The following is a 115,343-nucleotide window of genomic DNA, read 5'->3' as shown; positions in this document are numbered from 1 at the left end:
TGGAAGTAGAAGGCGAATCCCAACACTGTATAGGTAGCTAATAACAAAGTGCCTTCCAGCCAATTGGACTTACCATCAGAACTAATACTGTTTGCAATCAACACCGACGCAACCACAGCTACTAATTCAAAGGGTTGGAAATCTAAATCCATTGGTTTACCCATTATCCGCCCTGCGATCACCAACACGGGCGCAACAAACAAGGCAATCTGCATACTTGATCCCACCGCTACCGAAAGGGAAAGATCCATTTTATTTTTCATTGCCACGGTGACTGCTGTAGCGTGTTCAGCCGCGTTACCGACAATGGGAACCAAAATCACCCCTGTAAACAGCGCCGTCAAACCTAGCTGAGATGTGGCCACTTCCAGAGAATCAACTAACATTTCTGACTCAAATGCTACCAGTAAGGTACATACTAGCAAGACACCAATCCACAACATCATATTTGGTTTAGCATGAGGGATTTCCTCTTCTTCTGTCTCTGCTACACCCACATCATAAAGATAGGAGTGGGTTTTCATCGAAAATAGCAGCGTTAGCGCATAAACCAGGATTAACACCACAGCAACAGCAATAGAAAAATTTTGCAGTGTTTGTTCGTTAATTCCTTGAGAGGTATAATTCATTGCCGTTGGCATCAACATGGCAATCACCGCCAAATTCATCGAATCAGCATTCACCCGCGCCACAATTGGCTGAAATGTCTGTTCTTTGTAGCGCAGTCCTCCCAAAAGCATGGAAAAACCCATCACCAGTAGTAAGTTGCTAATAATTGATCCCGTGATACTGGCTTTGACTACATCTATTAACCCAGCGTTCAGCGCCACTAGGGCGATGATTAGTTCTGTAGCATTGCCAAAGGTGGCGTTTAACAAGCCCCCCAATGATGGCCCGACTACGACAGCAATTTCTTCTGTAGCTGTACCCATCCAAGCTGCTAAGGGCAGAATTGCTAATCCAGCTGTAATGAAAACTATCAATTCTCCCCATTCCAGAAAGTGGGCCGCTACAGAAATCGGGATAAACAGTAATAAAGCGAAAAGAATAATGTTTTTGGTTGACATTTGTTGTCTTAAGTTGAGGGTATCATTCACAGCGAGCAATCCTAATGTTGAAATTTTGAGTGTTGAATTAACAATCGCTTTCACTCATCACTCCGATATGATACTCTCAACCGTCTGTAGAGCAATTCAGGAATTGTACTGTTTTCGGCTCACTGCTGTATATGTAAAATTCAATTGCGATATAATGAGTTTTTGTAATCTTTTGTTGCAAAACTATGAAATTGAGCCAAAATATTACACCAAAAATGGGGTTTAATATATTAAAAGACAATTAAAATTTTGATTGGCGCTGCTAACGAGAAACCCCTAACTAAGGCCTTGTTCGATGGCTAATTACTTTGAGCCTTCAGGGAAAGGGCTGTGCGATAACGCAGATTTCCCACTACAATAAAATCGCTTTGTCAAAAATTTCGTTGTATTCCATAGTTGTTGTTTATACCGGATTTTGTGTACAAACCATTGTAGAAAGGTTTATGCACAATGTTTTCGGTGCAACTGCAAGTTTTTTGTTTTGGATAAATATACATGACTTCTGCTGCTGAAATGCCAGCTAGCTCTGGCTCAACGTTAACATTACATTCAGATCCCAAAAACGCTCACGAAACCGATCCCCTGAGAAAGGCTAATGGTGTTTATGTGACGGTGCATGGTCATTTTTACCAGCCACCAAGGGAAAACCCTTATCTGGACGCAATTGAACGCCAACCGAGCGCTGCGCCTTTCCATGACTGGAATGAGCGGATTCATTGGGAATGCTATCGTCCGAATGCCTTTGCCAGAGTCTTAAATGACCAAGGCGAAGTGGTGGGGATCGTCAACAATTATGAGTATTTCAGTTTTAATATTGGGCCAACGCTGATGTCGTGGCTAGAACGCTACGATGTAGAGGTTTATCAGCGGATTTTAGAGGCGGATGCCAAGAGTAGCCAACGGTTGCATGGTCACGGCAATGCGATCGCGCAAGTATACAATCACATCATCATGCCTCTGGCGAATGAACGCGACAAATACACCCAAATTCGCTGGGGTAAAGAAGACTTCCGCTCCCGCTTTGGACGTGATCCCGAAGGAATGTGGCTAGCAGAAACAGGTGTGGATTATGCCACCCTCGAAGCTCTGGTTGCTGAGGGTATTCGCTTCATTATCCTTGCACCATCTCAAGCACTGCGTTGCCGTCCCATCCCTACTCCAGATCATCCTCATCCTGAATGGCTCGAAGTCGGCGGTAGTCAGATTGATTCCACCCGTCCTTATCGTTGTTATTTGAAGCCCACACTAGATACTTCATCTTCACCTCTGAGTGCGATTAATGAGGGGAATGGGGATAGTAACCACTCCCGACTCCCGACTCCCGACTCCCTCCCCTACATTGATATCTTCTTCTACGATGGCCCGATATCGCGGGATATGGGTTTTAGTGATGTTGTTTATAATTCCAGTCGCTTTGCTGGACGTATCGGTTCAGCAGTCCGTGGGGATCATCGTCAAACACAGTTAATCTCTGTGGCGACAGATGGGGAAACCTTTGGACATCACAAAAAGGGAACTGAGAAAACTTTAGCCTACGCCTTTACTAAAGAGTTTCCTCAACAGGGTTGGACTGTAACGAACTTCGCCCATTACCTCAGCTTAAATTCTCCCGGTTGGGAAGTGGAATTAAAGTCAGTCACAGCCTGGAGTTGCGCCCACGGTGTAGACAGATGGCAAGATGACTGTGGTTGCGGTGGAGAAGGTGGTGTTTGGCATCAGAAATGGCGTCGTCCCTTGCGGGATGCCTTAAATTGGCTGCGGGATCAGCTAACAGAGGTGTATGAGGAACATGGTAGGCAGTTATTTCGTGATCCCTGGCAAACACGAGATGAATATATCCAAGTGATGCGCGATCGCTCTGCTACCAATGTCAACCGTTTCCTAGCCCGTCATCAAACCCACAAACTAACCGCCGCCGAACAAGTAGACGCTCTGCGTCTATTGGAAATGCAGCGTCACGCTTTGTTGATGTTCACTAGTTGCGGTTGGTTTTTTGAAGAAATTTCCCGTCCAGAGGGGACACAAATTCTGCGCTATGCCGGCCGTGCTTTGGAATTGGCAGGGGAAGTGGCTGGTGTGCAGTTGGAAAAAGGCTTCGTCAAACGTCTTGGTTTAGCCCCCAGCAATGTGGATGATTTCAAACACGGTGGCGAAATTTATCGGCAACTCGTGTTAACTGCCCAGCTTGGCTTTAAGCAAGTAGCAGCCCATTACGCTATTACTTCTCTGTTTACAAATCAGAAACCAGCACAGACGCACAATTCTTTGCCTAGAAAAGATGCTGCTGATAAACAGTCTCAGCGTTACCACAAAAAAGTTTATTGCTACGCTGCCAATGAGCTAGATTACCAGATGCAACGGATGGGATCGCTAACTCTGGCTGTGGGAAATTTAAAGCTGGTATCAGAGATTACTTGGGAAAGCGAGCATTTGGTATTTGCGGTTCTCCATTTAGGAGGCTGGGATTTCCACTGCTGTATTCAACAATTTACTGGACGGCGTGACTACAGCCAATTAAAAGAAAAGCTGTTCGGCGCACTAAAACAAGCTAGCGCGGCTCATACTATCTTGGCGATGACACAGCTATTTGGCGAAGAAGCTTTTAACTTGCAAAATCTATTTGCTGAAGAACGCCACCGGATTATGCGGCTGCTGAGTGAGGAAACACTGACGCGTTTAGGACAGTTGTATACCCAAGCATACCGTGATAATTATGGTGTGCTGATGGCGTTTCATCGAGATGAAATAGCAGTCCCGCAAGAATTGCAGGTAGCAGCAGATATTGCTTTAGGGCATCGTTGTTTGATGACATTGCGATCGCTAGAGCAAGATATCGCTGATCCCCAAAAGAGTTGGAGTCACATCTTAGAATTGGAGGCGATCGCAACTGAAGCAAAACATCTGCGTTGTCGGCTGAGTATTCCCGACGGTAAACAGATGTTAGAACAGTTAATTGCGCGATCGCTCTGGCAATTGTTGCACGATGCTAATGGTAGCTTTAATGCAGATATCCAACTATTGGAGCGATTGATTGATGTCGGGGATCAACTAAATATTGACATTTCCCTACAGCGATCGCAGGAACTATACTTTAGTTGTCTGCACAGTCAGATCGCGCCGGTGTGTATTACTAGCGTTGGGAATGAAGGAGATAATCAGTGTCTTCAGTTGCTCAAGTTGGGTAAAAAGTTAGCCGTTGATGTCAGCATGATCTCAAATCAGTTGGGATAGATGCGGCACATCACAGCGGTGCATTGATGTCAACTTAAGTCAAAAACCTCGTTCCTAATCGAAAACTGGGAACGAGGGCAATCTTTGGTTAAGTCAGTTGGGGTAAAAATTTCACATAGAGAGAAGGGGAAAATTTTACCCTTCTCTTTTTAATTGCCTTTACTTAACTTGGGAGCGATCGCAATGGTAAGGATAAAGCCACTCACACCTAAAGAGTCCAAATGTATGTTTCTCAAAAAAGGTTCCTGCGTGGCGGCTACGTGATATATCGATCCCAGCTTTAGTTTTAATCTCATATAGCCAGGGAAAGGCTACTACTAAAACAGCTATGACAGTGAAGAGGTAGAAAAACGTCGTTCTAATATTGAGGAATTTTTGCGAATTGCTATTGTGATTTTGAGGCATAGATAATGAGAAACTAATAGCTCATACCATCGTAACCTAAAGCTCAAAATATCGCCGGAAACGAGGATCAATTTTGTCTGTTTTCTGCTGATTGCAGGTAAAACAAAGAGTTTGGAGATTGCTGATATCGTTTTGACCACCACGGGCAAGGGGAATGATATGGTCAATGCTAAGGTTAGTTTCTACAGTGGTTTTACCGCAGCTTTGGCATTGATATTTGTCACGTTGAAAAACATAAGTTTTTACTTCCGGTGGGATACGAATGCGGGGAGTTTTGCTCATTTCTTTAGTTGCGAAGAAATCCTTCCAAGCTAGGTACGTCTACCCAACTTGCTTTGGTATGAGATTCATGGGATAAATCCATCAACAACTGAGAATAAATTCCTTCTCGTAGGGATGGTGTAATTTCCTGATTGCGGTCAATTCCTTGCACCCATTGGTCTACTACGCGGATAAATGCCGAAATGCGTCCATCAGCATAATTTTTGGGGAAAATTAACCGATTTGGTATTTCTATTTCTGTTAGAGGTTTACCTGGCTGGGAACCCCAAACACGAAAACCATGTATATAATCTTTTTGATTTTCACTACCCACTATTAATGTACCGCGATCGCCATATACTTCTACCCAATGGGTTCTTGGTGCATGAACAACTGCACTGATAGAAAGTTGGCAAGGTGTACCATTAGCTAATTCCAGCGTTAATATACAGTTGTCATCTGTATTCACTGGCTTGGATTCCCCACTAACAGGGTCAACTCGCGTAGGAATAGCAGTAGTTAAATGGGCGTTTAATCTACGGACTGGCCCGAATAACCAGTGAATATAATCGAAGGCGTGGGAACCTAAAGATCCTAATGCACCACCTCCTTTATCCTTTTCAGAATACCAATTCCAAGGGCGTGAAGTATCAGCACGAGAAGAACCTAACCAATCAATTTTAATTAGGCGTAACTCTCCCACATAATCTTGTGACAATAATTCAGCAAATAACTGCCATGCTGGGACAAAGCGAAATTCAAAATCTACAGTTGCAATGGTGCTTTTTGCTTTTGCTAACTGATAAAGTTCTTTAGCTTCAATTGCATTTAAACTTGTCGGTTTTTCTAATAATAAATGTTTTCCAGCTTGCAGTACAGTTTTTGCCATTTCATAGTGCAAAAAGGGTGGCGTGGAGATGCTGACTGCTTGCACTTCTGGTAATGCCACAATATCTACAAGAGAGTCAGAGGCGTGGCGGATATTATGGGATTCTGCTATGGCTTTAGCTTTATTTATATCTCGATGATAAACAGCAACTACCTCAGTCCGAGGATGTGCTTGAAATCCAGGAATGTGGACTTTTTGACCAAATCCAGTGCCTGCGATCGCAACTCCAATCATATTATTATATACTCCCAGATTTATACAAGTTATTATTTATTTAATAATATCATTTTGTCTATTATATAGTTTAGGATTATATTATGCTAAAACTCTATACCATAAAGTGAACAAATGAAAATATAACATTTTAATGTTTATTTGAGAATAATCGATATTAAATCATTTCTTATCGTAAAATTCTAACTGTTAAAGGGTAACGATAATGCTCTCCATTGTAAGCTTTGACAGCCGCAAAAGTTACTAAGAATGATTGGAGTAATAGCTTTAATGAAATCAAAGATATAAGAAAAAACAATAAGCTGTCTAAAGTAGTTTTTATTTCATTAAATGAACCATTGGTAGCCAGTGCCAGACTAAAGCTAATTAACACTAAAAACAAAGAGATTACTATAAAAATCAAAGTATATAATGTTAAAGAAATTTGAAAATTTAGTGATTCCTTTCCTTGCAAATCAATCCAGGGATATTGTGATTTTTTAAATTTCCAGATGAGGAGTGGGGCTAAAAGATTGAGGGGTAAATATAAAGGGATGCCAATAAATACCAAAAAGCATAATAATATCCATCCCAATAAAGCTGATAAATGACACAACATCGCCCATATACGCATTTGTTGTTTAGGTTTTGCTCTCATGGCTTTTTATATGTAAGTGGATTTACCAGACAGTTCTCCACTGTAATTATCTATAAAAAAGCCAAATAAGAGTTTAAAATCTGAGTATTTCTCGGTCATAATTTTCGGGAAGAGGTTCTATTTCCCAGACTATGCCTTCTCCTGGTAGCAGCGCAACTTCTACGTAAAGTTGTTCTACAGCAGATATAGCAATATCTTCGTTGTTGGGAAAAGGCTGTAAATCTTCAGTGAGTAGTCGGAGTTTAAAACCACCAGGAATAGCTGCACCCACTGTCCGGTTGCGTAACTCAAAGCGCCAAACAGTCGCGTCTGGTTCGCCTTGTGGTGTAATCAGCAATTCATAAATTTGACCTGCGTAGGCGTAGCCCACCGCAGGTATCGCCAGTTCACGAGATAAAATAGATTCTGGTTGCCTTTGGTCAACACTCCGCGCCCCAGCCGCACTCAGTTGTAAATCAAAGCTTCCCCAACCGGCAGCTTCAGCAACTTGGGAAACACCGCTTTGCAACCATTGGAGAACCGACCACTGTTCTGGTAGTCCCAAGCGTCGTTGATATAAGCTTTTTCGCCACCCGCCATGTGCAATTAACCCTCCCCATAATTGAAAAGGGATAGCTAGTCTCGGTGTAAGTATTTCTGGATTTCCCAGACGAGTAATTAAGTTTTGTGCTTGTGGTTGCGGTATGGGAAGAATCTCTTCAATAGCGCTACGTGTTGATTCTTCTAAACAAAGTTGCCGCGCCACAGCTAAAACACTGATATCATTGATGATGTCAGCAGCATCAAGAGAATAAGTGCGATCGCCTGGATCATAACTACCCTGAGATTTGAGTTGTGTATGGGTGCAATAACCCCAAACTCTAACATAGCCTTCATCTGGTTCTACCTGCACAGCTAAGTAGTAATCACCTACCCAACTGGGAATATCCACCCATTCTTGCGGTACTCGCAATTCGCTTAAATCAATTGTCTCACTGGGAATCAAGATAAATCGAGTTGCATCTAAGGTGATTGCAGTTCCATTTACTATTTCCCAGAAACTCGATAAAACATTTGTATTTGGCCAGACCTTTGCTTGAGGCGTGAAATCTTCTTGTAACCATAGCAAAATAGCACTTAGGCAAAGTTCATTAATATAACCTTGATAGCCAGAAGTGGGGTTAGAAAAAGATTGACTGTAAACATCCGCTTGATTTTGGGTGGCGGTAGGGATTTCTAAAATCAGGTCAGTTGGGTTAGCAAAAGTAAATATAGTAGTCATGGGGATTAGGGATTAGGGATTAGGGATTGAGGATTGAGGGATTGGGGGAGAGGTTACAGGTGAAAGGTGATAGGGATTGAAGAAGAATTCAGAGGTCAGAATTCAGGAGTCAGAATCAAGACGCTCGCGGACTCGCTAACGCTGCGCTATCAGTGGGGGATTCAGACCCGCCACTGTCTTGTTGACCACTAAATCTTCGATTTAGTGGGGGTGCAAAAACGCCCTTGATTCATCCGCCAGTCGCACAAAATACCCAACTGAATTCTGGCTCCTGACTCCTGAATTCTGTTTTGATAATCTGTACCCTGTAACCTGTACCCTATTCCCTTCTTCACTCCCTAGTAATAATTTCTCAGCCATTCTTCCATGACTGTATTTATATTTTTGAGTAGGTCTGAAGTAATAGAAATATGCAAATTATCTTGACTCCAGTTAGCCAAAGACCGCAACAAAGCTTCCTGTGCTTTTTTTAGTCGCCGCGAGACAGTATATTGCTGCATTTGTAATTGTTTGGCAATTTTGTCTTGAGTTAGCTCTTGCCCATAGTAAAGTTGTACAATCTCTTGTAATTGCGGTTCAAGTTGAGCGATCGCTACAACTAAAACTTTGTTAATCTCAGTTTGCTGAGAAATTCTAGTTTGTTCTTCTTCTTGGGCGACAATTTCATTGATTAGAGATTCTTGTTGACCTCCCGTAAGATTGTCCAGCCACTCCCAGGAATCATCGCCACCTTTGGGAGTATTCAGAGACTCCGGGGTGGGATAACAATACTTGCGTACAGATTTAGCAGCATTTAGCAGCCATTTTTCCAAAGTTTGGGGATTGACTTGCTGACTACTTTGTGAATTATAAGCTTTAGCGATCGCTTCCCAAACTTTATCGTCGGGTCGAGAAAGTTGGCGAGAAGTACCAGTTTTTGTAGGAATATATAGGGTTATGAAACAATTCCAAGCAAGGATATAAGCATTAATATTTTCTGGGGATAAACCAGCATTTTGCAAAGACTCCACCAAAAGCTTTTTAGTGATTTTTCGCAATAGTCCCCAATCTGTACAAATGTCAACTTCCCTCTTTTGGCGTAAAGTTTCGCGGATAGCACCGCTAAAGATGGCATTGGCGTAGTTTTTTAAGGTAAAACCTTGATTGGGATTAAAACCTTTGAGAACTTTATCAACTTGTGCGATCGCAATCTGAAAACAGTCTGACAGTTTATACTGAGTACTGGCAAAACTAGTAACCGTCTTTTGGGATACCCAATAGCAAGGTTCTTGCAAATAAGCTATGAGATGTTGCCTAGCTATTGACTCAGTTTCGGGAAGCTGCCAAAACTTATACCAATAAAGTGCCCAAAAGTATTCAGAAGTTTCTTGTGGTGTGCGGTTTAGACAACTTTGAATGCTGCGACGCAAATTTGATTCCGTCCCCCAACGACTAAAGCGTTCGCCAGCAAATTGGACAAAAGTTGAAAAGATTTCAATGATGCCTTGTCGAGGTTGCATAAAAATTGGAAAATCCCAAATAAAATCTAGTACACTGTGGCAGAAGTTAGCTTATTTTATAACAAAGGGTTTAATACCAATTCTCTGTAAAGCTGCGTATTATTTTGACCCCTCCCAACCTCCCCTTTATAAGGCTACGGTGTACACACAAGTCTAATTACCCCCCTTAATCCCCCCGATGCATTGGCTACGGTGTATACACAAGTCCTAAAAACCTAGCTTGATAAGACTTTCCTCGTTCCCAGTCTCCGACTGGGAATGCATTCATTGAGTCTCTGACTCAATGCCAGATTGGAGGCAGAGCCTCAACGAGGAGCATTCCCATGCAGAGCATGGGAACAAGATAAACGAGAGAACAATGAAAAATCAAACTTTTTTGACTTGTGTATACACCGTAGGATGCATTGGGGGGAAATAGAAAATCCAGTTCCCTCCCCTTTGCAAGGGGAGGGTTAGGGTGGGGTAAAACGCTGGTTAATCTAAAACGTTTTTTTACCGACAAGAAGACTTTTCAAACATCCTCTTAGACTTAACTGAGAAGCGTCTTACTCGCGGTCTAAATACGTAAAATCTACTGCGACATTGCAACATTCCTTATCAACATTGCAACATTCCTCATCAACATTGCAACATTCCTCATCAACATTGCAATGTTCTTCATCAAGATTGCAATATTCCTTATCAACATTGCAACATTCCTCGTCAACATTGCAATGTTCCTCATCAACATTGCAACATTCCTCATCAACATTGCAATATTCCTCATCAACATTAAAGCAATTGTGAAGAAAAACAGATACAGGCTAAAAATTAAGAAAAATTACTCAGACTTGATTGTATTTATTAAAAAAATACAATTATTCCCTAATTTTACTGAACCAGAAAACAGCCTTAGTAAGGCAAAGTAGCTTTATAAGCATCTTTAAGGAATATATTTATGTCTCGTAAAAAACGTACATCTAGTGTTCTCAAGAAAGCTGAATTGAGATCCGCTGGACTGAAAGCAATTGATTCCAATATGGATTTTGGTGATAATTGCGATTTGCAAAACTTGACTAAATCAATTGAGCAGTTACGGACTATGCTTGATGCTTATAACACTGCTTTAACTGTCATTGACTCTTCCAAAACTAAAATTGATGAGATGGAAAAAATTTTAAGCAATCTTACAGATAAGATGGTAAGGGGAGTTGCTTTTAAATATGGCAAAGACAGCAGCGAATATGAGATGGCGGGTGGCATTCGTGATAGTGAACGTATTCGCAAAAGCAGATTGAGCCGCTTGAAAGCTGTTCCAGAAGAAATATCAGATGAAAATGCTAAAACTGCTTAATAAAGTACGACAGTAAGCAGTAGGAAAAGAGTAAAAAAGATTCTCGCAAGGGATGTGGAGAATGAACAAACGCTACATTGTTTATTAAAACCTGTTTTTTTACTCCTGTAATTGCCTATAGTGAAGCGTAACCTATCGGAATTTCTTCTATCTACTGATACTCTTTGATAAGTAAGAATTATATACAGCTACTATCAGGCATTTTCACACATATTAGATTATGCGGTTTGTAGTATAGTCTCATCTTTTATAATGCTGAAAACACTGCAAAATGGGAGTTTAAATAATTTTACTTGTCTAAATACTGATTAGAGTTTATAGTGGTACGGTGTTTTCCGTTCCACTTGACTCGGCAAGTTTATACCATGATTTATTCTCGCAAATTACAAAAGTATTTTGCAGGTTTTTCTGCATCTGTAATCTTAGTAGCTGATTTAGTACTCACCCAAAAAACTCCTCCAGCTTTAGCCCAAACGGTAAATTTATCCATTGGGAATCCTGTAACATTTAGTTGCAATGATAGTGAAGCGACAATTAAAGGTAAAAATGGGCCCAGAGTACTTAATGGGAAAACCAATATTTACATTGGTTATCAGCAACTTTCAAATAACAAAAACCCTATAACTATTCGCTTCAATAATGGGATAAAAGCATGGTGTCGTACTGATTACGAAACAACCAGGGACGATGGTACAGGTTACGGATTGTATTGGAATGGAAGTAATGTTTTATATGGCGTTTACTCTTCTACTGGTAGTCAATCTGGTAATGATTTTCGCCGTTTTGCCATTGGACGTTGGTTGCCTAGCTATGGTAGCGGAGGCGGGCCAAAAGTCGCAGTTATAGCCCGGATTAATCCAGCTAATGGCGATGTTTCCGATGCCACATTTTTATCTGCTAGAAAGGCGGATAATGGACAAACTAACTCTTTAGTTGTCAACAACCTATCATGGAATAGCATAAATTCGACTTTGACTGTGCAAGCAAAGTCATGGTGGACTCCCCGTCGCGCTAATACAAATTCTATGAGTTGTTCTGGTTCATCACCTTATCAATATACAGCCATATTTACTGGTGACTTAAGAAAGATGAACTCGGCTTCAGCAAATACTTGTAGTTAAAAAGTTAGGATTCAACTCTCAAATTGAAGAAGCGTATTTTTTAAGTTGTTTGAGAATTGAAAAAAGCCCTAGCAAATAGAATTCACGGCTACACAAATACAGCAGTTATTTTTTGCATAAAGTACAAAGATACGAGCTTTGAGGCAGGAAGTACAAACTCTTTCTCTCTGATGCGTGAGTCCTGCATTTTGTACCTCAGTTACTTGTAAACTGCTGTAAGAGCTACACCAACTTGAGTTAATAGAACATAAAGCTTTTTTAACCCGCCTGTGCGGGTTTTGTCTGTGTCAATGTAGTTTCTAACCGCCAATTGAACTTCTGATTTCTACCTCCTGAATTCTGCTGTATCTATCCCTAATTTTTCCCATTTGGACGCTGAATAATCGTCTCCACCACGCGCCGCTTCGCCTTTGGATCAATCCCTACCAAACGCACATATTCACCGCTATATTCTGTGAGAGTTGATTCCAAATTTGAGATTGCATCAGACTCAGCATCAATGTGGCTATTAACACAACTTTGCCAAGAACCTGTGCGAAAACGGCGCTCATCTACGTGTTCAATACTAATTTTGTAACCTTGAGATAATAATTGCCGAATCTGTTCTTGTGTCTCTAGAGTCAAATGTGGACTTGACGCTTGCTGTTTCTGGAATCCATTAGTTTTTACTTCTTGAGTTGCACGATTTGACGGTTGACTAATTGGTGTTACAGCAGCAGGTGGTGCAGATTGATTATAATTACCACCTCGATTTAGTCGGTTGTAATCATCAACCAAGTGGGAATTTTCCACCCGTTTTTGTTCACCAACCAGGAAGTTACCAGACTCGATTAAATGAGACAGCCTGAAATCTGGCTTTTTAAATTCTGGTGGCCCTTGAGTGCTGTTAACCACATTCAAGGATACCTGCTCAAAACCTACCTTATGAATGTAGTGGCGGATTTGTTCGTCATAAATGCGCGATCGCAAAGCGCTAAAAAAGTCAATGGACTGATTGATAAAAGTATCAACTAGCTGTTCAACTTCTTTTTGTGACAGTCCATCCGGTTCAAAAATCCCCTTGACAATTCCCACCTTGTCGTCTCTATCTGGTTCCCAGTAGAATTTCTCCATCCGTCCATCCCGAATTAACGGTGCATAGAGGGTAGAAAAATCATTACCTGTGACAATAATCGGCACACGATGCAAAGGTGTGGAATCATAACTTCCCGGCAACTGCACATCTGTGGGATTATCAGCAATATTCATCAGTGTGGCATTTACCAACTGCGTATTGACGGTATATTGAGTACCTTCATCAAAACGTCCAGCACCAGCATCTAAATCGTTAATCATCAGTACACACATTTTGCCGCGTACTTTGATCAGTTCCGCTGTTTCCCGATAGCGCAGCCGAATCAACCGCGCTGGATCTCCTGCATCTGGACTTTCCAATTCGCCGCCAGACACATGAGTTACTTCAATACCCATTTTCTCGAAGACTAATTGACATTGAAATGTTTTGCCTTCACCTTTGCGTCCATGAATACCCAAAATCACGGGAACTCGCACGCCAGGAAGTTTCAGGAAATTTTTAGTGATGTGGACAGCAAGTTTGTCCAAAAAGCGGGGAGCGATGTAGTAACCCATGAGCTTGTATGATGAAAAATTAACACTTCTAAGGTTAATGTTAAGTTTTTTTTGAGGATAGCGATCGCTTTTCTTTCATATAGGACACAGTTTAGCTACGCCTAAGCGCAGCTAAACCTAGGCATTGCCGCAATCAGTTTAAATTTTATAGAGGAATGTTACACAGTTATTTAACTTTGGGAATTCTACTATTTTGCAATTTCTCTAAGGAATAGCTTGTAGTTAGGCGATAATAATTACATTTGCCAATAAAAGCACAGTTATGATCTGCTGCCTTAATTCAGATTGCCACAATCCGCCCAATAGCGATCGCACAATGTTTTGCTTCAACTGCGGTACAGGATTGGTAGTGCTGAGAAACCGCTATCGCCCGATTAAATCATTAGGTGCTGGGGGATTTGGTAAAACTTATTTGGCAGAAGATATAGACAAATTGAATCAAAAATGTGTCATTAAACAATTTGCACCACAAGTGCAAGGAACTGGCGCACTGCAAAAAGCCACAGAATTATTTGAACAAGAAGCAAGGCGACTCGAACAATTAGGCGAACATCCGCAAATTCCCACACTATTGGCGTATTTTGAGCAAGAGAAGCGTCTGTATTTAGTGCAGCAATTTATCGATGGGCAGAATTTATTGGCTGAATTACAACAGCAGGGAATGTTCAACGAGCAAAAAGTCAGAGAATTATTGCTCGATTTGTTAGATATTCTCAAAACAGTTCATCACCACAAAGTTATTCACCGCGATATCAAGCCAGAGAATATTATTCGTCGTGGTGATGGCAAGTTGGTACTAATTGACTTGGGTGCATCCAAGCAACTGACAGCAACAGTGATAACGCAAATAGGAACAACCATTGGTTCCTTTGGTTATGCGCCACTGGAACAAATGCAAGGAGGTGAAGCTTACCCAGCCAGTGATTTATATAGTGTTGGTGCAACTTGCTTTCACCTGTTGAGTGGAATTCACCCTTGGGAACTTTGGCAACGACAAGGTTATGGTTGGGTTACTAATTGGCGACAATATTTGCAGCAACCAGTAAGTCAAGAATTAGGGCAAATCCTGGATAAGTTGTTGAAAGAAGAATACCAGCAGCGTTATCAGTCGGCGGCGGAAGTTTTACAAGCGTTAAATTCACAGCCAATACCAGTAACTCAGCCTCTTACACCTCCAATTACTCCATCACCCCGCCAAAAAAATTCTATTCCGATATATCTTTTTGTTATTCCATTAATTGTATTGATAGGTGGTGGTACTGTTTATTTGCTAGGGCTGACAAATCCAATAAGAATAGAACAGAAAAGTGCTGTTGCTTACTATAAAGAAGGATTAGAAAAATACAACAACAAAGATTTTCGCGGTGCAATTGAAGACTACACTCAAGCCATCAAAATTAATCCCAACTATGTAGATGCTTACATAAACCGGGGTTTAGCTCACGATGATTTAGGAGATAAGCAAGCAGCAATTGAAGATTACAACCAAGCCATCAAAATTAATCCTAACTATGCACTAGCTTATTACAATCTGGGTGTAGCTCGGTCTGCTTTAGGGGATAAACAAGCAGCAATTGAAGATTACAACCAAGCCATCAAAATTAATCCCAACTATGCAAATGCTTACTACAATAGAGGTATAGCTCACGATGATTTAGGAGATAAACAAGCAGCAATTGAAGATTACAACCAAGCCATCAAAATTAATCCTAACTATGCATTAGCTTACATTAACCGGGGTGTAACTCGCTCTGCTTTAGGAGATAAGCAAGCAGCAATTGAAGATTATAACCAAGCCATCAGAAATAATCCCAACTATGCACTAGCTTACTACAATCGGGGTGTAGCTCACGATGATTTAGGAGATAAGCAAGCAGCAATTGAAGATTACAACCAAGCCATAAAAATTAATCCCAACTATGCACTAGCTTATTACAATCTGGGTGTAGTTCGCTATGAATTAGGAGATAAGCAAGCAGCGATTGAAGATTACAACCAAGCCATCAAAAATGATCCTAACTATGCAAATGCTTACTACAACCTGGGTTTAGCTCACTCTACTTTAGGAGAAAAGCAAGCAGCAATTGAATATTTTCGTAAATCTGCCGATTTGTATAAACAACAAGGAAAAGAAAGTGACTATGAATCTGCTCTAAAACGCATTACACAGCTTGAGAAATAATCAGATTACCAACTTGTTAAAAAGTCAGCAATATTATTTGCAAAAGAGAAAAATTATAGTAATTAGACTTAATCAAGATGACCACTGTAGAAATTGACCAGTTACGGGAACAAGACGCTATCAAGAATTGTTAGCTAAACTCAAATAAAAGAGAATTGACACAGATAATTTGTAATTGCTGCCGTTGATGGTGCATTATGCTGTCGCTACTGGCTATGTCTAAGAGGATATTTGAAAAGTCCTCTTGTTGGTAGCAAAACGTTCTAGATCCCCCTAAATCCCCCTTAAAAAGGGGGACTTTAATTCCGGTTCCCCCTTTTTTAAGGGGGACTTAGGGGGGATCAACAAGTGACTAAAATCACAGCTAACTACTTTTCAACTCTCTACTTGTTTATGTGTCCTAGCGCCGATGCTGATAGATACTTATGATGATATGGAAATTAAAAATTTAACTATGGAAACACAACCGATACAAGTAATTGGAGGTGGACTAGCTGGGACAGAAGCAGCTTGGCAAATAGCCCAAGCTGGAGTGCCAGTAATTTTGCATGAAATGCGTCCAAAGCGATTTAGTCCGGCTCATCATACAGAACATTTGGCAGAATTAGTCTGTAGTAATTCCTTTGGGGCAATGGCAAGCGATCGCGCGGCGGGATTATTGCACGAAGAGTTACGCCAACTCGGTTCGATTGTCATCTCAAAAGCTGATGAACACGCCGTTCCTGCCGGTGGGGCGCTAGCTGTAGACAGAGGACAATTTGGCCAAGATTTAACTGAAACTTTAGCAAGTCATCCTTTAGTTGAATTTCGTCGGGGTGAAGTGTCTGCAATTCCTGAAGGGATTGTGGTTTTAGCAACTGGGCCTTTAACTAGTCCTGATTTAGCAGAAGATTTGCAACGCTTTACAGGGATGGAATACCTAAGCTTTTTCGATGCAGCTAGTCCGATTATCGTGGGAGAATCGATTAATCGTGACATTGCTTTTATGGCATCACGTTATGACAAAGGTGAAGCTGCTTATCTCAACTGCCCAATGAATAAAGAGCAGTACTTGCACTTTCGGGAAGAACTCTGTAAAGCTGAACAAACAGAACTCAAGGGTTTTGAACGGGAAACAGCGAAATTTTTTGAAGCTTGTTTACCCATAGAAGAACTAGCACAGCGGGGGGAAGATACCATGCGCTACGGCCCCCTCAAGCCAGTGGGATTATCAGATACTCGCACAGGGGAACGTCCTTATGCTGTGGTGCAGTTGCGACAAGAAGATAAAGCTGGTCAACTGTGGAACATGGTAGGATTCCAAACTAACCTGCGCTGGGGTGAACAAAAGCGAATATTTCAGTTAATTCCCAGTTTAGAAAAAGCAGAGTTTGTGCGGCTGGGAGTAATGCACCGCAACACTTTTATTAATGCTCCCCAATTAATGCATCCTACCCTGCAATTTAAAGAGCGTCCCACATTGTTAGCCGCTGGACAGTTGATTGGTACTGAAGGCTATACAGCTGCGGCTGCGGGTGGCTGCTTGGCGGGAATTAATGCAGCAAGATTAGCTTTGGGTAAAGAAGCTTTGGTTTTACCACCAACAACAATGATGGGTGCGTTATTGGAATTTATTAGTTCCGCTTCGCCGAAGCATTTCCAACCAATGCCACCCAACTTTGGGATTTTCCCCGATTTAGGAATGAAAATCAAAAGTAAACCAGAGCGTTATGGACGTTACCGCGATCGCTCTTTAGCTGATTTGGCAACCTGGAAAGCTAATCATAATTAATGGGCATGGGGCATGGGGCATTGGGGATTGGGAATTGGGGATTGATTATTCCCCTTGTTTCCCGACTCCCTATTTTTTAACTAGTTCCGTGGGTTTAAGTCCCTCGGTTCAAAAATCACGCAAGTTTTGTGTTGGGGTTAAATCCCCATTACGAATTACGAATTACGAATTATTTTAATAGTGACTAATCCATGTACACCTAGCGCTGTAATTACACCTCCCAGTAATCCCCAGGTACCATCGGCAAATACGTTGATGCGATGAATGTAAGTGCGATGATAGGCATACTCTAACTGTCTATCATTGACTTTCCCGACCTGTACCAGGTTTTCCACATTATTTTCAGCTTTGATCAGTGCTGCATAATCGAGATTAAACCAATACAACGATACTCCCACCACCGCCAAACCTGGAAAAACTAAAGTAATTAAGAGAATTGCTATACGTGCGTTCATATACCTCACCCGCTGACCAGTTTTAATTAAAAATTAAAGATTAAAAATTAAAAATTGAAAGAAATAATAATTTTTAATTAATTAATTCTGGGTACAAGCCCCTACTGATAGCGCAGCGTTAGCGAGTCCGCGTACTCTTACAGAGAAGCAAGCTACGCGCAGCGTCTCGTAGAGAGCGTCTTGCAATTTTTAATTTTACATTTTTAATTTTTAATTGGTTTGACATACCTGCTCAATGCTGACACAGTTGGAATCCTTGTGTTACAACTTGGCAGACCAATTTAATAATGTGTTGGAGTGGGTGAATCAGATTTTGGGAATAATCCTCATAGTGTTTGAAAGCATCGTTTTAGTTGGGCTTCGCACTATGAGAGGGCGATTTCTAGGAAAAAAGCAGATTTATTGCTGTTTCTCTATTGCATTTTGCTGCATTCTGTGGATTTGTTTGGCACTAATTCCAGCCAACGCAACATCTACAGGGTCTATTGATACTCTGCGACAACAGCAGCAACAAATGAACCAGCAGCAGCAGAGTGTGGTTAACGAGCGCGATCGCTTAACTAATCTCCAACAAGAGGCCCAAAAACACCTCACTGGTTTAAAGCAAAATCTGCAAACTACAGATAGCTATCTTCAAGAGAGTGAATCACGATTACAACTCGCCACCCAACGCCTCCAGCAATTGGAAACCGATTTAGCTGTGGCGGAACGTTCCTATCAAGAGCGGCAAATAGCAACAGTAGCACGATTGCGTTATCTCCAGCGATCGCCTGCATCCGCTGGATGGGCGGTTTTGTTGCAAAGTCAAAATATCAGCGACTTTATCAGCCGTCGTCATCAGTTGAAGTTAGTGTTTCAGGCAGATCAGAAAATTTTGGTAAAACTCAACACCCAAGCAAACCTGATTAATCAACAAAAAACGGACGTAGAACAGCAAAAAAACGAAATTGCTTTAATTCGTGAGCAACTTTTAGCACAAAAATCCGATTATCAAACTCAGGCGCAATCGCAATCAGAATTGATTCAACGCCTCAATAGCGATCGCCTAGCCTTGGAAGCCGCACAAAATCAGCTAGAGAGGGAATCCAAAAATCTGGAAGTCTTGATTCAACAAAAAGTAGCAGAAGCCCAAGCAAAAACCAACAGCCGGACAAGCGTGATCATTCGCGGAACTGGTGTCATGGCATATCCTAGTAATGCTTCTACTAGCAGTCCCTTTGGCTGGCGGATGCACCCTGTTCTCGGCTATCGTCGTTTTCACGCCGGCTTAGATTTTGCCGCTAGCTATGGCAGTACAATTCGGGCAGCCGATTCGGGAACAGTAATTTTTGCTGGGTGGTATGGTGGTTATGGCAGAGCAGTAATTATCGATCACGGCAATGGCATTACAACACTGTACGGACATAGCAGTGAATTATATGTTGCTGACGGACAAGCAGTTGAACGCGGACAAGCGATCGCAGCTGTTGGTTCCACAGGTTTATCGACTGGCCCCCACCTCCACTTTGAAGTTCGTCGCAATGGTACACCCGTAGACCCGACTAATTATCTTTAAGGCTGAAAATATGATCACAGACATGCTATAATAGTGAAGATTAAGGGCGCGTAGCTCAGTGGATAGAGCAACAGATTCCGGTTCTGTGGGTCGGGGGTTCAAATCCCTCCGCGCTCGTTACCTTTACAAGACTAAGCACAAAATCGAGAGGTCATTTTCTCTCATAGGATAAACCCAATTTACCCTATGAAACAGAATGGTAACCGATAGTCTGGAATACAAAAATATAGTGTGCGTATGTGGTGAGTGATATAACACTACACATCTTCTTTTCTGATTCAGTCTCTCACCCGTATACCTACCCCAAACTTTTCTTGAAAAATAAAACAACGGCGCATTTGTTGGGGAGAATTCCTAAAGTAGAGGTAGAAGCTAAACCTTCCCTATTAGCAGCGCATAGATTTGATGCAACTAGGATTTTTGTGGAGCGCAATTAATTATGACTGCTTTAACCTTACAATTACCTCCTAATCTGCAATTTACTGATGAGGAATTTGCACAGATTGTAGCTGTGAATAAAGAATTACGACTAGAGTTAACTGCTGAAGGGGAATTAATTATCATGTCACCCACTGGGGGAGAAACGGGAAACCGTAATTTTGATTTATTAGGTCAGATATGGTTTTGGAGCAATCAGAATAAACTCGGAAAAGCTTTTGATTCTTCTACTGGGTTTAAACTGCCAAATGGGGCAACTCGTTCACCTGATGCTTCTTGGGTAAAGATAGAAAGATGGGATGCTCTTACCCTAGAACAAAGAAAGAAATTTCTCCCTTTGTGTCCTGATTTTGCAGTGGAATTAGTTTCTGAAACTGATGATGTGGAAGATACTAAAGCCAAAATGAAGGAATACTTAGCAAATGGCTTACAACTGGGTTGGTTAATTAATCCTAAAGATAAACAAGTCATAATTTATCGCCCAAATCTTGCACCGGAAGTTTTACAATCTCCTACACGTTTATCGGGTGAAGGTGTTCTCCCTGGTTTTGTTTTAAATTTACAGCAGATTTTTGCATAGATGACTATGGTTTTTCAGTACACTAACGCATTGATCGCCATAGCATCGGTTAATTGCGATAACTTAGTAAGTTTCTATACTAAATTGCTGGAGCAAAAGCCAGTTACTTTGATTCCGAATGTCTATGCTGAATTTAATTTGGTTAGTATGCGATTAGGTATTTTTAAACCAAAGAACACAAACGAATCTGAATTTGAAACGATGTCTAATGCCAAAAGTAAGATAAGTTTGTGTTTAGAGGTAAGTAACTTAGAAGATGCGATCGCTCATCTAACTGCTTTGGGCTATCCTCCACCAGGAGACATTTCCATTGCTTCCCACGGCAGAGAAATTTATGCCTATGACCCTGATGGCAATCGTCTGATTTTACATCAAGCTGCTAGAGGGAGTCATTAGTCATTTGTCATTGGTCATTTGCAAAGGACAAAGGACAAAGGACAAAGGACAAATAACAAATAACAAATAACAAATAACAAAGGACAAAGGACAAATGGCTATAACTCAAAACTATAGATTAAACCTGATTCAATGGTATCCAGGTCACATTGCTAAAGCTGAAAAGAAACTCAAAGAACAGCTGAAGCGCGTAGATGTGGTGTTTGAGGTACGAGACGCCCGGATTCCCTTAGCGACTCACCATCCCCAAATGGCTGAGTGGGTGGAGGGTAAGACACGGGTGTTGATACTAAACCGAGTAGATATGATTACGCCGCAAATGCGATCGCTGTGGATAGATTGGTTTAAACGTCAGGGGGAAGTCCCTTATTTTACAAACGCTCAACATGGTAAAGGTATAGCAGAAGTAGCGCGGGCAGCGCAAGCCGCTGGGGTAGAGCTAAATCAAAGAAGAAGCGATCGCGGAATGTTACCCCGTCCAGTGCGGGCTGTAGTGATTGGTTTTCCCAATGTTGGTAAATCAGCTTTGATTAACCGTCTGTTGGGAAAGCGAGTTGTGGAAAGTGCAGCTCGTCCTGGGGTAACTCGCCAACTCCGCTGGGTGCGAATTTCCGAACATTTGGAATTGCTAGATGCTCCTGGTGTCATCCCTGTAAGATTAGAAAATCAAGATGCAGCATTAAAATTAGCTATTTGTGATGATATCGGTGAAGCATCCTACGATAATCAGCTAGTAGCAGCAGCCCTAGTGGATTTACTAAACTATTTGGAAGCTGTAGCCGCAGATTTATTACCAAAAAAACCATTAGAGTCCCGTTACCAACTCGATTCGACGATATCAGACACCGGAGATATCTATCTGCATGCCTTAGCAGAGCATCGTTACAAAGGTGATATAGAGCGAGCTGCAAGGCAACTTTTAACAGATTTTCGCAAGGGGTTGTTGGGTGAAATTAGTTTAGAATTGCCACCCAATTAGGTTAGGTTACAAGCATTTTAAGCCCGTTTTTGAAGTGTTTTACTAAACCCCTCACGCATAGGGTGAACGTGAGCGAACCTAGCGTTTTTACAACACCCTGAGCAAAAAATAAAAACAGCGAATCCGGCAAATTTACGGGTGTGGTTGCGTTACAAAAAGTGAGGAATACTTTGGCGCACTCGCCCACGCCGCCAAAGTCAGTACGAAAATTAAAATAGTCTTTACTAAAAGAACCCTCATCTGCTGTTGGCTCAAGAGAAGTTAGCAATTATCGGGGTAATATGATGTTTACAACAGGCTGCACCTACACACTCCAATAACAGCCCAGTCACAATCAAACAGACAATTCTATTTTGTACGTATTTGCGTAAAATTGTTTTGTTTGTACCCAAGACACCTAGAGCTAATATTCCTAATGTAAAAGAAGGTCAAGGAATAGAGTCAACTCGACGAGACTCAATCAATCGGCGTAGTAAAAAGCAAATTACTATTGGCCCTATTTTGAGACAGTAATACTAGAAATTACCTTAATACCTATTGTAGTAATTACATAGAAGCTTGTAGATTATCTTTCAAAGAAATAGTATATTAGCGGGTTACAACTAACCCTTAGCACCAGTAGCATATAACAAAACCTATATCACTTGCTACATTAAATGGTGTTTTAAGTTACATGATGATTAAAAACCCTTTAGTAATAATCCAACAACCAGAAGTTGGCAAGCTAATTTTTAAACTTCGCACAATCGTTGGTTTGACACAAGAAGAGTTTGCAACATCATTAGGTGTTACTTATTCCACAGTTAATCGTTGGGAAAATGGACATTCCAAGCCATCGCGCCTAGCTATGCACAGAATTGAAGAGATGTTAGCAAATATAGGTGTACAGCGAGAAGAGTTATTAGCAACATATTTACCAAAGAAGTTTTAAAGCAAAAAAATATCCTAGATTTATATGGGTATTATAAAAACTTGTTATTCTCAAAGACTTGTATTTAAAAGAACATGGCAATTTTATTTACATATTTAATTTAAATATTTTTTTAGTTTAAATATGTAGCATGCCAGCAAAATTAAGAGCTTCGTAAAAAGTAGTTGGAGACAAAAAATGATTGCTAATTCAGAATATAAAATTATAGAAAAAATTTCGGATGGTATAGATACTGTTGTTTATCGGGCACAGGAACTTACTAATGAAAGAATGGTTATCCTTAAAATACTTAAAAGTGACTACGCTAATCTTGAATGTGTAACAGATTTTAAACATGAGTATGAAATTGCTAAATCATTAGATTTACCAGGGGTTATTAAAGCTTATAGGCTAGAAAATTATCAAGATAGTATTGCTTTAGTTCTGGAAGATATTGGAGGACAAAACCTCAAACAATTTGTCAACAATAATAAAATTAATATAATAGATTGCTTAAAACTAGCTATTAAACTTACGGATATTATTATAGATTTGCATGAACAACATATTATTCATAAAGATATTAAACCACAGAATATAATTATTAACCCTAAGTCAATGCAGGTGAAAATTAGTGATTTTAGTATTGCCTCACGCTTGTCAAAAGAAAATACAATGACCGGCAATCCTAATTTGCTTAAAGGAACACTTGCTTATATGTCTCCAGAGCAAACAGGTCGCATGAATAGGTCGATTGATTACCGCACAGACTTTTACTCTTTAGGCGTAACTTTTTATGAGATACTGACTGGCAATTTGCCATTTAATTGCACTGATCCCTTAGAAATAATTCACTCTCATATTGCCAAACAGCCGATACCTCCTCATGAGATAAATCGAAAAATTCCGGAGGCTGTATCTAATATCGTAATGAAACTATTATTTAAAACTGCTGAAGAAAGATATCAAAGTGGCTTAGGGTTAAAAGCAGATTTAGAGATTTGTTTCACGCAGTTGTTAAATAATGGTAAAGTTGAAAACTTTATTCCTGGCAAGTTAGATAAATTTAGCCAATTTACAATTCCTCAAAAGCTCTATGGACGTGAGCCAGAAGTAGCATCTCTTATGTCAGCTTTTGAGCGAGTAAGTGTTGGCAGAAGTGAGATGATCTTAGTTTCAGGTTATGCAGGAGTTGGTAAATCCTGCTTAGTTAATGAAATTCATAAACCTATTCTCCAACAACAGGGATATTTTATTTCCGGTAAATTTGATCAACTTAAGCGAAATATTCCTTATACGGCTCTAATTGAATCATTTCAAGAATTGACCCAACAGTTATTAACAGAAAGCTCTGAAAAAATAATTGTTTTGAAGCAGCAACTTCTAGAAGCATTCGGTGAAATTGGTCAAGTTATTATTGATGTTATTCCTGAGATTGAAAAAATTGTAGGTCAACAGCCACCTGTGCCACAATTAGGAGCAATTGAATCCCAAAACCGTTTTAATCGAGCGTTTCAAAAGTTTATTCAAGTATTTACTCAAAAAGAACGCCCACTTGTTCTATTTTTCGATGATTTACAATGGGCAGATTTAGCATCTCTAAAATTGATTCAGATGTTGATGCTTGATGATAGCCAATATTTTTTGATGATTGGGGCTTATCGAGATAACGAAGTCATATCAACTCATCATTTGAATCAAACCTTGAATGAAATCCAAAAATCAGGAGCGATTGTAAATAATATTACACTCAAGCCTTTAAATATTAGTGATGTACATGAATTAATAGTCGATACACTTCATACTGCAACAGAAAAAACAAAAATACTAGCTGAACTTCTTTTTAATCAAACTCAAGGAAATCCTTTTTTCTTAACTCAGTTGTTCCAAACTATGCACCAAGAAAAGCTATTAAACTTTGACTTTAATAGTGGAACATGGCAGTGGGAAATAAATCAAATTCAGACCATTGGTATTACAGATTATGACGCCTTAGAATTAATTGTAAGAAATATTAAAAAATTGCCCCAAGAGACACAACAGGTATTAAAACTAGCTGCTTGTGTTGGCAATCGGTTTAACATAGATATTCTAGCAGTTGTAAATCAAAAATCTCAGTCAGAAACCGCCTCTGAATTATGGGAAGCACTTCAAGCCAGCCTAATTCTGCCCTTAAGCGATAACTATAAAGCTCCACTGTTTTTTGACAAAGACATATCTATATCTTTAGAATCTCAAGAATTAAAAGTTTCATATAAGTTTTTCCACGACCGCATCCAGCAAGCAGCTTATTCCCTGATTCCGGAATCGCAAAGAAAACAAACTCACCTTAAAATTGGGCAATTAATACTAGAATCTTGCCAAATAGAGGAAATTGAAGAAAATATTTTTAATATTGTTAACCACTTAAATTTTGGTAGTGAATTTATTTGCGATCAGTCTCAAAAAGACCAGCTAGCTAAATTAAATCTGATAGCTAGCCAAAAAGCAAAAGCATCATCAGCTTATGAAGCTGCTCTTAGCTATTCAACAGGTGGACTAGAATTACTGACACCATCGAGTTGGGAAAACAACTATGACTTGATGCTAACACTTCATCTAGAAAGCGTAGAATTAGAGTACTTAAATACTAATTTTACACGAGCAGCTATCCTAACTGAAATTATTCTAGAAAAAGCTAATAATCTGCTCGATCAAGTCAAGGCTTATCAATTACAAATCCAGTTTTATATGGCTCAAAATCAGATGCTTAAAGCCATTGATACTGGACTAGAAGCGATCGCAAAGTTGGGTATTTCTCTCTCAGTAACGCCAAATAAGCAAAGTACTATAGCTAACTTACCTCAGCTTCAAGATTTAGAAAATTTTCCAGTTGTCAAAGATCCTTACATACTTGCGGCTTTAAAAATCCTTGTTACTGTTGGTGGTGCTGCTTTTATTACTGACCCAACAGGGAAAACTTTTCCTCAGATTATCTTGACTGTCGTTAATCTCTGTATTGAACACGGTCATTCGCCTTTGGCTGCCGCTGGATATTCTTGTTATGGCATGGTGTTATGTAGCCATATAGAAAATATTGATGTTGGATATCGCTCTGGTCAAATAGCTTGGCAGATATTAGAACAGTTTCAAGCCAAGGAACTTAAAAGTAAAGTATACGCACCATTTTATGGTTTTACTTTTCATTGGAAAGAGCATGTTAGCAAAAGTATTGCTCCTTTACAGGAAGGAATTCAGAACGCCTTAGAAATTGGAGATTTAGAATACGCTGGTTATTGCTCTATCCACTATTGCGGCCATATATTTTTTAGAGGAGAACAACTCGAATCAGTAGTTCAGCAGCAAGCATTATATATTGGTTTGCTACAAAAGTTTAAACTAGATTTCCCAATAAACTACATTAAAGTTTGGCATCAATTGACATTAAACTTACAGGGGATGTCACAAGATAAATGTCATTTGGTTGGCGATAGTTTTAATGAAGTAGCAATGTTGCCATATCTACAAGCTACTAATAATGTTACTTCTTTGTTTGCTGCTTATGTTGCCAAAATGATTCTTCTTTACTTGTTTAAAGATTATACTAAGGCACTTGATAATGCCAAATTAGCTTCAGAATATATAAGTAGTGTGATGGGGATGATCACAATTAGCATCCATAACTTTTATTATTCTTTAGCCATGATTAAGTTATATCCCAATGTTGAAGCTAACACTCAACAAGAATATATGGCTGCTATCAATGCCAATCAGGAAAAAATGCAGATATGGGCTGATCACGCTCCTGCTAACTATCAGCATAAATATAATTTAGTAGAGGCAGAAAAAGCGCGAGTTTTAGGACAACCCTTTGTAGCTATGGAGTATTATGAGCTAGCTATTCAAGGGGCCAAAGAACAGGGATATCTTCAAGAAGAAGCACTAGCCAGCGAGTTAGCAGCAGAATTTTACTTTTCCCGTGGTAGAGAGCAACAGGCGATCTTCTATCTGAGAGAATCTTATCATGCTTATATCCGTTGGGGAGCGATCGCAAAAGTCAATGATTTAGAGTTAAAATACCCCGATTATTGCCCATTGAGGATAAATCAAGAATCATCTAGTTTGAAGGCTAGTTTGCGAACCACTTCAAGCAAGATCAATAATTTGGCATCTTTTGATTTGTCTACAGTTTTTAAAGCTTCGCAAGCTATTTCTAGTGAAATCATGCTAGATGAATTGCTAGCTAAGTTAATGAAAATTGTTATGGAAAATGCTGGTGCACAAACTAGTTGTTTCCTTTTAGAAAAAAATGGTCAAATGGTAATTGAGGCATTTGTAGGAGTTAACAACAATGAGATGTTTTTGGAAACTTCTATGTCTTTAGACAATAGTCTATATGTACCAATATCCGTACTCAACTATGTGATGAGAACTAAAGAAAGTGTCGTTATTGGTGATGCTATCTCTGAAGGAAAATTTACGAGTGATCCTTATATTATTCAGAATCAATGTAAGTCAGTTTTATGTACGCCGATAATTCATCAAAGTAAACTTATCGGAATTTTGTATCTGCAAAATAACTTAACAACGAATGCATTTACTACTGAACGTTTAGAAGTTTTGAAAATTCTGGCTTCTCAAGCAGCTATTTCTATTGAGAATGCCAAGCTATATACTAATCTATCTAAACTAAATAATAATCTGCAACAAGCTAACCAAGAATTAGAGAATCATAGCAAAAACCTGGAACTAAAAGTTGAAGAACGAACACAGGAATTAAATGAAAAAAACGTGTGCTTGGAAGAACAAGCACAACAATTAGAACTTACATTAAAGCAGCTACAAGCAACGCAATTACAGATGATTCAAAAAGAAAAAATGTCTGGATTAGGTCAATTAGTTGCTGGTATAGCTCATGAGATTAATAACCCAATTAATTTTATTTATGGTAACATTTCTCATGCTAGTGAATACATTAAGGATATATTACATCTAATTAACACTTATCAAAAAATATCACCCAATCTGACTCCTGAAATGCTGGCAGAACAAGAGGATATAGATTTGCCATTTTTGCTTGAAGACTTACCAAAATTGCTGTCTTCAATGAAGGTTGGAGCCGATCGGATTCGCCAGATAGTTCTGAGCTTACGTAACTTCTCCCGTTTGGATGAAGCAGAAATGAAGCCAGTAAATATTCATGAAGGTATTGATAGTACCTTACTAATCTTGCAACATCGACTCAAAAATGAGTCAGTCAATTGTAATATTCAAATTATCAAAAATTATGGTTCTTTACCATTAGTAGATTGTTATCCAAGTCAGCTTAACCAAGTATTTATAAATTTATTAGCTAATGCTATTGATGCCTTGGAAGAGTATAACTCTCACCGTTCATTGGAGAATGATGAACTTAATCCAGGTTATATCAAAATAACTACTGAGTTATTAGAGCCAAATCTGATAGCTGTTCGCATTGCTGATAATGCTTCCGGTATGAGTTCAGATATACTTTCTCAGATTTTTAATCCTTTCTTTACTACTAAACCTATTGGCAAAGGTACTGGTTTAGGATTATCTATTAGCTACACAATTATTGTAGAAAAGCATGGTGGCAAAATCAGTTGTCACTCATTCACTGGAAAAGGAACTGAGTTCATAATTGAACTTTCAGTCAATCGGAAAAGTTCTAATTTAGTCAAGTAAAAAAAACCTAAAACAATTATGATGATTAACAATTATCAAGCTCCAAGTGTTGTGAATATTTCATCAATTGAAATATTCATGGCTTTGGTAAAAGGAACTATATTAGATGAGCCTTTTGAATCTAACAGGATTGGAAAAATATCACGATTGACAACGACACAAAGGGATTTATATCTGGATAATATGCTCCATCCAGATAGCACTATTTTCACTTTAGGAATTTCCGTAAATTTACCACATAATCTAGACAGATTTATTTGGGAACAAGCAATAAAAATAGTATGCCAAAAAGATGATGCCACTAGAACTAGGTTTGTTTTTTATAAAGGAGAACCTTTTCAGTTTGTAGATCATAATACTGATGTTAATTTTGAATTTATCGATTTAGCAGTTAGTCATGTTTCTTTCACTAGTTTGCAAGAAGTTATCGAAGACAAGATTAAAATAAAGTTAAAATTGCAAAAAGGTGATCTATTTAAAAATGTTTTATTCAAAGATAAGCAGGGCAACTATACAGCTATTTTAGGTGCGCCTCATATCCTTTTTGATGGCTATTCTGGGAAAGTTTTCTTTGAAAGGGTTGCAAAAGTCTACCAAGATTTAAAAATAGACAATAACCCTCAAAAATTTGAGGGTTATTCTTTTCATGATTTTATTGATAATGATGTGGCTCGATTTGATACTCCAGAGATTCAGCAGTATTGGCTAGAAACGTTACGTAAGGTTATTCCTGTTACACCTTATATCAAAACTGAAACAGAAAATAAGGCTAAATCAAGGAAAATCCAAATTACTGGAAATGAACTAGTACAAATTAGAAAATATTGCCATTTAAATAAATGTAGTGTTCCTACATTTTTTAGGGCTGTTTATGGCATTTATTTAAGTAAATATTTACAAGCACCAGCAGATTTTGTATTTTACGATATTTTTGGTAAAAGAGATGAAAAATTGCTTAATGTTTTAGGTTGCGTTTACCAAGTAGTGCCTATTGTTATACCTCAAGTAAATATTTACAATAAATCAAGTCTAATCGATTATCTGTTATACGTAAAAAACTATCGTAAAAACCTAGACAACTTACAAAATATTTCAGTTTTATTACAAAGAACCTATTTAAAAGATGAGCAATTAAAATTCTTCTATAATTTTTATAATTTCAGTATTCTGAATATTCCTTTTACTGAAGCCTCTTCAGAATTAACTGTCCACAATTCTTTTGCCGATAATGAAGTTCATCTTGTCATTAATGACTTCAGTAATAGTTTAGATATAGAAATATTTTATAATCAGAAATATTTTACAGATATAAATTCTTTGGAGAGATTGCTTTTTATAGCAAATCAAGTTAGTCAAGGATGTGAATATTTTCATCAACTGAATATATTGCTAGAGACTGAGCAGAAAGAATTAGTAGAAACTTGGAATGATACTAGTAAAGATTATGCATTAGATAAAGGCGTTCATCAACTGTTTGAAGCGCAGGTGGAGCGATCGCCAGATGCTATAGCAGTAGTATTAAAAGAGACACAGAAGCATGAACAGTCTTCACTCACTTACCGAGAGTTAAATCAGCACGCGAACCAGTTAGCACACTACCTACGTTCGCTAGGCGTCAAACCAGATATGCCCATAGGAATCTGTGTAGAGAGAACCCTGGAAATGGCGATCGCTGTTTTGGCAGTTCTCAAAACTGGTGGGGCTTATGTACCAATGGATTCAGCGTATCCCAAGGAACGCCTAGCCTTTATCCTTGAGGATACTCAAGTATCAATACTACTCACTCAACAACAACTATTAACAGAGCTTCCTGAAACCAAAGCGCAGATTATCTGTTTAGATACCGACTGGGACAAGATAGACCAATACAGTCAGGAAAATCCCTCTAGTGAAGTAACACCAGAGAATTTAGCCTATATCATCTACACTTCTGGTTCCACAGGCACACCGAAAGGCATCTGTTTAGCTCACCGTCCTTTAGTGAATTTACTGCAATGGCATCTAAACTCACTATTAACAGGTGTTCGTACCCTGCAATTTGCCTCTTTGAGCTTTGATGCCAGCTTTCATGAGATGTTTGCTACTTGGTCTTCAGGAGGAACTTTGTTTCTCATCTCAGAAAACTTGCGTCGGGACACCACAGCTTTAGCTCGCTTTATTCAGAGTCAAGAGATTGAAAAAGTTATCCTGCCTGTTGTCGTATTACAGCAAATGGCAGAAATGGCTGTATCTCACTTGGAATTATTTACTAGTTTAAAAGAAGTTACTACCACAGGTGAGCAACTGCAAATCACCCCAGCCATTGTCAAATTATTCAAATCGCTGCCACACTGCTCATTTCATAATCACTACGGGCCATCAGAAACCCATGTAGTAACAGCTTTGACATTAGATCAAAATCCTGATTCCTGGCCAACTTATCCGTCTATCGGTCGTCCCATAGCTAACACCCAAATCTACATCCTCAATGCAGAGTTAAAGCCAGTTCCTATCGGTGTTCCGGGAGAGCTTTATATTGGTGGCGATAGTTTAGCTAGGGGTTATCTCAATCGACCTGATCTGACTAGTGAACGCTTCATTCTCAATCCTGATGCGAAATCGCACCGTTTATATAAAACAGGTGACTTAGCTTGCTACTTACCAGATGGGAATATTGAATACCTGGGTCGGATAGACCAGCAAGTGAAGATTCGCGGCTTCCGCATTGAGTTGGGGGAAATTGAAGCAATGCTGTTGCAGCATCCTGATGTGCGTGAAGCCGTAGTCATAGCGCGTGAGGATGTGCCTGGAAATAAATATTTAGTCGGTTATGTTGTCTGTAGCTTCATTCCAGAGCAAGTACGCACAATAAGTAGTAATCTGCGTAAATTTCTCAAACAGAAGTTACCAGATTATATGATGCCTTCCAGTTTCGTAATTTTAGATGCATTACCACTAACACCTAACGGGAAAGTAGATCGTCGTTCCTTACCAGCACCCGATCGCACTGGACGGAATTTAGAGCAAGATTTTGTCTCACCTCGTACCATCGTTGAGGAAGTACTAGCAAAAATTTGGGTGGAAGTTTTGCGATTGGAGCAGATTAGTGTCTACGATAACTTTTTTGAGATTGGGGGACACTCACTGCTAGCAACTCAGGTAATTTCTCGTGTTCGAGATACCTATCAATTAGATTTACCATTGCGGGGTTTATTTGATGCACCTACTATTGCCAGCTTGGCGGAAAGTATTGAGACACAACTTAAGCAAAATCTGGAATGGCACACTCAAGCAATTGTACCTGTAACGCGCAACCAAAACTTGCCTCTTTCCTTTGCCCAGCAGCGATTATGGTTTCTTGAGCAGTTCTTACCCGGCAATCCTTTATACAACTTACCGCAGACTTTTCACCTTGTTGGTCAAGTAAATTTAAGTGCCTTAGAACAGAGCATCAACGAAATTATTCGCCGCCATGAAGTTTTACGCACCACTTTTACTTTCTTAGATGGGCAGCCAGTACAAATTATTGCTCCTACCCTAACTGTATCTCTGCATTTAATAGATTTGAGATTGTTGTCTGACTCGCAAAAAGACACAGAAATCCAGCGATTAACAATTGAGGAGTGCCAACGACCTTTTAACCTCAATGACGGGCCGCTAGTACGAACCACCCTTTTACAGTTAGGTGCAGAAGAATATATACTGCTTTTGAATATTCACCATATTGTTTTTGATGGTTGGTCTGTCGGTACATTTTTCCGAGAACTAAGACTGCTATATCAAGCCTTTGTTAATGGTCAACCTTCTCCCCTTGTTGAACTTCCGATTCAGTATGCAGACTTTGCTCTTTGGCAACGGCAATGGTTGCAAGGAAAAGTATTATCAGAGCAACTAGACTATTGGAAGCAGCAGTTAGCAGATTTACCTATTTTACAGTTGCCAAGCGATCGCCCCCGACCAGCAATCCAAACCTATCGCGGGACGCGTCAACCTTTAGCACTTTCCAAATCTCTCAGTGAGACACTAACTCGCTTCAGTCAGCAGGAGGGAGTTACTTTATTTATGACGCTCTTAGCAGCGTTCCAAACATTGTTATTCCGTTATACGAGTAGCGCAGATATCCCAGTCGGTTCGGTAATTGCCAACCGTCACTATCAGGAAATTGAGAATTTAATTGGATTTTTTGTTAACACCTTAATACTACGCAGTAATTTTTCTGACTCTCCAACTTTTCGCCAGTTGCTCAAGCAAGTGCGAGAAGTGACCTTAGAAGCCTATGCTCATCAAGACCTACCCTTTGAAAAACTGGTAGAGGAACTAGAACCACAACGAGATTTGAGCCGTCATCCCCTGTTCCAAATCGGCTTTGCTCTGCAAAATGTACCCATACCAGCGATAGAACTTTCTGGTATGACCATTAACCATCGCTTAGAACACAATGGCACAGCCAAGTTCGATCTGTTCTTAGAATTATTTGAAACACCAGATGGGATTAGTGGTTGGTTTGAGTACAGTACCGATTTATTTGATGCTGCTACCATCTCTCGCATCGGGGAAAATTTTCAGACTTTAGTTGCAGGTATCGTTGCTAATCCCGACCAGAAAGTTGCAGATTTACCCCTATTAACAACTACTGAGCGCCAACAATTATTAGTGGAATGGAATCAAACTCAAGCAGATTACCCTGAGCAAAGTTGCATTCACCAACTATTTGAAGCGCAAGTAGAGTGCGAGCCTGATTTTGTAGCAGCAATTTTTGCAGAACAGCAAATAACTTATCACAAATTGAATGGCAGAGCCAATCAATTAGCCCGTCATTTACAAACTTTAGGTGTCGGGCCGGATGTATTAGTAGGGATTTGTGTAGAGCGATCGCTAGAGATGATCGTAGCTCTATTAGCGATTCTCAAAGTCGGTGGAGCTTATGTACCTCTAGATACCGCCTATCCACAGCAGCGTTTATCCTTAATGCTGACAGACTCTCAAGTAACAGTGCTATTAACCCAACAAAGTTTATTGGAGCAGCTTCCCGAACATCAAGCTAGTATTGTCTGTCTGGATAGAGACTGGGAGAATATTGCTACTCAAGCCCAAGATAACCTGGATATTAATATCCATCCTGACAATTTAGCTTATGTTATCTACACTTCCGGTTCTACTGGCAAACCAAAAGGTGTAGCGATGCCGCACCGTCCCTTAGTCAACTTAATTGCTTGGCAATCGCAAACTTCCACAGTTGGCTTTGGTAGCAAAACACTGCAATATACACCGATTAGCTTTGATGTTTCCTTCCAAGAAATCTTTGCCACCTTAACTACAGGCGGGACATTGGTATTGATTTCGGAATCATTACGGCGTGAACCCACACAACTGCTGCAATTTCTGAACCGAGAAGGGATTGAGCGCTTGTTCCTACCGTATGTCGCTTTGCAACAATTAGCCGAAATGTCAAGGATAGAAGGCATAGTACCCTGTAGTTTGCGCGAAGTGATTACGGCTGGAGAACAGTTACGCATTACAGATGCGATCGCATATTTATTTCGCCAATTACCTAACTGTACTCTCCACAACCACTATGGCCCATCGGAAACTCATGTTGTGACTGCCTTTACCCTCACAAATTCACCTACAGATTGGTCGATTTTGCCCCCCATTGGACGACCGATTGCTAACAGTCAAATGTATCTATTGGATTCTCAATTACAACCTGTTCCTATAGGTGTGCCTGGAGAACTCTATATTGGTGGTATTGGTATAGCACGTGGCTATCTCAACCGCTTGGATCTTACAGATGCTCGGTTCATTCCCAACCCCTTTGAGAATTCAAAATTATATAAAACAGGGGATTTAGCACGTTATCTACCAGATGGCAATATCGAATATCTCAGTCGTATCGATCATCAAGTGAAAATTCGCGGCTTCCGAATCGAACTAGGAGAGATTGAAGCTTTACTAGCACAACATCCCTCTGTCAAAACAAGTGTTGTTATAGATCGGGAAGATGTACCTGGACAAAAGCGTTTGGTCGCTTACGTAGTGCCAAATCAACAATATGAGAATGACAGCCAATTTACATTAGAACTCCGCCACTTTCTCAAACAAAAGCTACCAGAATATATGTTACCTACAGCTTTTGTATGTTTGGAGAAGTTACCACTAACACCCAGTGGGAAGTTAGATCGTCGAACATTACCTACTCCCGATCAATCCAGACCCATTCTAGAAGTAGCATTAATTACACCTCGTACTCCTACTGAGGAAAAAATGGTCGGTATCTGGACTAAGATACTTGGCATTGATAATCTGGGTATTCAAGATAATTTCTTTGAACTTGGCGGTAATTCCCTATTAGCAGCGCAGTTAATGATATATGTGCGAGAAACTTTTCAAGTACAGATGCCTGTAAGATGTATTTTTGAGCAGCAGACTATAGAAGGACTGTGCCAGATAGTTGAGAAATTAGATCACGAAGGAAATGCTGCTCTCAATAATGTTATTAGTTTCAAAGCTGAAGCTGTACTTGATTCAAACATCTATTCCCAAGGAGTACTTGCTAAAGATATCAGTCAGCCAAAGCATATTTTCTTAACAGGTGCTACCGGCTTTCTCGGTGCTTTCTTACTACATGAATTGTTGCAGCAAACAGAGGCGAAAATATATTGCCTTGTGCGTGCTGATAATGAAAGTGAAGGTCTGAGAAGGTTGCAGAAAAACCTAGAAAAATATTTAATATGGGACGCAAACCAAAGCTCAAGAATTATTGCAATACCAGGAAATTTAGATCAACCTTGTTTAGGACTTTCTTCAGAGCAATTTGAGAGGCTAGCAGAGCAGATTGATGTTATTTATCACAGTGGTGCTGAAGTCGGCTTTGCTAAACCATATTCTCTAATGAAGGCGGCAAATGTTCTTGGCACTCAAGAAGTTCTGAGATTGGCATGTCATGGTCAACTTAAGCCACTACACTACATCTCAACAATTGCTATTTTTAGCACAATTGCTTGTTTTAATAGATTGAACGTCCTTTATGAGGACGATGATATTGATCGTAGTGAAACTTATCTTTATCAAGATATTGGTTATATACAAAGTAAATGGGTAGCTGAAAAACTTGTTTGGATTGCGAAATCTAGAGGTATCCCCATAACAGTTATTAGATCGGGATTTTTAATGGGTCATCCGCATACTGGTGTAACTAATACAGATGACTACATATCTAGATTGATCAAAGGTTGTATTCAATTAGGGAGTTTTCCCGATTTAGTCAATCAAAAACAAGATTTAATTACTGTTGATTATGCCAGTAAAGCTATTGTCCAAATATCTACAAGGAAAGAATCTTTAGGAAAGGCATTTCATCTAGTTCCTTTGGCATCGCAAAATATTGATTTAGCTAGATTATTTGAACTGATATCAACTTGTGGATACCATCTGAAAAAAGTGTCTTATGAAGAATGGACAAACGATTTAATTAATCAAGCTCGATACTCTCAAGAAAATTCGTTATTTCCTCTCATCCCCATGTTAACTGAAAAAGTTCATGAAGGGGTGACTGCATGGCAACTATATCAAAACACTCCTGATTTAGACTGTTGCAATACCCTTGAGGCAATTGCTGATACTTCCATCTCCAATCCATCAATGGATACTGAATTAATCAGTAAATATTTAGCTTATTTTCAAAGTAGCGGATTTTTAAATACAGAATTTGTATTGTAGACAATTGTTGTGAAGAGTTTGGCTATCTAGGAATAATATTTGATTGAAATACATGTAGAGTGTGTTAGCGAAGCATAATGCACCCTACTGGCATGGTAAATAGAGAAATTAGATCAATATTGGGTTACCTTGGGCGATCTTGCTACATTCTTCACCGAACCTACATTTTTTTGCAATTGCAATATTTTAGCCTTGCCATGCTGATACGTATATTTTAAAAATCAGATGTAAACTTTATAATTATTATTAAGTAATGCTTAAAATATTTATGAAAACTTTAAGACTTTTGAGTAATTTAACCCATAAACAATGATTAAAACTATTTAAGTGTTCCTGGCAATGTCCCTAAAGCTTAAAAGAGTTAAATTTTAATTGTTCACAGATCAAAGGGTTTAATATGTATCTAACAGAAGAACAATTATCAATCTACAAAAATAAAGGATTTCTTTTGTTATCAGAATACTTTTCTCGGACTGAAGTCGAAATTATGAAAGCAGAATTATCTGCTTTATCTACAGAGAACTCACCAAAGAAGATTCTTGAGAAAGATGGTAAGACTATACGTTCACTTCACGGTTCACATAGTAACAATGATGTTTTCAATTGCCTAACACGACATCCATTCATTGTTGAGCCTGCTATGCAAATAGTTGGCAATCAAGTATATATATATCAATTCAAAGTAAATCTTAAGGCAGCATTTACTGGTGATATTTGGAAATGGCATCAAGACTATATCTATTGGCGTAAGGAGGATGGAATGCAAAGACCACAAGTAGTCAATGCTATGTGTCTATTAGATGATATGAACGAGTTTAATGGGCCGCTATTTCTTATCCCTGGTTCCCACAAAGAAGAGATGATTGATATTACGGCTGATAATCCTAGAGTGAAAAATACAAATACTAATAGTTCTGGTGATAACCCTGCATGGGTATCAAGTTTTAGTGCTAATTTGAAGTATTCTTTGAGCCAGGAATTAGTTGTTGATTTAGTATCAAAGTATGGAATTACTTTTATAAAAGCTGTAGCTGGCTCCGTATTATTTTTTGATAGCAATATTGTACATGCCTCATCAAATAATATCTCTCCGTTTGGGCGTTCTACTGTGATTATTACTTATAATAGTATTGAAAATATTCCCTTACCAGTTCAAAATCCCCGACCAGATTTTCTTGTGAGTAAAGATTATCGACCAGTCACTCCTCTCGCGCGTAATGCGTTATCGCAGTTTTCTCGCATCAAGCTTTAAAATAGATAGGGCAAAACTATGCAGCCTTTCTGCTCAAATCACAATCAATCTTAGATGATAGCTGGGTTTTGGCTTAAGTTGATACCAATGATAGATGTGCTCCCTTTCTGAGGGTTTTATCAAGAAAGGCAGGAGAACTCACCGCGCTGGTCTGGCTGGCAAAATTGAAAATTTGGTGGCTCCTCTTCACCAAAGGATTCAAACACTCTGAACTGAACCTCCAGCAAAATTGCCTCATTCAATGTAATATCTGTCACATACAGTTGTCGGAATGCAGTTAACAGTGTCATAAAGAAAAGGTGAAGGTTAACCTGTAGGGTATAACTTACCTCACAGCTTTGCACCTCTAGCCTCAATGGATCTATCACACTCATGACTGAACTCACGTTACGCCTACAAGAGGGAGATACCGAGACAACGATCGCAGTTGACCAAGATATATTTACAATTGGTCGTTTGCCGGAATGTAACTTGTACTTACCTTTTGCTGGAGTATCCCGCAACCATGCTCGCCTGGTGAAAACGGCTGACGGTGTGTGGACTATTGAGGATCTGGGCAGCAAAAACGGGACGCAAGTCAATAAATATCTTGTTAACTTTCCCCAAGAGTTACATCACGGCGATATCATTTGGCTGGGCAATGTTAGCCTGGTAGTGCTGCTGACAAGCCCTGTTTTTCAACCGACGCCTGAATATCTCGGAACATCGGATAATAATGAGCAAAGAACAATTCTTCACAATGTTGAACAATTACAACAGCAATGGATCGCCGCTGATAGCAAAGATGGCAACATCAACAATAAAGACAAAACTATTGCCCGTCTCAAAGACTTAGTGGACATAGCGAAAAATCTCTGTGCGGCGGCGTCTATAGAAGAAATTTTTTCTCAGGTGCAGCAAGTAGTTTTTCGTTATCTTGATAGTATCGATCGCTTGGCATTATTAATTGATGTCAATGGTTGCGGCCAGTTGGAATTAGTAAATGCTGCCACTAGAAACGCTTCCCAACAAAAAAATCTCGCCTCTGATGGTAGTTGGATTAGTCGGAGTATTTGTCAAAAGGTATTTGAAGAAAAAGTCGTCATTCAAACCGCCGATACTCATCAAGATGAACGGTTTGCTAGTGAACAGAGTATTTTGGTCAAAGGCATTCGCAGCGCGATGGCAGTGCCTTTATGGGATGAAAATAAAGTTGTGGGCGTACTGTATGCCGACGCCAATCTTTCTTCTTACCATTGGGCAAATGAAGGTGAAGAAGAACTCAGCTTTTTTTCAGCTTTAGCAAACCTTGTGGCTTCGAGCGTGCAGCGTTGGCTACTGGTAGAGAAACTCAAAACTGAAGAGATGATTCGTCACCGACTAGAACGCTATCATTCTCCCGCAGTTGTACAACAGTTAATCTCTGTAGGCGGATTACCGGGTGGTCGTTTAGCTCCCGCCGAGAGTGAAATCAGTATTTTGTTTGCAGATTTGGTTGGCTTTACGGCAATTTCTGAACGGTTAACACCAACTGCGATCGCTAAATTATTAAATAATTTATTTGAAGAAATGCTCAAAGAAGTTTTTACTTGCGGCGGCACTTTAGATAAGTATATTGGCGATTGTATCATGGCATTTTTTGGCGCTCCCGAACCACAACTAGATCACGCCGATCGCGCTGTTACTGCTGCAAAGGGAATGCTCACTCGTCTCGAACATCTTAATGCCAATGGTTTTTGGCACGAACCCCTGCAATTACGTATTGCGATTAATAGCGGTAAGGCTGTTGTGGGAGATGTCGGTAGTTCCCAAAGGGTAGACTATACGGCATTAGGCGCGACAATTAATCTTGCGGCTCGTATGGAAGCAGTTTGTCCCCCTAGTGAATGCGTGATTAGTGAAGCCACCCATAAAATGCTTTCACAACCCTCAGACTTCCAGGAAATGGGAGATTATCGTTTCAAGGGCATTGATCGATTAGTAAAGGTTTACCAGACAAATTTGCAGCCAGTACCAACAATGATTGGTCATTAGTTATTTGTCATTGGTCATTAGTTATTTGTCATTGGTCATTTGTCATTGGTCATTTGTCATTGGGCGCTTTTACTGAGTTTTGCCGCTGGCGCCCTAACAAAGGACTAATAACTAATGACAAATTTATCAACATAAATACATAGTCAAGTTGTATATTTTATTTCCAAAATAATTGCGAGATTGTAATATTCAGCAACTAATTTTTGGTTAAAAGTCTAAAATTTGGGTGTAGCTTCCAGAATTGATCTGTGTAACACTAGGAAGCCAACAGTCAAGCTATTTTTTAACGGGAGGTCAGGTAATGGCGATCGCCACTATTAATCCCGCCACTGGGGAGACGCTGAAAACCTTTGAGGCGCTCAATGATGCAGAAATTGCCGCTAAACTCGATTTGGCTAATCAGGCTTTTGAACAGTATCGTCAGACTAGTTTCTCTCAACGATCGCACTGGCTGCAAAAAGCTGCTGATATTTTAGAGCAAGACAAAGCAGAATTTGCTAAGTTGATGACTCTGGAAATGGGTAAGCCATTTAAAGCTGCGATCGCGGAAGTCGAAAAATGCGCCGTCGTCTGTCGCTACTATGCCGAACACGCCCCTAGTTTTCTAGCTGATGTCAGTGTAAAAACTGATGCCAGCCAGAGTTTTGTACGTTATCAACCAATGGGTGCAATCCTCGCGGTGATGCCGTGGAATTTCCCCTTTTGGCAAGTTTTTCGTTTTGCCGCACCGGCACTAATGGCGGGGAATGTCGGCTTACTCAAACACGCTTCCAATGTGCCGCAGTGCGCCTTGGCAATTGAAGATATTATCCGACGTGCAGGTTTTCCTGAAGGTGCGTTTCAAACTCTGTTAATCGGCGCTGCTAAAGTTGCCGATTTAATGGCTGATGAACGGGTAAAAGCTGCCACCTTGACAGGAAGCGAACCAGCAGGCATATCCCTCGCCGTCGCCGCCGGCAAACAAATCAAAAAAACAGTTTTGGAATTGGGAGGAAGTGACCCGTTTATTGTGTTAGAAAGTGCTGACTTAGAGACAGCAGTTGTCACAGCTACTACAGCGCGGATGTTGAATAACGGGCAATCATGTATTGCAGCAAAACGTTTTATTGTCGCAGAAGCGATCGCAGACAAATTTGAAAAATTGCTTTTAGAAAAATTTGAGACGCTGAAAGTAGGCGATCCCATGCAACCAGATACCGATTTAGGCCCACTGGCTACACCTGGTATTCTCCAGGATTTAAACCAACAAGTGCAAAGTGCCATCAGCAGGGGTGGTAAAGTCCTCACCGGTGGACATCCTTTATCAGATCGTCCAGGGAACTTTTATCCGCCAACGATTATCATAGATATCCCGTCTGACACACCAATTGCAAAAGAAGAATTTTTTGGCCCAGTAGCTTTGCTATTCCGGGTTCCAGATATCGATGCTGCCATTAAACTTGCTAATGACTCACCCTTTGGCTTAGGTGCGAGTGCTTGGACAACCAATAGCCAAGAGAGCGATCGCTTGGTTGAGGAAATCGAAGCAGGTGCCGTGTTTATCAACAGTATGGTCAAATCCGATCCCCGATTGCCCTTTGGTGGTATTAAGCGTTCTGGATATGGCAGAGAATTGAGTATCCAAGGTATACATGAGTTTGTCAATGTCAAAACCGTGTGGGTTAAATGATTAGTCATTGGTCATTAGTCATTGGTCAAAGGACAAAGGACAAATGACAAATGACTAATGACAAAGAACAAAAGTCTTATTCGTTAATAGAGTTGTCGGAAAATAAAATGAATACAGCAGAATTATTGGTGCAGTGCCTAGAAAATGAAGGAGTACAATATATTTTTGGACTCCCTGGCGAAGAAAACCTGCACGTTTTGGAAGCGCTAAAACATTCTTCCATTAAATTTATTACGACTCGTCATGAACAGGGTGCAGCATTCATGGCCGATGTCTACGGACGCTTAACCGGAAAAGCCGGAGTGTGTCTTTCTACTCTTGGGCCTGGAGCAACCAACTTGATGACTGGGGTAGCAGATGCTAACCTCGATGGTGCGCCTTTAGTGGCGATTACCGGTCAAGTTGGAACAGATAGAATGCATATTGAATCCCATCAATATTTAGATTTGGTGGCAATGTTTGCACCTGTTACCAAGTGGAATAAGCAGATTGTGCGACCGAGTATTACACCAGAAGTAGTGCGGAAAGCATTTAAGCGATCGCAATCGGAAAAACCTGGTGCAGTTCACATCGATTTACCAGAAAATATTGCCGCCATGCCTGTAGAAGGCAAACCTTTGCGTAAGGATAATAGCGAAAAAACTTATGCATCTTTTGCTAGCATTCGGGCAGCCGCCGCTGCAATTTCCCAAGCAGTTAACCCGTTAATCTTAGTAGGAAATGGGGCAATTCGCGCTCATGCAAGTGATGCAGTTACGCAATTTGCCACTTTGCTGAATATACCTGTTGTCAATACCTTCATGGGTAAAGGGATTATTCCCTACACACATCAATTAGCTTTGTGGTCAGTAGGATTGCAGCAAAGAGATTATATTACTTGTGGGTTTGATAACACAGATTTAGTAATTGCGATCGGCTATGATTTGATTGAGTTTTCCCCGAAGAAATGGAATCGAAATGGTGAAATTCCCATTGTGCATATTGGGGTAAGTCCGGCGGAAATTGATAGTAGTTATATTCCCAACGCCGAAGTAGTGGGGGATATTTCAGATTCCCTTTATGAAATTTTAAAATTAGCAGACCGACAAGGTAAACCCGATCCTTTTGCCATTAGCTTAAGGTCAGAAATTCGGGCTGATTACGAACAATACGCCCATGATGATGGATTTCCAATTAAGCCGCAAAAGTTAATTTATGACTTACGGCAAGTGATGGGCCCAGATGATATTGTCATCTCTGATGTTGGCGCACATAAAATGTGGATGGCTCGTCATTATCATTGCCATAGCCCCAATACTTGCATAATTTCCAACGGCTTCGCAGCTATGGGTATTGCCATTCCTGGCGCTTTAGCAGCAAAACTGGTTCATCCCAACCGGAAAGTAGTTGCTGTTACAGGCGATGGCGGGTTTATGATGAATTCTCAGGAATTAGAAACAGCTTTGCGTGTCGGTACGCCCTTTGTCACTATCATTTTCAATGATGGTGGCTATGGGTTAATTGAGTGGAAGCAAGAAAATCAATTTGGCAAAGGAAACTCATCTTTTGTGCATTTTAGCAATCCTGATTTTGTCAAATTCGCCGAAAGTATGGGTTTAAAAGGCTACCGAGTTGAATCAGCTTTAGATTTGATTCCCACTCTGAAAGAAGCCCTCGCTCAAGATGTACCTGCGGTGATAGATTGTCCCGTAGACTATCGTGAAAATCACCGCTTTAGCCAAAAAGCCGGCGAGTTGAGTTGTAAACTGTGAAAAGTTAGGAGTTAGTGTTTTGCTTATCGCTAAATAGCAAATCTCCACCGCTTCTTTGAATCGAGCAGGTTCCAGAAATTACTCAATTTTTGCCTCGTTCCCAGCCTGGAGGCTGGGAACGAATTCCGAGAGGGTGCTTGCATTGGTGTCAACTTAGCGTGAAAGCCATCTTAGAACAAGCTTTTAGATATGTCTCGTTCCCAGTCTCCGACTGGGAATGCCCGTCGTTGAGGCTCCGCCTCTAGACTTGCGGCAGAGCCGCAATTGAAGTGCATTTCCAGGCAGAGCCTGGAAACGAGATTTGAAAAGGGTTTTAGCTTAAGTTGACACCAATGGTCTGCTTGCTGCCTCTGGTCAAACCACTAGAGGCGGAGCCTCTCAGAATCGGTTCCCAGCCCACAGGCTAGGAACCAGCTAGTACCGCAAGTCAAAAGTTAAAATTAAAACCAATTACCAACTAATACATAGGCAGCCCAGTAACCAGGGCGACTATAATTAGGATACTTGGTTAATAATTTTACTTGAGCGCGACGCAATGCTTCTGCTTTAGTCACTTTACTATTGACTAATTCGTTGTAAAATTCACCAATTAAAATGGCAGTAGATTGATCATTGATATGCCACAGTGAAGCGACTGTACTACGTGCGCCTGCTTTGATCGCTGCGCCTGCCAAACCTAATGTAGCACGGTTGTCACCTGTGGCAGTCTGACAAGCACTCAAAACTAATAATTCTAAAATTTGGCTACTAGTGTCACTCTGACTGCGGAGTAAGTTATCGAACTGTAAAACATTGATAGAACCATCATTGGCTAAAATGAAAGTATCTTCCGGGCGAGAACTAAATTGTCCGTGAGTTGCCAAATGTAAGACATTAAAAGGAATAGTATTTACATTTTTTTCTAGAGTGCTAGTGGTAAAATCTTTATCTAGTAATTTTGTGGTAGATGCTCCGGTTTGAGAAATGAGGTCGAATTCTAACTTGACTCCTGGTAAGGGTGAGAATTTTGGGAACTCCGCCGGGGGTTGCACTAAACCAGCAGCAAGTACTGTCAATGGTGTTTGAGCGAGAGGTCTGGGTGCTAATAGCTGAAGCCCTAAACTGAGAGCAACAGCGTATTTTTCTACTAAATATTTCTCTCCGTCGTAAAGAGCAGCTAAGGGTATATTTTTTAAGGCTCCATCTAGCACGAATACCAAAGTATTAACTTTACTTGTAGCTAAATCAGATTCAATAGGTTTAATTAACCAGTTATAGACTTCTTGGGAAAGGGTTCGTACTTCTTCCGTTCTATCAGGTTCTAAAATATATTCCCGCATTTCTGCCAAGGTACGCTCAACTTCAACCTGGGATTTGTTAACTGTATAATGGCGCAGTGGTTGCTGAGGAATTTTAACAATTACTTGCAGTTGTTCTGGCAGAATAATTGGATAGAGTATGGCAGTGTTGGGATTTTCTTTGTCTACTACTTGATCTAAAACTACCTTTTGTCCTTCTAAACAAGCTTCTCGGAAAAAGTTATCCAATTCTGCTAACTGTAACGCCTCTATACGTGTTCTAGCTTTATCTAATGTTTTAATGTCGGGTTTTTCTCCAGAATTTTGCAGCAGCAAAACCACCGACTCACGATAAACTGGCTCTACATTATCTCGGAAATTAAACTGTATATCCTGATTAACTGCTACTAAGTCAGTACGCAGTGACTCTAATGTTTCTACAGTTGCATCATAAGCTGCGATCGCTCCGGTAAAATTACCTTGGGCTTTTAATAATCTACCCATTTGCCATTGCCACAAATAAGTAATTTCTGGTGCGTTGCTGGTTTGCGCCAATATCAAAGCCTGTTGTGTGAGGTTAATAGCCTCAGCAAATTGTTGGGTTTTTTCATACAAATTACCCAAATTCCCTAAAGCATAGGCTTCGGCCCGGATATCATCCAAACTCCGGGCTTGTTGTATAGCTGTAGCCAGGAGTTGAGCAATTTGGGATTTGGGAGTATTTAAAATAGACAAACTGTGAGCAAAGTTAATTCGGGCGTAAATCGATGGGCGTGAGGGTGGAAGTTGTGCAAGTAGAGATTGAATTTCTGGAATTAAGGTTTGTGTTGCTGTGAATTGTTTTTCCTCAATTAGTAAATTGAGATGATTGAGTTTTGCTTGAATTTTTGTGAGGGGTGAAGGTGATGTATCAAATGTTTGTTGATAAAATGCGATCGCTTGGGGAATTTTTTGTTGATTCCGAGCATTATTACCTAAACTAAGCAGACTTGAAGCAATATTTTCTGGTAACTTTAAATTTTGATAAATTGCTAAACTTTGTTCTAAAGTCAGCCGAGATTTTTCTGATTCCCCTACATTTTCTAATGTATCACCAAGGGAAAGTAAAACTGCTGCCTTTGCTAAAGAATCACCTTGAGATGCTAAGGTTTGATTTACCTGTTCTAGTCTTTTAATAGCTTGCTGATTAAACCCTCGATTTCTCAATGCTTGAGCTTGATAAATTAGTGCCAAAGCAATACCGTTTTTATCTCCCAGCTTGGTGTAAATATCTTCAGTCTGTTCCCAAGTAGTAAGAGCTACTTCTGGCTTACCTGTCAAGAGTTGTAAGCGTCCTTGAATATCTAAAGTTTGAGCTAAAACTGCTAAATTTTTATTAGTTGTACCTTGTGGTTGAAAGCCTTGTAAATCTAAACTATTGGTAATAGCAATTTGAGCTTGTTGCCAATCACCAAGTTGTTGATAAGCCAGAGATAGATTACTCAAAGCTACAGATTGTTTTAAAGTATCTCCTTGCTGTTGATATGCTTGGACTGCTTGCCGTAAAACTTGCACCGCCTCAGTAAATCTACCACTTTCATATAATGTTTGGCTTTCGACAATTTGTGATTGTGAATCTTGATTAATTATCTTCGTTTGCGAAATGTTTGCGATCGCTGGACTCAGCACAACACATAAGAGTACAGTTAACACAAATAGTAAACAAAAATTAATAATCTTCTTCACTTTTTTTGTGTCTCCATACCTCCGTCGTTAATTAAACCACGGAGTCACACAGAACAAGCCCCTTGCAACTAAAAACGTAAAATTTCGCGCTCATATTCTGCTGGTAAAGGTGTGACTTCCCAAACTAACCCTTCACCGGGTTCTAACATCACCTCCACATACAATTCTTCTACAGGCGTTGCTGCTATATCTTCATTATTAGGAAATGGCTGTAAGTCTTCCGTCAGCAGTCTGAGTTGAAACCCTACAGGAATCATATTTTCTGGGTTTGTATTGCGTAATTCAAAGCGCCAAATTTGTTCTTCTGGGTTGCTTTTGGGGAAAACTCGTAATTCATAAGTATTACCAGCTACTAATATTTGTCGAGATAAACCGAGAATAGACCCTTGGCTTTCTAGACTCCTCATCCCTGAAGGTAAGGCTGTAAATTGTCGTCGTTCCCAGCCGAGTTGTTGAGCAAAATTTGATACACCTGCTTGCAGCCATTCCCCGATTGATGCTGGTTGGACAATTCCTTGACGTAATTCATACAAGCGTTGTCGCCAACCGCCATGAGCGATTAATGCTCCCCAAAGGGAAAAAGGGATTTCTAAGCGGGGGAATTTGATATCTGCGTTACTTAATCTTTGGAGTAAATTGGCTGCTTGGGTTTGGGGTAAAAGTGGTAGGGAAGGAACCGATGCACGTCTGATTTCTTCCGGATACAATTGGCGAGTTACCCAAAGTACATTCAAGTCTGCGATTAAATGATCAGATTCTAAACTGTAAGTGCGATCGCTCTCATCATAAACCCCTAAAGTTTTTAATTGTTGATGAGTTGTATAGCCCAAAATTCTAATCCACTCCTCATCAGGATTTACTTGCACCGCTAAGTAATAATCCGCCACCCATTCTGGAATATCTACCCATTCTTGAGGTACACGCAACTCATCCCCATCCATCGCTAAGGTAGGAAGTAAAACCAAACGAGAGTTATCAAAACTTATAGCTGTACCATTAACTACTTCCCAAAAACTCGGTAAGGCTGCTGTGTTGGGATGCACTTTAATATTGGGTGTAATTTCCTCTTGCAACCAAGCTAAAAATGTACTCAAACAGATTTGATTGAGCCAAGCACGCTGATAACCACCAGAGGTAGAGTAGTTATATTCTATATTTGGCAATGTCTGAATCATTTCTAGCACCAAATCATTATCAACAGCGAAAGCAAGGGAAGCATCAAACATAATCTCAAGAGGTTCTACTTTTAAGGTGGGGGTGGGTATAGTAATTGTTAAGCCATTCTTCTAGACTTTTACTAATGGCATCCAGTACGACGGGTGTAGGGGAGATATGCAAACTATCGATACTCCACTGCGATAGAGTAGTGATTAATGAGCGTTTGATGCTGGTAAGGCGGCGAGAGACTGTATATTGCTTCATTTCTAGCTGTTCAGCTATTTGTTGTTGAGTCAACTTTTGCTCATAATAAGCTTGGATTAATTTTTGAGCCTGAATATCCAATGCTGCTAAAGCATCCATCAAAACTTGATTTAATTGGTCTTGCTGTGTTTGTCTAGTTGTGGATTCTTCTTCGGCGATGATTTCGGTAAGTAAGGATGCTGGTAAATCTGCGGGTAATATATCTAATAAATTACCTGATTCTTGCCCATTAATGGGAGCATCTACAGACACAAACTTGGGGTAAAGAAAGTCTCGTACCGCTTTAGCGCAGGTACTCAGCCATTTTTCCAAAGTTTCTGGAGTCAATTGGCTCAAGGTTTGTCTATTGTAAAGCTGAGTAATAGCTTGCCATGTGATGGTATTAGGTTTTCCCAACTGACGAATAGTTTGGCTGTCACTGGTGTAGAGTTCCTTAAAACATTCCCAAGCTAAAACGTAATTATTGATAATTTGACTATTAAGACCCGCATTTTCTAAGGAATTTACCAACCGCTTCCGGCTAATTTTATGCAGTAACGCCCAATCTGTGCATATATCTGCTTCCTTTCTTAGACGTAATGAATCTTTGAGGAAACGTTCAAAAGCATATTCTGCATAGGTTTTTAAATTTGTACTGTATTCAGGATTAAAATTTTTGAGAATTTTATAAATGCAGGGAATGGCAATCTGAAAACAATCAGCAATAGAAAATTGACTGATAAAGTTTACGGCTATTTTTCTAGCAGCCCAGTAGCATACCTCTTGCAAATAAGCCGAAATATGCCCCACTGCTAGAGGGCTAGATTCTATTTGCCAGATTTTGTACCAGTAAAGCACCCAAAAACTCTCAGATGTCTGTTGCGGGTATTGTTCTAAGCATTTTTTGATACTTCGCTGTAGTTTGCTATCTGTTGCCCAAACATTGAACCTATCTGCATCAAACTGCACAAAGGTCGAGAAGATTTCAATAATGCCCTGTCGGGGTTGCATAAAAACTTTGTGGGTATAGAAAATTTAAAGTTGACAAATTGCTAACTAATTGTAATACACAACATTCCAGGCATTTTCCAGATTTTGTAAAAAATTTTCCCACTAGGTTGCATAAACATTCAAAGCCATCGTAGAGAGGTACAGAGCGACCAAAGCACAGTTAAATTTCTGAAAGCCAAGGTTTGTTTCTGAAAAACATCACTTAAATCAAGGAAAAAGACAAGATGGATAATCTTAACGAAAACAAATTATTGCAAGAATTAACCCCTGAAGAATTAGAAAATGTTAAAGGTGGATTTCAGGCACTTCCAAATGATGTTGTTAGAAAATTCACTATTCTATTCCCTCCCACCATCGGTATTGTCTGGCCTCCGACTATCGGCATTGTCGCTCCGGACTTCAAGAAATTTAGTAAATAAATAGTCTGATTCAAACTAATACGGTTCGGATAAAGTTGATAATTGACATTATTCTCAAAACTAGAATGTAATTATCAAAGCTTGATAATTCTAAAAGTTGAGATTTTTGGTTAACCGAACCGTATTGTAATTCAAGCTATTGAACATATTTATGATGCTGAACTTTCGGAGTTAAACCAGGTTTTGTTTCTTTTTAAGTTATTGGAGTAGCGTGAGATGACACTAAATACAAATCCTATTTTACAAATTCATCCAACTAGGCGGTGTAATTTACGCTGTCTCCACTGTTATTCGGCTTCTAGTCCTAACGAAAAAGATCAACTCGATGTTGCACTTCTGCGACAGGCAATCACCGATGCCAGTATGGAAGGATATAAAACCGTCAGTTTTTCTGGTGGTGAGCCTATTCTCTATCAACCTTTGTTAGAGCTACTCAACCATGCTCATCAGTGCAAAATGAACACAGCCATTGCTTCCAATGGAATGCTCATAAACGAGCAAACAATTGAAAAGTTTAAGGGTGTGCTTGATATTCTAGCTATTAGTTTAGATGGGATGCCTGACTTTCATAATCAAATGAGAGGAAATAAACAGGCTTTCGAGATGATGAATGGAAGACTAGAAGGGATTCGTCAATCTGGCATTCCTTTTGGGTTTATTTTCACCATCAGCCATGAAAACTTTCGTCATTTAGACTGGGTAGCTAATTTTGCCTTAGAACAAGGAGCTTCATTATTACAGATTCATCCTTTAGAAGCGGTAGGACGTGCCAAACAAAATTTAGCTGGAATGACACCAAGTGCAAGCATCTCAGCCTATGTTTATTTAGAAGTTATGAAGCTTCGTAAAAAGTTAGGCGATCAACTTTATGTTCAAATTGATTTAGTTCACCAAGAAGCCTTGCGTTTAAATCCCAGCAGCTTTTTTGTGGATAGTATATCCAAGGATCAAGATGATTTTTCTCTAGCAGAAATTGTTTCGCCACTGATTATTGAAGCAGATGGTATGCTCATTCCTGTTCAACATGGATTTGCCAGAAAATACGCTTTAGGAAATTTGAAGGAAGCATCATTAACTGAACTTGCTCATCAATGGTATCGAGAAAAATCATCTGATTTTATAAAACTGTGCCAGCAAGTTTACGAAAAAGAGACAATTCCTACTGAATTTCCGGTGATTAACTGGCATGAAGCAATGGTGCGCCATGCAGAAAAATTTGACATCCCTGTTCTTGCTTCATAGAAACGAACACAAAGTCAAAAATACATCTTTCAACCAACACTAAATTAGGAGAAAATTATGTCTAAGTATAATGTCATCAACGCTGAAAATTTTACAATCGAAGAACTAACTTTAACAGAACAGGAAATGATTCAAGGCGGCGGAGCAATTAAGTTTGCTGTCAAGGCTATTGGAGCAATCACTGCTGCTGGAATAGGTGCTGCTATAGCAGGGTATAAGGCCGTTCAAGCAGCATTAGATAAATAGCTCATAGCTAATTCTAATTGATTAGTAGTTTTAATTAACTAACTATCGAATTAGCTCTAGAATTACCAAAAAAATAAATCTAGCTCACCTCATAAAAACAAGGGAAATAATCATGTCTAATTACAACGTAATGACCTCATCTGATTTTGCAATCGAAGAACTAACTTTAGCAGAGCAGGAAATGATTCAAGGCGGAGGAATTGTTGGGGGAATTATCAAAGGTGCTAAATGGGCTTGGAAAAACAAAACGACAATTGCTTTAGCAGCTTACGAAGTATATGATGCAGTTGTTGGTGACTAGAATATTTCCTAGCGAAAAACTGTAAATCAAATTTTGAGTTACTCCATTAAGCCCAGGCTTTTAACTGGGCTTTATTTCCTCCTCTCTGATAGATAAAATGAGTTATCAAATTGTTAAACAACATAGTGAGGAAGACTGTGGTGCTGCCAGTCTAGCAACGATTAGCAAATATTACGGCAAAACCTTCACCATTAATCGTATTAGAGAAACTGTAGGAACCGGACAACAAGGAACCACTTTACTAGGTTTGAAACGAGGAGCTGAAGCCCTTGGTTTCAATACACGGGCAGTAAAAGTACCTCTAGAAGCCATTAATAAAAAAGCCATTCCTCTCCCAGCAATCATCCATTGGAAAGGTTATCATTGGGTAGTTTTATATGGAAAACAGGGCAATAAATACGTCGTTGCCGACCCTGGTTCAGGCATCCGTTATCTGGAAAAAAAGTGGTTTTTAGAAGCATGGACAAACGGGGTAATGCTCCTCCTAGAACCAGATCCAGTCCGCTTTTTTACTCAAGAAGATGAACAAGAAAAAATTGGTGGTTTTGGAGGCTTTTTGCGGCGTGTTTGGCCTTATCGTGCCATTCTTGCTCAAACTTTATTACTCAACTCGGTTTTAGGTTTACTTTCCCTCGCCTCTCCCTTCTTATTACAAATTCTTACCGATGACGTGCTAGTTCGTGGAGACACCCAACTTCTGACTAGCGTTGCCATTGCTGTTATTGTCATGCACCTAGTTAGCAGTAGCCTGCGACTAGCACAATCAAATCTCGTCGCTCACTTTGCACAACGTCTACAACTAGGACTAATTTTTGAATTCGGACGACAAATTCTCCGCTTACCTTTAAGTTACTATGAATCCCGTCGCAGTGGCGAAATTGTCAGTCGCCTAGAAGATATTCAACAAATTAACCAATTAATTTCTCAAGCTGTTGTGAATCTGCCTAGCCAGTTATTTATCGCCTTAGTTTCCTTAAGCTTGATGCTGTTTTATAGTATAAAACTCACAGTATTAGCTGGTGCGATCGCTCTTTTAATGACTCTCTCTACAGTAATTTTCTTACCCACCCTCCAGCAAAAAATTCGCGGTGTTTTGGTCTTATCAGCCGAAAATCAAGGTGTTTTGGTGGAAACTTTCAAAGGTGCTATCACCCTAAAAACTACTGCCGCCGCTCCGCAATTCTGGGAAGAATTTCAGAGTCGATTTAGTCGCCTTGCTAACCTTACCTTCCGTACTATTCAAATTGGTATTGTCAACGGCATCTTCTCAAACTTAGTATCCAGCATCGGTAGCATCGCTTTGCTCTGGTTTGGCAGCACTCTAGTGATTAGTCAGGAATTATCTATTGGGATGCTTCTGGCATTTAATAGTATGAATGGCAACTTTACTAGCTTTATTGAAACCACTATCAACTTTGTTGATGAATTCACTCGTGCCAAAACTGCTACCCAACGTCTCACCGAAGTTATTGACGCTACCCCAGAAACTCTAGATAATAGCCAAAAGCCTTGGGTAAAAATTCAGAGCAACGCAGACATCACTTGTACTAACCTCAACTTTCATCATGCAGGTAGAGTTGAATTGTTGCAAGATTTCTCTCTAACTATTCCTGGTGGCAAGGTGATTGCCCTAATTGGCAAATCTGGCTGCGGTAAAAGCACTTTGGCTAAATTAATTGCAGATTTATATCAGCTCCAGTCTGGCAATATTCGCTTTGGTATTTATAACCTAGAAGACCTTTCTCTAGACTGTCTTCGCCAACAAGTGGTTCTAGTTCCTCAAGACGCGCACTTTTGGAGTCGGTCGATTATGGAAAACTTCCATTTAGGTTCGCCTCACATTACCTTTGAGCAGATTGTGCAAGCTTGCCAGATTGCTGGGGCTGACGAGTTTATCAGCAACCTCCCTGACAAATATCAAACGGTATTAGGAGAATTTGGTGCTAATCTTTCTGGTGGACAACGGCAGAGATTAGCCATTGCGAGAGCGATTGTTAATAACCCGCCAGTGCTGATTTTAGATGAATCTACCGGCGCTCTCGACCCGGTTAGTGAAGCCCAAGTTTTAACCCAGTTGCTAACTCACCGCCAAGGTCAAACCACTATTTTGATTAGCCACCGCCCCAAGGTCATTCAGCAAGCTGATTGGATTGTCATGTTGGAAAAAGGACAACTGAAAATTCAAGGTTCTCCAGAAGTTCTGTGTCATCAACCTGGCGAGCATTTAGACTTTCTCGACGGTGTTGATTTATCGAAGGTCAATGGTTTCGCCAAAAATCTTTCCAACTTTCATCTGAATGGAAGTTCCTCAACTAGCATTCGCTAATTTTTACCAAAAAAACTGTCATGCTTAACCAGATTAACGCAGACTCTCTGCCCCCAGTTGAAAGCAATGAATTTCTCCCGCCGATTGGTAATTGGGCGAGATTAGGCAGTTTGGTACTCGTCGCTGGTGTTGGCGGAGCGATCGCACTATCTTCTATGATCGAATATAAAGTAACTGTTAAAGGACAGGCGAGTGTCCGCCCTACGGGAGAATTACGGCTCGTACAAGCAGCCACGGAAGGCCAGGTAACAAACGTCTTTTTTAAAGAAAATCAAGCAGTGAAAAAAGGAGATGTGCTTGCAACTATCGATGATTCCCGTCTACAAACTCAAAAAAGCCAACTGCAAAGCAACATCCAGCAGACGCAACTGCAACTACTGCAAATCGATGCCCAAGTTCAAGCTCTGAATCGTCAAATTAAAGCGGAAACCGAGCGGAAAAACCGTGTGGTGACTTCGGCTCAAGCTTCACTCAATCGCGCCCAACGCAATTATCGAGATCAGCAAATTACTGTCAAAGCGGAAGTAGAAGAAGCCGAGGCGAACTTAAAAAGAGCGCAAAATGAATGGTATCAAGCACAAGTGGATCTGCGTTCATCTCATGCTAACCTCCAGTCAACAGAGGCGGCGATGAGCGCCGCTCAAGCCAAACGCGATCGCTATCAAAAGGTGGTTCAAGCGGGAGCTTTATCTTTGAATCAATTAGAGGAAGTGCAGTTAGATGTCGTCCAACAAAAACAAGCGGTTGAGGTGCGACGGGCTAATGTTGAAGCGCAACAGCAAATTATTGCCCAGCAAGAACAAGCTGTAGCAGCAGTGCGAGCAAAATTGCAACGCGCTCAAGCTGCTCTCAATCCCAGTAATGCTGAAGTTGCGATCGCTAAAGAGACTATTGCCCAAGAAAGTGCTAGCGGTCAAGCCTCTCTCGCCATCCTCAATCGAGAATGGGAAGCTTTATTCCAGCAGAGGATTCAAATGAAAAATCAGATTCAGCGCGACACCAGGGAACTACAACAAGTAGAAAGCGATCTTAGCCAAACTAAGATTCTCGTCACCGAAGACGGGATTCTCTCTCAACTAAATCTCCGAAACTCTGGTCAATCGGTGCGTTTGGGTGAGGAAATTGCTCAAATTGTCCCTAGCAATGCTCCCTTAGTAATTAAAGCCGCCGTCTCCCCTGATGATATTAGCAAGTTGGCAAAAGGTCAAAAAGTACAAATGCGGGTTTCTGCCTGTCCCTATCCCGACTACGGCACTCTTAAAGGTATTGTCAGTCAAATTTCTGAAGATACGATTAAATCGCAAGGCAATCAGCTGGTGTCCACAGTCGCCAATGCTTCTATTTCTATACAGGGTGGCGCGAGTTCTTTCTACGAAGTGACTATACTCCCAGAAAGCTTGTTCTTAGGTAAGAGCAACCATCAGTGTACTATTCAACCGGGAATGCAGGGAAGGGCTGATATTATTTCCCGCGAAGAGACAGTCCTGAAATTCTTGCTAAGGAAAGCGAGGTTAATTGCAGACTGGTAACACAATTAATTTACGTATATTTGTGGAAACTGGGAAAAATATGCATCTAATAAACTCTACAAATCTTCATAATTAGTTTAAAGTTTTCATAAAGAAATCATGTAGATACAGGATAAATACGGTGTTTTATGGTTTAATTAATCCTGAATTAATAAACCAATGAAAATATTTAATTGCATTCATGTAAAATCATGAGATGCAACACGCTCAAAGCATCTTCGATTGCAATATAGGTTAACTACTAATATTGATATCCATAAACCTGTTAACAACTTGCCTTACATATTAGTAGATAATCATTTACTAGATAATTCGACTAAATTAGGCTATAAAAATTTTCTTTTAGCTGAAATTGCAGGAGAAAGTTCTTATTACATAAGAGAACAAAAAAATGTCGAATTGAAAGCTGTTTAATAGCCAAATTTAACAGCTAATTTTATGCCAGATATAGCAAAGTTGAATGTATTATCACGATTGAAATGCAATAAAAAGATAAAATCTATTATGTATATAAAAGCAATCGCTTTTATACAAATACAGCTAACAACGTAATTTAGGAGATTTTGCCATGATTTTCAGCAAATTGAAGAAAATTATAGAAACAACAATTGTTATAGGTTCTATATTGGTTGTAACAGTGAACTCCGCGCAAGCACAAATTAGAGGAAGTAGCTACTCTAGAGGCGGTAATGTTCCAGACGTAGGATTTGATTTAGTTTTTAAGAAAATTAATGGAGAAATTATTGACGATGAATCAATTGCCGATAATTTAGGTTCCTTTGTTGGGTCTATTGAATATTTTGGATATCTTGGCAGTGCCATTCCTAACCCTAGTGATGCGGGCTCTCCATTAAGTTTCAATTTTTCTGATGGTGATCTGAGTGCCAGCTTAACAGAAAATATTGTGACATACACAATAATAGCGACACAACAATTTGAATTATCTGATTTTGACCAAGCAACCATTGGGAGTCCATCTACTATAATTAATCCCAATCCTGTTTATACTTTTGACGTAGACATTAGCGGTTTTAGTCCCCAAGACCAAGTAAAAGCAGTAAATGATTTACAATTTATCACCGAAAATAATTTGTATGCTCTTAGTAGTTTGAGCGATCAAAGCTTTGTTAGTAGTACATTTAATGATCTCACATTAGGTATCCCTTCTGTAGGATTAGACATATCAGAAATTCCTGATCAAACTATTCCCGAATCCAGTTCAAATATTGCTTTGATTACCTTGGGTTTAGTTGGTAGTAGTGCAATTCTAAAACGTAAGTTATTCCCAAATTGATATTTTAATTATCTGACAGCGAATCACTTAGAAGGTTATGTATCTATCACCTCTCAAATTCTGGTTGATTAGTGGAATTTTATCAACTTTATTAACTCCTCACCTTGTAGTTGCACAAATCGTACCAGATGATAAATTACCTAACAATTCTGTTGTCTTGCCTAACTGTACAACCTGTGAAATTAATGGTGGTACTACAGTAGGCAACAATCTTTTTCATAGTTTTGAATCATTCTCTATACCTACAGATGGTGTTGCTCATTTTAATAATACCTCAAATACTATCAATATTATTAGCAGGATCACAGGTAATTCAATATCAAAAATTGATGGTTTAATTAGTGCTAATAACCAAGCTAATTTATTCCTTATTAATCCTAATGGAATTATTTTTGGTGCAAATGCTTCCTTAGATATTGGTGGTTCTTTTATAGCAAGTACGGCTAGCAGTATTAATTTTGATGATGGCATTAATTTCAGTGCCCTAGACACCACAACAAAACCTCTTTTAACTATAAATACTCCTATTGGTTTACAGTTTACCAACTCTGATAGTAGTATTATTAATCAATCACAAGCTAGTCTAAATGGGGCGGTAAATTTTGTTGGTTTACCTGTAGGTTTACAAGTACAACCTGGTAATACACTGGCTTTGATAGGCGGAAACTTATTAATAGACGGCGGAAATCTCACAGCAGAAGCAGGAAGAATTGAATTAGGAAGCGTTGCAACTAATAATTTAGTCAACTTAACTACAACTAATCAAGGTTGGACTTTTAATTACGAAAACATCCAAGAATATCAAGACATTCAGATAACCAACGGAAGTAGTATTGATACTAGTGGAGAGCAAAGTGGTGATATTCAAATTCAAGGGAGGCGCATAGTATTAGATAATGGTAGTCAGTTAATTTCCCTTGTTTTCCAAGACGGTGAAGCTGGGAATTTAAAAGTTACTGCATCTGAATCAGTTGAATTGTTGGGAGTAGGGGCTTTTCCTGATGAAGGGTTTTATCCTACAGGCATTTTTGCCCAAGTATATGAACAAGCGACGGGAGAAAGAGCAAGTCTTACAGTTACAACTAAAAGATTAGTCCTTCGAGATGGAGGAACGATATCGACAAACACTTTCGGTTTAGGTCGTGGATTAGATTTGAATATTAAAGCTACAGAATCAATAGAAATTTTGGGAACTGCACCAGATGGGTCATTTCCTAGCACTTTGTCTGCTCAAGTTGGTAGCCCTCTTGATCAAGATGTGACAGGCGAAGGGGGTAAGATTACGATTGATACTGGTAGATTAATTGTTCAAAATGGCGCACAAATATCAGCATCAACTTTTGCTAGAGGTCGTGCTGGAGATATCAATGTATCGGCCACAGAAATTGAGATAGCAGGAACAGCACCGAATCAAACTATTCCTACTCCCAGTGGTTTGTTTGCACAGGTTGAGGAAGGAGCAATAGGTGATGCTGGAAATTTAGTCATTTCAACTAGATATTTAAAACTCTTAGATGGCGCACAGATTTCCACCCTTGCCAGAACAGGGGGAAAAGGGGGAAACCTAATTATAAATGCCTCAGACTTGATCAATTTAGATGGATTTGCACCAGATGCCACTGTCAATTTAGGAAGAAGTGGAATTTTTGTCTCTGCGGAACCAGGGGCAACCCGTGATGCAGGAGAATTGCAAATTGCTACTCAAAAGTTAATAGTTGAGAATGGCGCTGAAATATCAGCGAATAATTTTGGTTCTGCTACAGGAGGAACTGCCATTCTAAATGTTCAGCAACTAATTGTTAGTAATGGCGGCGAAGTTAGAGCAAGGTCTTTTGCTGGAGGTTCGGGAGGAGAATTAATTATCAATGCAAATGAGTTTGTAGAAATTACAGGTTCAGGAAGTATTGATTCACAGACTTTGCCCAGTGCTTTGTCTACTTCCAGTGAAGCAACTGGTAAAGCCGGAAATTTATTTATCAACACCCCAACTTTAAATATTCGTAATGGGGGAGAAGTGACTGTAAGCGCGATAGGTACTGGCGAAGCAGGTAACTTAACAGCTAGGGCAAACACCATTCGGCTCAACCAAGGTAAACTCACAGCAGAAACCAATGCAGGTGCAGGTGCAAATATCAGACTGGAAGATTTAAAACTGTTGGTGTTACAAAATCAAAGTCTCATTTCTGCTCAAGCTTTTAATAATGCCAACGGTGGTAACATCGACATTGATGCACCGGATGGTTTTATTGTAGCCACCGCCAATCAAAATAATGATATTGTAGCTAATGCTTTTCAAGGGCAAGGTGGCAATATTAACATTGATGCCCGTAGTATTTTTAATTTGGAACAACGCTTATCAACTCCGCCTAATAATACCAACGACATTGATGCTAGTTCCCAGTTTGGCTTAACAGGTACAGTCACAGTTAATACACCTGATGTAGACCCTAGTCGCGGTTTAGTACAATTACCTGACAATTTAACGGATGCGTCACAACAAATTGTCTCTAGTTGTAACCCCGGTAGTTCCGCTAGACGTAGTTCCTTCACCGTAACAGGACGGGGAGGAATTGCCCGTAGTCCAATAGAACCATTCCAAGGTGAAGTATCTACAGCACGATGGATAACATTAGATGCAATAAATACTGATCAAAATAGTAATGTGATTAATGAAAGTCTGCCATCTCCCCCACCTAAAATAGTCGAAGCCCAAGGCTGGATTATCGATAAAAACGGTAATGTATCTCTAGTAGCTGAAGTCCCAAATATTAACCCTCGTGGTTTGTCTGTCTCTAGTGGTAGTTGTTTCTAAGTAAAATGGGAATTTTTCATGCGGCGAGACTCGATTTTTTACAAACTATTTCAACAATATCCCACTCTTTTATTTGAATTATTGACAAATCCGCCAACAAATGCAAATGCCTATCGATTTGATTCAGTAGCAGTCAAAGAACCCAAATTTGAAATTGACGGTGTATTTCTTCCACCGGAAAATGCAGGTGCAGGAGTTGTGTATTTCTGCGAAGTCCAATTTCAAAAAGATGAAAGGCTATATGAACGGGTATTGGCTGAGTCCTCACTGTATTTTTACCGCAACCGTGACAGATTTAGCGATTGGCAAGCAGTGATAATTTACCCATCTCGCAGTCTTGAGCAAAGCGATATTAATCCCCATCGCTCATTCCTGAATGGCGGACAATTACATCGAGTTTATTTGGATGAATTGGGCGATATTCGTACCTTACCTGTTTGGGTAGCACTGATGGTATTAACTACAGTACAGGAAGAAGAAGCACCAGAAGCAGCAAGGTATTTGTTAACTAGAACTGGTCAGGAAGTATCATCCCCCACTAGTCGCGCCATAATAGAGATAATCACCACAATCATGGTGTACAAGTTTGAAGAATTAAGTAGAACAGAGGTGGAAACAATGCTGGGGATAACTCTCAAGGAAACGCGAGTTTACCGAGAAATTAAGGAAGAAGGGCGCGAAGAAGGACGTGAAGAAGCAACAGTCAATTTAATTGTGCGACTGCTAACGAAGCGATTTGGAGAAATTTCCCCAGAAATGCGCTCCCTAATTTCTGGTTTACCTTTGCCTATTCTTGAAGATTTGAGTGAAGCACTGTTAGATTTTACCAGTGTGGCTGATTTGCAGTCGTGGTTAGAAGCTTGTTGACGGCTCATTCACTGCATAGACCCTGATAACAGTCGTATATAGTACCGTAACATCTTGTACTAAAGTAAGTTACGTCGCCATATCTGGAGTACTGACATTGGGGAAGTTAGTAGTTTTAAAGTTAGGCACAGGCAGTTTTGAGGCAGGATTTCCTGTAACGCTGCAAATTGGTGATGAAAATGTTCGACCAATTGTAGAAATTAGTGGCGAACTACCACCAGACCCAGAAATTGTCCTTTGCTACCATCAATGGCAGTCTATTTACTGTAAACTCAAATTTACTGGTCGCCCTATTGGTATTCCTAAGCAATCAACACAAACTCCTTCTTTGGAAGATTGCGAAAAAGCGGCGGATACTTTGAGATTTCACTTAAATAGCTGGCTATCATCCACTACTTTTCGGACTATCCGCGAAAAATGGCTGGAAAAACTGCTACCGGAAGACCATATCCGCGTACTCCTCCAAACTAATGACCTGAGATTGCAAAAACTTCCTTGGCATTTGTGGGATTTATTAGAACGTTATCCTAAAGCCGAAATCGCTTTGAGTGCGCCTAGTTATGAACAAGTTAGCCGCAACTCACCCCCTCAATCGCAGGTGAAAGTTTTAGCAATTTTGGGTAATAGTCAAGGAATTGATATCCAAACAGACAGTCAGCTTTTGAAAGAATTACCTCATGCCAATACTACCTTCCTAGTCGAGCCATCAGGTAAAGACCTCACTGACCAACTATGGGAACAAGACTGGCAGATTTTGTTTTTTGCCGGACATAGTGCTACTGATGGAAGCGGTAATGAAGGGAAAATTTATATTAATCAAACAGAAAGCTTGACAATTAGTCAATTAAAGTATGGCTTGCGAAAAGCAGTAGAACGAGGTTTACATTTGGCCATTTTTAACTCCTGTGATGGTTTGGGTTTGGCGCGGGAGTTTGCAGATTTGCATATACCCCAAATCATCGTCATGCGAGAACCTGTTCCTGATAGGGTGGCGCAAGAATTCCTGAAGTATTTTTTAGAAGCTTTTGCTTGTGGTAAATCTTTATATATAGCAGTCAGAGAAGCGCGGGAACGGTTGCAAGGACTAGAAACTCAATTTCCCTGTGCTACTTGGTTGCCTGTAATTTATCAAAATCCCGCAACGATACCTCTGCTGTGGCGAGAATTGCACGTCAACCAGAATAGTCAGCAGATAACATCCATACCCAAAACCCCAATTAGGGGAGGTATCAACCTACGACAAGCTTTGTCTGCGGTTATGCTTGCTTGCATAGTTATCACACCATTGTTAATGGGAGTACGGTATTTTGGTTTACTGCAATCATGGGAGTTAATGGCGTTTGACCATCTGCTACGTCTGCGTCCCCAGGAAAAACCAGATTCTCGCATACTGGTAATTACGGTTACTGAAGAAGATGTACAATCCCAATCTCCCAATCGACGAGGGTCTTTATCAGATGAGGCTCTAGATAAATTATTGGCAAAATTAGAGGCATATCAACCACGGGTGATTGGTTTGGATATATACCGAGATTATGCTGTACAGCCAGCTTATCCAAAGTTGGCAGAACGAATGAGAAAAAGCGATCGCTTTGTGGCAGTATGTCAAGTTAGTAACCCCCAAACTACCAAACCAGGCATCAAACCACCACCAGAAATTTCTCCCGACGCTCTCGGCTTTAGTGATATCGTCATCGATGCTGATAATGTGGTGCGGCGGCATCTGTTGGCGTTAACTCCCCCTCCCTCATCTCCCTGTACTGCACCTTATGCCTTAAATGTGCAGTTGACATTACGTTATTTATATGCTAAGGGAATTAAGCTACAATTTAGCCCTGATGGTGCTTGGCAATTAGGTAAGCTGACTTTAAAACCAATTGAGGCTCATACCGGAGGCTACCAAGGTATTGACGCATTGGGACACCAAATTTTACTCAATTATCGCTCTTTTGTAAACTTAGAAGCGATCGCACCTCGTATTACCCTACAAGAAGCATTGGCTGGTAAACTCAAAGCCGATGCAGTCAAAGACCGGATAGTTTTAATTGGTACAACAGCCGAAAGTTTTCGTGATTATTCATTCACTCCCTACGCTTCCTCTCAAGGCAAACCACAGGAAATAGCAGGAGTTTTTTTACAAGCACAGATGGTAAGTCAGTTATTGAGTGCGGTTTTAGATGGGCGGCCTCTTTTATCGACTTGGGATGTATGGGGTGAAGTGATTTGGCTTTGGGGTTGGGCGATTACGGGAGGTTTGCTTGCAGCTTATCTGCGACAACTCGCTTATTTAGCCTTGGCAATGGGGGTGGCATTCCTGAGTTTATACAGTTCTTGCCTGATATTATTAATACTATACAGTTATTGGCTTCCCTTTGTACCTGCGGCGATCGCTTTAGGAGGTAGTGCTGTTATCTTCTTAGCTGTTATAAAACAGGAGTCAGAATACAGAATACAGAATTCAGAATACTCTACCCATAAAGAGATAGAGTTTTAAGGTGAGAATATTTTAATTTTTTTTCGCCCACTAAACACTCGCTTTTAACCAATATTCGTCACCTACTCGTACAGAATTCATACCTGTTTTCTGATTCCTGAGTTCTGAATTCTTCTTATAAAACCTATCAAACAATCATAAAAATATCTTTTTGCTTAACAACGAATTATGAAAAACCTTCAATTAACCATAGCCTTGGTGATAGCATTCACTAGTAATATATCCTACGCTCTACAACTCCAGGCGTTACCAGTTAATAATCATTTGTCCTCAGTCAAATTTATCCCACCACCGCCACCACCAGACCGAAGTGCAGCCGGTTCTAGAGGTGGGGCTGCAAGCCGTGGATGCGATGCAGCGAATCAAACGGTAACAGCCTTAGTACCGACCTATCAACAAACTCTTAAACAAGGTAAGGAAGCAGATGTTTCCATCACTCAAGTTTGGGGTTTAACAAGCGCTGAACATCCTTCTTTCTTATTTTTTGTTCCCTATAATGCATCATCTATAGCCAATATAGAGTTTGTTTTGCAAGAGGAAACTAATAACAAAAGCCAAACTTTATACAGAACTTATTTGACACCACCAAAATCACCAGGTATTATTAGCGTTCATTATCCCCCGAATCAAGGCTCATTGCAGGTGGGAAAAATGTATCACTGGTTTTTTAAAGTACGGGTTCAATGTGACCAAAAACAATCTACGAAACTGGATTATGCAGATGGTTGGGTGCAAAGGGTTAACCAAAATTCAAAATTAACAGAACAACTCAAACAAGCAACACCCCAACAAAAGGCGACGCTTTATACTGCAAATGGTGTTTGGTATGATGCTATTGTGAGTTTGGCAGAATTACGCTATAAAAATCCCCACAATGAGACTTTACTGGCAAACTGGACAACTTTGCTTAATTCAGTTGGCTTGGAAGCAATAGCTAATCAACCACTGATTAATTGTTGCGAACCCATTTTGAATAATAAGAATTTCAGTAAATCGCAAAGTTTTCTTCCCACTGTGCCATCATCAAAGTAAGCAATAATTTCATCAATCTGTTGCCAAGAAATACAGTCTGAAAGAAATTCTAAGTTTCAATCCCTAATAGGGATTTTGTTGAATTGCAATGTAATCGTTGAGGTCGGGAATAAAAATCGAAGCTGGTTTCAATCCCTAATAGGGATTTTGTTGAATTGCAATCTGAAATTGCACGTATCCCGCGTGTAGATGAAGTTTCAATCCCTAATAGGGATTTTGTTGAATTGCAATCTCACGAAAACATAGCAGAGCGCGATTAAAAATAGTTTCAATCCCTAATAGGGATTTTGTTGAATTGCAATATCAGTTTTTTTACCTTCAATCTTCTCTTTCTCTTTCGTTTCAATCCCTAATAGGGATTTTGTTGAATTGCAATCTTTACAGCCTTTCAATGGTAGAGATGCCTTAACCGTTTCAATCCCTAATAGGGATTTTGTTGAATTGCAATCTGAGATATTGTTTTTTAAGTACATCGTTCCACTTTGGTTTCAATCCCTAATAGGGATTTTGTTGAATTGCAATTTTTGCAATAAAAATTTCTATACAGCCGAGTAGAAGCAGTTTCAATCCCTAATAGGGATTTTGTTGAATTGCAATACCATTACTTTCGTCCATTTTGATGGCATACTCGTTTCAATCCCTAATAGGGATTTTGTTGAATTGCAATAAATTTTAGATGCCTTTTAAATTGAGAGTCACTTTTGTTTCAATCCCTAATAGGGATTTTGTTGAATTGCAATTTGACTAGCTCGGTTAGCTGCTGGTTGTTTCATATTTCCGATGTTTCAATCCCTAATAGGGATTTTGTTGAATTGCAATCTGAAAATGTTGAATTTAGATGAAATCCAGAAAGTCTGGGTTTCAATCCCTAATAGGGATTTTGTTGAATTGCAATTTGACAATCTCTCCTTTTCGCAATCTTTCGGCAACGTCAGGTTTCAATCCCTAATAGGGATTTTGTTGAATTGCAATGGCAGAAGCCGGAAAGCCAAGCTGTATTTAGTTTTCAAGGTACGGTTGCGCGAATCTAGAGCAATCATAGCATTAGAGAATTTCTTTGGGAAGAGTGTCGGTAAAAGTTGAAAGCTGAAACCCACTTTTTGTAAGCATTTCAGACGTTGCGCGGATGACAATTGGGAGATTAGCGGGGTAAAATGCTTGCTGGTGTTGAGATAGAAGCACTTTTTTGAGCCTGTGGAATTTGTACACCTACCCTTCCGCGCATTGACATACAGGAACTCGTGAGAAGCTACACAATAACCTAATGGTGATGGGGGGCGCGATCGCTGCCTTCAGAGCCAGAAATCACAGTCTTTATAGCCTCCCACATCACACGCGGCACTTCTAATGTTAGTCTTGAGACTCCTCAGAGGTAGATTCTGATTCTGATTCGGTTTCAAGTTCTTCTGTTTTAACTTTAGCGGCTGGAGGTTTAACGGGTTTTGGGCCACGCGCTAGTGCAAGATTCACCGGCTGCCTGACTTCATCTTTATATGATGATTTTTTCCCTCCACCGGATGAGCGATCGCGGCTCGGTTTTGAGCTTTTGGGGTTGGATTCAATAGGGGTTACAGAATCCGAGTTTTCGGAATTGTTGTCAGTACTTCCTTGAGCCTGACGTTCCGATTTCTTAATTGGACGTTCTACCATTGTTTATTTTTGTAAATTTATCTGTATGGTACATCGGTTTGGTAGCTATCAAACGCGAGCATCTCAAATATACCAGGCGATTAGAAATCGCGGCTACACAAACGAACGCGAACAGTGTCTTGCAAAGAAGTCTGCCTACGCAAACTCAAAGAATTTGAAACCCACGGAGGTGAGTTTTGTCTGTATCGCCGCGAATTCGATTCGCTAGGGCAGGCGTGTTTTTACTATTCAACAAAATTAGGTCGTGCCTGTTGCCTTGATTTAAACTTTTCCTCTAAAACTTCCCAATTTTCTTGCTCAATTAAGTTAGTCAACTCATCAAGATTGTGACGATATTGTTGCAGCGATCGCAGCAATGCTTGACGATTATACCGCGCCATCATCACGCCCAACTCTGGGTTCCCACCACCCACACGACTGGTATCGCGAAAACCTGAACTAGCTAACTTTTGGGCTAATTCCAAAACATCGGGGTCAGTTTCGCTCAAACAAGCAGCAATCAACGAAGAACTGACCATTACAGGTAAATGGGAAATCCAGCTAACAGCGCGGTCATGTTGCTCTGGTTGACAATAATAGATATTAGCTCCTAGCGATCGCACAAGTTCTTCTACAACTGTAATTGCACTACTTGGTGTTGTAGTTATTGGTGTTAATACATAAGGTTTATCAACAAATAAATGCCGCTGTGCAGCTTCTATCCCACTGTCTGTTCTTCCCGCCATTGGATGACCACCGATAAAATTATCCCAAAGGGGAGAAATACCCTTAACTATCTGTGCTTTCGCCGAACCGACATCAGTGACGATGGTAGCGGTAGACAAATGAGCGATCATCTGCTCAAATTGGGGCACAATAAGCGCTAGAGGAGTACAAATAAATACAACCTCTGCGGCTGCTAACAAGCTCAGATCAACTGATGCTTCATCAACACAGCCGAGAGCAACTGCCTTTTCACAGGTAGATTCACGGCGACTGACTCCTAAGATATGATGTCCTTGCGATCGCAAATCAAAGCCCAAAGATCCGCCAATCAGTCCCAATCCTAAAATCCCAATATTCATTTTTGATTTTGACATTCTGTTTTTATGACTTTACCAACTATTAAAGTTGGCATCCAAGGGGTAGCATCGATGACTGTAGAGGAATTACTGGAAAAATACGCAGCAGGAGTCTTAAACTTTAGTGGTGTTGACCTCCCAGAAGCTAATCTGAGTGGGGTAAAACTCAGTGGCGTGAATCTGAGCGATGCTAATTTGAGTATAGTCAACTTGAGTGGCGCGAATCTGAGTGAAGCTAACTTGAGCAATGCCAAGTTGAATGTCGCCAGACTAAGTGGGGCGAATCTATGTAGCGCCATCTTGAACAACGCTAGCCTCAATGTTGCTAATTTGATTCGAGCCGATCTGGGTCGCGCTCAACTTAGAGGAGCCTCGTTAATCCGCGCCGAGTTAATTCGCGCTGATCTCAGTCGCGCTGACTTGTCGGAAGCTGACCTCACCGGTGCTGATTTGCGAGAAGCGACACTCCGCCAAACCAATCTCCGCCACGCTAACTTGAGCGAGACTGTCTTGAGAGGTGCTTCTTTGACTGGGGCTAACTTGGAGATGGCTAACTTAAACGCCAGTGACCTCAGTCGTTCTGACCTGAGCGGTGCAAATTTGCGAGAAACTGAACTCAGACAAGCTAATCTCAGCCATGCTAACTTGAGCGGGGCAGATTTGAGCGGCGCGAATCTCCGGTGGGCAGATTTGAGCGGTGCGAATCTCCGGTGGGCAGATTTGAGCGGTGCAAAATTGAGCGGGGCTGATTTAATTGGCGCAGATTTAAGCAATGCCAATTTAACGAATACGAGTTTAGTACACGCCAATTTAACTCAAGCAAAATTAATTAGGGCGGAATGGATTGGTGCTGATTTAACAGGAGCAACGTTAACAGGGGCAAAGCTTTATGCCACCTCCAGGTTTGGTTTAAAAACCGAAGGGATGATTTGTGAATGGGTTGATCTTAGCCCAAATGGCGATCGCTCCATTGTTCAAAACTTTCATTCCGCAGAGTCACGAGATTTTTTTAACGAAACACCGCCAACAATAAGGATTATCGTTGATGCAGCCCTAGAACACGAAGCCAATTTTGCGATCGCAGGCGCTTACTACCAAATTGCTCAGGAATACCGGGGACTAAAACAACCCCCAAGCATCGAAAGTGGTCGTCGTCGCACTGTTTTCACCTTTCATGTAGATAGCGACGAAGCATTATTATCTACTGCTTATCTTGTGATTCTTCCCTTTCTAGATGCGGCATCTATCCAAAAGAATATTTCCACTATGGTGGAAATGATTAACAGTGAAGTTGTTGCGAAACAAGATTTAAAATCGCCCCAGATTATAGAGCAATTAAATATTCTTTTAGAACAAGCCAGAGGTCAGGCTACAACAATTAAACAGATGAAAAAAAATATTGAAGTAGCCGCAAAGTTAAATTTTTGTAAAGCCCCAACCCAAATAATTTTAACTAATTCCAGCGCCCACACTTTGATTGTCTATGACCATCCCAACTTTGGGAAAAGATTTATTAATCGCTCTGCTCTCAATGCTTCAACTTATGATGATATATCTAATGAATCAATAAAATATGATATATTGCCTTCGTTAAATATGGTAATAGATTTTGTCAAAGGATTTCATTATATTAGTCATGGGACATAGAGCATTAAACTAATGACTAATGACCAATGACCAATGACCAATGACCAATGACCAATGACAAATGACAAATGACAAAAAAATTGGAGGACTAAAATGGCTAATTTATTTAATAAAATGATCGGTCGAACTCGCTATGTAGTCTTTCGACTATTTCTGCACTTAGGGGGAGGTGAAGTAGCGCCAATTTTGGGAATATTAAATAGTGCTGGACGAGATGCGATCGATGCCGATGGCGACTTAGAAGTTTTGGGAGAAGGATTAGTAGAAATTAGCCAAACCCTGCTGCAATACGATGAATATTGGCTTTCTGCTGCTAACGAAGGAGATGTATTCTGGAGTGAAGGCGAAGCAGGAGATTACGTGAATGAATTATTTACTGACTCTGCCGAAAGATATCTCAGCGAACCAGATTATACTTCTGACTCTGGATTGAATGAACCTTTATCTATACCTGTAACCCGCAACGTTATTGTGATGATTACAGTGGCTTATGAAGGAGAAGTGCCAGAGTTAGAAACTGATCTTTCTAACGTTCAGGCACTCAAGGAAGGCTTGAAAGCATTGATAAATTTGCATTATAAACAGAGATTGAAGGCAATCCAAGTACATTTTTCCCCAGCACAGTTAGGCGATGAACTCACTAGCGATCAACTGTTGCAATATTACCCAGAATTGATTCCATTATAATGTGTTGGGTAGTCCGTACTTACTACTCACATCGAGAAATTGTTAAGCTCAGAGATAGGACAATAATCCAATGATCATGACCATAGTACGTAAATTTACAGCCGTTTTTTTAGCTCTGAGTTTGTGTGTCACAACTGTTGCTTGCGGTAGTGGCGAAAGCCAAACTAATCCTCCGGCTAAGAACGTTAGTCAAACCTCGACTACCACCAAGCTGAGTGACGGAGAGTATCAAATACAACAAGCTACTTATGACGATGGAACTGGTGAGTACAACCTGTTTTTACTTAATAATAAGCCCCCAACCTTTGCAACCGAAAATTTGCAAATGGCACGGTTAACTGATGATGAAATCAAGCAGGGTAAGAAAACCTATCTGAAGGTAGAAAAAGGACAACCAATTTTATATCTGACGGAAGACTTTAAACTTGAGTACGTTCACAACGTTACCGAGAATAAAACCAATCCCCAAACCGGACAACAAGAGACGGTTGTAGTCCGTCGAGAAAATAGCTTCTGGGCACCGTTTGCGGGGTCTGTGGCTGGTAGTTTGGCGGGGCAGGCAATTGGTAGTATGTTGTTTAGACCCCAGTATTATGTACCCCCTGTCTATCAATCAGGACAAGGATTAAGTGGCTTCGGTGGATATGGCGGCAGCTATGGCCAAGCAGTTCAAAACTACCAAAGTCGCTACAATGCCCCACCAGCAGCCGTTACAAATCGCACTGCGTTCCGCAATACAGGAACAATTAGAAGGTCATATCCTGGAAATTCAAATGTACGCAATACACCGCGTAGTACTACAGGTAATAACCGTCCTTCTGGTTCTGGTTTTGGTGGTAGCACATTGCGACCCTCTGGTAACTCCAGCACTACCAGACGCAATTCTGGCAGTGGTTTTGGTAGTGGGCGTAGTACAGCACCCCGCCGTTCAAGTGGTTTTGGCAGCAGACGCCGTTAGGAAATTTCCAATTCAATAAATAAACTGCCTAATAAATGAAGGTAGTATGTTGCACAAAGAAGCCGGAGGGTCACAAGTTAAACCTCCGGCTTCTCTTTATCTCCATACAATTTGTGAGGATGAATAATGAATTATTCGGTTAAATAATATGAAATACTAAATACGAATATTGCTAAAATAACAGGAATCATTTTACTAAAATCTATTCGCTTTTGTTGAACCATTTCTAAACAAGAAATGGGAATCATTATAGGCCAGAAGATAGTTGTCACCAGAAACATCACAACTGATAAAAATTTATCTTCGGGAGTGGAAGCAGGATGACGTAGGGAAAATATTAACCAATTAGTTAAAAAATAGAATGTCATTAATAAGTAACCAATAGTTAAAGTTAGTTGTATCTGATTCACTATGAGTACTCCTCAAGTTATGTGAGCTTCACCAAACATCATCCGTACAAAGTTATAACATATACAATCGGAATCTCACCGCGTGTTTCCTGACGCAAACACGCGGTGAGGTTGAAAAATGTACTTCATATAAATGAGAACCGCTATTGTTAAGCCAAGACGCGATAAATCGCCGTCTCTACAAAAAACTGATTATTGTAGAGACGGCGATTCATCGCGTCTTTGTGATGATTTATCGCATCTTTGTGAGCTAGAATTTTCATCAAGTGCCTAAAGTTACAGCGAAACACTTTTCAAACAACCTCTTAAAGCAATAATTAAGCGGTCTTAAAAAATCGAATAATTTCGCGGACATGATCGAGAAATTGTCCGTCTGTGGAAAGTTGCGCGATCGCATTTCTGGCTTCTCTCGCCAAACGCTCATGTTCTGTTTGATTTGTCGCCCGTAATTCTTCCACGTTAGCCGCAATTCGGGCTAAATCTCTACGAGTCTCTTCAGCAAAGCGTTGTTGAGTCGCGGCTAAGGAATAGGGTTGTTCGGGGTTGAGTTGATCTTCCAATGACTGAATTTTTTGTTCCAATATAGAGAAGCGATCGCGCAATTCAAAAATATCTTCGCGGGGATACTTCCATTCTTGGCGAATCATCGCTAATCGCGCGTATAAATACTCATAAGCTCGAATCGCTGGACGCAGAATTGTTAATAACAAAGCTGCACCAGAACTTATATATCCCACCGTACTAATACCAGTGACAGCAAGGGTATAAAGACCAACGGCTGAGAATAAGTGTAAAGCAATGGCAACCCAGAGCGATCGCTTTGCCAAAAGTGTGACATACTTCACTTGCTTCTCATCGACTGGAATTCCTTTCTCAGTCGATTGTGCGGCTTCTGCTAAGACTTCTTTGGCTTGAAAATGTACATTCCACGGTACGGTAACAATTACCAACAGCCACCAAAAACTAGCACCACCAATCACCCAATCAAGGAAGTTACCAGCGGGGATGTGCAACCATTGCAATAAGCCAAAAGCCGCCAGCACCACAACCACAATTCCAGCAATGGAACTGACGAAAAAGTTAATATACATCTTCCCTTGTCTCCGGTGAAACTATACCTTGATGATGACTATAACGCAGCAGTTCTACGTAAAATATTGTGATGGTTTTTCTGTTTGCACACACCAACTTTTCGATGAGATAGCTACGCCAATTAGGTTGAGTATCTTTGCTACCTTTTTGTGTAAAGTAGCAACAGACATGATTGTGATGGTTTTTCTAGTTGCACATATATAAATAAAATAAACCACTGCTTAGAAACAGAGAAGTGAGAAATAATGAAATACTGCTTTGTAGAGTTTCAAGTAGATGATTCCAAAATATTCAATGCTCTTTGTAAAGTTTTCAACGAAATTAAAAAAGATAAAGACAATAATTCTTGGCGTAATGAAGAAGATTGGCTAATTTTTTTTGACCGCAAAGCATTATCACATTTTTGGTGGCCTAGTGAAGAGGAAGAGACTGAACATTTCCGTCGCTGGTTTGCAACACCTGTGGAACAGAGGTGGACAGATCCTAGCCTCGAAACTCCTTGGGACTTTTATTCTATGTTTGATGCTTTTCAAAATGGTGAATATCAATTAATTGCTTGTCGCATGGTTTCTACCAACAGAGCTAGACTTGAATTTGAACCCTTTAGCTATCCCTATGGCGGAACTGGTGCAATACAGGCGTTAGTTGAATCTTTCGATTTTGTAATTATTGCAGAAGATGACGGTATAGAATACACAAAATTTAACCTGTAGCTTAGGAAAAGAGTGAGGCAATTCAAACCTTTCCCCGTCACTATTGGATGAGATAGCTACGCCAAATTGGTTGAGTATCTTTGCTACCTTTTTCTGGAAGTAGCAATCGCCAAGTTTTACCCTCTTGCTGAATTTGCAAGTAAACGTCAAAGGGTTTTTTTGGTTGCGTCAAGCTTCGTTTTGGTAGCTTAACAATCAAGTCGTAGGTTCCCCGAACGTGGAAAGCTGGTAAATTTTCAATCGTCAGGGGTTGTTCTTGGGTAATTGATAGCCGCTTGATTTCAAATCCTTGAAAATCTAAATCCAACTGTTGACTGAGTTTTTGTTGAGTTTGCTCTAGCCCAAGTGCGATCGCTTTTTGCACTAACTCGCTAGTTGGTAGCAGTCCAATACTGCCACAAGCTGTCACTAGCACCAGCAATATTGCTGTCAAAACTAATCGCACCATGTTATTCCTGAGATTCCCCTTATCAGCGATAGTATAACTGTAGATTCTCTCAATTCTCTGATCTACCATGCCAAAACAGTCTATAGGTCTTGATAACCAACTCTACAATTATCTTTTATCAGTTTCGCTGCGGGAACCAGAGATTCTTGGGAAATTACGCCAAGAAACCGCCAGCCATCCCCGGAGTGGAATGCAGATTTCACCAGAACAAGGACAGTTTATGAGACTTTTGGTGCAGTTAATTGGAGCGAAGAAAACCCTGGAAGTTGGAGTGTTTACGGGTTATAGCTCACTTTCTGTAGCTTTGGCACTACCAGATGATGGGAAAATTATTGCTTGTGATGTGAGTGAAGAATTTACTGCGATCGCTCGGCGGTATTGGCAAGAAGCTGGAGTTACCGATAAAATCGATCTCCGATTGGCACCAGCTTTAGAAACTTTAGATCAATTATTGGCAACTGGTCAAGCAGAAACCTTTGACTTTGCCTTTATTGATGCTGATAAAGAAAATTATGATGGATATTATGAGCGATCGCTACAATTAGTGCGTCCAGGTGGATTAATTGCTATTGATAATGTTTTATGGTCTGGACAAGTTGCTGATGAGCAAAATCAAGATGAAAGCACCCAATCTATCCGCGCTCTCAACAAAAAGTTACATCATGACGAACGGATAACATTGTCCCTTGTCCCCATCGCCGATGGACTTACCTTAGCCATCAAGCGATCTTAATACAGCAGGGGCGCATAACTAAATGTGCGCCCCTACCACCTGTTCTATTTCTATTTATCAAACATAATTCAAGAGTCAAGAGTCAGAATGAATTCTGACCAAAAAAGCGGTAGCGAGTATTTTCGAGTCGCGTCTTGATTCTAACCGGAGCTTTCTGAGTCTCCGGCTCTACTCCTGAATTCTGACTCCTGAATTCTGACTTCTGAATTCTTCTTCATTTAAAAGTTGTAGCCAACTCCTAATAGTAGCCCGACATCAGTTTGATCCATAAAAGCAGCATTTACGGCACCTGTCACCGTAAATCGAGAACCTAAAGGAAGGTCTACACCACCAGTTAGAAGCAATCCAATGTCAGTATCAAGATTAGCTTCAATTGCTACACCAGCACCTAAGTAAGGAGATATGGCAAAGGTTCTTTCACCCACCGAACCTGCTGCGCGGGGAGAAAAATCAAAAGTTACGGGAACTAGAAATATTGTATCGTCCCCAAAGATCACCGATGGTCGCACTGACAGATAGTTTGTCAGACCAAGTTTGCTGATTACTGTAAAGTTACCCTCGCTCAAAGCTGTATCGTTGCCGCTCAAACCAATATTACCAGCGACTCCAAGATAGCTTCTGCCACCACGAGTAGCTCTACCTACATTCACATCAGGCGTTGTGCCGTTCGTGCCTGTTGGTGGCTGATTTAACTGACTGATGTTAACATCAGGCGGGATTAGGACTTGGTTAATTGCATGGATAACACCATTGCTAGCTTTGACATCTGCCTGGATAACTCTGGCATTATTCACCGCAACTTGATTGTTAGCCGAATCGATTTGAATATTTACAGGTCTTTCTTCAAAGGTTTTCAGTTCCCCAGCCGAAAGCTGACTAGCAGTTAACGCACCAGGAACCACATGATATCTCAAAATCTTAATTAATGCTTCTCTATTTTCTGGTTGCTCTAACTGTTGTAAGGTAGCAGCAGGCAAAGCAGCAAATGCATCATTGGTAGGAGCGAAGACTGTATAAGGGCCAGGCTGTTGCAGAATATCTACTAAACCAGCTGTCTTTAATAAAGAAGTTAGAGTTGAAAAAGAATTACTGGATGAAGCAAGAGAAACAATATCAGTAGCAGTTGGAGTTCCAGCGACTATATACTGACTAGCTGGAAGATTGCTAGCAATGGGTTGTAGCCGTCCTTGTCTAGCCAAAGCTTGATATAAAAGTGCTGCGGCTTCAGCACGAGTTAGCGACTGTTGCGGATTGAGTTGTTTCACATCCGGGTAGTTGACAACAAGATTACCTGCTGTTGCTGCTGCCACACTACCAATAGCGTAGTCTGGGATAGCTGAGGCGTCGTTGTAGTAAGTACTGAGAGTACTTGTATCACCACCAGACAAACCCAAGCCACTACTTAAAGCAACAATCCCCTGCACTCTAGGGATTTCTTGATTTGGTCTAAACACGTTTCCAGGATAGCCTGCCAAAAATCCAGTTTCATAAGCTAGCTGAATTGCAGAAGCCGCCCAATAGCCAGCAGGAACATCACTAAATCCACCGGGGCTTAATTGCCGAACTCGGTTTTGATTACTGAAAGCTCTTTGAATTAGGGCAGCAAATTCAGCACGAGTTACAGGTTGATTCGGTCTAAAGCTGCCATCAGGAAAGCCAGCAATCACATTATTGTCAGCTAGGACTTGAATGAAAGGACGCGCCCAATAATCTGAGGAAACATCAGACAAGTTAACTGTTGAAGTTGGTGCTGGTGTAGGAGATGGAGTAGCAGATGGAACAGTACTTTGAGATGAAGCTGGTGTAGAAATTACGATGGGAGTTATTATCGCAGCTGTCATGCCCAGAACTAACAAAGCAACCTTTGTTGATGACCAACGAAACAAACTAGACATGGAAATCTCCTCTTTTTAATTTCTTGGGTTGAGTATTGGAAAATACTGGATGCAATGTTAAGTGAATACAAATATCCAGATGATTATTAGGTTTGCCTTGATATAGAAACCAGTTCAGTTCACTCTGAAAAATTCAAATGTGGGACATTATTATGAGTAGCTGCTCTGAATATCTCATAACATTTATCTCAGTGGTTACCACACATAGTATAGTATAGGATTTGTATTTGTTTTTAAAGACCCGCAGATCAAACTAACCATAAGTAGAGAGATTGTGATTATCTGGTAAGTTGCAATAATAAAGATAATTAGTGCAACTAGGCGATTTTATGAGTTATAAAATTGCAGTCAAGCAGCAAAAAAATTGGCTTTTAATAACCGTTTCTTTATGATTGCCGATGAGGGTTAATGCCGTCAAGCTCAATGCATCACGTTCTTTAGCAAGGTTAAAGAAGTAAAATGTGTCTTGGCGATATGCTGTATTATTAGTGTTTAATCAAAATTATACAACTAACTAATGGCTGGATTTAGACGAAAAACTTTCACTCTTTAGATAGTTGCCCGATGATGGGAGATTTGGCAATACTAGACCGAAAATTAGCGATCGCAATCAAAAATTCTGACCATGATTGCGCCAATACTTTACTTTTTGCTAGGAATTATTTTTGGCAAAAGACTATTTCATGAAAAGGAACCCACAGATAAACTAGGATTTTTGAAAGAGGTCTAATCTCTATCAGTTCTGCTTATAACTCCTCTGGAGCTATGGCAACAAATCCAGTTTTAACTCCACGCTTAAACCCAGCATTTTCATAGAAGTGCAACGTCTCCTCACGTTTTGAGCCACTCAGAAGCATCACTTTATAGCACTGTTGCTGCCATGCTAAAGCTAATGCATAATGAAGCACCTGTGTACCAAATCCCTGTCGTCGGTAATCGGGGTGAGTGACGACATTTTCAATAATGCCGTATGGACGTGCGCCACGCGTCAAGTTGGGAACAATAGTTAAGTTACACGTTGCGACTAACTGGTTAGCAATATCAGCCACAATGTAATACAAACGGGGATCATCTAAAATCTCATCCCAGATGGATTGTAAAACATCATCAGCAGGTAGAGGCGCATCTACAGGATTTAAGTGGTGATACAACGCCAGAAGTTGGGGAAGTTCGTCGCGTGCAATCAGGCGAGCGGTAATTATGGGTTTAGACAAAGCTGTATTAGGGTAATTATGCCAGGAAGTATGTTTTAAATTTGGGGAAGACCCAAATTTAAAATCACGTGAGTCTACATAGTGCTTAACTGCGAGTTTCCCAATCGAGCTTAACGCTCCTTTGGACTCCAAACTTCTACTGTTTAGGCAAATAAACTGTAGGGTGGGCGTCTCGCCACTGGTGTCAACTTAAGCCAAAAATAGCGTACTGATTGGGTGTTGTTCACCCGCCAGCCAGGGATTGTAAATCCCTGACTAATTGCTCAAGTCTACTGAAGTAGACTAAAAATTTTTGCGCTATGAAGTCCTCTAAAGAGGACTTTAGCTATGAGACAGGGATTTACAATCCCTGGCGGACGTGCGTTTCGCGTTAAGTTGACACCAGTGCCCAGAGGCTGGAAACGAGATTTGAAAAGGCTTTTAGCTTAAGTTGACACCAATGGGCAAGATGCCCACCCTACAAAATTAAATAATTTATTTCTTGGAGTTCCCTAAAAGAATTAATTCGGCTTACCCGTAATTGTGAATGCTGCCCAGTAATAAGGATGATTATAAAGATTTTTATCTGATGCCATTTTACTATTTCTATATAGCTGTGTAGCTAAATAAGTTTTAATTCTTACTTCTTCAGGATGCAAATTATTCAAAACATCTTCATACCATTTTGTCAGTTCACCAGCAGTTAATTCTTTCAGCCATCGCGTTGCTTCAGCTAAAGCAGTAACGGCTGATTTATTCGGCTGTAATCGTCGGTAAAACTCAATCATTACCAAAGCACTAGCCGAAGATTCTACACTCCAGAGAGTACTCACTACATGAGGAACGCCCTGACTCACAAAACCAGTAACTAAACTCACATATTCGGTGCTGATAGTGTGGTTAGTAGTAATTAAATTTTCACAGGCAGAGAGAGTAATAAGATTGTAACTTGCGAGATTTTGTTGGCAGATTTCATCTAAAGTAAGTCTGTCTTCACCTGTTAATGATAATTCTGACTTTTTAGGTTCAGCTAAATTATTAATTACACGACCTGTAAAATGAAAGATGTTGTAATTATCAAACAAGGCATTCTCGACAATATTTTTTGTAGCTTCTGACCCCTGAATTCGTTGGATATTATTGAACATCTGGCTAACAATTTCGGACTCAAGTTTGGCAAATTTAAGTGTGGGATAACCTGTACTCTCAGGATGTTCAATACTGAGTAATAACTTATTTTGCCACTGCCAAATATCTTCAGTTCTGATTGATAAACCTACTTGGGCACTAGGTAGATAAGTGACGGTGAAATTTGATTCCACATTCGGCAACTCTTCCAGTGATGGGGAAGAGAGATGGAAAAGAGTATGAATGGGCAATCGGTACAAGTCACGGTGAGGAATTAAAACCAGTTGGGTAATGCCTTCGAGTTCCTGTGCAATTGTGGAAATATTCAGGATTTCATACAGTTGCAACAGCTTCTCTTCCATATCAACTCGCCAAGAATGCTGGCTTTTACTTTCTTTGTCTTGGGCCGTGCTGCGATATTCTTGGTATTGTTGATGCCAATCTTCTAGCCAAGTTTCAAATTGAATTAGGCGTTGCACTGCTTCAGGTAGGGGCAATTCATTGAGCCGAATAGCGTCTTCTCCTAAAGGTATTACCCCAGTATCTTGCATGGGTGTAAAGAGCAGGATTGGTGATGGCGCTTGGTCTTTGAGAATAAATGTATGTAGAGCGACTGGACTAATATGCCAGTAAATAATTGCTGTTGTGGGATTGAATAGTTGTTGAATTGCCCCATAATAAGGCGAGTAAATATTATCATCCCAGCCGTAAAGTAGCCAGTTTAAACAAGCGTTTTTACCTTGTTCGGCAATTTCCCAGGCTTCAACTAAATCACCAGACTCTACAGCTAAATCAACTGCCAATTGATCAAAGCCTGCAAATTTTAAAGCTAGCTGTTTTTTACTTTCGTCTGAGCGAGTTTCTTCACTCAGTAATTGTTGCAATAAGTCTGTACCGCGTTGCAGTAATTCTTGAACTTGTGTTGTTTGTCCCAAACCCATCAGCACTTTGCTTAGAGATTGCAAAACCTCTAGGTGCAACTGGGGAAAATATTCTAATGTCAGGGTTAACAGCGCTTGATGGTACTCAGATGCGGCTTTGCGCCAATAATCGCGGGTATTGCTATGTTTTTTGCCTTGCTCATAATAAGTATTAGCGATCGCAAAATGCAATCTCCCCCAACCTTCTGGATGGGTATCTGTTCGCAGATGCTTTAACCCTTCCTCGTAGCTGGCTAATTTTCCTTCGTAGCCACTCTGTTGTAAGGCGGGATTTGTCGCGGTGATACTACTCGAAAAATTCAGCAAGACGTCAGAGTTCACTAAATTACCGATCGCAGTTCCCCGACCAATCCAAGCTTCCCAATAATCTTGTTTAATTTGCAAAGCGCTGTCATAACAAACGATCGCTTCGGCAAATTGTTCTAAATAAAACAGTGCTAACGCCTGATTATACCAAGCTAAGTGGAAGTCGGGTTTAATGGCGATCGCTTGTCGATAGGAGGCGATCGCTTCTTGTCTACGCCCTAAGTTGTCTAATGCTATACCTCGGTTGTACCAAGCTAAGTAGAAGTCGGCTTGAATGGAAAGGGCTTTATCCCAGGAAGCGATCGCTTCTGACCATCTTCCTAAATTAAACAGCACTACACCCCGGTCTATCCAAACTTCGTGGTACTCTGGGTAAATTTCTAGCGCTCTGTCGTAAGATATAATCGCCTCGGCAAATTGTTCGCCGACAGCCAGGGCTATACCTCGGTGATACCAGTTTTCCTGGTCTTCTGGTTCCAAATGCAGCGCTTGGTCATAACTCGCAATAGCTTCTGGTAGCCAACCTAACTTCAGTAGCGCTAAACCCTTGCTAGACCATGCTTCTTGATAGTCTGGTTTAATTTCTATAGCTTTATCAAATGAAGCGATCGCTTCTTCAAAGTATCCTAATTCTCCGAGAGTTCCACCCCGGTTATACCAAGCTTTGTAGAAGTCGGGTTTCAGTTGTGTGGCTGTTTCGTAAGATGCGATCGCTTCATCAAAACGTTCTAAATGGAACAGCGTCAAGCCTCGATTAAACCAATATTCTGAGAATTCGGGTTGAAGTTCGATGGCTTGATCATAAGATGCGATCGCGCCTAATAAATCGCCTGTTTTCGCTTGGCTTAGACCTTGGTAAAACCACCCTTGAGCGTGGGTAATCGGGTTATCGCTATGTCGCTCAATAATACCAGGGGAATTACTGCTTTGAACTGCCAGATCAGAAGCAAGTTGCTGGACTAAATTGGTACTTTGATCCAATCTCACCCACAACTCATCTAGGGTATAAGCCACATTTGGCTCTAAATTCGTCAAAGTGTTATCCCAGGTTTCCTCTGAGGAAGATGTTGTTAATTCAGTTCTTTGTCTAGTAAAAAGGAGATTTGCTGGTGTTTGAGTTGGATTAACTTTCTCTTCATTGCCAAATCTTAGTTCGGCTAATGAAGTGATTGAATCTTCCGCTGCGGGGAGAGGGAGATTTTCAGGTATTGCCGTTTGAGCATCTTCACCTTCATACTCCAATACCAGTTCCTCTAAGTTTTCGGTCAATATTTCTTCAAAAGAGGCATTTTGGGGTGCTGACGTTATCGGTTCAACATCTGGCACCTCATATTCCCACAATTGCTCACCTAAGCTACGGATTAGCTCTTGCCCAGGAGAAATTGGCAGAATTTCTTCATCGGTTGTAGTTTCTACGATATCTGGCTCATCATACTCCCACAACTGCTCGCCCAAATCGCGCAGCAGTTCTTGCCCAGGAGTGACTTCTACGACATCTGGCTCATCATGCTCCCATAACTGTTCGCCCAAATCGCGCAACAGTTCTTGCCCAGGAGTGACTTCTACCTCATCTTGCGGCTGATTGTCCTGATACTCTATCTCTGTAGGTAAGTTTTGCATTAGCCGGATGCCAATGTTATATGCAACATCTCCAATTCTGCCAACATCAAGTTCACCCAATTCCACCATCTGCGTTGCTAACAGAGGATTGGGTGCGGGTGAGGCTAGCAAGCTTTCGCCAAACATCACCAACCAATCGATCCAGCGTTCAGCCGGAATCCGATTTTCGAGTCGTTGCAGATACCTCAATGCCCACTGTCGTCCTCGTGCTTGATGCACGCCTTCTAACAATTGGATAAACAATTGTTCCAGATCCGCATTGGTTAGTTCTGGTAGTACCTCCACCAGATTGTGTCCTCTCACACCCTTGAGAGAACTAGTCTGCTTACTTGCAATGAGGCGCTTGAATAACCTTTTAAGCGACTGCGATATCCGCCTGAGCATCTGCCACACTCTTGGATTTTGTTTTTCTAGATTGTAGCCATCGTTGTGTTAAAAAAATCATGAATTACGTAAAAATCCATTAGATTCTGACAGCGCTTCCGTAGAAGGTTAGCAAAAAATATACAAAACCTCAAGAGTATAGCATTACAACGTTACAATTCCCAGATTTAACTCTTGAGTTTTGACTTTGGGAAGTCGTTAATTTTCTGTTTGCTCTGTAGTCGATTCACCAGCAGGATATAGTTGACTAATCAATGCCTGGACAAGCACTTGTGGGTCATCTGTTTCAACGGCAAGCTGTTGAGCAATCTGCTGGCGTAAGTTTTCATCTTCCTGCAACATCACAAACAACTCTTCTAGGGTGACAGTTTGGTATTCTCCCTCCGGGGGGTTATCTGCTGGTGTATCTATTAACTCTGATACTGGGGCAGTTGTCTCAGAGGGTAAAGGCGTACTGAGAGCATCTGGCCCTTCATATTCCCAGATTGGTTCGCCTTGATTGCGTGTCAACAACTGCATCCCGATACTATAGGCAACATCTCCGATTTCTCCGATGCTCAACTCACCCAGTTGCACTAACCGCGCAGCCATTTCATTATTGGGTGTAGGTGATGCAAGCAATTTGTCGCCAAAGCGCCCTAACCATTCAACCCAGCGTTCAGTTGGGATACGATGTTCAATATTGTGCAGCCATTTCTGTGCCCATGCTTCCCCTCGTGCTTGATGGACTCCTTGCAACAGTTCGTTGAAGAGAAATTCCAGATCCGTATCGTTTAAGGGTGGTGCTGGTTCTTTTGCCACATTCCCCTTAGATTTTGAGGTAGTCTGTTTTCCACCAAACAAGCTCTGAAAAAGCTTTTTGAGCCATTGAAATAGCCGCTTGAGCATCTGCTAGCACCATCGAATATTGCTTATCCTAAAATTGTAGCGATCGCACTGGACTATGGCGTTAGTTCTTTGTCATTTGTCATTTGTCATTTGTCATTTGTCATTGGTCATTAGTTCTTTTTTCCCTACTTCCCACTCTTTTACTAGAACAAATGTACTAAATGATATGCTATAATTCCCATACATTGATCTTGAAGTCATAGTAGAGGATAAGCTCTAGTTGCTTGCTTTCCTGAGTGCCAAAATTTACGGCATGAGTTGAGTGCAAGGGCTATGGCAACATCGATAAATAAAGCAGGTACGAGAGTTTAAAATAATTGAATCCTAAACTCGACTCGGTGCTACTAATTCACATTGAAAGGCATTGAAGTCTATTTTTCCATGTCTTACGAACCCCTGCACCACAAATATCGCCCCAAAAGTTTTGCTGAACTGGTGGGACAAGAGGCGATCGCTACCACCCTCACGAACGCGATCGGCACATCTAAAATTGCCCCCGCCTATTTATTCACTGGGCCTAGAGGTACGGGGAAAACTTCTAGTGCCCGAATTCTGGCTAAATCCCTCAATTGTCTCAAAAGTGACAAGCCCACCGCAGAACCCTGCGGTGTATGTGATGTTTGTCAGGGGATCACTAAGGGCTACGCCTTAGATGTAATTGAAATCGATGCCGCTAGCAACACTGGTGTCGATAATATCCGCGAATTGATTGAAAAAGCCCAGTTTGCCCCTGTGCAGTGTCGCTACAAGGTTTATGTTATTGATGAATGTCTAACTGGAGATTCTCTGGTATTGACTGATGACGGACTTAACAGAATCGATGATCCCAAAATCAAAGGCAAGAGGGTTCTGAGTTACAACGACTCATCAGGTAAATGGGAATTCAAGAAAGTTGTCAGGTGGTTAGATCAAGGAGAACGTCAAACTTTCGTTATCAAGACAACTAACCGAGAAATTAGATGTACGGGTAATCATTTAATTAGGACAAACCAGGGATGGCTACCAGCAAAGGACGTAAGAGAAGGAGTGAAGATACTATCCCCTGTGAATGTGGATCTGGAAAACCTCTCTCCAAACCTCTCCCCTACAAGGGGAGAGGCTTTGAATTCTCCCCATTCCCTAGTAGGGAAGGGGGCTGGGGGGTTAGGTTCACGCGACGTGGAAAGTCAGGTGAATGTGGATGTGGCATCCTCATGGATTACAAGTTTGGAGACAGTCGTATCTGTTCACCTCGCTGGGACTGAGCGAGTCTATGATATTGAAGTGGCAGATAATCATAACTTTGTGGCAAATATGCTCTTAGTACACAATTGCCATATGCTAAGTACCCAGGCATTCAACGCGCTACTTAAGACTCTAGAAGAACCACCAAGACACGTGGTTTTTGTGTTGGCGACAACAGACCCGCAACGGGTGTTACCAACGATTATTTCGCGCTGTCAAAGGTTTGATTTTAGACGCATTCAGTTAGAAGCGATGGTGAAGCATTTAAGTGCGATCGCTTTTAAAGAAAACATTCATATTTCACCCGATGCTGTCACCCTGGTAGGCCAACTTGCTCAAGGAGGGTTGCGAGATGCCGAAAGTTTGCTTGACCAATTGGGTTTATTAGCGGGTGAAGTAACACCGGATAGAGTTTGGGATTTAGTTGGGACGGTGAGCGAACAGGACTTGCTAAAGCTGTTAAATGCGATCGCTCAAGATAAACCCGAAGCAGTTCTAGACTGTACTCACTACATCCTAGATCGTGGTCGAGAACCCCTAACTATTCTGCAAAATCTCGCCGCCTTCTACCGCGATTTACTCATAGCTAAAACCGCACCCAATCGCCACGATTTGGTTGCTTGTACTCAGCAAACCTGGAAAGCGCTGGTTGAGTTTGCTCAATACTTCGATATGAGCGTGATTTTAGCAGGACAAAAACACTTGCGAGAAGCTGAAGTGCAAATTAAAAATAGCACCCAGCCGCGTTTGTGGTTGGAAGTAACATTATTAGGATTGTTACCCAGTGCGACAAATGTTCAACTACAAGCCCCAAGTGTCGCACCGCGAGTTCACACACCTGTTGTATCTCCAAGCTATCCTCCAGCAGCTGTCCAAAATCAACCAGTCTCTTCTGTACCTGTAGTTGAACCGCAAACAAATCATAATTCTGCAAACCATCATCTAGCGGTTGTCCAAAATCAGCCCGTCACTTCATCTCCCGTAGTTGAACGGCAAACAAATCACAATTCTGTTGTTAACTCAATTTCACCACCAACCCCAGAACCTATATCTGTTCCTGTGCCACCTGTGAACGTTGAACCAGTAACTTCAGAAGTTGTTGAGGAAGCAGAATATGACTTAACTCAGGTTTGGCAACAGGTGCTTGCCAACCTCCAGCCAAAATCAAGGCAAGAAATGCTACGTCAAATGAGTCAACTCATTGAGTTCGATGGTGTTGTGGCTCGAATTGCTATTAAACAGGCATGGTATGACAAGGGAAAATCTTATCTACCGATGATTGCGGCAGCTTTCCAGCAGACTTTCCAGCGTGAAATCCAGATAAATATAGAAAAAGGAATTTCTTCAAACTCTACTTCAGCCAAAAAAAATCCTCCGCCAAAAGACTCTAGTCGCGTTCAGCAACCAGCTACTTCTAGTTACAACCAGCAAATTTCGCCTCCAGCGCCAGTACCACAGCCAGCGACGCCAGCACCAGCACCACTAAGAACCGAGCAAGTAGCAAGAAATGGCAATGGGGCAAATGGAAATGGAGTAAATGGAAATGGAGTAAATGGAAATGGGACAAATGGAAATAGGGCAAATGGAAATGGGGCGCAAATTTTGCCTCCACCGCCAAAGCAAACACCTACAACTGATTGGGAAGTTGACGAAGTAGCGATCGCAGCTCAACGTCTAGCAGAATTTTTCAACGGACAAATTATCCGCTTTGCAGATGATTTCCCAGAATTCTCCGATTCCATAACTACACCTGAATGGGTGGAGGAAGCAGAAGTTGATGATGAATAATGCTCTTATATTTAATTAAAAACTGGGAAATGAATAAAACTTATTTGATGAGGAAAAATAATCAAAGCTGATGTTACTAATTATATCTTACTCATGATTTTAGTTTCAATAAAATACTACAAAGCTATATCCAACTTAGATTTTTAGTCTTACTACTAATTAAGTTTATTTTGTTTAACTCGTTAGTTGTTTGTTTGTAGCATAAAATATGCGATATAACCGATTTTTGTTGAGTAATTTATTCTTTGGAACTTCCATATAGTTGCTTCTAAAGTGAGGGATAATCGCTATGCTTCAGGTCGAGATTGACTGGTTTCCCCCAGCCAACGTAAGCTAAGTTGTCCATTATTGTTGTCGTGTTCTTCTTGATAATAATAAACCATACAATAAATATACGTGCCTTCTTGAGGCCACTGAGCATAATCTAGAGGTAGTGGTTTACATTCCTCTTTGTAGTAAAAAATAGGCCCAATATGAATTAAACCTATATACCTATAGGAATCCTTTGGGAAATCATCGACTTCTATAAATATACCAAAAGGCTTAATTTTTCCTACTTTTGCCCAAAACTTACGACCAATGGGAAATTGCTGCTTAAGCAGTAACCAGTGTTCTTTCCTAAGTAGCCGCCATTGTTCTTCATTCATTTTCATCAGGAGTCTCAGGCACGAAAGTCAGCATTTGAAAGAGAGATTACAGTTGTAAGATTTTTGGCTTTGCACTAACTATAATTTACGATTTAGCACTCTCAAACCTATTTATTTACTAAGTATAAACTACACAGTAGTATCAACTTAATTGTCCTGAACGTAGGATACTTTCATCGCTACAATGTTACTATCAGTGGCGAAGTTTTTCAGTGAAAAAGGCAGGAGGCAGAGGGCATTATTCCTCCTGTCTCCTGCCTCTGTTATTTTTAATTCCCCAAATGGGCTATTCCCCATTCCCCGTATGCAAGGTTTTCACCCATTTCAGGCGCTTTGGTCTTACTGACATCCGGGCAGTAGTACTGCTCATGACGACTAACCAGTGCAACATATATAAACTGCCACGCAGGGTTTGCACCAGCATCGTAAGATATGTAGAAAGTGGGAATTTTTGATCTTGACGTACCCGCTTCAGACCTGTAAACATCCCTACCATCGACATAGAAATAGACAAGCCTGTGATGGGACTTAACATGGGTGGACGATGACGAGCGATCGCCATTAATAAATCTGGGACTGCTGCTGTGGGCAAAATATACATAATCAGCATAAAAATCAGCAAATCCCAGCTTTTGCGAGTTCCCATGCGGTTTTTGAGAATTAAATCCCAATAATCCAAATAGCGCTGATATCCGCCTTCTGCCCAACGGTTGCGCTGATGCCAAAGTGCGATCGCACTTGTCACTCCTTCTTCTTGCACCGCTGGATGAAAAACACACTCAATATCCCATTTATCCAAATGTAAACGGATTGTCAAATCCAAATCATCGGTAATGGTTTCCTCATTCCAGCCACCGCAGCTTTCCAAGGCTGAACGCCGGACAAATTGACCATTGCCCCGCAGTTCGCCAATACCACCAAGGGCAGTCCGCTGTTGCTGAAACCAGGTATCAAGTGCCATTTCAGCCATTTGACCCTTAGTCCAAAAGTTTGCTTTAGCGTTGGCGATCGCTTTTCGCACCTGCACCGCCCCCACCTTTTCTCTTTGAAATAAAGGTACTACCTGTTGCAGCAAGTCTGGTGTTACTTGGGCATCAGCATCAAATACTGCGATGATATCGCCCTTTGTCAGGGGCAATACCTGATTCAACGCCCCCGATTTGCCACCAGTAGCTTCTGCTGAACGCCTTAATATTTTCAGTTGATCGTGTTTCTGTTCGAGTTCTGCTAATAAATCCGGCGTGCTATCACTGCTGTGATCGTCAATAATCCATACTTCGTATTGCCCACCCGGATATTCCAGATTACAAAGATTTTTGACTAATTTAGCAATTACCGCTTCCTCATTTTTGGCAGCCACCAGCACAGAAACAGAAGGTAAATCTCCCTGTATTTCTTTTGGATAGCGACGGGATTTAGTAAACACTACCACCAAGGCATGAAATCCTAGAATGGTGGTCAGTCCTAGAATAAATATGGAAGCCCAAGAAACTAAATGTAGAGCGATCGTGCCACTCCAGACGATAGTCAAGACTAGAGCTGCTTTGCGTCTACGACCTTGAAACCGGGATGTTAAAGACATAGAATCTGTCTCTAACACTGACTCCTCATCTACTGATAGGTCAGACAACAAGGAGTTGAGCGGCTCAAGCTCTTGATAAGAATCTTCTTCGGGCCAGGAATTCGCTGGCATAGGTTAGGTTGCTTGATTCAAAAACCACTATTTGTCTACAGTTAGTAATTTTACGGACAAATATCCCTAAGCTACTTTTCCCGATATTAATCGGAATGGGTAAACTGCAATACCCGCTATCCCTAAGCCAAAAGCCGCTAAGACTACCTTTGTTGTCACTGCCACTCTGGGTAATTACCTCAAATTAACCACGTTTGCTACTCTTAGACAGAGGCTTGATTCCTTTGATAGCCACTTGGGCAGGAAGCTTGTAGAGTCGGACTTTCTCTCATGAGAACTCCGATTTGGGCAAAGTAATAGTAAGGTAGCAGCAGCTCGTTGCTGGGAGAAACAGCAATAATAACATCCACAACTTTACAGTGGGGATTTTTTATGTTATTGCGCTCCGCTTCGATAAAAGTTAATGCAGCCCTATTCTAACTGAAATTTTAATATTTCTTAGCAGTAACTTCATTTATTGGGCATTGGGCATGGGGCATTGGGCATTGGGCATAGGGCATAGGGCATTGGGCATTGGGCATTGGGCATGGGGCATAAGGGATGAGTCTTTGATACTTGCTGATGAGTCTTTGAACTCCACTACTCTGCTCCCTATTCCCTATTCCCCATTCCCCATTCCCCATTCCCTATGCCCTATGCCCCATTCCTATTCCCTTCTTCACTCACCACTGTGTGCTTTAGATACATCTTTTGGGAATACTACTAACATCCACTAATATCCCCAGTTGCAAACTAACTTGAGGAATATTTAACAATGTCTATTGAGCAACTCCAGCCTGCCACTCAACAACAAGCCAGTGTTTACTTACCTTACGTTCAGGGTACTAAGCGCAATTTTTTACCTTATGCCATCAGTCTTTATCAAAAAGGGGTTTTGGAGGGACACAGGAAGATAGAAGCTAGTGAACATGTCCCTTTTGTCGCCTCTTGGAATGTTGCTACCCTACCCTCAGACTTAACCCGTTGCCGAATTCAGTTTGATGGCAATGCTGACTTGAGTTATGAACTGATGATGGCCAGTTTCGAGTTTATTAATTTTTTAATTGAACTTATGGATAACTATAAACGTCATAGACTGACCGATTTTTCACAACCGTTTTATCGCAAGCTACTGCGTATAGACGATTGATTAAACTCAGCCGGACTTTTGCGAGTTCGGCTGTTTGTAGGTAATAGGTCTTTGAAGACGCGATAAATCGCGTCTCTACATGAGGGTTTTGTTGCTTATTCTGAACTGTATTGATCTATATTCTGACTCCTGAATTCTGAATTCTGAATTCCGACTTTAAACTTTTTTCCCATCGGCTGCTAAAAGTTCCAGAATGACTCCATTTGTCCAGCCGAAACCAACTTCGTTAGAACTATATCCAAAAGAGATTTCGTCGGAAACGTTGGCAGAACAGCGTTCAACATCATATTTCTCAACTAGGGTATTGTGACGCTCAAATTCTTTAATTACCATAGCTAAGAATTTGTTGGTAATGCGATCGCCTTCTGTATGATATCCATAGCGGTGAAGTCCCTGAACGGCAATTAATGTCAACGGTGCCCAGCCAAAGGGGGCATCCCATTGGTTTCCGGTGACATGAGTACTGGTCAAAATTCCGCCTGGGGCTTCAAACAATGAGAGATTTTCAACAACGCGCTGGGCTTGAGCTTGAGAAGCAATTCCCAGCCATAGGGGATAGAAGGTGGTAGCAAATTCGTAACCGCGGCGTTTTCCACTCTGGAAGTGATAATCCAGATAAAGTCCTTGTTCTTCATCCCAGAGACACTTATCGATGCGATCGCGGCGGATATTTGCACGATCGCGCCATTGTTTTTCCAGTTCTGTGTTCCCTAAAATGTCATTAATTTGCCCCAAGTCTTGTTCCACCTGATACAGCAAACTGTTGAGGCACACAGGAGCATAGTGGAGGATATCAGCACTGAAGGGGCCAAATCGGTTGGTGATATCAAAACCGGACTCTCGCATGGTGCGATCGCCCCGATAAAATAGATTGGTCAGTTCGTCATTTTCTCGGTTGTAGTAAAGACTAACGTCATAATCCTCAATCTCAAAAGTTTTATAGTACTCCTTGACGCGATCGTAGTGGCTTTTTCCCTCTTCATCGCGCTCAGAGAACAAAACTTCTGGCGCGGGGCCTTCCCCAAAAGCATAGAATCGGGATAAGCCTATTGGAGCATTTAGATGGGGCGGTACTACCCAGTAATAATAAAACTGTTCTAGGATCGGTACGGTTGATTTTAACCACTCTTCATCTTGGGTGTGCTGAAATAGCGCCAAAACCATCATGCTGAGGACGGGGGGTTGCGATCGCGACAGCATATAAGTCCGATTGGAATTGAGGATAGTGCCGTAATGCTGCACCTGGTAAAGCATTTGCTCTACTTGGCTTTGGGCTAGCTCCAATTCTTGATCGCGTAAAAGTCCCAGTAATATAAAGTAGCTATCCCAGCCATACATTTCGTTAAAGCGCCCACCTGGTACAACATAAGGTCCTGGTAGGTATAGTAATCCGTGTTCTTTAATCGCTTCGACTTCTGGTGGTAAAGTGCGAATTTCCAGCTGTTGCATATCCTTGGAAGATAGCGATCGCTCTAACACAGTTTGAATGTTGGGACAATCTTCTGATGGTGAAATGTAGACTATCCAGGGAGTGTTGCTTTTGTGATCTAGTTTAGTATCCTTGGCAGATTGTAATAAGTGTTCGTGCGATCGCGTTAAGGTTTTCCACGTTTTTTTGATATGGACGCGCACGGCGTCTATTTGCGCGGTGGTAAGTGCTGGGGGAATGGTCATAATTAAGAATTATTTTTTCAACGCAAAGGGACGCAAAGGGAACCGCAGAGGTACGCAGAGGTTTTACCAAGTCAGTGCTGAGTGCTGAGTGCTGAGTAATATTTAAGAAGTATTCAGTACTTCCGCACTACGGCAAAAGCCCCGCAAGAGTGTGGGTGGTCTTTTCACTCAGCACTCGGAACTCAGCACTCAGCACTTTTCATTGGGTTCTCTCGGCATGGAATTGATTTTTGTTTTTACTCGGCGGTGCTAATTAAGAGGGCAACTGGGAAATGGGTGAGGGCTGTTGCAATGGATAGGGTTTCTGTGGTGTGTAAGGGTTGCTGAGTTATAATGTTTTTCCAGGTGTGGGAAGTTCCAGGGGGTAATTGTAGGTGCGTATCTTGCCAAACTGACTCGCCCAAGGGGTTGTCTCCAGGCTGGATGAGGCTGGTTAAAAAGCGAGGTGCGATCGCGATCGCTGTTTGATTTCCTTCCCGTCGCGCAAAGGCTATAATGTGATTGGCGGAGGCTCCCTGAACTTCTAAGGGTAGATAGTCACCGTCCTGGAATAATGAAACGTAGTTTGTTCTGGCTTGGAGTAATTGAGCCGTTAAAAACAGTTTGATTTTACCGTCTGTTTTCTGGTTCAGTAACTCCTGAATTAGTGAGAGAATATCTGTTTTTGCTTGTTCGCGGATAGCGCTTAAGTAAGTACGTCGCTGTTCAAAATCTACGGGACGGCGATTGTCTGGATCTACTAGGCTTAGTTCCCAAAGTTCTGTTCCTTGGTAAAAGTCGGGTATACCGGGTGCGGTAATCTTTAGTAGAGTTTGAGAAAGGGAATTGAATATCCCATAGTCTGCAATTCGCTGTTGAAAGGGACGAAAAACTTCTAGAAATTCCCCGGAGATGGAAGAGTCGAGTACTTTCTCAATAAAGGAAGTACAAGCTTCTTCGTACTCGCTATCAGGTCGCAACCATGCTGTATGCACTTTTGCTTCTCGAATTGCTTTAATTATATAGTCCTTTACCCGTTCCACAAAGGATGCCTGTTCATGTTCGGCAAAGGGAAACGCCCCCACTAGGGTTTGATAGAGAAAATACTCATCGTTGCGATCGGGCATAGCAAACCCGTGGCGATGGCTACGATTTCCTCGATTAATGGCGCTCCAAGTATTTACCTGCTGTTCCCACTCATCGGGAATTTCTGAGAGGACATTCAACCTGGCCCGCACATCTTCGCCGCGTTTGGTGTCGTGGGTGGCTGTGGTGTTCATTGTGTGGGGCCAGATTGCTTGGTGCTGTTGGTTAAAAGCATGAAATTTGGTTACTGAAATCCCAAAATGACTGGGATTACCCCCAACTTCATTTAGCGACAGCAAGCGATTGTAAACATATAATGTGGTGTCTTCAACGCCTTTGGCCATGAGCGGGCCGCTGTATTGCTGCATTCGTAAGACAAAATATATCCACTGTTCGCGTTCTGTTTGAGTCAGAGAATTATCAAACTCTAGCAGCATTAACTTTTCGATAAAGGTCAATTCGTGCTGCAACAAGGGCGCTTGTTCTTTGGCTTGGCTAATTACTTCTTGAATGGTGGCGCGATCGCTATCTCCAATGCCATCGGGGGTAATATAAGTACGATAAATCGGGAAGAGTGTCAAAACTTCTGCGATCGCTCTTTTTAATCCATTCAGTGTAAAATCATTGCCATAGCGATATTTACTGGAAATATTCTTGAGTAAAAGAGCCAGATTGTCAATATCACCTGCTAAATTCTTTTCCAGGATCAGGTGCTTTTTATCCTTCACTACCGATGCATAATCTACTCTTGAGCCAATAAAGTTATTGTAGATTTTATCGAATTGTGATTGATTTTCATATTGACAAAATACGCCATTTACATAGTTCAAAAAGTCATATCCAGATGTACCTTCAATTTCCCAATTCTCTGGTAATTCTTCGCTAAATTCTAAAATCTTCTCAACGGTGATATAAATATCTCCCGTCTTTTCTCTCAACCTTTCTAGATACTGGATTGGGTTATAAAGTCCATCAATATGGTCAATGCGTAAACCTGTAAATTTGCCTTCCTCAACCAGCTTTTGAATTAGGCTGTGGGTATTATTAAAAACTCGCAGTTCTTCAACTTTCACGGAAATTAGTTCATTGACTGTAAAGAAACGGCGGTAGTTCATTTCCTCCGCCCCAACTTTCCAGAAGGCGAGACGGTAAAATTGCTCATTCAGTAATTCATCTAGGAGGTTAAAGCTTTCTGAATTACCTGGTTCTCCGTTGAAAGTTTGGATATTTTCGTCAATAAACTCACGGATCGCATCATTTGTGGTGTAGAGTTCCCAAACCAATCCTTTAATAAATGCGATTTGGTCTTGTCGCTGTTTACCCGCCACCTCTGAGGGGACATTTTTGAGAATGTAGAGAATCCCCAATAGCTTAATAAAATCGGGGTGATTGCGTCCTAGTGTACGGGTGAGTTTACCTAAGTTATGAGTGATAAATTTTGTGTACGACTCTAACCGGAGTGGCAGTTTTAAGCTGTAATAGTTGACAGTTAAACCATTTTCTTCGTATTGCAGTTGAATGTGTCCGTTTTCTAGGGATGCACCATAGAAATCTCCCAATAGCGGCGCGAGAATTCGCTCTTGGCGATCGCCAAAGGGAGCATTCCAAGAAAGGTCAAAGTAGTCGGTATAACTGGAATCTGGCCCGTGTTCCAATACGTCCATCAAGTAAAGATTTTCGCTGGTATAGGCCATGTGATTGGGCACAATATCTTGTAACCAGCCCATACCAAGGGATTGAACTTCATTAACTAATGCATCAAAGGATTCATTAGTTCCCAGTTCAGGGTTAAGTACAGTGGCATCTACTATATCGTAACCGTGCGTACTCCCAGAGCGTGCCTTGAAAATGGGGGAGGCGTATAAATCGGAAATACCTAAATCTGCTAGATAAGCTGCGATCGCTTTAGCGTTGTCAAAGCCAAACTGCGGTGTAAACTGAATTCGATAAGTTGCGGTAGGAATTCGCATATTTTTTTAGTGGCGAGTGGGGAATTTGAGCCTTTTTGCCTGAACGTTAAGTCTTTTTGCCTGAATGTTAAGCCTTTCTGCCTGAATGTTAAGCTTTTCTGCCTGAATGTTGAGCCTTTTTGCCTGAACGTTGAGGCTTTTTGCATGAACGTTAAAGCTTTTTGCATGAATGTTAAGCCTTTTTGCCTGAACGTTAAGCCTTTTTGCTCGAAACTTTAAGTTTTAACAAATTTTACTCCCCTTTCCTTGTAGGGCTACGGTGTATACACAAGTCTGTAATAGCTGATGAATCTGGATTTTACCCCACCCTAACCCTCCCCTTGCAAAGGGGAGGGAACTAGATTGATTTCTTTTTCCCCCCTTTGCAAGGGGGGATTAAGGGGGGTAATTCGATTTGTGTGTACACCGTAGCCTCGCAGGGAAGGGGCTGGGGATTAGGTCTGTATTGCACTCAACTCAGAAACGTTATATTTTAATACGGTTTAGTTAAGGGCTAATTGTACAAAATTGTGGGTTTTTTAGACGCGATAAATCGCCGTCTCTACAAGTGTTTTGGTCTGAATCTGAACTGTATTGCGCTATATCTCCTTTATTTTTGTTTTGAATTTTGAATTGTTAACTCCTTCATCCATTTTCATACAGGACTATACTAGTAGCTTTTACTGTCACTTCTTGTCCCGCAGACAGATGTTCAGCGGCTTCAGAACCAGGCCCAGACCATGAGGTATCTGCTGAGTCTAATAGCTTATGAGCATCGTGTTGACTTGGCAAAGTCACTTTGACTGGCGACGAATTGAAATTCATCACAAATATTAGTTCACTTGATTCGCACCAACGACGCACGGTGACTACCTGCTTGTCTTCATTACTAGTCGCTTCGATGAAATTGCGGTCTTGATTCAACAGTGCTGGATGCGTCTTGCGTAAATTAATTAACTGACGATACCAATCCCATAGAATCTTGTGATTACCTTCATGGCGTAATTGCCAATTAAGTTTAGAACGCAGGAAAGTATCTGCTGATTCGGGATCTGGGGGATCATCTGCATAGTGAAATGCTTCAAATTCTTGTTTGCGTCCGGCTCGAACTGCTTGAATTAAATCTGGATCGGAGTGACTGACAAAGTAAATGAAGGGTGCAGTTTCACCGTATTCTTCTCCCATGAATAACAGGGGTAAGTAGGGAGACAGCAGCACAGCACCAGCGGCTAACTTTAATCCTTCAAAAGAGATCCGCTGGGTGAGGCGTTCTCCTTTCATTTGATTGCCGATTTGATCGTGATTCTGAATGCAGACTGTAAACTGTGATAAAGAGCGATCGCGGCAAGATATACCATGAAATCGTTTGCGATCGGGCGAGTACTTCCAATCGTAGACAAAAGTATCGTTGTAAGCTTTTGCCAAATCAGCAAACTGCCCAAAATCTTGATAATACCCTTGGCGATCGCCTGTCAAGAGTGCGTGCAATGCATGGTGAAAATCATCACTCCATTGAGCATCAATGCCATATCCACCCAATTCTGATGGACGAATGATTTGCGGATTATTCAAGTCACTTTCAGCAATTAAGTGGCGTTTCCATGTTTGCCCTTCTTCTGAGAAATTATGAACTGCTTCGGACAGTTCCCACAAAAAATGCTTGGCTCCCAAGTCGTAAATCGCTTGAATTGCATCGAGGCGCAATCCATCAATGTGGAATTCTCGCAACCAGTAAAGCGCATTTTCGATAAAATAATTTCGCAAACCCTGACTATGGGCATCATCAAAATTCAGCGCTTCGCCCCACGGCGTTTTATAGGTTTTAGTAAAATAGGGTGCGAACTGACTCATGTAGTTGCCTTCTGGCCCAAAGTGGTTATACACCACATCCAGCACAACAGCAATATTATGTTGGTGGCAAGCATTTACCAGTTGCTTCAGTTCAGATGGGCTACCGTAAGAATTTTGGACAGCAAAAGGGTAAACGCCATCATAGCCCCAGTTGCGATATGCAAGAGTTGCTTCAATATGAGTATCTCCTGGAAACTGGGAGATGGGCATAATTTCAATAGCGTTAATTCCCAATTCTCTCAGTTCTGGTAAACGGGAAATAATGGCGGTGAAAGTTCCTTCAGGTGTAAATGTCCCAACGTGGAGTTCATAGAAAATCATCGACTCCAAAGGAATACCCGCCCATGCTTCATCAGTCCACTCAAACTGATGATCGACAATTTGAGAAGGCCCATGCACTCCTTCTGGTTGATACTGCGACGCCGGATCGGCAAAAGCGTCTTGGCCATTCAAGACATACCGATAAAGCGTACCCGGATACACATCGTTGACTTTCGCGTGCCAGTATCCCTCAGACTGAGGCTTGAGGGGAATAACCTGTTGCTGTGGCGTCAAGGTTTTTACCGTGACGCTATCTAATAGCGGAGACCAAACTGTAAATTCACATTCTCCGTTACCTAAGTAGTTAGCACCAATTCTCACGCAGTATCCTCCCGTCAGTCCAGTGTGTTGTGCCGAATTGTGGCGCGATGGCGTACCCGCCTTTTCCGGTGGCGATCGCAATTGTCATTAATTGCACAATATTTACAAACACGCCAGATAGCATAATGGTTGGTCTAGCAGACTTTTTGCTAGCACCTGGAGGCGGATTTTTGAATAAAATAACCTCTGTCTAATGACAAATAAGCAAGCCTGATTTTTCACGTTACGTGGAAAAGTCCACGAAAACCTAACCCCCTTCCCGCATTGGGGAAGGGGGGTAATTAGACTTGTGTGTACAACTAGCCTAAAAGAAGAGAGGCTTTGATTTTTGCTCCCCAACGCTAGTAGGGAAGGGGTTGGGGGTTAGGTTTGAGATAAAGTCGCACATGGCGTAACTTTCATCTTTGGAAGCTTAACTTTGAGCCTAAGAGGTTGTTTGAAAAGTCCTCTTGTCGGTATCAAAAGTTTTAGATCCCCCTAAATCCCCCTTAAAAAGGGGGACTTTGACTCCAGTTCCCCCCTTTTTTAGGGGGGTTAGGGGGGATCTAAAGTGCCTAAAGTTACAGAGAGAAACTTTTCAAACATCCTCTAAACCTTCTAGTTCTAACTTCTTATACCCAATGACAAATGACCAATGACAAATGACAATTGACAAATGTGTATAAAAGGTCGTGAGTAGGTGAAAGTGGCACTGATCGTAATTTCGGCGGTGGTTGTGGGATTATTTGTGGTGGTGGAGATCGGACTGCGATCGCTGTTTGGTTTTGGTAATCCCCTGATTTATATTGGCGATGAACAGATTGGTTATTTATTAGCTCCTAACCAGCGTACCCGTCGTTTTGGGAATCGCATTGAAATTAATGAATATTCTATGCGAGGTAGTCCAATCAAAAAGATACCTGCACCTTCTGAACTGCGAGTTTTACTGTTGGGTGATTCTATTGCTAATGGTGGCTGGTGGACAGATCAGACTAATACAATATCTAGTTTGATGATGCGTTCTTTGACATCATCCACTAATAGTAATTACCAGGAAGTAGAAGTGCTAAATGCTTCAGCTAACTCTTGGGGGCCAAGGAACGAATTAGCTTATTTAGAAAAGTTTGGCAATTTAAACGCGCAAGCAGTGGTGTTATTAATTAATACCGATGATTTGTTTGCTACTCCTCCCACATCTTTACCAGTAGGACGCGATCGCAATTATCCAGATAGTAAACCTCCCCTGGCATTAGTGGAAGTGTGGCAGCGTTATATCGTTAAGCAAAAGCCAATTCCTGAACTGCAAGCAGTGCAAAATGAACCAGGCGATCGCGTGGGGATTAATCTGGAGGCGATCGCTAAAATTCAAGCTCTGACTCGTCAAACCAACAGCCAATTTCTGCTTGTTATGACTCCCTTACTGCGAGAAATTGGTGAACCGGGCCCCCGTGATTACGAAATTAAAGCACGTCAGCGCTTGAGCGAATTTACCAAAGCACAGCAAATTAACTATATAGATTTTTTGCCGAGCTTCAATTCAACCACCAACCCGCAAGGTTTGTTTCACGACCATATTCACCTCAACTTGCAAGGTAATAAATTTGTCAGTGAAGTTATGGAGCGATCGCTTTTGGAAATACTGGGGGAAGTGTCACTTCATCGCTAATATTCATGCACAGTATAAAGAGGAACAATATTAGACTTCTTGCAAAAGTCGGGGTAAAGGGGAAGGGGAAAAGGGTAAAGAAACTCAAAATCCTTTCCCTTTAACCTTTACCCTTTTCCCTCTCTTGCAAAAATATGTTTTTGCAAGAGGTCTATTCTTGTTCCCCTACGAATGCTCTATGTTCCGTGCAATTGAAAGCGGCTATAGCGATCGCAAAATTTTAGATCACTGCAAATCAGTTTTCATCTCGCCCGTGAACTTGAGCGGGTGGACTGGTTGCTTCAACAGCAGTGAATGGTTCTAGAATTTTATAGGTGTGGCTGGCTCCTTTTGGTACTACCCAAGAACTTCCAGGCTCTAGCAAAATTGTTTGCCCTTCAATATGTAATTCTGCACGACCATTGATTACGTAACCAACAGTCTCATATTCCCGTGCTGTTGAATCTTTAGGTTCATTTGGTTGCTCATTCTCCCACAGGCGCATGGAAATGCTTTTGCCAGATGCAAGATATTTCTGACCAAGTTGACCTTTAGGAGAATGACTAGAGTCTACTTTGATAACGGTTGTATCAGACATATTTTTTGCCTCTTTATAGTTTTAAATTTGGGCATTGGGATTAGGGGAGAGGTGAAAGGTGACAGGTGATAGGGCATAATCTGTACCCTGTAACCTGTACCCTGTAACCTGTACCCTGTAACCTGTAACCTACTCCCTATTCCCTTCACGGTTTGAGTACAACTTTGATGCAGTTATCTTTCTTGTCCTTAAAAATTTCGTAGCCGTGGGGCGCTTGTTCTAGAGGTAATCTGTGAGTGATGATAAAGGTTGGATCGATATCACCGTTTTGAACGTGTTCTAGCAAAGGTTTTAGATACTTGTGGACATGTGTTTGTCCCATTTTCAAGGTTAGTCCCTTGTTCATAGCAGCACCCATCGGCACTTTGTCTACAAAGCCACCGTACACACCTGGAATTGATACGTGACCACCTTTCCTACAAGACACAATTACTTGGCGTAATGCCGTCGGACGGTCTGTTTCTAAACGTACTGCTTGCTTTACTTGGTCGTACAACGCCATAAAATCTGTGCCGTGTGCCTCCATTCCTACTGCATCAATGCAAGCATCGGGGCCACGACCGCCAGTCATTTCTTTGAGTGCTTCGCCTACATCCACTTCTTCGTAGTTAAGGATTTCAGCTTTGCCGTATTCTTTAGCCATTTGTAGGCGTTCAGGAACGCGGTCAATGGCAATAACCCGTTCTGCACCAAGAAGATATGCGCTTTGAATAGCAAATTGTCCCACTGGCCCACAACCCCAAACGGCGACAATATCACCAGGTTTGATGTTGCAGTTTTCAGCTGCCATATATCCAGTGGGGAAAATATCAGTTAAAAATAGTACTTGCTCATCCGTCAAACTATCGGGAATTTTGAACAGACCAACATCGGCAAATGGCACTCGTGCATACTCGGCTTGACCACCAGCGTAACCACCAAATAAGTGAGAGTAGCCAAACAGACCTGATGGTGAATGACCCATTTGCTTTTCTACTAACCAAGCATTGGGGTTAGAGTTGTCGCACAGTGACCATAAATCCCGATTGCAGAAAAAGCAGTTACCGCAGGAGATGGTGAAAGGAACAACCACGCGATCGCCTACGTTCACATTTTTAACTGCACTTCCCAGTTCTACGACTTCCCCCATGAATTCATGACCAAGGATATCGCCCTTTTCCATTGTGGGGATGTAGCCGTTGTAAAGATGCAAATCAGAACCACAAATTGCTGTGGAAGTAATTTTAATAATGGCATCACGTGGATTGATAATTTTGGGGTCGGGAACTGTTTCCACCCGCACATCGTTTGCTCCATACCAGCAAACTGCTTTCATAACTATTAGTCCTTAATTAGAATTTATGGCTAAATAATATCAAGATAAATATCTTGATTTGGTCTAATTTAGAGACGCGATAATTATCGCATCTCTGTAACTAGTCAAGGCTTACGCGACAATATATTAGTCAAGCAATGAGACTTAAAAATTGTTATAAGCTTAGACCCTATTTCTTCATTATCTAGTAGCAGGAGTTCGGTAATAACCTTCTTCCGTTTTAGTTAATGGTTGACCATTTTCTCTAACTTTGTTTGTTGCAGGATCAAAAAACTCTTTTGTAGCTCTAGGAGTTTCTTCATCTAGATTTAGCTTTTCACGGATATTGTCAGCAGCTTCTTTTAACGGATTTTGGGTATTTCCAACTTGGGTATCGTTTCTGATTTCACCTTGCTGATCTGGTACACCTTTATAATAAGTACCCTCTGGAGTTTTAACATCAGCTTGTGCTATGTTAGCGGAGCTAAAAGCTTGACCCAGTAAAAACATAAATCCTACCAAGAAAACTACAAGTACTTGGGAGATCCGAATATTCCGCAACCATGAAATTACTCGATTCATAAAAACCTCAATTACATTCTGTTGGGTGTACAATTCAAATGACTGAATGACTATTCACCATTCAGAGTTTAAGAATAACTTTGATGGAGCTATCCTTTTCTTGTTGAAAAATGTGATGGACGTGGGATGCCTTATCTAAATACATTCGTCACCACGACCACTATGCATCTCTTTCAACGCTTCGCCAGCATTAACGAAGTAAGTGGGCAAGAACAAATCAAACTACATTAAGTAATGTTAAATTCAATTTAATTAGCTCGTAGTAAGGGCTTTAGCCCTTAAGAGAAGACTAAAGTCTCCACTACAAACCTTTAATTATTTACGCCCACTTACTTCCTAGTTAATCACTTCTGCTTTGGCAAACTTTTCGCCATTTTCAGGCGTTGGGTAAAACTAATTATGTCCAGAAGATTGACCTGCGGTTGTGGCAATTTCACCTGCTTCCATGAGCATTTTAAAGCGGCGCAATTCATCACCAATTTGCTGTTCTGGTTCTTCACCAAAAAGTTTAGCTACGGTAGCTCCCAATGCTCCACCTGGTGGGTTATACTCCAAGACAATCTTTACTTCCGTACCACGATCGAGTGGTGCTTTTTTGAAGCGGACAAAACCAGAATTATCAACGTCTGCACCTTCCACAGAAGCCCAAGAAATAAATTCATTTTCCCGGTCTTCGAGAATTTCTGCATCCCATTCTACGCTGTTACCTAAAGGTGCATTGGCTATCCAATGAGAACGTTTTTCGTTGTACACCTTGACAGATTTAAGATGCTTCATAAATGTGGGCAGATTCTCAAAGTTGTGCCAAAAGCGATACAATTCTTCTGCCGATTTATTAATTGTTACCGTCTTTTCAACTTTGATGGGTTGGTTTATCCCTATTGCTTCCTGTGCTTGCTGAATTGTGCTTTGCTTGGTTGCACCTTGATAAATCAAACCGCCGCCAGCTAAAGCCGTTAGTGCTCCCCGCAATGAACCTTGCTTTAGACCCATCAGCACCATCGCACCGCCACCGATGAGAGATGCCCAACGCTCTACTTCACTAGCTTCACTCTGACTGTTAGTGAGTTTATCGCCTGATGTTGAAGTCACTTTTTTATCTCTCCATCACAGTAAATTAACCACAGAGGTGCAAAAACTAAACTTTCTTGTTTCTAGTGGTCTGTCCCATTAATTTTGCAATGTTTGTAGTAAGCACTTAAGTGCTTAAAAATCCAGGACTAAAGTCCTTACTACAAACTTTTATAACCCTTCAAAACTTTTGGGACAGACTGCGCCTCTGCGGTTCGTTCAGTTACATTGATACAGCTGCCCCTGTAGTCGGCTTAGGAGGCTTAATCTGAGCGCCTATTCGCGCCCGATACAACTCTGCTAATCGCTGTTCGTATTTCAATAAATCGTGGTAAATTTCTTTGAAAATAGCAGTTGCCACTGGGTCAGTGTACGTTGCACACAAATTACCAATATCGCCGATACCAGTTTGTACATCTCCTAAAGCAGAACGCAACTGATATATGTCATCACTTCCTGTCAAGGCAGTTTTCACTTTGGCATACTGATTGGCAATATTTGCTCCTAAAGAGGGTTTCTCGCCCAATATCTGAAGATAGGTTTCTAGCTTTTCAATGTGGCGTTGTTTATTACCAATTATCTCTTGAAAGAGTGATTTGACTTCCCCATCTGATTCCTTTTCAAAGTACTTATCCAATGCTTCCAGTGAATAACGTTCACCAGTAAGGGCAGTATTTAAACCTCTGCTAATATCACCTTTAGTTGAGCCACCCCAAGCATCAGCCAGTTTCCACCATTCAGCAGTTGTGTCTTTTTCATTTGGCAATGCAGCATCTTTGCCACCATAACCCAAACGGCTCAAAATAGCTGTGGTGAAAATTGCCAAGTCTCCGGGTTCACGAGATGTAATCAAATTTCCGTCAACTACCACCGGCTCATCTACATAATTTGCGCCAGCGTTAATCATGTCCTTAGCAATAGCGCTAAACCCAGTGACTTGTTTACCCTTGAGCAAGTCGCCTTCAATCAAAACTTGTGGCCCGTGACAAACCGCAGCGACTAATTTCCCTTGTTGTATAGCCTCTTGTACAAAGCGTACTGTGTTGGGGTTGCGTCGCATTTTATCGGGCGCCATACCACCCGGAATCACCACTGCATCGAATTCGGCTGCGATCGCTTCTGTTGTAGTACCATCAGCTTGGATGCTAAGTTTACCGCGTTTGCCCTTATATTTTTCATTCATTCGGGAACCAAGGACTACTACCTCCATTCCTGCTTGTTTTAGTCCATTATAAGGAACTGTAAATTCTGCATCCTCTACTGCTTGTTCAATGAGGATAGCAACTTTTTTCTTACCGGAATGATTGTTATGGTCAGTCATAAAATGGTATTACCTGTTTATTTCTAGTATTTAACTAGCTACAATATTTATCGATGAGGACAGTTTAACAACCAAGATTTTTAAGAAGAAAAATCTTGAATTTCCTACTATGCGGGTACTTCACCTGTTGGTGAAATAGTAAATAGTTCTTCATAATCGTGAGAAAAATAGGCGTGAAAAGCTGCAAATGTTTCTGGGTTAATGGCATTTTGCAACACTGCAAATACAGCCCGAACATGAATTGCCGCTGTGGTTGGTTCTATATTTTCTTTTTGACTTGCACGTGTAATAAACTCTTGCAAGTTGAAAGTCTTACCACTATCTCCTTCTCTTCCTCGCAAATAATCGCCTAATGGTTGGGGCAAATTTGCAGCTAGTTCTTGTGCTTCATCACCAGCTATCCGTTCTTTAAGGGTTTCTAATGTGGCACGGGTAGCACGTTCTGCCTCTTCACGAGAATCTGATTGGGCAAGGCTTTGTACGTGTGTAATGAACTCGTCGTATTCCACTGTGTACCTCCGCTGCTCAAAATTATTGAATATCTTTTTGTTTAGCATTCAGGTGTTTTAAAACATCAATAAAAGTTAAAATGCTAAACTTAAAATTTTATTTTTTCTGAATAAAATAGTTACGAGTCAGAAATTAGCTACTGAATAGTTTCGGTTTAATAACTCCTAACTCATAACTAAAAACTTCAACTACAAGTTGCTTGACCATGAATTCATATTTACAATCTTATGGCGCGATCGCTAGTTTAGCTTCGTTCCCAGGGGATAGATTATTTTATTAGCTATACATCTCTAGTTAGACAAGTTTGTGACAGTAAAACGTTATTGTGAGAATGCAGAAATGGGCTAGTATCATGGCAGAAAAAAATCATCATGACGAAAACAAAAGCAATGATTTGCCAGAAGAAATTACCGAATCCTACGGTACTGGTGTGAAAGACTTGCCGGGATACAATATTGGTGGGCGCTCAATGGCAGCACAAAGACAGGAGTACACAGAAACTAGTCCTGAACTCACTGGTGGAGATGTTGATGCTTATTGGCAAGATGCAGATGCAGTTGGAGATGAGGCTGTTGGTGGTACTGCTTCTACTCCCGATAAAAATGTAACTGAGGATATAGGAGCCGCAGTGGGGCTAAAAATGGATGATTCTGAGTTTCTGCATACCAATGATATTTTAGAAGACCGTGATGGCGATCGCTGGGAGTTAGATCCAAAGTCTTCTGAAGATTATCAAAATCGGCCAGAATAAGCTCAATAACAATTTAAAACTCTACATTCATAAATTGGATGTCTCTAAACTAGGCAGTGCTTTTCTAAGTACTGCCACAATAAAATTAACATCTATCCACCGAAATAGCTTTTGAAAATCTCTAAATAAATTAGTATTCCAACTGCTAATTTCTTTAACTTGCCCTTGCCAAGCATTATTTTAGCTGTTGATTTTGGGGATTATCTAACTGTAATGCTTTTAATACAGGACTAATAATTGTTCTTCTTTATGATTCCAAGACATCTGTCTTCAGTAGGTTAAAAGTACAAATATACATTTGTTAATGTTGCTAATAGTACTGGTAAATGTAATTGGAGTTAATCATGACATACACACAAACTAACGATCCAACTATTCGTGAACATGTTCAGGCTTGGCAAAACTTAAATGTGGATCAACAACTCGCTTTATTTTGGTTTATCTATAAAGAAATAGGCGGTTCAATTACGCCAGCCGCTCCTGGTGCTAGCACTGCTTCTTCAGAAATCGCTGAAGGTTTGTTTAATCAAGTTAAGGAATTATCTCACGAAGAACAATTACAAGTTCAGCGTGATTTGATTAATAAAGTGGATACCCAAATTTCTCGTGAATATGGTTCTTTGGGTGATACCACCAAGCTACTGTTTTGGTATCGATTATCTCAAGGTATGGAAAATGCCACTATTATTCCCATGCCTGATGATTATCAACTTTCTCCAGAAGCTAAAGCGTTGTTTGGCAGAATTCAAGGATTAGCCTTTGAGCAACAGATTACTCTTTTCCGTGATTATGTTTCGCCAATGGGTGCCGAATCAAAAGCAGGTGCCGAAATTTAGCATTCCTTAGCCTCATTGAGGCTACCTATTTAGTTTTTGGATGACGATGGTTGTTATACCAAGTTAATTTGGTTGTAATAGAATGACTTAAAAAATATAACGTCTTGACTCTTCAGTAGGTTTTCCAAACTGTGTGATTAGCGTTAGCAAATTTTGCCGACAACACACCGTATAAACCTCAGAAGTTAAGGGTATTACAACCATTTATTTCCATTCTCTTAGAGGTTGTTTGAAAAGTGGTCGGCTGTGATATTTAAGTACTTCTAGATCCCCGCTAGCCCGCCTTTTTAAGGCTACGGTGTATACACAAATAAAATTACCCCCCTTAATCCCCCCTTGCCAAGGGGGGAAACCGGAACATTTAGTTCCCTCCCCAATGCATCGGGGAGGGTTAGGGTGGGGTAATTCGAGGACTGCTTTTTAAGGGGGGAACTGGAATCAAAGTCCCCCAACTTATCGCGGGATTTAGGGGGATCTAGAACGTTTTACTACCGAGAAGAGGACTTTTAAACATCATCTTAAAGCTTCTATGCTAGCCAGTCGCTTGATATAAAGCTGAATTTTGACGACTGGCTTGTTTATTTTTTTGAATAAATAAACACAGAGTAAAAACTAAAACTCTTACTCTGCGATCATCTATGTCTTTAGGTAAGTTGCACCCTACAGTCGTAACGCCCTTTGTTTTGTAATCAATATATTAAAAGTAATTATAGTTGATTTAATCTGTCTTTTGGTTGGTTTAAATATACTTTATTTGTATTAATGTTCTAGATTTTTATCTAAGTTTGAATGTTTAAAATTATATAGATAAGTAAGAGGAATAGTTCATTTTTTACATTGGATATTTAATTAGTTTATTAAAATTTAATACCAAATAATATCTATGGAAAACATAAAATTGTGACTAATTTATCATAAGTTATTATGACTGATAAACATGTTGATCGATGAAAGCTATATATCTCAATATTTAATTATTTAAATAGAGGCGATCGCTAGATAGTATTCAGAGTTATTTAATACTTAACTTATGATACATTGCCCACAAGGTAAATAGATACACTGCCAACATAAAATGTTGCAATATTGCAAGATATCTATTTTCTAAGTATCAGTTCTGTATTTACCAAAAGGAACATTCGTAGTAGGGTGTCGGAAAGACTAGCGATGTTTTCGTAGCTGTGCGATGAGTTAATCCATTACAGCTAACACAGCTTTCGGCAATAACTTATCTTTAAACCAAACAATTCTTGCGGGGACATCATTTAATTTTACTCCCGCCTTTTCTAAATTAAGTCGCTCGGAAATTGCCAAAATTAAGTCATCACGTCCAGCCCGCCGCACCTGAGAAAACTTTTTCTGTAAATATTCAGGCCGCCAATACCCAACAATTTCTAATAAGAAAGTGCGTCCATCAGGATGCACCAAGCGAAAATCGGGAATCATCACACTACCAGGGATTGGTATCAAATCAACTTCTCGTTCTAATGCCCAACCACTTTTCAACGCATCCCATTTATCAGCAAAGGATGCTTCTAGCATACTATCGTAAGGCTTTCCCGGTGGATAGTGGGATACTAAACCACATTCGGAATTGAGGGTGAAACGTCCAGTTTTCCAAGTATTTGTATAGGCGTCGCGGGTTTTGAGAATGGAAGAAAGACTCCATTTAGTAACGTGAAGTAAAGCGGGAATAAGTTTAGCGATCGCTAACCCATATCGTGTACTAGGATTAAACAAGCTCGTCGGCCCATCAATGGTAATTGTAAACCCGTGGTCAGCATCACCTTCAATATAAGCCATCAATTGAAACAACTTTAGATAGCGAAATAACAGCTTATATTCTCCCGGAACATTCCGGTGGGCATTTAATACAAGTTGGCTAGCTTTATAAAATACACCCTGCACCTGAGATAAGTTATATCTATTTAACAAATCTGGTGCTGTTGGTGCATCAAAAACTGTCAAAATCTTATTTTCAGATAAATCAGCATATAATCCATTCCGAACCTGTTCTAATAAAACTTCCCGTTCAAGTTCTTGAGTTAACTCATCGGCAATTTTACTCAGAGTAACTTGTGTTGATTCTCGACTAGAAACAGACTTTGCAGCTAGAGAAAACACTCGTTCTCTTAACATTTGTGGTTCCAGAGGACTAACCACTTCAAAAGTGCAAAAACTACTTTTGAGAATATAAGCTAATCCCCGTTTCACCCGATAATCTGTCGAATCTCCTTCAAAATCAGTCAGTTGTCGCTCAAGCACACCTTGAGTTTTACCCACTGCTGATTGAAAATAATTAATTAACTCAATCGCCAACTCCGAAGTTTTTTGATCAATCTTCAGTCTCTTCGGGATGATCTCCTCCCCGTTTTGGCGGTGCATCAGTAAATCTGTCGGTAACATCTGCTGAATTTTGGATTTTAGATTTTGGATTTCCGGTTGAATAATTAATTTCTATCTGTTCCGCAGCCTTCAAACTTTTTTCCTTCCCACTCCCATACACAACCTGTAACTTCCCTTTCTTTTCTCCCTCTACCTTCCTCTCCCCTCTTCGCCTAGCCGAAGTCCCTTCTTCACTCGTATCCTCCGCCACTACTTCATATAAAATTGCCTGCTTATTCTCAATATTCCCCTTCCGTAAAATCCTCCCCAATCGCTGAGTATACTCCCTAGCCGAACCAGTTCCCGATAAAATAATCGCCACAGAAGCCGCCGGCACATCAACACCTTCATTCAACACGTGAGAAGCAACCAAAGTATTATATTGACCCTCTCGAAACTTTGTTAATATCTCATGCCGTTCTTTCACAGGAGTTTGATGAGTAATTGCCGGAATTAGCAACTCTTGAGAAATCCGATAAACGGTTGCATTATCAGCAGTGAAAATCAAAATTCTTGCCGGATAATGTTCTGCCAATAAATTAATTAGAATTCGCAATTTACCATCAGTACCCAAAGCAATATCTTTCGCTTCTCGATGCGCTAACATCGCTCTCCGTCCAGATTGCGATCGCGCACTCATTTGTACGAACATTTGCCAACCTTGCAGACTCCCTAAAGAAATCTTGGATTGCTTCAAAAAGTCATTGCGGGTTTGAATTAGTTGGTTGTATCTTTCGCGCTCAAGTTGCGATAACTTTACCTTAATTTGGACAATTTCATGTTCTGCTAAGGCTTTCCCCGCCAAATCTTCGGCGCGTTTGCGATATACTTCTTGACCAATGAGGATATTTAAGTCAGCGTGTTTACCATCGGTGCGTTCTGGTGTTGCGGAGAGTCCCAACCGATAAGGTGCGATCGCATATTCAGCAATTACCCGATTAAAATCTGTGGGTAAATGATGACATTCGTCAAAAACAATCAACGCATATTGATTTCCCAACGTCTCAGCGTGAATTGCTGCACTATCATAAGTTGCAACTAAAATTGCCGTTCTATCCCGCGAACCACCTCCCAGCAATCCCACCTCAGCATCGGGGAAAGCCGCTACTAGGTGTGCATACCATTGATGCATTAAATCCAAGGTTGGCACCACAATCAGCGTCGTGCGCGGCGTTGACTGCATCGCCATTTGCGCCAAATAAGTCTTTCCCGCCGCAGTGGGCAGCACAACAACCCCCTGCCTACCCGCCAGTTTCCAAGCGGCTAGCGCCTCAGTTTGGTGGGGATAGGGTTCCATTTCCAGAGTGGGAACCAAGTCTACAGGATAGAATTCCTTCGCCTCATCGATAAAATAAACATCTTCCGCTTGTAGTGCTTCTACTAGCGATCGGTATCTAATTGCTGGAATGCGGAATTTTTCAACTCTATCATCCCACGTCGCATAGTCCATCCAACCTTTGCCGCGTGGTGGTGGATGCAGAATTAATGTGCCACGATCAAAATTTAATGTAGGGGTACGAGCCATTTGAGAGTGCTGAGTGCTGAGTGCTGAGTGCTGAGTTAGGAGTTAGGAGTTAGGAGTTAAGAGTTATTCTCTCTTATCTCCCTCATCTCCCCACTCCCTAGTCCATTGATTACTAATAACGCAAAAAGTGCATGATTCATCCAAGTAACTCCGACAAAAACCAACTCGATGCGCTCATTAGTCACGGAATGTCCTATCGGCAAACCAACAATAACCTTGCCGAATCCTACAAAGAACAGCGACAGAGTTTTCTGCTGAAACGGCTGCAATTACAGGCACAGATTATGTTGGTATCTGGCTTGACTTTAATCGCTTTTTTTCTCTGGGCAAATTCCCAATTACAAGGCAAGATATATGCTTTTAAAATCGGTATTGTAGTAGAATTATTCACGCTCATTTGTTGGGGTTTATGTAAAACCTCTATAGGTCGTCGTTACCCAAATTTAATTTTTTTGAGTTTATGCTGGTCTGTAACTTGTGCCGTCCAAATTGATGTAGCTTTGCTGTTTAATAATCTAGAACCTAGAAGTAATATCTGGACTTTGATGTTTCTGACTCAGGCTACAATCGTTCCAGTACAATGGTGGTTACATTTAATAGCACAAATAGGAACAATTGTTTGCTATTTAATTTTATATTTATTGTATAGTCCCCAATTAACGCATACATCAGCTTTCTACATTGAGCAGGGTTTATATTTATTTTGGACTTGCATGATTTGTGTCTTCTCTGTCTATTTATACGAGCGCTTGCGAAAAAAAGAATTTTACGCCCGTAAAGCAATGGAACTAGCGCAGTACAAATCAGAACGGCTGCTACTAAATATTCTGCCAGAGATGATTGCAGAACAATTAAAACAACAACCGACGACTATTGCCGATAGCTTTCTGGAAGTTACGGTTTTATTTGCCGATATTGTTGGCTTTACAGAGCTTTCAAGTCGTACATCTCCTGCGGAATTAGTCGAGTTATTAAATACAATATTCTGTTTGTTCGACCAATTGGCAGAACGTCATGGGGTAGAGAAAATCAAAACTATTGGCGATGCATATATGGCTGTTGCAGGGTTGCCAAATCAGTCTAACAACCATGCTCCGGCAATCGCTAATATGGCCTTGGATATGCAAAAGGCTGTAGCTACATTTAACGAAGAAAATAACCAATCCTTTTGCATCCGCGTTGGCATTAGTACAGGGCCAGTAGTCGCAGGAGTGATCGGGCTGAAAAAGTTTGCCTACGACCTTTGGGGAGATACAGTCAATACGGCAAGTAGAATGGAATCGCATGGTATTGCAGGTAGTATCCAGGTTTGTGAAGCAAGTTATCAGTTTTTAAAGGATAATTACTTATTGGAAAAACGAGGTTTAATTCAGGTAAAAGGTAAAGGTGAAATGATGACTTATATACTCAAGGGAATTAATTTAAAAACTTAAGAAATCTATACTTTTTGACGGAGACTCGAAAATAAAACATATATAATTAGAGCGACAATTATCAGCTTATTCAACTTTGCTAAAACTCTGTTTTACTACTTTAGATAGATTCGCGGCAAGTAACTGCTTATGTGTGTATTTTTTCGATGCATAATAAATGTTAAGCGATGTCTACGACAAGACGCCTACACATTTTCTAGCTGATTTTGGGAATAATCCTTTAGCTAGCTGCATAAAAGGAGAAGCTAAATTGAAAGGAACACGTTCCCTTCTAGCGCCCTATGCTGTGGCACTATTGACTGTTGGTAGCGTATTGCTACTGACACTATTGCTACAGCCACTACTGAAATCAAGTATTTTCCTGCTGTTTTTTGCTGCCGTGGCGGTTAGTGCCTGGTATGGCGGCATGGAAGCAGGATTGCTGGCGACTGCTTTATCTACTTTAGCCGTCAGCTACTTTTTCTTAGAGCCAGTGTTTTCGCTCCTGGTTGCAAGTTTAGACAACATATTGCGATTAGGCTTGTTTGTGCTGGTGACAACAATTATTAACTTGCTGAACTCAGAGTTACGCACTGCCAAACAACATCTTCAAACGAGTTTGCAGAAGCTACAGGTGAGCGAGGCAAGGTTTAGAAGGTTGATAGAGTCCAACATTATTGGGGTAATTGTAGCCAATATGGATGGGGCGATCGCAGAGGCTAATGATGCTTTTTTACGAATGGTAGGTTATTCCCAGGAGGATTTGCAAGCAGGGCGAGTCCGATGGCGCGATATGATAACACCAGAATATATTGAAGCTAACAACCGTGCGATGCCTACGGCGGGCTACGCCTACGCAGAACTCACAACCAAAGGTGTATGTCAGCCCTTTGAGAACGAATATATCCGCAAAGATAACAGTCGCGTTCCTATCCTTTTAGGTTCTGCTTTGTCAGAAAATAATCCTAACGATATTGTCTCTTTTGTACTTGACTTAAGCAAACGCAAACAAGCAGAGCTTGCCCTTTCTAAAAGCGAAGAACGCTACCGCACTTTTTTAGAGCATAGTTCAGAAGGTATTTGGTGTATCGAACTGGAAGTACCAATTTCAGTAGATTGTCCAGAAGATGCACAAATTGAACATTTTTACCAATATGTTTATCTGGCAGAATGCAACAATGTTATGGCGCAGATGTATGGCTGTTCTCGTGCCGAAGAAATTATCGGCGTCAGACTAGGAGATTTTCTTGTTGCCTCCGATCCACATAATATTGCATACCTACGTAATTTTATCCGTTCTAACTACCGACTAATCGATGCTGAGTCCCACGAAATAGATAAGCAAGGTAATTCCAAATATTTTTTGAATAATCTGGTGGGAGTTGTCGAAAATGGCCTTTTAGTTAGAGCTTGGGGAACTCAACGCGACATCACAGAGCAGAAAAGGGCAGAAACAGCACTGCGTCAACGAGAAGATGAACTGCGCCTGATTACAAATGCGGTGCCCGTCCAGATTTCCTATGTCGATGGTGAGCAGCGTTATCGCTTTAATAACAAAGGATATGAACACTGGTTTGGGATTCCTGCTGCCGAAATTTCTGGTAAACACATTAGAGAAATTCTGGGAGAGTCGGTTTATCAGTCGATTCTTCCTTATGTAGAAGCAGTACTCTCAGGAGAGCAAGTAACTTACGAAACTCAATTACTTCATCAAGATGGCACAAACCATTACATGAATGTTACTTACATTCCCCAGTTTAGTGAGCAGGGAAAAGTTGCAGGATTTGTTGCCCTAATTACAGATATTACACTTCATAAGTTAGCAGAGCAAGAACGCGAATTACTCCTTGAGCGCGAACAAGCAGCACGCGCGGATGCAGAAGCAGCAAGCCGTATGAAGGATGAGTTTCTGGCCACACTCTCCCATGAACTCCGTACACCACTAAACGCTATCCTGGGCTGGGCACAGCTACTTAGAACTCGCAAGTTTGATGAGACTATGACTAGTCGGGCACTAGAGACAATTGAGCGGAACACTAAATCCCTGGCGCAACTGATTGAAGATGTTTTAGATGTGTCACGGATTATTAGAGGCACACTCAACCTAAGTATGAATCGGGTAAAACTTGCACCACTTGTAGAGGCGGCAATCGATACTGTGTACCCAGCAGCCCAGGCGAAAGAAATTAGTATTAACTGTAGATTTGACCCGGAAGTAGAGTTAGTTGTGGGTGATGCCAACCGCTTGCAACAGGTTGTGTGGAATTTGCTCTCCAATGCCGTCAAGTTTACACCCAAGGGCGGAAGAGTTGATGTGCAATTAGAGCGAATTGAATCTTACGTACAAATTCGGGTAAGTGATACGGGAGGGGGAATTGCTGCCGAATTCCTACCCCATGTATTTGAACGCTTTCGTCAAGCTGACAGTTCCACCACGCGATCGCATGGTGGATTAGGATTAGGGTTAGCGATCGTCCGTCACTTGGTAGAATTACACGGTGGCACTGTCTCAGCCGAAAGTCCAGGAATTGGACAGGGAGCGACATTCGTTATCAGTCTGCCAATGAAAGCTATTTAGGATGAAGGCAAGGGGGGACGGCGATAGCCGGGGGGTAAATTATATGCAGCTTCACAAAGAAACGGTATTACGCAGTCTTCATTTTTAATTTTTAATTCCGCCTTGCGGTACTAGGGTTTTGCCGTATCAACAGAACCAAGTTTTTAATTTTGAATAAAGTCGAGCTAAGAGGACTTTTCAAACATCCTCTTAGCGCAGAAAGTACAGCATCATTCCAAGCTTGTGGTTGTTATGCCTGCTAAATTTGTAACATATTTAACAGACAGAAACCTTTAAATTAATATTAATGGGATTTCAGTTATTGTTAATGATTAATTCTTTTTTAATGAAAGTGAATTAAAGAAAAAATTATCTTAGTATTGAAAAATAAATATTGATAAACAGGTGAAACTCGACAAGCATTATCACCTACATCATGCATGGGAAACAATAGAAAAACGCATAGCCGATGACTAACGTACTATGGCTACAAGGTGGTGCTTGTTCAGGCAACACTATGTCATTTCTCAACGCTGAAGAACCGACAGTCTGTGATTTGATTGCCGATTTTGGTATCAAGTTACTTTGGCATCCTTCCTTGGGAGTGGAACTAGGCAACAACTTACAAACACTGCTGCGGGATTGCATTTCTGGCACAATTCCCCTAGATATCTTGGTATTTGAAGGCAGTGTTGTCAACGCCCCCAACGGTACTGGCGAATGGAATCGTTTTGCCGATCGCGCCATGAAAGATTGGTTAGCAGACCTCACCAAAGTTGCTAAATTTATCGTTGCTGTGGGAGACTGTGCCACATGGGGAGGAATTCCTGCCATGTCACCCAACCCCAGCGAGTCGGAAGGTTTGCAATTTCTCAAGCGTCAAGAAGGTGGCTTTTTAGGGAAAGATTTTCTCTCGCAAGCCGGATTACCTGTAATTAATATACCTGGATGTCCCGCCCATCCCGACTGGATTACGCAGATATTAGTTGCGATCGCTACTGGACGCATAGCAGACATTGCTTTTGATGAACTAAATCGTCCCCAAACCTTCTTCAACACTTACACTCAAACAGGTTGTACCCGCAACGTCCACTTTGCCTATAAAGCATCAACCGCCGAATTTGGTCAGCGCAAAGGTTGTCTATTTTATGACTTGGGTTGTCGTGGGCCTATGACTCATTCTTCCTGCAACCGCATCTTGTGGAACCGCGTCTCTTCCAAAACTCGCGCCGGAATGCCATGTTTAGGTTGCACAGAACCAGAATTTCCCTTCTTTGACCTCAAACCGGGAACCGTATTTAAAACCCAAACAGTAATGGGAGTTCCCAAAGAATTACCGCCAGGGGTGAACAAAAAAGACTACGCCTTACTCACAATGGTTGCCAAAGACGCAGCACCACCTTGGGCTGAAGAAGACTTTTTTACAGTTTAGTCATTTGTCATTGGTCATTAGTCATTAGTCATTTGTCCTTTGTGATTTGACCAATGACTATAACCCAATACAGTTCAGAATGAGCAACAAAACACTTGTAGAGACGGCGATTTATCGCGTCTTCAAAACCCAAGCGTATTAGACTATAACCTTTCACACTCCCATCAACGATAAATCAAGGGTTTCGACCATTTTGCCGGAGAGGCGAGTGAATAATTACCAATGACAAATGACCAATGACAAATGACCAATGACAAATAACAAAGGACAAATGACAAATGACAATTCAATCATTAGACATTTCGCCCGTCGGTAGAGTTGAAGGCGATTTAGATGTCCGAGTTGATATTGAACATGGAAGAGTAGTCAACGCCTGGACACACGCTGAATTATTTCGCGGATTTGAAGTTATCCTACGCGGTAAAGACCCCCAAGCCGGATTAATTGTCACGCCTCGCATTTGCGGAATTTGCGGCGGTTCTCACCTGACATCTGCATCTTGGGCATTAGATACAGCTTGGGAAACAGAAGTTCCCCGCAATGCAATTTTGGCGAGAAATCTCGGTCAAATTGTCGAGACAATCCAAAGTATCCCCCGCTATTTTTATGGTTTGTTTGCCATTGATTTAACCAATAAAAAATACCGCAATAGTCGCTATTATGACGAAGCTGTGAGACGCTTTGCCGCTTTCACAGGCAAATCTTATGAACTAGGCATAACAATTTCCGCTAAACCCGTAGAAATTTATGCACTATTAGGCGGACAATGGCCTCATTCTAGTTATATGGTTCCTGGTGGCGTGATGTGCGCCCCAACTTTAACAGATATTACTCGTGCTTGGGCAATTCTCGAATACTTCCGCACTAATTGGTTAGAACCAGTGTGGTTAGGTTGTTCATTAGAACGCTACGAACAAATCCAAACTTATGATGACTTCAGAGATTGGTTAGATGAAGATCGAAATCATCGAGATTCTGACTTAGGTTTTTATTGGCGGATGGGTTTAGATATTGGTCTAGATAGATATGGTGCTGGTGTTGGTAAATATGTGACTTGGGGATATTTAGCCCATGAAGATAAATACCAAAAGCCGACTGTTGAAGGGCGAAATGCGGCGATGATTATGAAAAGTGGAGTGTACGATAGCTTTGCAGACACTCACGTTTTAATGGATCAGTCATTTACCCGCGAGAATACAACTCACTCTTGGTACGATGAAGGGACAGAAGATATTCACCCTAGCGATCGCACCACTAAACCCACTGCAATCAATACCAAAGACTTCGATAACGCCTACTCTTGGTCAAGTGCAGTCCTTCACAAAGACTTCGGACGCTTGGAAACTGGCCCTTTAGCGCGGCAATTAGTAGCTGGTGGTCAACATGGTGAATCTTGGCAACACTACGACGGCTTTATCCTCGATGTCTATAAACGGATGGGTGGTGCTAGTATTCATGTGCGTCAGCTAGCACGACTTCACGAAATTGTCAAGTTATATCGTCAAGCTGAACACTGCTTGCGCGAATTCAAATTAAACGACCCTTGGTATATCAAACCCAAAGAAAAAGATGGACGCGGTTGGGGTGCAACGGAAGCAGCGCGGGGTTCCTTATCTCACTGGGTGGAAATAGAGGGCGGTAAGATTAAGAACTACCAAGTTATTGCCCCAGGTACTTGGAATATCGGCCCTCGTGACGGTGAAGGAATCCGAGGCCCCATTGAAGAAGCGTTAATTGGGACACCCATTTACGATTCTAGCGATCCGGTGGAAGTTGGGCATGTGGCGCGATCGTTTGATTCATGTTTGGTGTGTACAGTTCACGCCCATGATGCTAAGACTGGTGAAGAACTAGCGCGTTTTCGGACTGCTTAAGTTTAAACGCAAAGTGGCGCGAAGGTAAGCGCGGAGGTACGCAGAGAATTTTCTATCGTACCTCTATCTTACTTTTAAATAGTAGTATTTACTCAATGGTTGTTAACTCTTCTTCAAAATCATCAACTAAATTAGATTGTCCTTTTTTGTCTATTTCCTGCTTAATGATTCTTTTGGAAATTTCTCGACTAACAACTTTTGCTCTTTCAGATAAAAACTGCTCATAATCATCGTTCCAAATTCCAAAAGTATCTAAATTCTCAATTAAATGAGTTTTCATAGTAGTCTCCAAGTCATGATTTATTGCTTGGAATTTAGCCATATACTTAGAAGGGGCTTGTGCTTTAATTTCTCTTTTATTTAAAAAGTCGTCTACTATGGTGATGTTGAGGATATGGTTGATGTACCAATCAAAATAATCCTGTTTTTTTAAGTGTGCTTTGGGAAAAAAGTGATGATAGTTTTTGCTATTTGCTTGTTTTAGCCAATAGTTACTGACATTGACGATTGAATTATCATTAAATGACTTTGGTTGATGATATACATATATACACAATATCGCTTTAACATAACTTCTAGATGTACTAAACCAACCATTATCCTTAATAAATTCTGGAGAAGTATCAATTGACCAATCATAGGTAGGTAAATCTCCAGCAAGAATTTCATCTATTCTTTTTATATCTTGTGCTAATTTACTTTCTACAGAAGAAGAATAACGTCCAGATAAAGAACATCTCCAGAAAAAATCCTCTAGATATCTTTGTTTATCATCAGTTGGTTTATCTTTGTGGTGAAAGAAGAAATATGAAAAGGGAATGATTAATGCATTATATGGAAGTAAATGAGAAACTGGGATACGATAAAAATTTCTGAAATACTCTACACTGCGTTCAATAGAATCTATTGCCTTATCCCAAATATCAATAAAACTATTCTTATCAAGTTTTAATATGACTTGTCTTTTACACTCCTTGGAGAGAATGATTGAGACAACTTGCAATACAGTAGCATCAGATATAGTCTCATAATTAAGAGGCTTAAGATTTTCTATCAACTCTTGAAATTTTTCTGTTAAATCAAAATTTTTCTCATAGTCAAATGTTTTAGCAGCCATAATCTCAAATAAAGACAAAGCTTGACCACTAACGTTAATTCTTGTAAAAATCTCTGTAGCTATTTCTATCGGTGCATCCTTGACCTGAATTATTGAATACTGATAACTTTCAATCCTGTTTTTATAATTTT

General features: G+C 40.8%; 77 protein-coding genes, 1 tRNA gene and 1 CRISPR repeat array (2 of these 79 cut by a window edge). Of the genes, 42 read left to right on the top strand and 36 right to left on the bottom strand.

The window, feature by feature from the left end:
* Window positions 1-1,067, bottom strand: the 5' portion of a protein-coding gene (gene cax, locus HUN01_RS07970; protein WP_181930821.1) for a calcium/proton exchanger. Its footprint begins 25 nt before the window's first position; 1,067 of the gene's 1,092 nt are visible here — the first part of the coding sequence; its start codon is at window positions 1,065-1,067; its stop codon lies beyond the left edge, outside the window.
* A 525-nt stretch (window positions 1,068-1,592) separates the two neighbouring features.
* Between cax and HUN01_RS07965 the strand changes: the two genes are divergently transcribed.
* A complete protein-coding gene (locus HUN01_RS07965) occupies window positions 1,593-4,328 on the top strand; it encodes a DUF3536 domain-containing protein (RefSeq protein ID WP_181930820.1) in 2,736 nt (911 codons plus the stop codon).
* 159 nt (window positions 4,329-4,487) lie between these two features.
* Here HUN01_RS07965 and HUN01_RS35225 read toward each other — a convergent pair whose 3' ends face one another.
* From HUN01_RS35225 to HUN01_RS07935, 6 genes are all read right to left on the bottom strand, one after another.
* Window positions 4,488-4,733, bottom strand: coding sequence for a hypothetical protein (locus tag HUN01_RS35225; RefSeq protein WP_238846083.1), 246 nt, complete (start codon window positions 4,731-4,733; stop codon window positions 4,488-4,490).
* Window positions 4,734-4,769: 36 nt separating this feature from the next.
* Window positions 4,770-5,015, bottom strand: coding sequence for an HNH endonuclease (locus HUN01_RS07955; RefSeq protein WP_181930818.1), 246 nt, complete (start codon window positions 5,013-5,015; stop codon window positions 4,770-4,772).
* 4 nt (window positions 5,016-5,019) lie between these two features.
* Window positions 5,020-6,117: a Gfo/Idh/MocA family protein gene (locus HUN01_RS07950; protein ID WP_181930817.1), complete on the bottom strand. Its 1,098-nt coding sequence runs from the start codon at window positions 6,115-6,117 to the stop codon at window positions 5,020-5,022.
* Between the two features lie 169 nt (window positions 6,118-6,286).
* Window positions 6,287-6,754, bottom strand: a complete 468-nt coding sequence (locus tag HUN01_RS07945) for a DUF4870 domain-containing protein (protein ID WP_181930816.1) — start codon at window positions 6,752-6,754, stop codon at window positions 6,287-6,289.
* 73 nt (window positions 6,755-6,827) lie between these two features.
* Window positions 6,828-8,015 (bottom strand): DUF1822 family protein, encoded by a 1,188-nt coding sequence (locus HUN01_RS07940; protein ID WP_181930815.1) that lies wholly within the window; start codon window positions 8,013-8,015, stop codon window positions 6,828-6,830.
* A 338-nt stretch (window positions 8,016-8,353) separates the two neighbouring features.
* Window positions 8,354-9,514 carry a sigma-70 family RNA polymerase sigma factor gene (locus HUN01_RS07935; RefSeq protein ID WP_181930814.1) on the bottom strand — a complete coding sequence of 387 codons (1,161 nt, stop codon included), beginning with the start codon at window positions 9,512-9,514 and terminating at the stop codon, window positions 8,354-8,356.
* 937 nt (window positions 9,515-10,451) lie between these two features.
* Between HUN01_RS07935 and HUN01_RS07930 the strand changes: the two genes are divergently transcribed.
* A complete protein-coding gene (locus tag HUN01_RS07930) occupies window positions 10,452-10,847 on the top strand; it encodes a hypothetical protein (protein ID WP_181930813.1) in 396 nt (131 codons plus the stop codon).
* Window positions 10,848-11,212: 365 nt separating this feature from the next.
* Window positions 11,213-11,968 (top strand): hypothetical protein, encoded by a 756-nt coding sequence (locus tag HUN01_RS07925; RefSeq protein ID WP_181930812.1) that lies wholly within the window; start codon window positions 11,213-11,215, stop codon window positions 11,966-11,968.
* Between the two features lie 354 nt (window positions 11,969-12,322).
* Here HUN01_RS07925 and HUN01_RS07920 read toward each other — a convergent pair whose 3' ends face one another.
* Window positions 12,323-13,597: a RuBisCO small subunit-like domain-containing protein gene (locus HUN01_RS07920; RefSeq protein WP_181930811.1), complete on the bottom strand. Its 1,275-nt coding sequence runs from the start codon at window positions 13,595-13,597 to the stop codon at window positions 12,323-12,325.
* 262 nt (window positions 13,598-13,859) lie between these two features.
* Here HUN01_RS07920 and HUN01_RS35220 point away from each other — a divergent pair, with 262 nt between their 5' ends.
* Both HUN01_RS35220 and trmFO read left to right on the top strand, forming a co-directional pair.
* Window positions 13,860-15,779: a serine/threonine-protein kinase gene (locus HUN01_RS35220; protein WP_238846082.1), complete on the top strand. Its 1,920-nt coding sequence runs from the start codon at window positions 13,860-13,862 to the stop codon at window positions 15,777-15,779.
* A 454-nt stretch (window positions 15,780-16,233) separates the two neighbouring features.
* The gene (trmFO, locus tag HUN01_RS07905; protein ID WP_181930810.1) at window positions 16,234-17,550 is read left to right on the top strand and encodes an FADH(2)-oxidizing methylenetetrahydrofolate--tRNA-(uracil(54)-C(5))-methyltransferase TrmFO; all 1,317 of its coding nucleotides are present in this window, start codon (window positions 16,234-16,236) and stop codon (window positions 17,548-17,550) included.
* A gap of 155 nt (window positions 17,551-17,705) precedes the next feature.
* On the opposite strand, the gene HUN01_RS07900 is transcribed toward trmFO, so the two are convergent.
* Window positions 17,706-18,005: a hypothetical protein gene (locus tag HUN01_RS07900; protein WP_181930809.1), complete on the bottom strand. Its 300-nt coding sequence runs from the start codon at window positions 18,003-18,005 to the stop codon at window positions 17,706-17,708.
* A 367-nt stretch (window positions 18,006-18,372) separates the two neighbouring features.
* Here HUN01_RS07900 and HUN01_RS07895 point away from each other — a divergent pair, with 367 nt between their 5' ends.
* The 9 genes from HUN01_RS07895 to HUN01_RS07855 all read left to right on the top strand — a co-directional run bounded on the left by HUN01_RS07895 (window position 18,373) and on the right by HUN01_RS07855 (window position 37,498).
* Window positions 18,373-19,560, top strand: a complete 1,188-nt coding sequence (locus HUN01_RS07895; protein WP_181932609.1) for a murein hydrolase activator EnvC family protein — start codon at window positions 18,373-18,375, stop codon at window positions 19,558-19,560.
* Window positions 19,561-19,604: 44 nt separating this feature from the next.
* Window positions 19,605-19,677 (top strand) — tRNA-Arg (locus HUN01_RS07890).
* Between the two features lie 322 nt (window positions 19,678-19,999).
* Window positions 20,000-20,578, top strand: coding sequence for a Uma2 family endonuclease (locus tag HUN01_RS07885; protein ID WP_181930808.1), 579 nt, complete (start codon window positions 20,000-20,002; stop codon window positions 20,576-20,578).
* A 6-nt stretch (window positions 20,579-20,584) separates the two neighbouring features.
* Entirely contained in the window at window positions 20,585-20,974 is a 390-nt protein-coding gene (locus HUN01_RS07880; protein WP_181932608.1) for a VOC family protein, read from the top strand.
* 94 nt (window positions 20,975-21,068) lie between these two features.
* Window positions 21,069-21,953: a ribosome biogenesis GTPase YlqF gene (gene ylqF / locus HUN01_RS07875; RefSeq protein WP_181930807.1), complete on the top strand. Its 885-nt coding sequence runs from the start codon at window positions 21,069-21,071 to the stop codon at window positions 21,951-21,953.
* Between the two features lie 673 nt (window positions 21,954-22,626).
* Entirely contained in the window at window positions 22,627-22,884 is a 258-nt protein-coding gene (locus tag HUN01_RS07870; protein ID WP_338044528.1) for a helix-turn-helix domain-containing protein, read from the top strand.
* A 177-nt stretch (window positions 22,885-23,061) separates the two neighbouring features.
* Entirely contained in the window at window positions 23,062-28,548 is a 5,487-nt protein-coding gene (locus HUN01_RS07865; protein ID WP_181930806.1) for an ATP-binding sensor histidine kinase, read from the top strand.
* Between the two features lie 18 nt (window positions 28,549-28,566).
* Window positions 28,567-36,246, top strand: a complete 7,680-nt coding sequence (locus HUN01_RS07860) for a non-ribosomal peptide synthetase (RefSeq protein ID WP_181930805.1) — start codon at window positions 28,567-28,569, stop codon at window positions 36,244-36,246.
* A gap of 397 nt (window positions 36,247-36,643) precedes the next feature.
* On the top strand, window positions 36,644-37,498 hold the full coding sequence (locus HUN01_RS07855) for a phytanoyl-CoA dioxygenase family protein (protein ID WP_181930804.1): 855 nt from the start codon (window positions 36,644-36,646) through the stop codon (window positions 37,496-37,498).
* Between the two features lie 119 nt (window positions 37,499-37,617).
* On the opposite strand, the gene HUN01_RS07850 is transcribed toward HUN01_RS07855, so the two are convergent.
* Window positions 37,618-37,872: a hypothetical protein gene (locus HUN01_RS07850; protein ID WP_181930803.1), complete on the bottom strand. Its 255-nt coding sequence runs from the start codon at window positions 37,870-37,872 to the stop codon at window positions 37,618-37,620.
* Between HUN01_RS07850 and HUN01_RS07845 the strand changes: the two genes are divergently transcribed.
* The 3 genes from HUN01_RS07845 (at window position 37,871) to HUN01_RS07835 (ending at window position 42,931) form a co-directional block, all read left to right on the top strand.
* Entirely contained in the window at window positions 37,871-39,511 is a 1,641-nt protein-coding gene (locus HUN01_RS07845; RefSeq protein ID WP_181930802.1) for an adenylate/guanylate cyclase domain-containing protein, read from the top strand. The two genes, HUN01_RS07850 and HUN01_RS07845, sit on opposite strands and share 2 nt — an antisense overlap.
* A gap of 301 nt (window positions 39,512-39,812) precedes the next feature.
* Window positions 39,813-41,180: an NAD-dependent succinate-semialdehyde dehydrogenase gene (locus tag HUN01_RS07840; protein WP_181930801.1), complete on the top strand. Its 1,368-nt coding sequence runs from the start codon at window positions 39,813-39,815 to the stop codon at window positions 41,178-41,180.
* A 107-nt stretch (window positions 41,181-41,287) separates the two neighbouring features.
* Window positions 41,288-42,931: an acetolactate synthase large subunit gene (locus HUN01_RS07835; protein WP_181932606.1), complete on the top strand. Its 1,644-nt coding sequence runs from the start codon at window positions 41,288-41,290 to the stop codon at window positions 42,929-42,931.
* Window positions 42,932-43,371: 440 nt separating this feature from the next.
* Here HUN01_RS07835 and HUN01_RS07830 read toward each other — a convergent pair whose 3' ends face one another.
* From HUN01_RS07830 to HUN01_RS07820, 3 genes are all read right to left on the bottom strand, one after another.
* Complete coding sequence (locus HUN01_RS07830; RefSeq protein WP_181930800.1) at window positions 43,372-45,933, bottom strand: CHAT domain-containing protein; 2,562 nt, start codon at window positions 45,931-45,933, stop codon at window positions 43,372-43,374.
* Between the two features lie 68 nt (window positions 45,934-46,001).
* Window positions 46,002-47,159 (bottom strand): DUF1822 family protein, encoded by a 1,158-nt coding sequence (locus tag HUN01_RS07825; protein ID WP_181930799.1) that lies wholly within the window; start codon window positions 47,157-47,159, stop codon window positions 46,002-46,004.
* A gap of 4 nt (window positions 47,160-47,163) precedes the next feature.
* Window positions 47,164-48,345: a sigma-70 family RNA polymerase sigma factor gene (locus tag HUN01_RS07820; protein ID WP_181930798.1), complete on the bottom strand. Its 1,182-nt coding sequence runs from the start codon at window positions 48,343-48,345 to the stop codon at window positions 47,164-47,166.
* Between the two features lie 224 nt (window positions 48,346-48,569).
* Between HUN01_RS07820 and HUN01_RS07815 the strand changes: the two genes are divergently transcribed.
* The 11 genes from HUN01_RS07815 (at window position 48,570) to HUN01_RS07765 (ending at window position 62,907) form a co-directional block, all read left to right on the top strand.
* Window positions 48,570-48,764: a hypothetical protein gene (locus tag HUN01_RS07815; RefSeq protein ID WP_181930797.1), complete on the top strand. Its 195-nt coding sequence runs from the start codon at window positions 48,570-48,572 to the stop codon at window positions 48,762-48,764.
* Between the two features lie 216 nt (window positions 48,765-48,980).
* Window positions 48,981-50,006: a radical SAM protein gene (locus HUN01_RS07810; protein ID WP_181930796.1), complete on the top strand. Its 1,026-nt coding sequence runs from the start codon at window positions 48,981-48,983 to the stop codon at window positions 50,004-50,006.
* Window positions 50,007-50,063: 57 nt separating this feature from the next.
* Window positions 50,064-50,252 carry a hypothetical protein gene (locus tag HUN01_RS07805; protein WP_181930795.1) on the top strand — a complete coding sequence of 63 codons (189 nt, stop codon included), beginning with the start codon at window positions 50,064-50,066 and terminating at the stop codon, window positions 50,250-50,252.
* A gap of 112 nt (window positions 50,253-50,364) precedes the next feature.
* The gene (locus HUN01_RS07800) at window positions 50,365-50,553 is read left to right on the top strand and encodes a hypothetical protein (protein ID WP_181930794.1); all 189 of its coding nucleotides are present in this window, start codon (window positions 50,365-50,367) and stop codon (window positions 50,551-50,553) included.
* A 97-nt stretch (window positions 50,554-50,650) separates the two neighbouring features.
* Entirely contained in the window at window positions 50,651-52,879 is a 2,229-nt protein-coding gene (locus HUN01_RS07795) for a peptidase domain-containing ABC transporter (RefSeq protein WP_181930793.1), read from the top strand.
* Window positions 52,880-52,899: 20 nt separating this feature from the next.
* Window positions 52,900-54,408 (top strand): beta-barrel domain-containing protein, encoded by a 1,509-nt coding sequence (locus HUN01_RS07790; RefSeq protein ID WP_181930792.1) that lies wholly within the window; start codon window positions 52,900-52,902, stop codon window positions 54,406-54,408.
* Between the two features lie 568 nt (window positions 54,409-54,976).
* Complete coding sequence (locus tag HUN01_RS07785; RefSeq protein ID WP_181930791.1) at window positions 54,977-55,702, top strand: hypothetical protein; 726 nt, start codon at window positions 54,977-54,979, stop codon at window positions 55,700-55,702.
* Window positions 55,703-55,739: 37 nt separating this feature from the next.
* The gene (locus HUN01_RS07780; protein WP_181930790.1) at window positions 55,740-58,514 is read left to right on the top strand and encodes a two-partner secretion domain-containing protein; all 2,775 of its coding nucleotides are present in this window, start codon (window positions 55,740-55,742) and stop codon (window positions 58,512-58,514) included.
* An 18-nt stretch (window positions 58,515-58,532) separates the two neighbouring features.
* A complete protein-coding gene (locus tag HUN01_RS07775) occupies window positions 58,533-59,381 on the top strand; it encodes an Rpn family recombination-promoting nuclease/putative transposase (protein ID WP_181930789.1) in 849 nt (282 codons plus the stop codon).
* Window positions 59,382-59,478: 97 nt separating this feature from the next.
* Window positions 59,479-61,875 carry a CHASE2 domain-containing protein gene (locus HUN01_RS07770; RefSeq protein WP_181930788.1) on the top strand — a complete coding sequence of 799 codons (2,397 nt, stop codon included), beginning with the start codon at window positions 59,479-59,481 and terminating at the stop codon, window positions 61,873-61,875.
* Window positions 61,876-62,043: 168 nt separating this feature from the next.
* Window positions 62,044-62,907 carry a DUF928 domain-containing protein gene (locus HUN01_RS07765; RefSeq protein ID WP_181930787.1) on the top strand — a complete coding sequence of 288 codons (864 nt, stop codon included), beginning with the start codon at window positions 62,044-62,046 and terminating at the stop codon, window positions 62,905-62,907.
* Window positions 62,908-62,960: 53 nt separating this feature from the next.
* A CRISPR array of direct repeats spans window positions 62,961-63,879; the repeat unit is 37 nt; unit sequence GTTTCAATCCCTAATAGGGATTTTGTTGAATTGCAAT.
* A 378-nt stretch (window positions 63,880-64,257) separates the two neighbouring features.
* On the opposite strand, the gene HUN01_RS07760 is transcribed toward HUN01_RS07765, so the two are convergent.
* Window positions 64,258-64,557, bottom strand: coding sequence for a hypothetical protein (locus HUN01_RS07760; protein ID WP_181930786.1), 300 nt, complete (start codon window positions 64,555-64,557; stop codon window positions 64,258-64,260).
* 224 nt (window positions 64,558-64,781) lie between these two features.
* A complete protein-coding gene (locus tag HUN01_RS07755; RefSeq protein WP_181932605.1) occupies window positions 64,782-65,621 on the bottom strand; it encodes a prephenate/arogenate dehydrogenase in 840 nt (279 codons plus the stop codon).
* A 69-nt stretch (window positions 65,622-65,690) separates the two neighbouring features.
* Here HUN01_RS07755 and HUN01_RS07750 point away from each other — a divergent pair, with 69 nt between their 5' ends.
* From HUN01_RS07750 to HUN01_RS07740, 3 genes are all read left to right on the top strand, one after another.
* Window positions 65,691-67,265, top strand: coding sequence for a pentapeptide repeat-containing protein (locus HUN01_RS07750; protein ID WP_181932604.1), 1,575 nt, complete (start codon window positions 65,691-65,693; stop codon window positions 67,263-67,265).
* Between the two features lie 93 nt (window positions 67,266-67,358).
* Window positions 67,359-67,952 (top strand): DUF1517 domain-containing protein, encoded by a 594-nt coding sequence (locus tag HUN01_RS07745; protein WP_181930785.1) that lies wholly within the window; start codon window positions 67,359-67,361, stop codon window positions 67,950-67,952.
* A gap of 70 nt (window positions 67,953-68,022) precedes the next feature.
* Window positions 68,023-68,910 carry a hypothetical protein gene (locus tag HUN01_RS07740; RefSeq protein WP_181930784.1) on the top strand — a complete coding sequence of 296 codons (888 nt, stop codon included), beginning with the start codon at window positions 68,023-68,025 and terminating at the stop codon, window positions 68,908-68,910.
* Between the two features lie 727 nt (window positions 68,911-69,637).
* Here HUN01_RS07740 and HUN01_RS07735 read toward each other — a convergent pair.
* Entirely contained in the window at window positions 69,638-70,411 is a 774-nt protein-coding gene (locus tag HUN01_RS07735) for a hypothetical protein (protein WP_181930783.1), read from the bottom strand.
* A 246-nt stretch (window positions 70,412-70,657) separates the two neighbouring features.
* Between HUN01_RS07735 and HUN01_RS07730 the strand changes: the two genes are divergently transcribed.
* The gene (locus HUN01_RS07730) at window positions 70,658-71,125 is read left to right on the top strand and encodes a hypothetical protein (RefSeq protein ID WP_181930782.1); all 468 of its coding nucleotides are present in this window, start codon (window positions 70,658-70,660) and stop codon (window positions 71,123-71,125) included.
* A 40-nt stretch (window positions 71,126-71,165) separates the two neighbouring features.
* Here HUN01_RS07730 and HUN01_RS07725 read toward each other — a convergent pair whose 3' ends face one another.
* A complete protein-coding gene (locus tag HUN01_RS07725; RefSeq protein WP_181930781.1) occupies window positions 71,166-71,573 on the bottom strand; it encodes a hypothetical protein in 408 nt (135 codons plus the stop codon).
* Window positions 71,574-71,640: 67 nt separating this feature from the next.
* On the opposite strand from HUN01_RS07725, the gene HUN01_RS07720 reads away from it, so the two are divergent.
* Window positions 71,641-72,306, top strand: a complete 666-nt coding sequence (locus tag HUN01_RS07720) for a class I SAM-dependent methyltransferase (RefSeq protein WP_181930780.1) — start codon at window positions 71,641-71,643, stop codon at window positions 72,304-72,306.
* Between the two features lie 218 nt (window positions 72,307-72,524).
* Here HUN01_RS07720 and HUN01_RS07715 read toward each other — a convergent pair whose 3' ends face one another.
* The 4 genes from HUN01_RS07715 to HUN01_RS07700 form a co-directional block, all read right to left on the bottom strand.
* Window positions 72,525-74,201 (bottom strand): fasciclin domain-containing protein, encoded by a 1,677-nt coding sequence (locus HUN01_RS07715; RefSeq protein WP_181930779.1) that lies wholly within the window; start codon window positions 74,199-74,201, stop codon window positions 72,525-72,527.
* 746 nt (window positions 74,202-74,947) lie between these two features.
* Entirely contained in the window at window positions 74,948-75,415 is a 468-nt protein-coding gene (locus HUN01_RS07710; RefSeq protein ID WP_238846070.1) for a GNAT family N-acetyltransferase, read from the bottom strand.
* 500 nt (window positions 75,416-75,915) lie between these two features.
* Window positions 75,916-79,773 carry a CHAT domain-containing protein gene (locus HUN01_RS07705; RefSeq protein WP_181930778.1) on the bottom strand — a complete coding sequence of 1,286 codons (3,858 nt, stop codon included), beginning with the start codon at window positions 79,771-79,773 and terminating at the stop codon, window positions 75,916-75,918.
* Window positions 79,774-79,971: 198 nt separating this feature from the next.
* A complete protein-coding gene (locus HUN01_RS07700; protein ID WP_181930777.1) occupies window positions 79,972-80,661 on the bottom strand; it encodes a hypothetical protein in 690 nt (229 codons plus the stop codon).
* Between the two features lie 381 nt (window positions 80,662-81,042).
* Here HUN01_RS07700 and dnaX point away from each other — a divergent pair, with 381 nt between their 5' ends.
* Entirely contained in the window at window positions 81,043-83,673 is a 2,631-nt protein-coding gene (gene dnaX, locus HUN01_RS07695) for a DNA polymerase III subunit gamma/tau (protein WP_181930776.1), read from the top strand.
* 287 nt (window positions 83,674-83,960) lie between these two features.
* Here dnaX and HUN01_RS07690 read toward each other — a convergent pair whose 3' ends face one another.
* The 3 genes from HUN01_RS07690 to HUN01_RS07680 all read right to left on the bottom strand — a co-directional run bounded on the left by HUN01_RS07690 (window position 83,961) and on the right by HUN01_RS07680 (window position 86,636).
* Window positions 83,961-84,326 carry a hypothetical protein gene (locus tag HUN01_RS07690; protein ID WP_181930775.1) on the bottom strand — a complete coding sequence of 122 codons (366 nt, stop codon included), beginning with the start codon at window positions 84,324-84,326 and terminating at the stop codon, window positions 83,961-83,963.
* Between the two features lie 280 nt (window positions 84,327-84,606).
* Entirely contained in the window at window positions 84,607-86,013 is a 1,407-nt protein-coding gene (locus HUN01_RS07685; protein ID WP_181930774.1) for a glycosyltransferase family 2 protein, read from the bottom strand.
* A gap of 428 nt (window positions 86,014-86,441) precedes the next feature.
* Complete coding sequence (locus tag HUN01_RS07680) at window positions 86,442-86,636, bottom strand: hypothetical protein (RefSeq protein ID WP_181930773.1); 195 nt, start codon at window positions 86,634-86,636, stop codon at window positions 86,442-86,444.
* 131 nt (window positions 86,637-86,767) lie between these two features.
* Here HUN01_RS07680 and ebsA point away from each other — a divergent pair, with 131 nt between their 5' ends.
* Window positions 86,768-87,142, top strand: a complete 375-nt coding sequence (gene ebsA / locus HUN01_RS07675; protein WP_181930772.1) for a type IV pilus biogenesis protein EbsA — start codon at window positions 86,768-86,770, stop codon at window positions 87,140-87,142.
* Window positions 87,143-87,298: 156 nt separating this feature from the next.
* On the opposite strand, the gene HUN01_RS07670 is transcribed toward ebsA, so the two are convergent.
* The 3 genes from HUN01_RS07670 to treZ all read right to left on the bottom strand — a co-directional run bounded on the left by HUN01_RS07670 (window position 87,299) and on the right by treZ (window position 94,323).
* Window positions 87,299-88,816 (bottom strand): trehalase family glycosidase, encoded by a 1,518-nt coding sequence (locus tag HUN01_RS07670; protein ID WP_181930771.1) that lies wholly within the window; start codon window positions 88,814-88,816, stop codon window positions 87,299-87,301.
* A 236-nt stretch (window positions 88,817-89,052) separates the two neighbouring features.
* Window positions 89,053-91,851 (bottom strand): malto-oligosyltrehalose synthase, encoded by a 2,799-nt coding sequence (gene treY, locus HUN01_RS07665; protein ID WP_181930770.1) that lies wholly within the window; start codon window positions 91,849-91,851, stop codon window positions 89,053-89,055.
* A 624-nt stretch (window positions 91,852-92,475) separates the two neighbouring features.
* Complete coding sequence (treZ, locus tag HUN01_RS07660) at window positions 92,476-94,323, bottom strand: malto-oligosyltrehalose trehalohydrolase (protein WP_181932602.1); 1,848 nt, start codon at window positions 94,321-94,323, stop codon at window positions 92,476-92,478.
* Between the two features lie 679 nt (window positions 94,324-95,002).
* On the opposite strand from treZ, the gene HUN01_RS07655 reads away from it, so the two are divergent.
* On the top strand, window positions 95,003-95,968 hold the full coding sequence (locus HUN01_RS07655; RefSeq protein ID WP_181930769.1) for an SGNH/GDSL hydrolase family protein: 966 nt from the start codon (window positions 95,003-95,005) through the stop codon (window positions 95,966-95,968).
* 235 nt (window positions 95,969-96,203) lie between these two features.
* Here the strand turns inward: HUN01_RS07655 and HUN01_RS07650 are convergent, their stop codons facing one another.
* The 6 genes from HUN01_RS07650 to HUN01_RS07625 form a co-directional block, all read right to left on the bottom strand.
* A complete protein-coding gene (locus tag HUN01_RS07650) occupies window positions 96,204-96,545 on the bottom strand; it encodes a cupin domain-containing protein (RefSeq protein ID WP_181930768.1) in 342 nt (113 codons plus the stop codon).
* 145 nt (window positions 96,546-96,690) lie between these two features.
* Window positions 96,691-97,860 carry a zinc-dependent alcohol dehydrogenase gene (locus HUN01_RS07645; RefSeq protein WP_181930767.1) on the bottom strand — a complete coding sequence of 390 codons (1,170 nt, stop codon included), beginning with the start codon at window positions 97,858-97,860 and terminating at the stop codon, window positions 96,691-96,693.
* A 180-nt stretch (window positions 97,861-98,040) separates the two neighbouring features.
* Window positions 98,041-98,421: a hypothetical protein gene (locus HUN01_RS07640; RefSeq protein ID WP_181930766.1), complete on the bottom strand. Its 381-nt coding sequence runs from the start codon at window positions 98,419-98,421 to the stop codon at window positions 98,041-98,043.
* A 393-nt stretch (window positions 98,422-98,814) separates the two neighbouring features.
* Window positions 98,815-99,513, bottom strand: coding sequence for an SRPBCC family protein (locus tag HUN01_RS07635; protein ID WP_181930765.1), 699 nt, complete (start codon window positions 99,511-99,513; stop codon window positions 98,815-98,817).
* A 202-nt stretch (window positions 99,514-99,715) separates the two neighbouring features.
* The gene (locus HUN01_RS07630) at window positions 99,716-100,813 is read right to left on the bottom strand and encodes a DJ-1/PfpI/YhbO family deglycase/protease (RefSeq protein WP_181930764.1); all 1,098 of its coding nucleotides are present in this window, start codon (window positions 100,811-100,813) and stop codon (window positions 99,716-99,718) included.
* A gap of 107 nt (window positions 100,814-100,920) precedes the next feature.
* Entirely contained in the window at window positions 100,921-101,322 is a 402-nt protein-coding gene (locus HUN01_RS07625) for a DUF2267 domain-containing protein (RefSeq protein ID WP_181930763.1), read from the bottom strand.
* 353 nt (window positions 101,323-101,675) lie between these two features.
* On the opposite strand from HUN01_RS07625, the gene HUN01_RS07620 reads away from it, so the two are divergent.
* Entirely contained in the window at window positions 101,676-102,074 is a 399-nt protein-coding gene (locus HUN01_RS07620; RefSeq protein ID WP_181930762.1) for a DUF6335 family protein, read from the top strand.
* 344 nt (window positions 102,075-102,418) lie between these two features.
* Complete coding sequence (locus HUN01_RS07615) at window positions 102,419-102,910, top strand: orange carotenoid protein N-terminal domain-containing protein (RefSeq protein ID WP_181930761.1); 492 nt, start codon at window positions 102,419-102,421, stop codon at window positions 102,908-102,910.
* A gap of 1,191 nt (window positions 102,911-104,101) precedes the next feature.
* Here the strand turns inward: HUN01_RS07615 and HUN01_RS07610 are convergent.
* Both HUN01_RS07610 and HUN01_RS07605 read right to left on the bottom strand, forming a co-directional pair.
* Window positions 104,102-105,316, bottom strand: coding sequence for a DUF790 family protein (locus tag HUN01_RS07610; RefSeq protein ID WP_181930760.1), 1,215 nt, complete (start codon window positions 105,314-105,316; stop codon window positions 104,102-104,104).
* Window positions 105,246-106,820: a DEAD/DEAH box helicase gene (locus HUN01_RS07605; RefSeq protein ID WP_181930759.1), complete on the bottom strand. Its 1,575-nt coding sequence runs from the start codon at window positions 106,818-106,820 to the stop codon at window positions 105,246-105,248. The genes HUN01_RS07610 and HUN01_RS07605 overlap by 71 nt, the downstream gene beginning before the upstream one ends.
* A gap of 131 nt (window positions 106,821-106,951) precedes the next feature.
* On the opposite strand from HUN01_RS07605, the gene HUN01_RS07600 reads away from it, so the two are divergent.
* The 4 genes from HUN01_RS07600 (at window position 106,952) to HUN01_RS07585 (ending at window position 114,095) form a co-directional block, all read left to right on the top strand.
* Window positions 106,952-108,253 carry an adenylate/guanylate cyclase domain-containing protein gene (locus HUN01_RS07600; RefSeq protein ID WP_181930758.1) on the top strand — a complete coding sequence of 434 codons (1,302 nt, stop codon included), beginning with the start codon at window positions 106,952-106,954 and terminating at the stop codon, window positions 108,251-108,253.
* Between the two features lie 157 nt (window positions 108,254-108,410).
* Window positions 108,411-110,810 carry a PAS domain S-box protein gene (locus HUN01_RS07595; protein WP_238846068.1) on the top strand — a complete coding sequence of 800 codons (2,400 nt, stop codon included), beginning with the start codon at window positions 108,411-108,413 and terminating at the stop codon, window positions 110,808-110,810.
* 448 nt (window positions 110,811-111,258) lie between these two features.
* Window positions 111,259-112,221: a hydrogenase small subunit gene (locus tag HUN01_RS07590; protein WP_181930757.1), complete on the top strand. Its 963-nt coding sequence runs from the start codon at window positions 111,259-111,261 to the stop codon at window positions 112,219-112,221.
* A gap of 278 nt (window positions 112,222-112,499) precedes the next feature.
* A complete protein-coding gene (locus tag HUN01_RS07585; RefSeq protein WP_181930756.1) occupies window positions 112,500-114,095 on the top strand; it encodes a nickel-dependent hydrogenase large subunit in 1,596 nt (531 codons plus the stop codon).
* Between the two features lie 88 nt (window positions 114,096-114,183).
* On the opposite strand, the gene HUN01_RS07580 is transcribed toward HUN01_RS07585, so the two are convergent.
* Window positions 114,184-115,343, bottom strand: partial view of a DUF262 domain-containing protein gene (locus HUN01_RS07580; RefSeq protein ID WP_181930755.1) — the 3' portion only. It continues 508 nt past the right edge of the window; the window shows 1,160 of its 1,668 coding nt (coding positions 509-1,668); its start codon lies beyond the right edge, outside the window — the gene reads right to left on this strand; its stop codon occupies window positions 114,184-114,186.

Source organism: Nostoc edaphicum CCNP1411 (genome assembly GCF_014023275.1).
In the GTDB taxonomy this organism is placed as follows: domain Bacteria; phylum Cyanobacteriota; class Cyanobacteriia; order Cyanobacteriales; family Nostocaceae; genus Nostoc; species Nostoc edaphicum_A.
This window is presented reverse-complemented; position numbering and strand designations above follow the sequence as displayed.

Coding starts and splice junctions, on each gene's coding strand:
- HUN01_RS07815 (WP_181930797.1), top strand. CDS start 48,570: ATGGATAATCTTAACGAAAACAAATTATTGCAAGAATTAACCCCTGAA.
- HUN01_RS07800 (WP_181930794.1), top strand. CDS start 50,365: ATGTCTAATTACAACGTAATGACCTCATCTGATTTTGCAATCGAAGAA.
- HUN01_RS07740 (WP_181930784.1), top strand. CDS start 68,023: ATGATCATGACCATAGTACGTAAATTTACAGCCGTTTTTTTAGCTCTG.
- trmFO (WP_181930810.1), top strand. CDS start 16,234: ATGGAAACACAACCGATACAAGTAATTGGAGGTGGACTAGCTGGGACA.
- HUN01_RS07965 (WP_181930820.1), top strand. CDS start 1,593: ATGACTTCTGCTGCTGAAATGCCAGCTAGCTCTGGCTCAACGTTAACA.
- HUN01_RS07850 (WP_181930803.1), bottom strand. CDS start 37,872: ATGAGTGTGATAGATCCATTGAGGCTAGAGGTGCAAAGCTGTGAGGTA.
- ebsA (WP_181930772.1), top strand. CDS start 86,768: ATGTCTATTGAGCAACTCCAGCCTGCCACTCAACAACAAGCCAGTGTT.
- HUN01_RS35225 (WP_238846083.1), bottom strand. CDS start 4,733: ATGCCTCAAAATCACAATAGCAATTCGCAAAAATTCCTCAATATTAGA.
- HUN01_RS07715 (WP_181930779.1), bottom strand. CDS start 74,201: ATGTCTAGTTTGTTTCGTTGGTCATCAACAAAGGTTGCTTTGTTAGTT.
- HUN01_RS07825 (WP_181930799.1), bottom strand. CDS start 47,159: ATGTTTGATGCTTCCCTTGCTTTCGCTGTTGATAATGATTTGGTGCTA.
- HUN01_RS07855 (WP_181930804.1), top strand. CDS start 36,644: ATGTATCTAACAGAAGAACAATTATCAATCTACAAAAATAAAGGATTT.
- HUN01_RS07755 (WP_181932605.1), bottom strand. CDS start 65,621: ATGAATATTGGGATTTTAGGATTGGGACTGATTGGCGGATCTTTGGGC.
- HUN01_RS07725 (WP_181930781.1), bottom strand. CDS start 71,573: ATGGTGCGATTAGTTTTGACAGCAATATTGCTGGTGCTAGTGACAGCT.
- HUN01_RS07615 (WP_181930761.1), top strand. CDS start 102,419: ATGACATACACACAAACTAACGATCCAACTATTCGTGAACATGTTCAG.
- HUN01_RS07765 (WP_181930787.1), top strand. CDS start 62,044: ATGAAAAACCTTCAATTAACCATAGCCTTGGTGATAGCATTCACTAGT.
- HUN01_RS07585 (WP_181930756.1), top strand. CDS start 112,500: ATGACAATTCAATCATTAGACATTTCGCCCGTCGGTAGAGTTGAAGGC.
- HUN01_RS07955 (WP_181930818.1), bottom strand. CDS start 5,015: ATGAGCAAAACTCCCCGCATTCGTATCCCACCGGAAGTAAAAACTTAT.
- HUN01_RS07595 (WP_238846068.1), top strand. CDS start 108,411: ATGTTAAGCGATGTCTACGACAAGACGCCTACACATTTTCTAGCTGAT.
- HUN01_RS07820 (WP_181930798.1), bottom strand. CDS start 48,345: ATGCAACCCCGACAGGGCATTATTGAAATCTTCTCGACCTTTGTGCAG.
- HUN01_RS07780 (WP_181930790.1), top strand. CDS start 55,740: ATGTATCTATCACCTCTCAAATTCTGGTTGATTAGTGGAATTTTATCA.
- HUN01_RS07705 (WP_181930778.1), bottom strand. CDS start 79,773: ATGCTCAGGCGGATATCGCAGTCGCTTAAAAGGTTATTCAAGCGCCTC.
- dnaX (WP_181930776.1), top strand. CDS start 81,043: ATGTCTTACGAACCCCTGCACCACAAATATCGCCCCAAAAGTTTTGCT.
- HUN01_RS07840 (WP_181930801.1), top strand. CDS start 39,813: ATGGCGATCGCCACTATTAATCCCGCCACTGGGGAGACGCTGAAAACC.
- HUN01_RS07775 (WP_181930789.1), top strand. CDS start 58,533: ATGCGGCGAGACTCGATTTTTTACAAACTATTTCAACAATATCCCACT.
- HUN01_RS07700 (WP_181930777.1), bottom strand. CDS start 80,661: ATGCTCAAGCGGCTATTTCAATGGCTCAAAAAGCTTTTTCAGAGCTTG.
- HUN01_RS07860 (WP_181930805.1), top strand. CDS start 28,567: ATGATGATTAACAATTATCAAGCTCCAAGTGTTGTGAATATTTCATCA.
- HUN01_RS07845 (WP_181930802.1), top strand. CDS start 37,871: ATGACTGAACTCACGTTACGCCTACAAGAGGGAGATACCGAGACAACG.
- HUN01_RS07950 (WP_181930817.1), bottom strand. CDS start 6,117: ATGATTGGAGTTGCGATCGCAGGCACTGGATTTGGTCAAAAAGTCCAC.
- HUN01_RS07600 (WP_181930758.1), top strand. CDS start 106,952: ATGATTCATCCAAGTAACTCCGACAAAAACCAACTCGATGCGCTCATT.
- HUN01_RS07630 (WP_181930764.1), bottom strand. CDS start 100,813: ATGACTGACCATAACAATCATTCCGGTAAGAAAAAAGTTGCTATCCTC.
- HUN01_RS07805 (WP_181930795.1), top strand. CDS start 50,064: ATGTCTAAGTATAATGTCATCAACGCTGAAAATTTTACAATCGAAGAA.
- HUN01_RS07925 (WP_181930812.1), top strand. CDS start 11,213: ATGATTTATTCTCGCAAATTACAAAAGTATTTTGCAGGTTTTTCTGCA.
- HUN01_RS07590 (WP_181930757.1), top strand. CDS start 111,259: ATGACTAACGTACTATGGCTACAAGGTGGTGCTTGTTCAGGCAACACT.
- HUN01_RS07795 (WP_181930793.1), top strand. CDS start 50,651: ATGAGTTATCAAATTGTTAAACAACATAGTGAGGAAGACTGTGGTGCT.
- HUN01_RS07785 (WP_181930791.1), top strand. CDS start 54,977: ATGATTTTCAGCAAATTGAAGAAAATTATAGAAACAACAATTGTTATA.
- HUN01_RS07650 (WP_181930768.1), bottom strand. CDS start 96,545: ATGTCTGATACAACCGTTATCAAAGTAGACTCTAGTCATTCTCCTAAA.
- HUN01_RS07720 (WP_181930780.1), top strand. CDS start 71,641: ATGCCAAAACAGTCTATAGGTCTTGATAACCAACTCTACAATTATCTT.
- HUN01_RS07620 (WP_181930762.1), top strand. CDS start 101,676: ATGGCAGAAAAAAATCATCATGACGAAAACAAAAGCAATGATTTGCCA.
- HUN01_RS35220 (WP_238846082.1), top strand. CDS start 13,860: ATGATCTGCTGCCTTAATTCAGATTGCCACAATCCGCCCAATAGCGAT.
- HUN01_RS07735 (WP_181930783.1), bottom strand. CDS start 70,411: ATGTATATTAACTTTTTCGTCAGTTCCATTGCTGGAATTGTGGTTGTG.
- HUN01_RS07870 (WP_338044528.1), top strand. CDS start 22,627: ATGATGATTAAAAACCCTTTAGTAATAATCCAACAACCAGAAGTTGGC.
- HUN01_RS07790 (WP_181930792.1), top strand. CDS start 52,900: ATGCTTAACCAGATTAACGCAGACTCTCTGCCCCCAGTTGAAAGCAAT.
- HUN01_RS07900 (WP_181930809.1), bottom strand. CDS start 18,005: ATGAACGCACGTATAGCAATTCTCTTAATTACTTTAGTTTTTCCAGGT.
- HUN01_RS07745 (WP_181930785.1), top strand. CDS start 67,359: ATGGCTAATTTATTTAATAAAATGATCGGTCGAACTCGCTATGTAGTC.
- HUN01_RS07640 (WP_181930766.1), bottom strand. CDS start 98,421: ATGAATCGAGTAATTTCATGGTTGCGGAATATTCGGATCTCCCAAGTA.
- HUN01_RS07605 (WP_181930759.1), bottom strand. CDS start 106,820: ATGGCTCGTACCCCTACATTAAATTTTGATCGTGGCACATTAATTCTG.
- HUN01_RS07885 (WP_181930808.1), top strand. CDS start 20,000: ATGACTGCTTTAACCTTACAATTACCTCCTAATCTGCAATTTACTGAT.
- HUN01_RS07730 (WP_181930782.1), top strand. CDS start 70,658: ATGAAATACTGCTTTGTAGAGTTTCAAGTAGATGATTCCAAAATATTC.
- HUN01_RS07945 (WP_181930816.1), bottom strand. CDS start 6,754: ATGAGAGCAAAACCTAAACAACAAATGCGTATATGGGCGATGTTGTGT.
- HUN01_RS07760 (WP_181930786.1), bottom strand. CDS start 64,557: ATGGTAGAACGTCCAATTAAGAAATCGGAACGTCAGGCTCAAGGAAGT.
- treY (WP_181930770.1), bottom strand. CDS start 91,851: ATGCGAATTCCTACCGCAACTTATCGAATTCAGTTTACACCGCAGTTT.
- HUN01_RS07610 (WP_181930760.1), bottom strand. CDS start 105,316: ATGTTACCGACAGATTTACTGATGCACCGCCAAAACGGGGAGGAGATC.
- HUN01_RS07935 (WP_181930814.1), bottom strand. CDS start 9,514: ATGCAACCTCGACAAGGCATCATTGAAATCTTTTCAACTTTTGTCCAA.
- HUN01_RS07930 (WP_181930813.1), top strand. CDS start 10,452: ATGTCTCGTAAAAAACGTACATCTAGTGTTCTCAAGAAAGCTGAATTG.
- HUN01_RS07670 (WP_181930771.1), bottom strand. CDS start 88,816: ATGACCATTCCCCCAGCACTTACCACCGCGCAAATAGACGCCGTGCGC.
- HUN01_RS07645 (WP_181930767.1), bottom strand. CDS start 97,860: ATGAAAGCAGTTTGCTGGTATGGAGCAAACGATGTGCGGGTGGAAACA.
- HUN01_RS07835 (WP_181932606.1), top strand. CDS start 41,288: ATGAATACAGCAGAATTATTGGTGCAGTGCCTAGAAAATGAAGGAGTA.
- HUN01_RS07940 (WP_181930815.1), bottom strand. CDS start 8,015: ATGACTACTATATTTACTTTTGCTAACCCAACTGACCTGATTTTAGAA.
- HUN01_RS07685 (WP_181930774.1), bottom strand. CDS start 86,013: ATGCCAGCGAATTCCTGGCCCGAAGAAGATTCTTATCAAGAGCTTGAG.
- HUN01_RS07865 (WP_181930806.1), top strand. CDS start 23,062: ATGATTGCTAATTCAGAATATAAAATTATAGAAAAAATTTCGGATGGT.
- ylqF (WP_181930807.1), top strand. CDS start 21,069: ATGGCTATAACTCAAAACTATAGATTAAACCTGATTCAATGGTATCCA.
- HUN01_RS07680 (WP_181930773.1), bottom strand. CDS start 86,636: ATGGGGAATGGGGAATGGGGAATAGGGAATAGGGAGCAGAGTAGTGGA.
- HUN01_RS07810 (WP_181930796.1), top strand. CDS start 48,981: ATGACACTAAATACAAATCCTATTTTACAAATTCATCCAACTAGGCGG.
- HUN01_RS07880 (WP_181932608.1), top strand. CDS start 20,585: ATGGTTTTTCAGTACACTAACGCATTGATCGCCATAGCATCGGTTAAT.
- HUN01_RS07750 (WP_181932604.1), top strand. CDS start 65,691: ATGACTGTAGAGGAATTACTGGAAAAATACGCAGCAGGAGTCTTAAAC.
- HUN01_RS07690 (WP_181930775.1), bottom strand. CDS start 84,326: ATGAAAATGAATGAAGAACAATGGCGGCTACTTAGGAAAGAACACTGG.
- HUN01_RS07920 (WP_181930811.1), bottom strand. CDS start 13,597: ATGGGTTACTACATCGCTCCCCGCTTTTTGGACAAACTTGCTGTCCAC.
- HUN01_RS07895 (WP_181932609.1), top strand. CDS start 18,373: ATGAGAGGGCGATTTCTAGGAAAAAAGCAGATTTATTGCTGTTTCTCT.